This is a genomic window from Streptomyces sp. NPDC047002 (assembly GCF_040704505.1).
GTDB lineage: Bacteria > Actinomycetota > Actinomycetes > Streptomycetales > Streptomycetaceae > Streptomyces.
The window spans coordinates 171353-265532 of sequence record NZ_JBEYWC010000006.1; the positions used below are offsets into that span (position 1 = coordinate 171353).

74 protein-coding genes and 6 pseudogenes are annotated in these 94180 nt (G+C 72.8%); 36 read left to right on the forward strand and 44 right to left on the reverse strand.

Translation table 11 applies throughout. The features are described from left to right. The first annotated feature begins 93 nt into the window (after positions 1-93). The 3 genes from AB0910_RS08750 to AB0910_RS08760 all read left to right on the forward strand — a co-directional run bounded on the left by AB0910_RS08750 (position 94) and on the right by AB0910_RS08760 (position 3918). A complete protein-coding gene (locus tag AB0910_RS08750) occupies positions 94-297 on the forward strand; it encodes a cold-shock protein (RefSeq protein WP_005315736.1) in 204 nt (67 codons plus the stop codon). Positions 298-633: 336 nt separating this feature from the next. Next, positions 634-2259, forward strand: coding sequence for a chaperonin GroEL (groL, locus tag AB0910_RS08755; protein WP_366743813.1), 1626 nt, complete (start codon positions 634-636; stop codon positions 2257-2259). 729 nt (positions 2260-2988) lie between these two features. Then, on the forward strand, positions 2989-3918 hold the full coding sequence (locus AB0910_RS08760; RefSeq protein ID WP_366743814.1) for a lysylphosphatidylglycerol synthase domain-containing protein: 930 nt from the start codon (positions 2989-2991) through the stop codon (positions 3916-3918). Positions 3919-3974: 56 nt separating this feature from the next. Here AB0910_RS08760 and AB0910_RS08765 read toward each other — a convergent pair whose 3' ends face one another. From AB0910_RS08765 to AB0910_RS08775, 3 genes are all read right to left on the reverse strand, one after another. Beyond that, positions 3975-5558, reverse strand: a complete 1584-nt coding sequence (locus tag AB0910_RS08765) for a PTS transporter subunit EIIC (RefSeq protein ID WP_366743815.1) — start codon at positions 5556-5558, stop codon at positions 3975-3977. A 91-nt stretch (positions 5559-5649) separates the two neighbouring features. Beyond that, the gene (gene murQ / locus AB0910_RS08770) at positions 5650-6600 is read right to left on the reverse strand and encodes an N-acetylmuramic acid 6-phosphate etherase (RefSeq protein ID WP_366743816.1); all 951 of its coding nucleotides are present in this window, start codon (positions 6598-6600) and stop codon (positions 5650-5652) included. A 197-nt stretch (positions 6601-6797) separates the two neighbouring features. Continuing rightward, positions 6798-7715, reverse strand: coding sequence for a MurR/RpiR family transcriptional regulator (locus AB0910_RS08775; protein ID WP_366743817.1), 918 nt, complete (start codon positions 7713-7715; stop codon positions 6798-6800). A 79-nt stretch (positions 7716-7794) separates the two neighbouring features. Between AB0910_RS08775 and AB0910_RS08780 the strand changes: the two genes are divergently transcribed. Continuing rightward, a complete protein-coding gene (locus AB0910_RS08780) occupies positions 7795-8160 on the forward strand; it encodes a hypothetical protein (protein WP_366743818.1) in 366 nt (121 codons plus the stop codon). Then, entirely contained in the window at positions 8157-8426 is a 270-nt protein-coding gene (locus AB0910_RS08785; protein ID WP_366743819.1) for a DUF4031 domain-containing protein, read from the forward strand. Before AB0910_RS08780 ends, AB0910_RS08785 begins: the two co-directional genes overlap by 4 nt. Before the next feature lie 62 nt (positions 8427-8488). Here the strand turns inward: AB0910_RS08785 and AB0910_RS08790 are convergent, their stop codons facing one another. The 4 genes from AB0910_RS08790 to AB0910_RS08805 all read right to left on the reverse strand — a co-directional run bounded on the left by AB0910_RS08790 (position 8489) and on the right by AB0910_RS08805 (position 14405). Then, on the reverse strand, positions 8489-9643 hold the full coding sequence (locus AB0910_RS08790; protein WP_366743820.1) for a DUF4241 domain-containing protein: 1155 nt from the start codon (positions 9641-9643) through the stop codon (positions 8489-8491). A gap of 116 nt (positions 9644-9759) precedes the next feature. After that, the gene (locus AB0910_RS08795; protein ID WP_366743821.1) at positions 9760-11100 is read right to left on the reverse strand and encodes a Cmx/CmrA family chloramphenicol efflux MFS transporter; all 1341 of its coding nucleotides are present in this window, start codon (positions 11098-11100) and stop codon (positions 9760-9762) included. A 126-nt stretch (positions 11101-11226) separates the two neighbouring features. After that, entirely contained in the window at positions 11227-11943 is a 717-nt protein-coding gene (locus AB0910_RS08800; protein WP_366743822.1) for a hypothetical protein, read from the reverse strand. Positions 11944-12083: 140 nt separating this feature from the next. Next, complete coding sequence (locus AB0910_RS08805) at positions 12084-14405, reverse strand: heavy metal translocating P-type ATPase (protein WP_366743823.1); 2322 nt, start codon at positions 14403-14405, stop codon at positions 12084-12086. 202 nt (positions 14406-14607) lie between these two features. Here AB0910_RS08805 and AB0910_RS08810 point away from each other — a divergent pair, with 202 nt between their 5' ends. After that, on the forward strand, positions 14608-15312 hold the full coding sequence (locus tag AB0910_RS08810; protein ID WP_366743824.1) for a copper homeostasis protein CutC: 705 nt from the start codon (positions 14608-14610) through the stop codon (positions 15310-15312). A 96-nt stretch (positions 15313-15408) separates the two neighbouring features. On the opposite strand, the gene AB0910_RS08815 is transcribed toward AB0910_RS08810, so the two are convergent. Beyond that, complete coding sequence (locus tag AB0910_RS08815) at positions 15409-17517, reverse strand: UvrD-helicase domain-containing protein (protein ID WP_366743825.1); 2109 nt, start codon at positions 17515-17517, stop codon at positions 15409-15411. Between the two features lie 398 nt (positions 17518-17915). Between AB0910_RS08815 and AB0910_RS08820 the strand changes: the two genes are divergently transcribed. Next, positions 17916-18143 carry a hypothetical protein gene (locus tag AB0910_RS08820; protein WP_366743826.1) on the forward strand — a complete coding sequence of 76 codons (228 nt, stop codon included), beginning with the start codon at positions 17916-17918 and terminating at the stop codon, positions 18141-18143. Positions 18144-18431: 288 nt separating this feature from the next. Here AB0910_RS08820 and AB0910_RS08825 read toward each other — a convergent pair whose 3' ends face one another. From AB0910_RS08825 to AB0910_RS08835, 3 genes are read right to left on the reverse strand one after another with little or no spacing between them, the layout of a single operon-like run. Further along, positions 18432-20078 (reverse strand): DNA repair helicase XPB, encoded by a 1647-nt coding sequence (locus AB0910_RS08825; protein ID WP_366743827.1) that lies wholly within the window; start codon positions 20076-20078, stop codon positions 18432-18434. Positions 20079-20135: 57 nt separating this feature from the next. Continuing rightward, positions 20136-22538 (reverse strand): tetratricopeptide repeat protein, encoded by a 2403-nt coding sequence (locus AB0910_RS08830; protein WP_366743828.1) that lies wholly within the window; start codon positions 22536-22538, stop codon positions 20136-20138. After that, positions 22535-24169: a hypothetical protein gene (locus tag AB0910_RS08835; protein WP_366743829.1), complete on the reverse strand. Its 1635-nt coding sequence runs from the start codon at positions 24167-24169 to the stop codon at positions 22535-22537. Before AB0910_RS08835 ends, AB0910_RS08830 begins: the two co-directional genes overlap by 4 nt. A 214-nt stretch (positions 24170-24383) precedes the next feature. Here AB0910_RS08835 and AB0910_RS08840 point away from each other — a divergent pair. Then, positions 24384-24842, forward strand: a pseudogene (locus tag AB0910_RS08840) (VanZ family protein); the annotation flags it as partial. A 627-nt stretch (positions 24843-25469) separates the two neighbouring features. Here AB0910_RS08840 and AB0910_RS08845 read toward each other — a convergent pair. Then, complete coding sequence (locus AB0910_RS08845) at positions 25470-28187, reverse strand: helicase C-terminal domain-containing protein (RefSeq protein WP_366743889.1); 2718 nt, start codon at positions 28185-28187, stop codon at positions 25470-25472. 312 nt (positions 28188-28499) lie between these two features. Then, positions 28500-29381 (reverse strand): 2-dehydropantoate 2-reductase N-terminal domain-containing protein, encoded by an 882-nt coding sequence (locus AB0910_RS08850; protein WP_366743830.1) that lies wholly within the window; start codon positions 29379-29381, stop codon positions 28500-28502. Positions 29382-29524: 143 nt separating this feature from the next. On the opposite strand from AB0910_RS08850, the gene AB0910_RS08855 reads away from it, so the two are divergent. Both AB0910_RS08855 and AB0910_RS08860 read left to right on the forward strand, forming a co-directional pair. Beyond that, positions 29525-30154 (forward strand): TetR/AcrR family transcriptional regulator, encoded by a 630-nt coding sequence (locus AB0910_RS08855; protein WP_366743831.1) that lies wholly within the window; start codon positions 29525-29527, stop codon positions 30152-30154. 169 nt (positions 30155-30323) lie between these two features. Beyond that, positions 30324-31283, forward strand: a complete 960-nt coding sequence (locus AB0910_RS08860) for a hypothetical protein (protein WP_366743832.1) — start codon at positions 30324-30326, stop codon at positions 31281-31283. A 20-nt stretch (positions 31284-31303) separates the two neighbouring features. Here the strand turns inward: AB0910_RS08860 and AB0910_RS08865 are convergent. Then, a pseudogene (locus AB0910_RS08865) lies at positions 31304-31570 on the reverse strand (hypothetical protein); the annotation flags it as partial. Between the two features lie 72 nt (positions 31571-31642). On the opposite strand from AB0910_RS08865, the gene AB0910_RS08870 reads away from it, so the two are divergent. Beyond that, positions 31643-31927 carry a hypothetical protein gene (locus AB0910_RS08870; protein ID WP_366743833.1) on the forward strand — a complete coding sequence of 95 codons (285 nt, stop codon included), beginning with the start codon at positions 31643-31645 and terminating at the stop codon, positions 31925-31927. On the opposite strand, the pseudogene AB0910_RS08875 reads toward AB0910_RS08870, so the two are convergent. The 3 genes and pseudogenes from AB0910_RS08875 to AB0910_RS08885 form a co-directional block, all read right to left on the reverse strand. Then, a pseudogene (locus tag AB0910_RS08875) lies at positions 31924-32211 on the reverse strand (Tn3 family transposase); the annotation flags it as partial. The gene AB0910_RS08870 and the pseudogene AB0910_RS08875 overlap by 4 nt on opposite strands. A gap of 22 nt (positions 32212-32233) precedes the next feature. Next, complete coding sequence (locus AB0910_RS08880; protein WP_366743834.1) at positions 32234-35035, reverse strand: Tn3 family transposase; 2802 nt, start codon at positions 35033-35035, stop codon at positions 32234-32236. A 262-nt stretch (positions 35036-35297) separates the two neighbouring features. After that, positions 35298-35687 (reverse strand): signal peptidase I, encoded by a 390-nt coding sequence (locus AB0910_RS08885; protein WP_366743835.1) that lies wholly within the window; start codon positions 35685-35687, stop codon positions 35298-35300. Between the two features lie 433 nt (positions 35688-36120). On the opposite strand from AB0910_RS08885, the gene AB0910_RS08890 reads away from it, so the two are divergent. The 8 genes from AB0910_RS08890 to AB0910_RS08925 all read left to right on the forward strand — a co-directional run bounded on the left by AB0910_RS08890 (position 36121) and on the right by AB0910_RS08925 (position 45437). After that, positions 36121-37368 (forward strand): MFS transporter, encoded by a 1248-nt coding sequence (locus tag AB0910_RS08890; RefSeq protein ID WP_366743836.1) that lies wholly within the window; start codon positions 36121-36123, stop codon positions 37366-37368. 142 nt (positions 37369-37510) lie between these two features. Then, the gene (locus AB0910_RS08895; protein ID WP_366743837.1) at positions 37511-38371 is read left to right on the forward strand and encodes an isocitrate lyase/phosphoenolpyruvate mutase family protein; all 861 of its coding nucleotides are present in this window, start codon (positions 37511-37513) and stop codon (positions 38369-38371) included. Between the two features lie 127 nt (positions 38372-38498). Beyond that, positions 38499-39470: an NAD(P)-dependent oxidoreductase gene (locus AB0910_RS08900; RefSeq protein ID WP_366743838.1), complete on the forward strand. Its 972-nt coding sequence runs from the start codon at positions 38499-38501 to the stop codon at positions 39468-39470. Between the two features lie 43 nt (positions 39471-39513). Continuing rightward, on the forward strand, positions 39514-40620 hold the full coding sequence (gene argC / locus AB0910_RS08905) for an N-acetyl-gamma-glutamyl-phosphate reductase (RefSeq protein ID WP_366743839.1): 1107 nt from the start codon (positions 39514-39516) through the stop codon (positions 40618-40620). Continuing rightward, a complete protein-coding gene (gene pgk / locus AB0910_RS08910; RefSeq protein WP_366743840.1) occupies positions 40617-41843 on the forward strand; it encodes a phosphoglycerate kinase in 1227 nt (408 codons plus the stop codon). Before argC ends, pgk begins: the two co-directional genes overlap by 4 nt. A gap of 2 nt (positions 41844-41845) precedes the next feature. Beyond that, positions 41846-42961, forward strand: coding sequence for an iron-containing alcohol dehydrogenase (locus tag AB0910_RS08915; RefSeq protein WP_366743841.1), 1116 nt, complete (start codon positions 41846-41848; stop codon positions 42959-42961). A 12-nt stretch (positions 42962-42973) separates the two neighbouring features. Beyond that, complete coding sequence (locus AB0910_RS08920) at positions 42974-44185, forward strand: hypothetical protein (RefSeq protein ID WP_366743842.1); 1212 nt, start codon at positions 42974-42976, stop codon at positions 44183-44185. A gap of 19 nt (positions 44186-44204) precedes the next feature. Beyond that, positions 44205-45437 carry a hypothetical protein gene (locus AB0910_RS08925; protein ID WP_366743843.1) on the forward strand — a complete coding sequence of 411 codons (1233 nt, stop codon included), beginning with the start codon at positions 44205-44207 and terminating at the stop codon, positions 45435-45437. A gap of 296 nt (positions 45438-45733) precedes the next feature. Here AB0910_RS08925 and AB0910_RS08930 read toward each other — a convergent pair whose 3' ends face one another. The 7 genes and pseudogenes from AB0910_RS08930 to AB0910_RS08960 form a co-directional block, all read right to left on the reverse strand. Next, the gene (locus AB0910_RS08930) at positions 45734-46309 is read right to left on the reverse strand and encodes a site-specific integrase (RefSeq protein ID WP_366743844.1); all 576 of its coding nucleotides are present in this window, start codon (positions 46307-46309) and stop codon (positions 45734-45736) included. A gap of 9 nt (positions 46310-46318) precedes the next feature. Continuing rightward, on the reverse strand, positions 46319-46522 hold the full coding sequence (locus tag AB0910_RS08935; RefSeq protein ID WP_366743845.1) for a hypothetical protein: 204 nt from the start codon (positions 46520-46522) through the stop codon (positions 46319-46321). Between the two features lie 509 nt (positions 46523-47031). Continuing rightward, positions 47032-47277 (reverse strand): ATP-binding cassette domain-containing protein, encoded by a 246-nt coding sequence (locus AB0910_RS08940; RefSeq protein WP_366743846.1) that lies wholly within the window; start codon positions 47275-47277, stop codon positions 47032-47034. Continuing rightward, positions 47274-48345: pseudogene (locus AB0910_RS08945) on the reverse strand (iron ABC transporter permease). The gene AB0910_RS08940 and the pseudogene AB0910_RS08945 overlap by 4 nt, the downstream one beginning before the upstream one ends. Further along, complete coding sequence (locus tag AB0910_RS08950) at positions 48342-48620, reverse strand: iron chelate uptake ABC transporter family permease subunit (RefSeq protein WP_366743890.1); 279 nt, start codon at positions 48618-48620, stop codon at positions 48342-48344. Before AB0910_RS08950 ends, AB0910_RS08945 begins: the two are co-directional and overlap by 4 nt. Continuing rightward, entirely contained in the window at positions 48601-49032 is a 432-nt protein-coding gene (locus tag AB0910_RS08955) for an iron chelate uptake ABC transporter family permease subunit (protein WP_366743847.1), read from the reverse strand. Before AB0910_RS08955 ends, AB0910_RS08950 begins: the two co-directional genes overlap by 20 nt. Before the next feature lie 157 nt (positions 49033-49189). Then, positions 49190-50391: pseudogene (locus tag AB0910_RS08960) on the reverse strand (IS110 family transposase). A gap of 422 nt (positions 50392-50813) precedes the next feature. Between AB0910_RS08960 and AB0910_RS08965 the strand changes: the two are divergent. Further along, positions 50814-51566 carry an HAD family hydrolase gene (locus AB0910_RS08965; RefSeq protein ID WP_366743848.1) on the forward strand — a complete coding sequence of 251 codons (753 nt, stop codon included), beginning with the start codon at positions 50814-50816 and terminating at the stop codon, positions 51564-51566. Here the strand turns inward: AB0910_RS08965 and AB0910_RS08970 are convergent. Next, positions 51449-51835, reverse strand: coding sequence for a hypothetical protein (locus AB0910_RS08970; RefSeq protein WP_366743849.1), 387 nt, complete (start codon positions 51833-51835; stop codon positions 51449-51451). The genes AB0910_RS08965 and AB0910_RS08970 overlap by 118 nt on opposite strands. 268 nt (positions 51836-52103) lie before the next feature. Between AB0910_RS08970 and AB0910_RS08975 the strand changes: the two genes are divergently transcribed. Next, positions 52104-52487: a cold-shock protein gene (locus AB0910_RS08975; protein WP_345649512.1), complete on the forward strand. Its 384-nt coding sequence runs from the start codon at positions 52104-52106 to the stop codon at positions 52485-52487. Between the two features lie 50 nt (positions 52488-52537). Here the strand turns inward: AB0910_RS08975 and AB0910_RS08980 are convergent, their stop codons facing one another. The 4 genes from AB0910_RS08980 to AB0910_RS08995 all read right to left on the reverse strand — a co-directional run bounded on the left by AB0910_RS08980 (position 52538) and on the right by AB0910_RS08995 (position 56259). After that, positions 52538-53431 (reverse strand): 1,4-dihydroxy-6-naphthoate synthase, encoded by an 894-nt coding sequence (locus AB0910_RS08980; protein ID WP_366743851.1) that lies wholly within the window; start codon positions 53429-53431, stop codon positions 52538-52540. Beyond that, positions 53418-54074: a futalosine hydrolase gene (locus tag AB0910_RS08985; protein WP_366743852.1), complete on the reverse strand. Its 657-nt coding sequence runs from the start codon at positions 54072-54074 to the stop codon at positions 53418-53420. The genes AB0910_RS08980 and AB0910_RS08985 overlap by 14 nt, the downstream gene beginning before the upstream one ends. A gap of 65 nt (positions 54075-54139) precedes the next feature. Next, a complete protein-coding gene (locus tag AB0910_RS08990; protein WP_366743853.1) occupies positions 54140-54643 on the reverse strand; it encodes a DUF2771 domain-containing protein in 504 nt (167 codons plus the stop codon). Positions 54644-54669: 26 nt separating this feature from the next. Continuing rightward, positions 54670-56259, reverse strand: coding sequence for an MFS transporter (locus AB0910_RS08995; RefSeq protein ID WP_366743854.1), 1590 nt, complete (start codon positions 56257-56259; stop codon positions 54670-54672). Between the two features lie 473 nt (positions 56260-56732). On the opposite strand from AB0910_RS08995, the gene AB0910_RS09000 reads away from it, so the two are divergent. Continuing rightward, entirely contained in the window at positions 56733-57749 is a 1017-nt protein-coding gene (locus tag AB0910_RS09000) for a DUF3027 domain-containing protein (RefSeq protein ID WP_366743855.1), read from the forward strand. 222 nt (positions 57750-57971) lie between these two features. Then, the gene (locus AB0910_RS09005; protein WP_366743856.1) at positions 57972-61250 is read left to right on the forward strand and encodes a molecular chaperone Hsp90; all 3279 of its coding nucleotides are present in this window, start codon (positions 57972-57974) and stop codon (positions 61248-61250) included. Between the two features lie 46 nt (positions 61251-61296). Here AB0910_RS09005 and AB0910_RS09010 read toward each other — a convergent pair whose 3' ends face one another. After that, complete coding sequence (locus AB0910_RS09010; protein WP_366743857.1) at positions 61297-61587, reverse strand: DUF2530 domain-containing protein; 291 nt, start codon at positions 61585-61587, stop codon at positions 61297-61299. 254 nt (positions 61588-61841) lie between these two features. On the opposite strand from AB0910_RS09010, the gene AB0910_RS09015 reads away from it, so the two are divergent. Next, a complete protein-coding gene (locus tag AB0910_RS09015) occupies positions 61842-63296 on the forward strand; it encodes an NCS2 family permease (RefSeq protein WP_366743858.1) in 1455 nt (484 codons plus the stop codon). Positions 63297-63496: 200 nt separating this feature from the next. Here the strand turns inward: AB0910_RS09015 and AB0910_RS09020 are convergent, their stop codons facing one another. Continuing rightward, positions 63497-63679: a ribbon-helix-helix protein, CopG family gene (locus AB0910_RS09020; protein ID WP_366743859.1), complete on the reverse strand. Its 183-nt coding sequence runs from the start codon at positions 63677-63679 to the stop codon at positions 63497-63499. A gap of 146 nt (positions 63680-63825) precedes the next feature. Here AB0910_RS09020 and AB0910_RS09025 point away from each other — a divergent pair, with 146 nt between their 5' ends. The 3 genes from AB0910_RS09025 to thpR all read left to right on the forward strand — a co-directional run bounded on the left by AB0910_RS09025 (position 63826) and on the right by thpR (position 66824). Next, a complete protein-coding gene (locus AB0910_RS09025; RefSeq protein WP_366743860.1) occupies positions 63826-64266 on the forward strand; it encodes a MarR family transcriptional regulator in 441 nt (146 codons plus the stop codon). 545 nt (positions 64267-64811) lie between these two features. Beyond that, entirely contained in the window at positions 64812-66095 is a 1284-nt protein-coding gene (locus AB0910_RS09030) for an MFS transporter (RefSeq protein WP_366743891.1), read from the forward strand. Between the two features lie 150 nt (positions 66096-66245). Then, entirely contained in the window at positions 66246-66824 is a 579-nt protein-coding gene (gene thpR, locus AB0910_RS09035; protein ID WP_366743861.1) for an RNA 2',3'-cyclic phosphodiesterase, read from the forward strand. 253 nt (positions 66825-67077) lie between these two features. On the opposite strand, the gene AB0910_RS09040 is transcribed toward thpR, so the two are convergent. Beyond that, positions 67078-68070, reverse strand: coding sequence for an aldo/keto reductase (locus tag AB0910_RS09040; RefSeq protein WP_366743862.1), 993 nt, complete (start codon positions 68068-68070; stop codon positions 67078-67080). A 203-nt stretch (positions 68071-68273) separates the two neighbouring features. Beyond that, positions 68274-69017: a GDSL-type esterase/lipase family protein gene (locus AB0910_RS09045; protein WP_366743863.1), complete on the reverse strand. Its 744-nt coding sequence runs from the start codon at positions 69015-69017 to the stop codon at positions 68274-68276. Positions 69018-69075: 58 nt separating this feature from the next. On the opposite strand from AB0910_RS09045, the gene AB0910_RS09050 reads away from it, so the two are divergent. After that, positions 69076-70095: a WD40 repeat domain-containing protein gene (locus tag AB0910_RS09050; protein WP_366743864.1), complete on the forward strand. Its 1020-nt coding sequence runs from the start codon at positions 69076-69078 to the stop codon at positions 70093-70095. 15 nt (positions 70096-70110) lie between these two features. On the opposite strand, the pseudogene AB0910_RS09055 reads toward AB0910_RS09050, so the two are convergent. Together AB0910_RS09055 and AB0910_RS09060 are read right to left on the reverse strand one after the other, a co-directional pair. Then, positions 70111-70788, reverse strand: a pseudogene (locus tag AB0910_RS09055) (class I SAM-dependent methyltransferase); the annotation flags it as partial. An 89-nt stretch (positions 70789-70877) separates the two neighbouring features. Beyond that, positions 70878-71339, reverse strand: a complete 462-nt coding sequence (locus tag AB0910_RS09060; RefSeq protein WP_366743865.1) for a hypothetical protein — start codon at positions 71337-71339, stop codon at positions 70878-70880. A 185-nt stretch (positions 71340-71524) separates the two neighbouring features. Here AB0910_RS09060 and AB0910_RS09065 point away from each other — a divergent pair, with 185 nt between their 5' ends. Together AB0910_RS09065 and AB0910_RS09070 are read left to right on the forward strand one after the other, a co-directional pair. After that, entirely contained in the window at positions 71525-72817 is a 1293-nt protein-coding gene (locus AB0910_RS09065; protein ID WP_366743866.1) for a helix-turn-helix transcriptional regulator, read from the forward strand. A gap of 142 nt (positions 72818-72959) precedes the next feature. Further along, positions 72960-73856: a phosphatidylinositol-specific phospholipase C gene (locus tag AB0910_RS09070; protein ID WP_366743867.1), complete on the forward strand. Its 897-nt coding sequence runs from the start codon at positions 72960-72962 to the stop codon at positions 73854-73856. A 331-nt stretch (positions 73857-74187) separates the two neighbouring features. Here the strand turns inward: AB0910_RS09070 and serC are convergent, their stop codons facing one another. Then, positions 74188-75306 (reverse strand): phosphoserine transaminase, encoded by a 1119-nt coding sequence (gene serC, locus AB0910_RS09075; RefSeq protein ID WP_366743868.1) that lies wholly within the window; start codon positions 75304-75306, stop codon positions 74188-74190. Between the two features lie 152 nt (positions 75307-75458). On the opposite strand from serC, the gene AB0910_RS09080 reads away from it, so the two are divergent. Continuing rightward, complete coding sequence (locus AB0910_RS09080) at positions 75459-76460, forward strand: EamA family transporter (RefSeq protein ID WP_366743869.1); 1002 nt, start codon at positions 75459-75461, stop codon at positions 76458-76460. A 317-nt stretch (positions 76461-76777) separates the two neighbouring features. Next, entirely contained in the window at positions 76778-77896 is a 1119-nt protein-coding gene (locus AB0910_RS09085) for a glycosyltransferase family 39 protein (protein WP_366743892.1), read from the forward strand. A 13-nt stretch (positions 77897-77909) separates the two neighbouring features. Here AB0910_RS09085 and AB0910_RS09090 read toward each other — a convergent pair whose 3' ends face one another. After that, a complete protein-coding gene (locus tag AB0910_RS09090) occupies positions 77910-79592 on the reverse strand; it encodes a carboxylesterase family protein (RefSeq protein ID WP_366743870.1) in 1683 nt (560 codons plus the stop codon). Positions 79593-79900: 308 nt separating this feature from the next. Here AB0910_RS09090 and AB0910_RS09095 point away from each other — a divergent pair, with 308 nt between their 5' ends. The 4 genes from AB0910_RS09095 (at position 79901) to AB0910_RS09110 (ending at position 86329) form a co-directional block, all read left to right on the forward strand. After that, entirely contained in the window at positions 79901-80689 is a 789-nt protein-coding gene (locus tag AB0910_RS09095; RefSeq protein ID WP_366743871.1) for an enoyl-CoA hydratase family protein, read from the forward strand. Positions 80690-80828: 139 nt separating this feature from the next. Beyond that, a complete protein-coding gene (gene pdxH / locus AB0910_RS09100) occupies positions 80829-81452 on the forward strand; it encodes a pyridoxamine 5'-phosphate oxidase (protein ID WP_366743893.1) in 624 nt (207 codons plus the stop codon). Positions 81453-81634: 182 nt separating this feature from the next. After that, positions 81635-84298 (forward strand): rifamycin-inactivating phosphotransferase, encoded by a 2664-nt coding sequence (gene rph, locus AB0910_RS09105; RefSeq protein WP_366743894.1) that lies wholly within the window; start codon positions 81635-81637, stop codon positions 84296-84298. A 543-nt stretch (positions 84299-84841) separates the two neighbouring features. Next, entirely contained in the window at positions 84842-86329 is a 1488-nt protein-coding gene (locus AB0910_RS09110; protein WP_366743872.1) for a PAS domain-containing protein, read from the forward strand. Positions 86330-86368: 39 nt separating this feature from the next. Here AB0910_RS09110 and AB0910_RS09115 read toward each other — a convergent pair whose 3' ends face one another. The 7 genes from AB0910_RS09115 to AB0910_RS09145 form a co-directional block, all read right to left on the reverse strand. Continuing rightward, complete coding sequence (locus tag AB0910_RS09115) at positions 86369-87121, reverse strand: SIS domain-containing protein (protein WP_366743873.1); 753 nt, start codon at positions 87119-87121, stop codon at positions 86369-86371. A gap of 164 nt (positions 87122-87285) precedes the next feature. Further along, entirely contained in the window at positions 87286-88242 is a 957-nt protein-coding gene (locus tag AB0910_RS09120; protein WP_366743874.1) for a patatin-like phospholipase family protein, read from the reverse strand. Then, positions 88242-89351 (reverse strand): radical SAM protein, encoded by a 1110-nt coding sequence (locus tag AB0910_RS09125; RefSeq protein ID WP_366743875.1) that lies wholly within the window; start codon positions 89349-89351, stop codon positions 88242-88244. The genes AB0910_RS09120 and AB0910_RS09125 overlap by 1 nt, the downstream gene beginning before the upstream one ends. Continuing rightward, complete coding sequence (locus AB0910_RS09130; protein WP_366743876.1) at positions 89348-90919, reverse strand: radical SAM protein; 1572 nt, start codon at positions 90917-90919, stop codon at positions 89348-89350. The genes AB0910_RS09125 and AB0910_RS09130 overlap by 4 nt, the downstream gene beginning before the upstream one ends. 137 nt (positions 90920-91056) lie before the next feature. After that, positions 91057-91770 carry a DUF4232 domain-containing protein gene (locus AB0910_RS09135; protein ID WP_366743877.1) on the reverse strand — a complete coding sequence of 238 codons (714 nt, stop codon included), beginning with the start codon at positions 91768-91770 and terminating at the stop codon, positions 91057-91059. A 237-nt stretch (positions 91771-92007) separates the two neighbouring features. After that, entirely contained in the window at positions 92008-92727 is a 720-nt protein-coding gene (locus AB0910_RS09140) for a type 1 glutamine amidotransferase domain-containing protein (RefSeq protein ID WP_366743878.1), read from the reverse strand. Positions 92728-93058: 331 nt separating this feature from the next. Beyond that, a complete protein-coding gene (locus AB0910_RS09145; RefSeq protein WP_366743879.1) occupies positions 93059-93835 on the reverse strand; it encodes an SDR family oxidoreductase in 777 nt (258 codons plus the stop codon). Positions 93836-94180: the final 345 nt, after the last annotated feature.

A 94180-nucleotide genomic window follows, 5' to 3' on the forward strand; every position in this document is an offset into this window, starting at 1 on the left:
AGAGGGCAGTTGGGCAGATACATTCAGCCGCGGTCGACGCGTTCCGGCGCGAAGTGCGGTCCCTTGCAGGGGCCAGTAATAGGGGAGTTGGGCATGGCTCAGGGCACCGTCAAGTGGTTCAACGCGGAGAAGGGCTACGGCTTCATCGCGGTCGACGGTGGTGCGGATGTTTTCGTCCACTACAGCGCGATCCAGATGGACGGCTACCGCACCCTTGAAGAAGGTCAGCGAGTTGAGTTCGAGATCTCGCAGGGCCAGAAGGGTCCGCAGGCGGACATGGTCAAGCTCGCCGTCTGATCCCGGCGCGATCGGCCAGCAGCATACGCAAGCCTAACCGAGGGGCCCGCACCCGCAGACACCGGGGGTGCGGGCCCCTCGCGTGCGCCGTGCGCGGGGGCGCGCGGGCCCCCGCGCGCCTCGTGCACGGGGGCCCGTACCGCGGAGCGGCTTGCACTCGGGTGGGTCGAGTGCTAATCATTGGCGTTAGCACTCTACTGGTGAGAGTGACAACTTGGACCGGGTCAGTGAGGCCCGAGGCGCGAGTCCGGAAGGAACGGGCAGCGCACTGGCCGTCCGTCGCGGGCACGGGCGCGGTCCGGAGAAATCCACCCCAGTCCGGGAGGACCACTTCACATGGCCAAGATCATCGCGTTCGACGAGGAGGCACGGCGCGGCCTGGAGCGCGGGATGAACCAGCTCGCCGACGCCGTCAAGGTCACCCTTGGCCCCAAGGGTCGCAACGTCGTCCTTGAGAAGAAGTGGGGCGCGCCCACGATCACCAACGATGGTGTCTCCATCGCCAAGGAGATCGAGCTCGAGGACCCGTACGAGAAGATCGGCGCCGAGCTGGTCAAGGAAGTCGCCAAGAAGACGGACGACGTCGCGGGCGACGGCACGACCACCGCGACCGTTCTCGCCCAGGCCCTGGTCCGCGAGGGCCTGCGCAACGTGGCCGCGGGCGCGAACCCGATGGCCCTCAAGCGCGGCATCGAGAAGGCCGTCGAGGCCGTCTCCGGCGCCCTGCTGGAGCAGGCGAAGGACATCGAGACGAAGGAGCAGATCGCCTCCACCGCCTCCATCTCCGCCGCCGACCCGCAGATCGGCGAGCTCATCGCCGAGGCCATGGACAAGGTCGGCAAGGAAGGCGTCATCACCGTCGAGGAGTCGCAGACCTTCGGTCTCGAGCTCGAGCTCACCGAGGGCATGCGCTTCGACAAGGGCTACATCTCGGCGTACTTCGCCACCGACATGGAGCGTATGGAGGCGTCCCTCGACGACCCGTACATCCTGATCGTGAACTCCAAGGTCGGCAACGTGAAGGACCTCCTTCCGCTGCTGGAGAAGGTCATGCAGTCCGGCAAGCCGCTGCTGATCATCGCCGAGGACGTCGAGGGCGAGGCCCTGTCGACCCTGGTCGTCAACAAGATCCGCGGCACCTTCAAGTCCGTCGCCGTCAAGGCCCCGGGCTTCGGCGACCGCCGCAAGGCCATGCTCGGCGACATCGCCATCCTCACCGGTGGCACGGTCATCTCCGAGGAGGTCGGCCTCAAGCTGGAGAACGCGGGCCTCGACCTGCTGGGCCGCGCGCGCAAGGTCGTCATCACCAAGGACGAGACCACCATCGTGGACGGCGCGGGCGACAGCGACCAGGTCGCCGGCCGCGTGAACCAGATCCGCGCCGAGATCGAGAACAGCGACTCGGACTACGACCGCGAGAAGCTCCAGGAGCGCCTGGCGAAGCTGGCCGGCGGCGTGGCCGTCATCAAGGCCGGTGCCGCCACCGAGGTCGAGCTCAAGGAGCGCAAGCACCGCATCGAGGACGCGGTGCGCAACGCGAAGGCCGCCGTCGAGGAGGGCATCGTCGCCGGTGGCGGCGTGGCCCTGCTCCAGGCGTCCTCCGTCTTCGAGAAGCTGGAGCTGGACGGCGACGAGTCGACGGGCGCGCAGGCCGTCAAGCTCGCGCTTGAGGCCCCGCTGAAGCAGATCGCCGTCAACGGCGGCCTCGAAGGCGGCGTCGTGGTGGAGAAGGTGCGCAACCTCACCGTCGGCCACGGCCTCAACGCGGCCAGCGGCGAGTACGTCGACATGATCGCCGAGGGCATCATCGACCCGGCGAAGGTGACGCGCTCCGCGCTGCAGAACGCGGCCTCCATCGCGGCCCTGTTCCTCACCACCGAGGCCGTCATCGCCGACAAGCCGGAGAAGGCCGCCCCCGCGGGCGCGCCGGGCGGCATGCCGGGCGGTGACATGGACTTCTGATCCTCGCCACGAGGTTCGAAGTCCCGCACGGCTCGCACGAGGGCGGTATCCCCTACTCCCAGGGGGTGCCGCCCTCCGCGTTTCCCTCCGCGGTCTCCCGGGACCGCTGCCCGGGCGGGCGGCGCACGCCCCGGCCGAGATGTCGCCCGCGGCGAGCAGGTGGTCGGCGCCGCGCCGCAGCGCCTCCGCGACCAGCGCGCGCCCCATCACCCCCGGATAGGGGGCAAGCCCGGCGGGCTGCGGCACGCCCTGGAGCAGCGGGAGTCCTGGCAGCCCCGGTATGCCCGCGATCCGGCCCGCGGTGGTCTCGCCGAGGTGCAGGTCGTTGCAGAGCGCGAGGGCGAAGAGGAAGGCGCAGGGCGGCGGCCCAGATCGCGGCGCGGTGCAGGAGCTCCTGGTGTGCGGAGGGACAGCAGCGCATGCCCGGTGTCCTACCCACCCTTGGTGAACGTCCGGGCAGCCGCGTGGATGCCCCGGGCACCGGGTGGATGCCGGGACGTCCGCCAACCGTCCCCCAGCCGTACGGCACAGGACGGCGCGGGAGGCCGCGCCGCCGGGCACACTGGGCGCGGGCCGGCCGCGCCGCGGCGGGTGGGACCTGGTGGTGCGGGGCGGGTGAGAGCAGTGCGGTCAGCGGGCCGCGAGCGAGCGCCACACCGCACGGGGGAGGCGCGAGCGATGCGGGCGGCGTGGGTGGGGCGTGGGGGTGGGGCAGGGCGGCGGCTGCCGGTGCGCCAGGTCGTCGGGGTCGTGCCGGTCGTGGTGATCGGCTACTGGGTCTTCGCGCACCGCGCGCTGCTCGTGGCGGGAGCGGGACAGCTGCTGACCGCCGATGTCCGCTGGCTGCTCGCCGCATGCGGCGTCACCGCGCTCGGCTGGGTCGCGGTGTCGCTCGCGCGGCAGGGCACCGTGCTCGAACCGCTGCCCGCCGGGCGGCTGCTGGCCACGCAGTTCGCCGCCGGCGCCGCGAACCACCTGCTGCCCGCCGGGCTCGGCGCGGGCGCCGTCAACCTCCGCTTCCTCCAGAAGTGCGGCCTTCCGCTGGGGCGTTCGTCCGCGGCGCTCGCGCTCTACCTGCTCTGTGAGTCCGTCGGCCGCTGCGTGCTGCTGCTCGTGCTGCTCCTCGCCTTCCCCGGCGCGCTCGACCTGGGCGCGCTGCACCTGGGGCGGCTGCCGTCCGGGCTGCTGCTGCCCGCGGCGCTGGCCGCGGCGGGCGCCGTGGCCGTGTGCGCGGCGGTCCTCGCGCCGGCCCCTGCGCTGCGGCGCGCCCTGCGCGCGTACGCCGCGACGGCGTTCACCGACGTCAGGTCGCTGCACGCGCGGCCGTCGCGCGCGCTCGCCCTGTGGTGCGGCTCGCTCGGCTTCCCCGCGCTGCAGGCGGCGGGGCTCGTGACCGTGACCCTCGCGCTGCGGGTGCCCGTGCCGGTGGGGCACGTGGCGGTCGCCTATCTGGCGGCGAGCGTCGCCGCCGCCCTCGTCCCGACGCCCGGCGGCCTCGGCTCCGTCGACGCGGCACTCGCCGTGGCGCTGGTGGCCGCGGGCGCGCATGCGACCGTGGCGACCTCAGCGGTGCTCGGCTTCCGGATCATCACCGTGTGGCTGCCGCTGGTGCCCGCGGCGGTGACGCTGGGCGCGCTGGTGCGCAGGCGGGTGGTCTGAGGAGGGCAGCGCCGCGCCCTCCTCGTACCGTTGCGGGCGGCGCCCGGCGGGCCCGGTCAGCTGCTGGGGAGTGCGGCCTCGGGGGTGGCGGGGACCGGTTCACCGACGGCGCCCTGGGCGGCCGCGGGCGCCGTCTCGGGGTCGGCGTTCAGCTCGCGCAGCATCGTCTTGGTGAAGCCGAACCAGTACGTGGCAAGGAAGCCCGCCAGATAGCCGACGACAAGACCCACCGCGTACACGGACACCATCACGCCCATGCCCCTGTTGCCCGCGAGGAGCGGGAACAGGGCCCAGCCCGACGGGCCGATCGCGGTCGAGCCGACCGCGTCGCCCAGCTGGTTGAAGAGGCCGACGAAGCCGCCGCCGAACGCGCCGCCCACGCAGGCCGTCACGAACGGGCGGCCGAGCGGCAGCGAGACGCCGTAGATCAGCGGCTCGCCCACGCCGAGGAAGCCGGCGGGCAGCGCGGACCTGATGGTCCTGCGGACCGAGCCGTTGCGCGGGAGCCGCAGGTAGACCGCCATGGCCGCGCCGACCTGGCCCGCGCCGGCCATCGCCAGGATCGGCAGCAGGACCGTGTAGCCCTGCTGCTGGATCAGCGTGGTGTGGATCGGGATCAGGGCCTGGTGCAGGCCGAGCATCACCAGTGGCAGGAACAGGCCGCCCAGCACGAAGCCGGCCGCGGCGCCGCCGTTGGACAGCAGCCAGGTCGCGAAGGAGCCGATCGCGGAGGCCACCTCGCCCGCCGCGTACATCAGGCCGAAGAGGGTGACGAGCCCGGCGACCAGCACCGTGAGCGTCGGTGTCACCAGCACGTCCAGCGCCTCCGGCACCCACCTGCGGCACCACTTCTCCATGGTCACCGCGAGCAGCGCGGCGCCGAGCGCGCCGAGCACGCCGCCCTGGCCCGCGGCCAGCTTCTGGCCGAACGCGTCGACCGCGGTGACGCCGGGGAAGACCGTGATCGCCGCGACCGCGCCGCCGAGCACCGGGGTGCCGCCGAACTCCTTCGCCGTGTTGTAGCCGACGAAGACCGCGATCAGCGACATGAACCCGGAGGCGAGCGCGGCCAGCGCGGGGACGATCGACGGCAGCCAGTGCAGGTTGGTGAGCAGGCCGTTGAGACCGGAGATGATGCCGCAGCCGATGAGGGCCGGGATCAGCGGGACGAAGATGTTGGCGACCCTGCGCAGGAACAGCTTCACCGGGGTGGCGTTCTTCGCCTTGCGCGCGGCCCGCATCTCGGCGCCCTGCGCGGCCAGCTCGTCGGCGGTGCGCGCACGGGCCGGCGCGCCGCCGTCCTGCCCGGGCGCAGGGGCCTCCCGCGCGGGGCCGGAAACCCCGGCACCGGAAGCTCCGGCACCGGACGCCGTGGCGTCGCCGCCCTCGGCGACGAGCGACTCGAACGCGGGGGTCACCCGGGCGACCGCGCCGGGGCCCAGGACGATCTGGTACGTGTCGTCCTCGACCACGCCGAGTACAGCGGGCAGCGCTCTCAGGGCCTCGTCCTGGACGAGGGACCTGTCCCGCAGACCGAGTCTGAGGCGGGTCATGCAGTGGGCGACGGACGTGACGTTCGCTGCGCCGCCGACGAGCGGCAGGATCGCCTCCGCCGTCGCGCGGTTCTTGTCAGATGCCATGGTGCCTGGAGCCTTGCTGTGCGAAGGGGACCCGCGTACGGGTGGGGAACCGGGCGAAGGGGGGCCCCGTGCGGGGCCGTGCGGGACGTCGTCAGGAGAGCGACCCGGCGGCCTGGAGCGCCGCGCGCAGATGGCCGTGCGACCGCGCGAGCAGCGCGGCGGCCGTGGGGCCGTCGACGCCGCCGACGAGGGCGAGGATCGCGTTCTTCACCTCCCCGTCCGTCGCGGTGAGCGCCGCCTCGATCTCGGCGTCGGACGCGCCGGTGGCGAGGGCGACGATGCGGCGCGAGCGCGCGCGCAGCTTCTCGTTGGACGCCCGGACGTCGACCATCAGATTCCCGTAGGTCTTGCCGAGCCTGACCATGGTGATGGTCGAGATCATGTTGAGCACGAGCTTCTGCGCCGTGCCCGCCTTGAGCCGGGTCGAGCCCGTGATCAGCTCGGGCCCCACGACCACCTCGATGCCGTGGTCGGCGGCGGACGCGAGGGCGCTGTCGGCGTTGCACGAGAGGCCGACGGTGAGCGCGCCGAGCGACCTCGCGTGCTCCACCGCGCCGATCGCGTACGGCGTCCTGCCGGACGCGGAGACGCCCACGACCGCGTCGTCGGGGCCCGCGCCCAGCGCGTCGAGGTCGGCGGCCGCCAGCTCCTTGGAGTCCTCCGCGCCCTCCACGGAGGTCACCAGCGCGCCGGGGCCGCCCGCGATCAGGCCCACCACCTCGCCGGGCTCCGTGTTGAACGTCGGCGGGCACTCGCTCGCGTCGAGCACGCCGAGGCGGCCCGCGGTCCCCGCGCCCGCGTAGACGAGCCGGCCGCCGCGGGCGACGCGCTCGGCGATCGCGTCGATGGCCGCGGCGATCCGCGGCACCTGCGCGGCGACCGCGGCGGGGACCGTGGCGTCCTCGCCGTTCATCAGGCGGGCGATCTCCGCCGTGGGGAGCCGGTCGATCTCGGCGAGGTCGGGGCGGAACGCCTCGGTGGTCAGGGTGTCGAGCTGCGCCCGGAGGTCTCCGTACGGCGCGGACGCGGGTGTTGAGGTCATGTCGGCTGCGGCTCTTTCTCGGGGGGCGCGGGGGCGTGGTGTGCGGGGGCGGGGCCGGAGGCGCGGGGCGCGGCACGCACGCGGTGCTGCCGGCGCGTCGGCCGGACGCCGGGTGGCCGCGTCGGCCGGACGCCGGGCGGTCCTTCCGGGTCGTGCCGCGCGCCCCCGCCGGGGGGCGCCGTGCGGTGCGTCGCGCCTCAGCGGGCGCCGCGCGGGCTGTGCCGGTGGGCCAGCGCCTCGTACGAGGCGGACAGCGCGGGCGCCGCCGTCTCGTACGTGAGCTGGGCGACGCCTATGAAGAGGCAGTCCACCACGAGCAGCTGGCTCGTCCTGCTGGACATGGCCGCGGGGCGCAGCTCGCTCTCGCGGGCGGTGGACGTCGTCAGCACGTGGTCCGCGTACTGCGTCACCGGGCTGTCGGGTCTGCCGGTGATCGCGACCGTCGTCGCGCCCCGGTCGAAGGCGACGCGCAGCGGCTCTATCACGTCGCCCGTCGAGCCCGAGTGGGTGATCGCCACGGCCACGTCCCCCGCGCGCAACTGCACCGCGTTGGTCACCGCGAGGTGCGGGTCGGTGTGGGAGTGCGCGATCAGCCCGATGCGCAGCAGCTTCTGCGCGAGGTCCATGCCGACGAGCGAGGACGCGCCCACCCCGTAGATGTCGATCCTGCGGGCGGCGACCGCGGCGGAGACCACGGCGCCCAGCTGCGCCGTGTCGAGGGACGCGGCCGTGTCGGCGAGGGTCTGCTGCTCGTCGTAGGCGAGCTTGGCGACCACGTCCGCTATCGAGTCGTCCACCGCTATGTCCGCCGTGACGGCGGGGGATCGGCCGGACTGCTGCTGGGCGGCGAGGCCGGCGAGGGCGAGCCGCAGGTCGCGGTAGCCGGGGTAGCCGAGGAGCCGCGACGTGCGCACGACCGTCGCCTCGCTGGTGCCGGTCAGCTCGGCGAGACCGGTGACCGTCAGGGCGGCGCAGCGCGCGGGGTCGCCGGCGACGGCCTCCGCGACCAGCTGCATGGAGCGGGTCATGGACGGCGCGAGCGTGCGCACCTTGGCTGCGAGGGCCGCGGGGCCCGGCATGTCGCCGTTGAAAATTTCCTTCAGGTCATGGGTCACAATTGAAAGGTATTTTCGGGTGGTGGGGGCCGTCAACCCCTCGTCCACCGCCTGTGGACAACCGGCGGACAATGGCGGAATGGACGAGGTGAACCCGTTGGAACAGGCGCTGCACGGCGCCCGTGCGCTGATCATGGCCGATCTGGACGCCGACGACGTCGCGGGCGCCGAGACCGTCTCGCTCGTCGAGGAGGCCGTGGCGCACCGCAGGTGGTGGGTGGAGCAGTGGCCCGACGGCGCCCCCTATCTCGCGGGCCTTGTCGCCCAGGACGTGCAGGACGCCGTGCTCGAACGGTTCGGCAGGTGGCCGCTGTGCCCGGTCTGCGGCGGCCACGACCCGCACGCGCTGGACGTGGAGCCCGAGCTCGGTCCCGACCCGCACTGGGTGTGTCCGAAGCAGGCGGTCGTCGTCGCGCCCGTCGGCCGTCTCGGCGTGCGGCCGTGACCGTGTTCATCGACCCGCCGATCTGGCCGGGCCACGGGCGGATGTGGTCGCACCTGGTCAGCGACGTCTCGTTCGAGGAGCTGCACGGCTTCGCCGCGGCGCTCGGCTGCCCGCCGCGCGCCTTCGAGCGCGACCACTACGACCTGCCGTCGCACCGCTATGCCGACGCCGTGCGCGCCGGGGCCGTCGAGATCGGCTCGAAGGAACTGGTCCGCAGGATCACGGCGGCCGGCCTGCGCAGGCCCAAGGGGCGCCCGGCCGCCTGAAGGGGCGCGGGGTGCGTACCTGTTCTGGTGCGCGCGGGCCCGGGCGCGTAGGCGCGTACCGGCTACGGCCGGGGCGGCTGTGACGACCAGACCTCGCCGCCCTCGGTGCCGACCAGGACGAGCCTGCCGTCGTCGCCGAGTACCGCGCGCGCGACCTCGCGCCCGCGCGTGCCGCTGCTCCAGAGCTTGACGCCGGTGGGCGCGAACACGGCCAGGTCGCCGCTCTCCTGGAGCACCAGGCGGTTCGGCAGGCCGACGAGTTCGTCGTCGAGCAGCGTGCCGGTCCGCCACACCTCGGCGCCGTCCTCGGCCCGGTGGATCACCACGTCCCCGTCGTCCTGGTTCACGAGGAGGAAGCCGCCGGAAGCGGAGGCCAGCGACCCGAACCGCAGGGAGCTGCCCGGCAGCAGCTCCGTCAGCCGGGGCAGGCCGTCGAGCCGCTGCCGCAGGGCGCGGTGCGCGGCGAGTGCGTCGTGCGATGCCGCGGCCCGCTCCCGTACGGCCTGCTCGGCGGCCGCGGACTCCGCGGGGTCCAGCTCGGTTTCCGCGTCGTCCGAGAGGACCCCGAAGTCGGTGAGGAAGCAGGCGACGTCGCCCCGGGCGGTGCGGCCGATCCAGGTGGGGTAGTCGCCGTCGCCCCAGCCGGTGCGGAAGACGACCACGGCGTGCTCGTCCCCGCCCACGGACAGGGTGACCGGGGCGCATCCGGCGTCCGGGCCCCCTGCGGCGCGCGGCCCGCCTGCGACGGCCACCGCCACCCGGCCGATGAAGTCCTCCTCCGCGCCCGCGGCCCTGAAGGCGTCGGCGTCGGCGAAGCACCCGGTGCCGCCGTCGACGGGGTAGCCGGTGAGCGCGTCCTCGTCGAGCTCCTCCGGGTCCTCGCCGGGCAGCAGGGCAGGCTCCCAGGCGGCGACGGGCTCGTCCCGTATCGCGAGCCTGGCCGCGGCGACACGGGTGTCGCGGTGCTTGCCGTCCGCGCCGAGCAGCTGCGCGGTGACGAGGACCACCGGATAGGTGCCGGGCCCGACCTCCTGGGCGAAGGCGAGCCCTGTGGGGTCCTCGGTGCCGCAGCTGAGCGGTTCCGCCGCGACCACGCGGCCGGAGGGCAGCGACAGCGGCACGCCGGGCAGCTCCCGCACCACGAACCTGTGGTCGGCGCCGGGAAACCGGTGGCTGCTGCCGGGCGCGAGGAGCCGCGCGAAGTCGGGGGCGGGCATGGGCTCTCCTGCGGATGCGTGGGCCGGTTCGGTTGCGGTCGCCGCGAACGTACCGCGCGCGCGTACGGGCCCGCGCGGGGGTGCGCCGATGGCGCGGGGCCGGGGCCGGCGCGCCCTCAGCGGTGGGACGGCCGCTCCGGCGCGTCCGGATTCGTGGAGTGCTCGCGGGGCGCGGGGCCGCCGCCGTACGCCTCGGCTGCCGCGGTCCGCTCGTACTCCTCGGGGTGCCGGGGGCGGCTGTGCGGCGCGGGCGGTGCGGGCCGCTCACGCGGCGCGGGTACGGACGCGGCGACGAGGCGCCCGTGCGGCTCGCCGCCGCGGTGCAGCCGCGTCGCCACTGCGCACAGGCCGATCGCGACGACGGCCATCGCCGCCCCGGCCCACGCGGTCGAGGCGAAGCCGAGCCCGGCGTCGATGACCCGGCCGCCGAGCCAGGGGCCCGCCGTGTTGCCCGCGTTGAAGGCGGCCGTCGCGGTGGCTCCGGCGAGCGTGGGCGCGGCGGCGGCGACGTTGAACATCCGGGCGTTGAGCGCGGGAGCCGTGTAGAAGGCGGAGAAGCCGAGCAGGAACGTCAGCACGACCGCGGCCACCGCGTGGGACGCCGCCAGCGCCAGTCCCGCGAGCAGCACCGTCGACGCGGTGACGCCGCTGAGCTGCACGCCGAAGAGGTGCGCGTCCGCGTACCTGCCGCCGACGACGGTGCCGAGGAACGCGCCGAGGCCGAACAGCGCGAGCACCGTGGGCACCCAGCCGTCAGAGAGCCCGGACACGTCGGTCAGCAGCGGCGCCATGTAGGAGAACGCGCAGAAGACCGCGCCGCCTGCCAGCGCGGTGATCGCCACGGCGAGCCACACCTCGCGGTCGCGGTAGACGGTCAGCTCGCGGCGCAGCTCGGGCCGCCGCTCGGGCAGGGGGATGCGGGGGATCAGCGTGACGACGCCGACGAGCGCGATCACGGACGCGACCGCGACCGCCCAGAACGCGGAGCGCCAGCCGAGGTGTTCGCCGAGGAAGGCGCCGGCGGGCACGCCGAGCACGTTCGCGATGGACAGCCCGCCGATCATCACGGACATCGCGCGGGCCCTGGCGGTGCGCGGGACCATCGCCACGGCGACGCTCGCGCCCACCGCCCAGAACCCGGCACAGGCGAAGGCGCTGACGACGCGTGAGGCGAAGAGGACGCCGTACGAGGGCGCGAGGGCGCCCGCGATCTGGCCGAGGCCGAAGACCGAGATCAGCGCGATGAGGGTGGTGCGGCGCGGCAGGCGCAGGGTCGCCACAGCGAGCAGCGGGGCGCCGACGACCATGCCGATCGCGAAGGCGGAGACCAGCAGCCCCGCGGTGGGGATGGAGACGTCCATGTCGCGGGCGATCGGGGGCAGCAGCCCGGACAGCATGAACTCGCTGGTGCCGAGGGCGAAGACGGAGAGTCCCAGGATGTGGACGGCGAGCGGCATGCGGTCGCGTCGAACCGTTGGCTGAGGCATGACCGCGTCAACGGCGGCCGCGCTTCGGGGCATTCCCGGCGGACCCGGCGGCCCGCCGCCGCTGCCCGGTCGCCCGGCGCCGTCAGCTGTCAGCCGTCAGCCGGCGGCGAGGAGGCGCAGCTCGGCGGCGAGGTTGCGGCGGGCCGGCTCCTCCCAGGCGTCCTCGCCGTGCGGGGTGTGGAACAGCCGGGGCAGGTCGAGGAGTTGCCGCAGCACGTCGGAACGCCCGGTGCGGAAGAGGTCGTCGGGCAGGAAGCCGTACTCCTCGCGGACCTCGGCCGCGTAGGCCGCGTACGCGGCGGGCGGCGAGGCGAGGATCGCGAGGTCGGCGTCGCACAGGACGGCGCCGTCGCGGTCGCCCGGCCGGGGCGCGTGGGTGGTGGTGAGGCGCACGAGGCGCGCGACCTCGGCGGTGGCGGCCGCGCCGACGCCCGCCTCGGGCAGGGCGCGCTCGGCGAGGCGCGCCGAGCGCTCCTCGTTCTCGCTGCGGTCGGGCCGGTAGACGGCGTCGTGGAACCAGGCGGCGAGCCGTACGAGCGCCGGGTCGGCGGCGTGCCGCTCCAGTGTGTCGACATGGTCGAGCACGGCGGCCAGGTGCCGGGTGGTGTGGTAGCGCCGCCGCGGCTCCGTCCAGCGGGCGAGCAGCGCGTCCGCGTACGGGTACGGGTCGGTGTCCGCCGCGCCCGCGGCCCCCAGGGCGTCGGCGAAGCGCTCGCGCAGCCCGCGGTGCCCGGGCGCCGCACCGGCCCCCGCGCCGGTCGGGGTCGCGTCGTCCCCCGCCCGGGGGACGGAGTTCTCCACAGGCTCGTGCATGCGTACGACGATACGTCCGGCGCTGTGGACAATGCGCGGCACCGCGGTGGCGATCCGGCCTACGGTTCCGGCATGTCGAAACACCCCACGCACCGCACCCCCGCCGTCCGGACGCTCCGCGTCCCCCGCGGCGGGATGTGTCACATGCCCTTGAAGCCGCGCAGGCGCAGCGAGTTGCCGACGACGAAGACGGACGAGAAGGCCATCGCCGCGCCCGCGATCATCGGGTTGAGCAGTCCTGCGGCGGCGAGCGGCAGCGCGGCGACGTTGTATCCGAAGGCCCAGACGAGGTTGCCCCTGATGGTCCCGAGCGTGCGGCGCGCGAGACGGATCGCGTCGGCCGCGGCGCGCAGATCGCCGCGGACGAGGGTCAGGTCGCCCGCCTCGATCGCCGCGTCCGTGCCCGTGCCCATCGCGAGCCCCAGGTCCGCCTGGGCGAGCGCCGCCGCGTCGTTGACCCCGTCCCCGACCATCGCGACGGACCTGCCCTCCGCCTGGAGCCGCTTGACGACGTCGAGCTTGTCCTCGGGCAGCACCTCGGCGATCACCTCGGCCACGCCGACCTCGGCGGCGACGCTCTCCGCGACCGCCCTGTTGTCGCCCGTCAGCAGGACCGGCCGCAGCCCCAGCGCCCGCAGCCGCCGCACGGCCTCGGCGCTGGTGTCCTTGACGGTGTCCGCGACATCGAGCACGGCACGGGCCTCGCCGTCCCACGCCACCGCGACGGTCGTGCGCCCCGCGGCCTCCGCCCGCTGCCTTGCCGCCTCCAGGCCGGCGGGAAGGCGGATCTCCCACCGGTCGAGCAGCGCGGGCCGCCCGGCCAGGACGGCATGGCCCTCCACGACGCCCTGGACGCCGAGGCCCGGCACCCCGGCGAAGTCCTCGGGCGCCGGCGGCTCACCCACGCGCTGCGCCGCGCCCTCGGCGACGGCCCGGGCCACGGGGTGCTCGGAGGCGTGCTCCACCGCGCCCGCGAGCCGCAGGACGTCCTCCTCGGCCACGCCCGGCGCCAGGTGGATGTCATGGAGCCGCATCCGGCCCGTGGTGACGGTGCCTGTCTTGTCGAGCACGATCGTGTCCACCCTGCGGGTCGACTCCAGCACCTCGGGACCCTTGATCAGGATGCCGAGCTGGGCGCCGCGGCCGGTGCCCACGAGCAGCGCGGTCGGGGTGGCGAGGCCCAGGGCGCACGGGCAGGCGATGATCAGCACGGCCACGGCGGCGGTGAAGGCGGCCGTCAGTCCGCCGCCGAGGGCCAGCCAGACGCCGAGCGTGCCGAGCGCGAGCGCGATGACGACGGGCACGAACACGGCGGACACGCGGTCCGCCAGCCGCTGCGCCGCCGCCTTGCCGTTCTGCGCCTCCTCGACCATGCGGGCCATGCGCGCCAGCTGGGTGTCCGCGCCGATCCTGGTGGCCTCCACGACGAGCCGGCCGCCCGCGTTGAGCGTGGCGCCGGTGACGGCGTCGCCCGCCGCGACCTCGACGGGCGCGGACTCGCCGGTGAGCATCGACACGTCCACGGCGGACGAGCCCTCGACGACCGTGCCGTCGGTGGCGATCTTCTCGCCGGGCCGGACGAGGAACCGGTCGCCCACCCGCAGCTCGGCGGTGGGCACGGTGGTCTCGCGCCCGTCGCGCAGCAGGGTGACCTGCTTGGCGCCCAGGTCGAGCAGGGCGCGCAGGGCGGTGCCCGCGGTGCGCTTGGCCCGCGCCTCGAACCACCGCCCGGCGAGGATGAAGGCGGTGACGCCGGCCGCGGCCTCCAGATAGATGTTGCCCGCGCCGTCGGAGCGGGTGATCGCCGGCTCGAAGGGGTGGCGCATGCCGGGCATCCCGGCGGTGCCGAAGAACAGCGCCCACAGCGACCAGAGGAAGGCGGCGAGCGTTCCGACCGAGATCAGGGTGTCCATGGTGGCGGCGCCGTGCCGCAGGTTCTTCCACGCGGCGCGGTGGAAGGGCCAGCCCGCGTAGACGACGACGGGAGCGGCGAGTGCCAGGGAGAGCCACTGCCAGTTGTCGAACTGGAGAGGAGGGATCATCGCCATCGCGATCACCGGGACGGCGAGCACCACGGCGGTCGTCAGCCGCTGCCGCAGGGAGCGCTGCTCGGGGTCCTCGGCGGGGGCGCCGTCCGCGGCGGCGCTCTCCCCGGTGTCGGCGCCGCCCGCGCCGGCCGCGGGCGGCGCGGGGGCCGGGGGCTCCGGCTCGCGCGCCGTGTAGCCGGTGGCCTCGACGGTGGCGACCAGGTCGCCGACGGACAGCTCGCCGCCGTAGCTGACCTTGGCCTTCTCGGTGGCGTAGTTGACCGTGGCGGAGACGCCCGGCATGCGGTTGAGCTTCTTCTCGACGCGGGCCGCGCAGGAGGCGCAGGTCATGCCGCCGATCATGAGCTCGACCTCGGCGGGAACGAGGCCGGCTTCCGCTCCGGCGTCGGCTTCCGTGGTCCTGGTGAGGCTCATGAGGTGGCTCCTCGACGTCGACGACTCGCGCATCCTACCCCCAGGGGGTATGGCTACTCCTTCCGGTATACCCCTCCAGGGTATGAAGGGCAAGGGGTGGCGGAGGCGGGTGGGGCGGTGATGCGCGCGGAAACGGGGGACCCGTAAGGTAGGAGGGGAATTGGACTAGACCTGTTGAAGCGACCTGCGGGAACGGATGGGCATGAGCGAGCGCGCACTGCTGGAGGTGATCGCCCTCGACGCCGAGGACGCGGTCGCCGCGCGTGACGGCGGGGCGGACCGCCTTGAGGTCGTCACGGACATGGCGGCGGACGGCCTGAGCCCGTCGCGGGAGACGGTCGGCCGCATGAGGGAGGCCGTCGACATCCCTCTGCGCGTCATGCTCCGGCTCACGGACGGCTTCTCCGCCGGCACGCCCGCCGACGTGGACCGGCTGGTGGCGGTGGCGGCCGGGCTGCGGGCCGAGGGCGCGGAGGAGTTCGTGTTCGGCTTCCTCGACGCGGCGGGCAGGCCCGACCTCGTGACGGTGGAGCGGCTGATCGCGGAGCTGGACGGCTGCCGGTGGACGTTCCACCGGGCCGTCGACCGCGCGGCGGACCGCGGGGCGCTGCGCAGGCGGCTCGGCGACATGCCGGGCCTCGACACCTACCTCACGGCGGGCTCGGCGGCCGGTGTCGACGAGGGCCTGCCGACGCTCCTCGCCGAGGCGGCGGCCACCGCCGGGGACGAGCCGGGGTACGAGCAGCGCCTGCTGGTCGGCGGCGGGCTGCGCCTCGACCACCTGCCGGGGCTGCGCGCCGCGGGGATCACCGCCTTCCACATCGGCGGAGCGGCCCGCCCCGAGGGCTGGCAGGCCCCGGTCGCCCCGGCCGCCGTCGCCCGCTGGCGCGCCACCCTCGACGCATAGCGCCTCCGGACGCGCCCGCCGCGACCACGCGCCTGCCCCACGGGTCCGCGGCAGCACCCCGCACCCCGCACGCCGGAGCGGGCGGGGCTCTGCCGGTCAGGCGGCGAGGGCGGTGGGGAGTGGCGTGGCGTGGAGGACCGTGAGGCCGGAGACCGCTCGGGTGAGGGCGACGTAGAGGCGGCGCAGGCCGGTGCGCTCGTCGGGTTCGCCCGCGACGACGGCGGCGGGTTCGTCCAGTACCACGTAGTCGTATTCGAGGCCCTTGGCCAGGGAGGCGGGGACGAGGGTCAGGCGGGCCTCCGCCGTGGTCTCCTCGCCGGGCGAGAGATACGGCATGCCCGCAGCGTCGAGCGCGGCCGCCAGCGCGGGGACGCGGGCGTCCGCCGCGATCAGGCCCGTCGAGCCCTCCTGCTTCAGGGCCTCGCGGCAGGCGTCGAGCACCGCGGCGGCCGCGGCGCCGCTGTCGCTGTCGGTGGCGGGGTTCGCCGCGACCTCCCGCACGGACAGCGCGCCCGGCGACTCGCGTACCGAGCGGACCTCGACAAGACCGGGCGCGATCGCCGGCAGCAGCCGCGACGCGTAGGCGATCACCTCGCGCGGCACGCGGAAGCCCGCCGTCAGCTCCTCCACCACCGCGTCCGGCTTGCCGAGGTGGCGCAGGGCCTCGGTCCAGTCGGCCGTGGCCCAGGGCGTGGTGCCCTGCGCCAGGTCGCCGAGCACGGTCGCCGACCCGGTCGAGCAGCGGCGGCCCACCGCGCGGTACTGCATCGGCGACAGGTCCTGTGCCTCGTCCAGCACGACATGCCCCAGCGAGTGGGTGCGCGCGACCAGGTCGTTCGCCTCGTCGATCAGCACCGCGTCGGCCGCCGACCACGGCGCGGACTTCACGCTGCGCGCCGGCTTCGGCCACAGCACGGCGCGCTGCTCCTCCTCCGTCAGCACCCCCTCCGCGTGCTCGGCGAGGAACTCCGCGTCGGACAGCAGCCGCAGCACCAGCCTGGCCGGGTCGACCTGCGGCCACACGGCCTTGACGGCCGCCTTCACCGCGCTGCTGCGCGCCACCGCGTCCTGCACCCGGTCGTCTGGCGCCTCGCCCGCCTGCTCCATCCGCACGAGGACCGCGTGCGCGATCCGCTGGGGCAGCGCCTCGCGGGCGGCGCCGTAGCGGATGTCGCGGCCGAGGAGTTCGCGGACGATCTCCTCCACCTCGTAGGCGGGCACGCGCCAGCGGCGTGAGCCGCGCACCACCATCAGCGGCTCCGTGGGCATCGAGACGTGCGCGCGCAGGGCGCGCCGCAGCACCTCCGCCATCCGCGCGTCGCCCTTGACGAGGGCCGTGGGTGCGGGGTCGGTGCCCCGCACCTGTACCGCGTCCGACGTCACCAGCGACTCGACGGTCGCCTGCTTGACCTCCAACTCGCCGAGGGCGGGCAGGACCTGCTCGATGTAGTGCAGGAAGGACGCGTTCGGGCCGACCACGAGAGTGCCCGTGCGGGCCAGCCGCTCGCGGTGTGCGTACAGCAGGTACGCGACCCGGTGCAGGCCGACGGCCGTCTTGCCGGTGCCGGGGCCGCCCTGCACGCAGACCGTGCCGCCGAGCCCCGACCTGACGATCTCGTCCTGCTCGGGCTGGATCGTCGCGACGATGTCGCGCATGGGGCCGACGCGCGGCCGTTCGATCTCCGCCTGGAGCAGCGCGCTGGTCTGCTCGGACTCGGCCGGGTCCAAGAGGTGCTCGTCCTCGTACGCGGTGAGGTCGCCGCTCGTGTAGCCGAAGCGCCGCCGCAGCCGCACGTCGAGCGGGTTCTTCTTGGACGCGCGGTAGAAGGGCTGGGAGACCGGGGCGCGCCAGTCGATCACCATCGGGTCGCCCTGCGCGTCGTGCACATGGCGGCGCCCGATGTAGAACGACTCGCCCTCCGCGCCCTCGGCCTCCTCCGCGCCGACCGTGTGCAGGTAGTCGAGGCGGCCGAAGAACAGCGGGGTGTGCGCCAGATCGGCGAGCGCGGTGATGCGCTCCTTGATCTGGGCGTCGAGGACGGCGGCGTTCACCCAGTTCGCGGTGACGTCGCGGATGTCCAGGGACTCCACCTCCTCGCGCATGGCCCGCAGCGCGGAGCGTGAGGCGGCGAGTTGGGCGCGCTCGCGCGCGAGCGGGTCGGTCGGGTCGAGCGGGTCGGTCGGGTCAGGGGCGTGCGAGGGCACGGGACGGCCTCCGGTGACAGGTACACGGCGTGCGGGTACGCGGCTGCGGCTGAGAGCGGTGCGTGCGGGCGCCCCGGGGGTCCGGGCACCGGTCCTTGCCGGTGCGGCGGTCCTCGTACGGCGCGGATCACACCACGGCGGCCACCCGGTTTCCGTCCGGGCGGCGGCACTCCACGAAGGAGGCGGGGGAGACGCGAGATTCTAGCCCTCGCGCGGCCATCGGGCGAACCCTTTTACCTCTGACCGGACTCGCCCCGCGTCCGCCCCGTAGGGGATGCGCCGCTCCGGCATGGGCCTCGTGGCGGACGCCGGGTGCGCCCAGGGGACGGCGGGTCGGGGACGGAGATTCAGCCCACGGACCGATGTGCCGAGAATGTCCGGAATCCATGATGGGACACATGAGCACCCACACCCTCACCCCCGTCCACGGCGCGACCGCCACCGGCGTCGGCGCCTTCCCCCACCAGAGCCACCGCGTCGGCGGCGCGCTGCGCGCGGTCCGGGTCTTCGTGTCCGCCGCGTTCAACGTGGCCGTGCTCGGCGAGTACGCCGAGGAGGCCGGGGTGCGCCCCCACCGCGCCGTGCCAGGACCCCGCACGGCGGGCGCGCCACCGCGCGGCGACTGAGACCGCGCGACGACCGAGACCGCGCGACGACCGGGCAGCCGGGAGCGCCCACGGTCACCGCCTCGGACGACCCCGTCGCCGGCCATGCGACCGGCCGTCACCGGCTCGGACGACCCCGTCGTCGGCCACGCGGCCGCCCGTCACCGGCTCGGACGACCCCGTCGCCGGCCATGCGACCGGCCGTCACCGGCTCGGACGACCCCGTCGCCGGCCACGCGGCCGCCCGTCACCGGCCCGGCGACCGCCCGTTGCCGACCAGGGCCACCGAGGCGGCGGCAGCCGCGGCCCTCACACCTCGTCGGCGAGCAGCTCGTCCGCGTCCACGATCCGGTAGGCGTACCCCTGCTCGGCGAGGAACCGCTGCCGGTGCGCCGCGAAGTCCTGGTCGATGGTGTCGCGCGCCACGACCGAGTAGAAGCGCGCCTCGTGCCCGTCCGCCTTCGGGCGCAGCACCCGGCCGAGCCGCTGCGCCTCCTCCTGGCGCGACCCGAACGTGCCCGACACCTGGATCGCCACCGTCGCCTCCGGCAGGTCCACCGAGAAGTTGGCGACCTTCGAGACGACCAGCACGGACAGCTCGCCCTGCCGGAACGCCTCGAACAGCTTCTCCCGCTGCGCGTTGCTCGTCTCGCCCTTGATCACCGGCGCGCCCAGGTGCTCGCCCAGCTCGTCGAGCTGGTCGATGTACTGGCCGATCACCAGCGTCTGCTCGCCCTTGTGCCGGCGCACCAGCGCCTCCGTCACCCGCTGCTTGGTGTCGGTCGTGGCGCAGAACCGGTACTTCTCCTCGGTCTCCGCCGTCGCGTACGCCAGCCGCTCGCTGTCGGTGAGGTTGACCCGTACCTCCACGCAGTCGGCGGGCGCGATGTAGCCCTGCGCCTCGATCTCCTTCCACGGCGCGTCGAAGCGCTTCGGGCCGATCAGCGAGAACACGTCCGACTCGCGGCCGTCCTCCCGTACCAGCGTCGCGGTGAGCCCGAGCCGCCGCCGCGCCTGGAGGTCGGCGGTGAACTTGAAGACCGGCGCGGGCAGCAGGTGCACCTCGTCGTAGACGATCAGGCCCCAGTCCCGCGAGTCGAACAGCTCCAGGTGCGGGTAGACGCCCTTCCTGCGGGTCGTCAGGACCTGGTACGTGGCGATCGTGACCGGCCTGATCTCCTTCTTCGTGCCGCTGTACTCGCCGATCTCCTCCTCGGTGAGCGAGGTGCGCCGCACCAGCTCGTGCTTCCACTGCCGGGCGGAGACGGTGTTGGTGACGAGGATCAGCGTCGTCGCCTTCGCCTCGGCCATCGCGCCCGCGCCGACCAGCGTCTTGCCCGCGCCGCACGGCAGGACGACCACGCCGGAGCCGCCGTGCCAGAAGTTCTCCACGGCCTGCTTCTGGTACGGGCGCAGCGACCAGCCGTCCTCGGCCAGGTCGATGCGGTGCGCCTCGCCGTCGACGTACCCCGCGAGGTCCTCTGCGGGCCAGCCGAGCTTCAGCAGCGTCTGCTTGATCTGCCCGCGCTCGGAGGGGTGCACGGCGACGGTGTCCTCGTCGATGCGGGCGCCGACCAGCGGCTGCACCTTCTTCGAGCGGAGGATCTCTTCGAGCACCGGCCGGTCGGTCGAGGTCAGCACGAGCCCGTGCGTGGGGTGCTTGCTGAGGGTGAGCCGCCCGTAGCGCGCCATGGTCTCGGCCACGTCCACCAGCAGCGCGTGCGGCACCGGGTAGCGCGAGAACCCCACCAGCGCGTCGACGACCTGCTCGGCGTCGTGCCCCGCGGCCCGCGCGTTCCACAGCCCGAGCGGCGTGAGCCGGTAGGTGTGGATGTGCTCGGGCGCCCGCTCCAGCTCGGCGAACGGGGCGATGGCACGGCGGCACGCGTCCGTCTGCTCGTGGTCGATCTCCAGCAGCAACGTCTTGTCGCTCTGGACGATGAGGGGTCCGTTCACGTACCTGCGTCCTTTCCGTGCCGGCCAAATATCCAGTGTGCCTCTTGCCCGTGAGATTCAGGGCAGTTCCGGTACGGAGTACGCGGCCACCCCTACCCGTTGCCGTACCCGGTCCGCTACGTCGAGTGACTCGGCGGCACGTTCGGTGTCGCCGACCTGGTGGTAGAGCGCTGCGGCGAGTTCCAGGTTCGTCAGGGACTCGCTGTGGCGGCCGAGCTGAAGCTGAGCGAACGCGAGGTTCCCAAGCTCAATGGCCAGACGATGGTCGTCCTTGCCTTCGATGAAGATCTCCAGGGCCAGCGTGTGCAGCCGTTCTGCCCTGCTCCATTCGCCCTGGTCTTGGTAGGCGATCGCCATGTTGCCGAGGACCATCGCCTCGCCTCGCCGTTCACGACGTGACCGGAAGATGCTCAGGGCTTCCCGGAGGGCTTCGAGGGCTTCCACGTGCTCTCCGACCATCGTCAGTGTGTGGCCGAAGTTGGTCAGCTCGATTGCCCGATTGAGGGGGAGGACGCCTCCGGTCATGTCGAGTGCACGTCTGTGCAGTTCTACGGCCTGCTCCACCATCCCGAGGTGGCGTTTGACCTTGGCCAGGCTGCCAAGAGCCTGAGACCGGCTGTGGTGATCGCCGATCTTGCGGAAAATCTTTGCGGCCTTTCGCAGTTCTCGGCAAGCTTCCTCCAATCGATTCAATTCGATGAGAGTCTCGCCCGCATTGCTCAGGGTGCAGGCCAGGCCATGTCGATCGGCGGCCCGCTTGAACAGGCGAGCCGACTCGACATGATTATTGAGAGCTTCATCGAATTTTCGTTGGTCGTGCAGTGAAAGTCCAAGGTTGTTGAGTGCTTGTGCGAGGCGTTTTGACTTGTTCATCCGTCGGGTGATCTTGACTGCCTGACGATGGGCCCTGACGGATTTGCGAAGTTTCTTCATGTCGCGCAGGGTCAGGCCGAGTTGGCTCAGAAAGGCGGCCTCGTGCAATCGATCCTTCATTCTTCTGCTTGAAATGATCCCTTTGGAGATGACCTGCTGGGCGTCTTCGAGGTAGCGCATCTCGGTCAGGAACCGTGACACTGTTTGGGCGAGTGCGATGCACGTGAAATCATCCTGGGCTTCGTGCGCCCACGTGACGGAAATGATGAGGGATACTCGCTCCGCCTCCAGCCACTTGATCGCTTCGGCTGTGTTGTTAAATGGGGAGTCCTCTGCAGGCTCAGGGTCGGTGGGCTCGAAAAGTGACGAGCATGCCAGTGTGGTCATCTTGTGGAAGTAGGTGAGGAGGCGCAGGAAACCCTCCACCCAGGAAGGGTCATCCTCCTCCGAGATCAACTTTCTCGCATAGAGGCGCAGAAGGCTGTGCTGTTGCCAGCGGCCGTACGGTTCTCGTGGCTCCACCAAATGCTTCCGTGTCAGTTTCAACAAAAGGAGCTCGGTCTCTTTCTCTTCCTTCCCGCACAATTGAGCGGCGGCCTGGGTGGAGAAGTCCGCCCCGGGGTGGAGCGACATGAACCGGAACACTTCGGCCTGATCCGGGCTGAGATGCCGGTAGGACAGTTCAAAGGCGGCAGTTACGGCGCGTTCCTCGCGAGCCAGTAGGGACAGCCTGGCATGCGTGACTTCGAGATCTTCCGTGAGGCTTGCCAGGGGGCGTGTCGGCGCATCGATGAGTAGGGACGCAAGAATGCGCAGGGCCAAGGGGAGCCCGCCGCACAGGGTTACGAGCCGGTCGGCCGCCTCTGCTTGGTCCGTGACTCGCGAGTCGTCGAGCAGGGAGCTGCGAAGGGCTCTGTCCAATAGTCCCCGACCCTCCGCTGTGGGGAGCTCCCGCAGAGTGACCGTCAGGGCGTCGAGTTCGGACACCAGGTGTCGTGACGACATGAGGGTTACGGTTTTCCCGTCCCCGGGAAGGAGGTGGAAGCTCTTCTCGGTCGGCGGCACGTCGTCCAGCACAACGAGCACGCGCCGGCCTGCGTCGGCCAGCGTGCTGAGCACAGAGCGGTAGAGGCGGGCTCGGTCGTCGAGGCGTGGGGGAACGTACTTCGAGGGGATGCCGAGGGCCCTGAGGAGGGTGCCCAGCGCTCGTTTGGGGGTGACTTTCCTCTTCGTTTCGTAGCCGTGCAGGTCGATGAAGAGGACTCCGCCGGGGAACCAGCCCTCCTCTCGCACCGCCCGATGCGATGCCTGGAGGAGCAGCTCGGTCTTTCCGGCCCCCGGCAGCCCCGTCACGACCACGGCGTCCCGGGACTGCTCGGTTGCGTCCGCGGTCGCGCAGGGAGGGGCCAGAACGGACAAGACCTCTTCCAGTGCGTCCTGCCGGCCGGCGAAGGTCGCGGACTTCCGGGGCAGCCCTGCAAGCGCGGGGTCAGGGCGGTCAGGAAGCGTCAGGGTGATGTTCTTGCCCTGGATGACGGCACTGAAGAAGATGCCCCCGCTGACGTGGTTGACGACCTCTGGGCTCATTGCGCAATCCGGTGGCGCTCGACTGCCCTCGTGAAGGCGAGAACTTCGGCCACGGTGAACATGTTTCTGTTCATTTCTGTGACCATGTAGCCGACCTCGCGAGAGGCATGCAGGAAGGCTGGATCGATTCCGATTTCTGCGGCATTTTCTGCCATTTCCAGCATCATGTCATCGAAGTACTCTTCGCTGAGCCGAGTAGGTTCATCCACGTCAGGATCGAAGAACAATGGATCGCCCGGGACTGGTTCGCGGCCGAACTTGTCCTTGAACGCCCGCAGTTGGGCTTGATGGGCGTCCCGCACCAACTGCCCCTCGGGGGTTTCCGTCAAAATCCGCACCACGGAACTGCCGTCTGCGTTCCAGATGCGCTCGACGGGGTTTCCGGAAGAGCGGTGAGGGAGCGAGCGCCCACCAGTCTTCTTCCGTAGCCGCTCGACTACCGCCTCGTGCACGGCCTGGCTGCGTTCCTCCCATCCCCTGCCCGGCGTACCTTCTGCATACTCCGCCTCCGTGATGTTGTCGGAGTCGGAGGTCTCTGCATCGTAATTAGCCGTGCTCAGATGCATCCGCATCTGCATACCGGCGTAGTCCAACATGTTCGACCTGATCACGCTGTCTCGTGTCCTCACCTTCGAAAAGCCCAGTTCGAAGGCGAGGCGGGGGAGAGCGAGGCCAGGGGAGCTGGTCCACAACAGAGCGTCGGAGGGGATCGGCTGGGTGAAAGCCGGAACGGCGAACAAGTGTTTCAGGGTGTCGGTGACAGAGAGGCCCAGTCCGGGAGCGGTGATGAGGATGTCGAGCACTGGCAGGAGCGACGAGGTTTCATCCAGGGAGAGTGCCCATGCCCAGGCGTGATCGCCCATGTTCTCCAGGAGTTCGCCAGGCTTTGTCATAAGGGGCCCGTACAGGGCCGGCAGGAGAAGTGCGGATTCCTGCTCCACCGGCAGGTCGTCATTCCAGAAGCGGCGCAGTCCTTCGCGGAGCACGGCCTCGGCGGTTTCCGGGATCTGTTGTTGTCCCTGCGCCCAGAAGCGTTTGACCTTCTTTGCCGCGTTTTTCGGCTGTTCGGGAAGGTTCATGCCAGGAGAAGGGCCGAAGACCGCACGACAACCCTGGAGGGCCGTGTCGGGCAGCAAGCGACGAGGTAGGCGACGTCGGTCGAGTCCGGCAGCTTCCAGTCGACCGGCGAGCGCCAGCAGGAACTTTCCGTCGTCCACTGGGAGGCCCAGGTCTTCGCTCGCCGACACACTTTCGCGGACGAAACGCTCGATGTCCTTTCCGTGTGTCGTGTCTCTCAACAGACGCAGCCATGCGTCCCGTGAGTTCGCGAACTCGTGTTCGTCGCTGAACCGCTCAGGCCAGGCCGTGCCCAGAAACAGGGCGTCCAGAGGGTCGATCTCCTGGTACCAGTGGGGCTCGTTCTCTTCCACCTGCGCCTCTGCCAGCGCCAGGTACCCGAACGAGTAGGCGCCGGCCAGACTGAGCCTTCTGGGTTCATTGGTGCGGAGCAGTCGTTGCAAGGCTGCGTTACCAAGTGCCTGCGGATCGTCCTCGTGAGCGCTGTCCATCGGTTTGGCTTTGCTCGTGCCCTGCGCTCGCCGTTCCTGCTTCTTCTTCGATGCCTTGCCCATACCGTCCTCCTCACCGTGAAGGATGCCGTACGGCTCCGACTTCCGTACGGGAAGATGGTGAGTTCGTGGGGGACGTGGAGGGACGCGGGGGGAAGTGGATGGGCCACAGACGGCCGCCTGCGTGCGGCATGTGCCGGGCGGGCGGGGGCATCCGCTCCGCATGAACGCGGAGACGGAGCAGGACGGGGCCCGCACGGGCGGCGACGAGGTTGTGATGAGGCGGAGTTGGGGCCGTACGGCCTTACGGCTGCTGATCCTCGTGGTGGCGTTCGCCGCGATGGTGGCGTTCTCCGTGCTGCTCGCCGAGCTCACGCTCACCCCGTCGCCCGCGTCCGCGGGCATCGCCGGGTCGAACCTGCGGCCCGGGCACTCGCTGCGGCAGTACCTCGACGACTACTCGTTCCTCGGGGCGTGCAAGCAGGTCGGGGGGAACCTGCTGATCGGGGCGCCGTTCGGGGTGATCCTGCCGGTGCTGGTGCCGCGCAGGCGCCGCATGGTGCGGGTGGTGCTGCTGACCGCCGTGGTGATGACGCTGGTGGAGCTGGCGCAGGGCGCCATGGTCGAGGGCCGCGCCTTCGACGTGGACGACGTGATCATGAACACGGCGGGTGCGATCATCGCCTACGTGCTGATCGGCCGGTTCATCGGCCGCCGCTACCACTCGCTCGCCGAGCCGCGGCCGGTGCGGGTGCGCAGGGGCGGCGCGTTGCGCCGCTTCCGCGGCGTGGACGGCGGCGGTACGGAGGGGGCGGCCGTGGACGCGACGCCTCCGACGCCCGCGAAGTACCGCGAGCTGAAGCGCGCCAAGGAGCCGGAGAAGCCGAAGGAGACCGCGGGGCGGCGGACCGTGCGGACCCTCAAGCGGGTCAAGGAGCCCAGGACTCTGGAGGAGCCCGTCGAGCCGAAGCCCGCCCGCTCGGGCCCGGCGCGCGGCCCCGCCAAGGGCGCGGGCTCGGCCAAGGGCGCGGGCTCCGGCAAGGCTTCGGGCCCCGCCAAGGGCGCGGGCTCGGCCAAGGGCTCCGCGGCCCGGAGCGCGAAGGGGGCGAAGGCTGCGGGTTCTGGCAAGGCCGGCTCGGCCTCGGGCAAGCCGGGGAAGCCGGGACAGCCGGCGACGGGGAAGGCAGGGAAGGCCGCGTCGCGCGGCGGCCTCGCCGGGCTGCTGCGGCGGCAGTAGGCGCGTGGCGCGCAGGGAGGGGCCCCGGTGGGTGCACCGGGGCCCCTCGCACGTCGCGGCGCCCGGCCGCGGGTGGTCGTGCCGCAGTTCCACGTCAACGCGTGGGGCGTGCCGCGCGCTGTCGCGTCAGGCCGGGTCGTCGGCGAGTTCGGCGACGCCGGTGATCCGGTGCAGGGGGTACGTGCGGACCTCGTCCGCGGTGTGGTCGTACGCGGTGACGAAGCCGCCCTCGACCCGCACCGGGGCGATCACCCGCTGGCTCGCCGCACCCTCCGCGTTGACGTAGCCGATCCACAGCGACGAGCCGGTCAGGACCGCCGCCTGCACGGTGGCGAGGGTCTCGGCCGCCGTGGTGCGCGGCGGTTCGCCGCCCGCCGCCGCGGGGGCGGCGCCCGCGGCCCCCGCGCCCTGCGTCGGCGGCTTGCGCTCGACGGTGGCCGCGCGGTCGCCCGCGCGCAGGGCGCGGACCGCGGCGCCGAGCAGCGCGGGCTCGGGCCGCGGCGGCCCGTCGGGCACCGGTACGGGCGCGGAGCGCGCAGGGGTGCGGTGCGCGTGGGCCCGCGACACCAGCACGTCGCCCTCCGCCGACTCGGCCGCGGGCGCGAACCCCATGGCGCGCAGCCCTTCGAGGAGCGCGGCAGGGTCGGCCTGGGTGGCGAGGACGGTGGGCGCGAGGCGGCGCAGCCGCAGGTTGGCCGAGCGCCGGTCGGCGAGGATCTCGCCGAGCACGGCCTCGTCGTCGGAGCGCACGTAGGCGGACGCGGCGCCGACCCGCAAGTGGCCGTGCTTGCGGGCGACGTCGTCGATCAGGTACGTCAGCGGCTGCGGCACGGGCGTACGGCTGTGGTCCCTGAGGAAGGCGTGCAGGTCGGAAGCGGACTGCCCGGCGTCGAGCGCGCGCCGTACGGAACCGGGCGTGAAGCGGTAGACCGTCGCGCCGCCCTTGGACTCGATGTCCGCCGCGACCGAGAGCAGCTCGGCGAGCGGCCGCAGCAGCGGGCCGGGCGCGACGGCGGTCAGGTCGGCCTGGAGCAGCACGTGGTCGAGTGGCTCGGGCAGCAGCGGCGCGAGCGCCCGCGCGGCGCGCCCGGCCCGCGCGCCCGGGGTGTCGGCGGCGGCCTCGGCGCTCAGCCACGCCGCCGCCCGGCCGGGCCCTTGCGGCTGCGGGACGCCCGCGGCACCCGCCGAGACCGCCCCGGCCCCGGCCACCGAGGCCGCAGCTCCGGCATCCCACGCCCCCGCGTCCTGCGCCGCCGTGTCGACGGCCGCGTCCCGCGTGCCCGCGCCTGGCGCCCCCGAATCCGGGTCCGTGTCCGGTGTGCCGCCCTGGGGCACCACGGCGGGGGGCACGTTTCGCGGTGGGGGCTCGGGGGCCGGGTCTCGTGGGAGGTCGGCGGGGGGTGTCGTGGGGAGGAGGGCGCGGCCCATCGCGGAGAGGGCGCCTCTGCCGGTGACGCCGAGCAGTTCGGCCTCGTCGAGCACCCAGCCGGCGAGGCGGGAGCGCAGGTCCTCGGTGCGCCCTGTGACACCGGCGCCGCGCAGCGGGCGCTCCCAGTTCAGCCGGGTGAGCAGAGACTCGCGCGTCGGCGCCGTGCCCTCGGGCGGGGACGCGAGCAGTGCGAGGACGCGCAGCCTGACCTCGGGGGCCGCGCCCCGGTCCAGGTCGGGGCCGAGGGCGGAGAGCGTACGGCCCCTGCTGTCCTGGCCGCCGACCAGGCCGGGCGCGCGGGTGGCGGCGAGCCACGCGGTGGCGAGGGCCGCCCAGCGCTCGGGCGCGGGCAGCTCCTGCCAGTCGTCGTAGGCGGGCGTCGGCGCGTACCGCTCGTCGGCCTCGCCGTCCGGGGCGATCAGACCGGCCCCGTACGCCAGTTCAAGCCAGAACGCGGCGAGCGGCTCGGTCGTGTCGAGGGCGGCGGCCGTCCGCTTCAGGTCGCGCACGGAGAGCCCGCCTGCGCGCAGGACGCCGGGGCCGCCCTCGTTCCACTCCTTGCCCAGCTCCTCGACCGTGCCGACCGCGGTGAACGCCTGCGCGGCCGCCGCGCTGTCCATGACCTGCGGGCTGTAGGCGCCGCGCGGTTCGAGCGCGGGCGGCACCGGCTCGGGCCGCCGGTGCGCCCGGCCGCCGCGCAGGTGCAGCGCGACCTCGCGCGGCAGCACCACTGTGCGGGGCGAAGCGGGCAGCAGCAGGCCGCGGTCGCGCAGCCACTGCACGGGCGGCGTCGGGTTCGCCGTGACCTCCCCGTACGGCGGCCCCCACACCAGCCGGTCGAGGACGCCGAGCGCCTCGCCCGGCGCGGTGTCGAGGAGCGCCGCCATCCTGTGGCGGTCCGTGAACAGGTCCGTCAGCGCGGCCACCGCGGAGACCGCGTCGTGCGTGGTGGGAAGGCCCGCGGCGGCGACGATCTCCTGGACGCGGCCCGGCGACATGCCGGTGATCGCCTCGGCGACGGTCGGACCGAGGCCCGTGGGGGAGGGGTGCGCGGGGGAGGGCGCGAGGAGTTCGCGGGCCGTGCGCACCAGGCGCAGGCGCTCGTCGTCGCCCCAGACGAGGGCCTGGTCGCGCAGGGTCTCCAGGGCCCTGGGCAGCGCGGCCTCGACGGCCTCGTCGCCGTCGTCGCCCGCGAGGAGGCCGCGCAGGGCCCGGAGCGTGGCGGGCTCTGGGGCGACGGCGAGGGCCTCGGCCGCCTGGAGGGTGAAGCGGTCGAGCCGTTCGAGCGCGCGGACCACGGAGGCGCGGGTGCCGGCACGCCCCGCCAGCTCGGAGAGGTCCTTCGGCACGGGGGAGAGCAGGTCGGGGCGTGCGCGCAGCAGCGCGCCGAGCGAGGCGTCGCCGCGGGCGCGCAGCGCCTCGGCGAGGGTGCGGGGGGCGGCGGCAGCGCGGCCGTCGCCGCCGGTGCTGCCGCGTCCGCCGCGTGGCGCGCCGCTCGTCGCCTCGGGTCCTTCCGACACCTGTGCCTCCTCGGTACGGCCCGTCCTGCCCATCCGACCCAAGGTAGCCCGTGACGGCGGCGCCGCGGGCCCGCCGCACGCCCCGCCGTGCGTCGGCCCGGCCCGGGAGGCGTGCGGCGGCGGCCCGCGGTGCGCCGGTCCTGCCCCCGCGTGCGCGCGGCGGCGGCCCGCGGTCCGGCCGCGGCGGCGGCGCGTGACCGCGGCGCATCAGCGGACGCGGGCCGGCGCCCCCGCCCGCAGTTGCTCCGCGAGCAGGTCGAGCTCGGCCGCCGTCGCGGGCGAGAGGTCGCTCAGTCCGCTGTGCACGGCCGTCGGGCTCCGCAGGAAGCGCCGCAGCACGGGCACGAGCAGCCCCTCGGGCAGGGCCCGCAGCGCGGCGAACCCGCGGGGGACCGGCGGCGCCGGCAGGGCGGCAAGCTGCTGCCGCATGCGGCGGACCATGCCGCGGACCGCTTCCGGGTCGTCGGCGAGCGCCGCGGGGCCGCCTGCGGCGAGCGCCGCCTGCCCGAGCGGCACCGAGAAGGCGGCGTGCGTCGCGAGCCAGGACTCCATCCGCGGCTCGGCCCTGGTGCGGATCCCGGCAGCCCGGAACGTCCGCACGATCCGGTCGAGCCGCGGGGTGGCGCGGCCGCCGGGCTCGCCGACCGGCATCGCGATGCCCCGGCCCGGACCGCCGGCCGCGCGGTGGCGCACCACGTCGCCGTCCATCGTGCCGCCGGACAGGGCGGGGAAGCCGAGCAGCACCCGCTCGCGGCCGAGCACCGCACCGAGCGGCCCCGGGCCCGCCGCCCAGTTGTGCAGGAACAGCACGTCGCTCGTGAGACCGGCGAGCGGTTCGAGCACCGCGGCGACCTGGTGGGTGCGGACGAGGACGGCGACCAGGTCGTACCCGCCGTCCGGGCGCTCGACCACCGGCACCGGTACGCGTCTGACGGCCGGGCCGTTCTCCTCGGCGAGGAGCACCCCGTGCCGCCGCAGGGCGGCCAGACGCTTGCCCCTTGCGAGGAGCGAGACGTCGAGCCCGGCCTCGTACAGGCGGGCGGAGAGCAGGCTGCCGAGGACCCCGGCGCCGTACACGAGCAGCTTCATGGCGACCCCTGCTGTTGTCGTTCCGCTGATGTCGTCAGTCACCGACGTCACTGACGGCAGCGACGTCGGCGACGTCACCGACGTCACCGACGGGATTCATTCATACGTTCGTTTGATTCAAACGAACGTTACAGTACGCATCCATGGCGCCCACCGACACTCGCACCCAGCTCCTCGACGCGGCCGAGCACCTCTTCGCCGAGCGCGGCTACCGCGGCACCTCGATCCGCGCAGTCACCGAGCGCGCCGGGGCGAACCTGGCGGCGGTGGGCTACCACTTCGGCTCGAAGGCCGAGCTGCTCGCCGCGGTCGCCCGCCGCGTGACGGAGCCCATCACCGCGGCGCAGCGCGCCGGGCTCGACGCCCTGCTCGCCAGGACGCCGGAGCCGCCGGTCGCCGACCTGGTCGAGGCGTTCGCGGGGCCGCTGTTCGACGGGATGCCGGCAGGCGACGAGGGCGGCGCCCGGAGGTCCCGGCTGATCGTGACGATCCTCGGCGACCCGGCGGAGGAGGCGCGCAGTTGGACGGGCCCTGCCGAGGGCGCGGTCGGCGAGCGCTATCTGGCGGCGTTCCGGCGCGCGCTGCCCGATCTCACGCCGGAGGAGCTGTGGTTCCGGATGCGGGGGATCCTCGCCGTGACGGCCGTGGACCGCGTGGACGTCCACAACCGCCCCTCCCCCGGCTGCCGGGTCCCCGCGGCGGGCGAGGCGGCCAGGCGCTACGCCGTCACGTTCCTCGCGGCCGCGATGAGCGCGCCGCCCAGCGGCACCTGACGGCGCGAAGGCCGCGCGTACGGGGGACGTACAAACCCGGCGCACGGACCGGCCCGTGGACCGGCGTACGTACGGAACCGGCGCACGGACCGGCGTACGGCCGCGCCGGGCGCCGCCCGCCCCGCGGCGGCACTGGACGTGCGCTGAGTACTCCGACACCATCGCGTGCGTGGGGATCGAGAGCGACCAGCTGGTCTTTGACTACCTCAGCCGCGTCGGCGACGTGGCTCATCAACGACAGATGCCGTCGTCGGAGCGTATGAGGCTCGTCTCCTCGCTGCGCGGCGAGATCGACAGGCGGCGCGGCGGCGAGGGCGGCGACACCACGGCCTCGGTCAAGCGCATCCTGGGGGAGCTCGGGACGCCGGAGACCGTCGTCGGCTCCGCGGGAGCGGGAACGGGCCGGGCCGTGGGCCGCGGTGACGAGGCGTCGGCCACGGGCCCCGGCGTGCCGCGGCAGCCGACGTCCGCCCCCTCCATGCCGACGGGTCCGCACCTCGCGGGCATGGACGAGCGCGGCGCACCCCCGCGGGGCGGCTCGACCGACTGGTGGCGCGTGCAGCCGGGGCCGGGGCCCGACGTGATGGGGTCGGGGCAGCTGCAGGTCGGCGGGTTCGTCGGCGGCGTCGAGATCCCCGAGATACTGCGCCCGCCACGGCCGGAGGGCGCGGCGACCGTGCCGCTGCAGAAGGCCGTTCCCGCCGTGGAGGAGGAGGTCGAGGCGGTCGAGGAGGCCGGCGGGCCCCGGCGCGCCTGGTGGCGCCGCAGGCGCGCGGTGGAGGGCGCGGGCTTCGGCCTGACCAACCCGTTCCTGCTGCTGACCGCCGCGCTGCTGGTGGTCGGCGCGGTCCTCGGCAACATCTGGGCGCTGCTCGCGGGCTGGGTGCTCGCCTACTTCTCGCGGACCCTGACGCGCAGTGAGGCGAAGGTCGCCGTCTTCTGGCTGCCGGGCGTGTCGGTGGCCGCGGGCCTGGTCTGGCTCTGGGGCCGCTTCAACGACCGCTGGGGCGACCCGATCCCGAAGGGTGGCATGGCCGACGCGCTCGCCGACACCTGGCCGGTCGTGGTCCGGGTCGCGGCCGTCGCCTCGGCACTCTTCCTCGTCTGGCGCTCCCGCCGCGTCCGCTGACCGAGCGCGGTCAGCGCGCCGACGCGGCCCGCCTTCACGGCGACGAGGTGGTAGGCGTACCTGGCGGCCCGGTTGAGGTCGTGCAGGACGGTCACGACGGTCCTGCCGCGCTCGTGGTCGAGGCGGCGCACCAGGTCGAGCATCTCCACCTGGTGGGCGATGTCCAGGAAGGTGGTGGGCCCGTCGGCGACGGTGATTGCCTCGGGCGCCGTCGGGGACTGCGGCAGCAGGCCGATGGACTGGGCGACGCGCCGCGCCGGCAGGGACGCAAGCTGGGGTCCGAGTAGGAACGGAACAGAAAACCGGCGTAGCTGTCAAATTTTTTGACGGGCAGTGAGTGAGGCTGCCAGGGTGTGCGGGTGAGCGACGACCCGACGATCGGTTTCCTGAAAGCGGACGTGGCGCGGTTCTGTGCCGGTCTGGATGAACTGGCCCCGGCGATCCGGCTGCGGCTGCTCATGCAGTTGCGGGCTGCGCTGGGCGAGGTGACGGACATGGCCCTGGATGAGGGGATGGCCTCGGCGAAGGCGGAGGGCTGGGGGCTGCGGCAGATTGGCGGCCAGGTGGGGCTGTCGCACGAGAAAGTCCGTTACCGGCTCGCCCAGAGCACGGGCATAGGCAAGCCGGACGGAGGTGCTTCCTAGATCGTGGTGGAGGCCGTTTCGGGCTTGGCGGTGGAGCGGAGCTGTCCGCCCTGAACCTCGTTGGGCAGCGCGAAACTGTAGCGGCCGTGGAAGTTGATGTGGGCGAACTTCAGCGGCGAGAGGCGGGCGATGTCCTCGTCCCGAACATGGATGCCCTCGGCCCGCATCTCTCCGATGATCTTCTGGAAGTACACCGTGTTCCACAGAACGACGATGTTGAGCATCAGTCCGAGCGCGCCGAGCTGGTCTTCCTGGCCCTCTCTGTAGGACTGCCTCAGTTCGCCCTTCTGTTCCGTGGAAGATCTTTCAGGCGAGTTCGTGGCGGGATTCCTGCCGGTTGAGCTGGGTCTTGACCCGGCGCCTCAACAGTTCGTCGGTGAAGTATGAGGACAGGTACGCGCTGCGGTTCAGGCGGCCGAGTTCCATGACGGCCTTGCCGGTGAGGGTGGGCTTGCCGCCCGGCGCCAGGACGCGCAGGGCCTTGGAGGCTTTGATGGTGCCGGAGTGCAGGGAGCCGGCGAGACGGAGCATCTCGTCCCAGTGGGCGGTGATCTGCTTGAGGCTGACCTTGTCGCGAGTGACCGGATTGAGCGGCCCGTAGTCGGCGTCCGAGTCGGCGCGGTAGAAGGTGGCGCTGCCGACGTCGGCCAGGCGCGGGGAGAACTGGTAGCCCATGAGCCGGAAGAGCCCGAAGACGATCTCGCTGGCGCCGTGGGTGTCGGAGGTGACCTCGACGGGTCGCAAAGCGGTCTCTTGTTCCAGCAGTCCGTCCAGGATGTAGAAGGAGTCGCGCTGGGCGCCGGGGATCAGGATGCCGTGCAGGCCGCTGAACTGGTCCGAGAGGAAGTTGTAGAACGTCACCCCGCGCCGGCGGGTACCGAAGTACTTCGGGTTCGGCCCGGAGTTGAGGGTGCGGATCGGGGAGACGAAGCGCAGCCCGTCGGCGGAGGCCAACTCGCCGCGCCCCCACGCCTGCACCAGGGGCAGGCGCATGTGGTAGTCGACCAGGCGGGCGTTGGCCATCGAGAGGGTCTGGGCGCGCACATAGTTCTGCTCGACCCAGAAGAGCCGGTCGCGGCTGAGCGCATCGACGCCGTCGTGGACGATCGGCTCGATCCCGACGTTCGTGGCCTCGGAGGTGAGGACCGCAGCCAAGGACAGCTCAAAATCGTCCATGCGGGAGCTGGCCTCGGAGACGTGGGTGAAGTCTCCGAGGTAGGGGACCCAGGAGTTGACTCCCAGCACGATCTCGGGCAAGTCGACGGCGGGCATCCTCGCCTCGACCTCCTTGTTCAGCTCGACCAGCGAGGCGGGCTCGTCCAGACGGTCGAGGCCGGTGAGGATGATGCGGTCGCGGCCGTTTTGCTGCTCGATGCGTACGGCGGGGTTGGCGGCCAGGCCGTCGGCGAACTCCCGGTGGGCCTTGTCGAGCCGGTCGGTCCACTCGGCGAGGATCTTGCTGGGTTCGGGGTCGAGGTCGAGTTCCTCGCAGACCCTTGTGCGGGCCGCCTCCCATGCGGCGTCGCCGAGCAGGCGGGCGTTGGGGTTGCCCCACTTGCGCAGACCCGGTACGAACACCTCGTGCCGGTGCAGCGCTGCGCGCAGGGCCTCGGCGGACGCGACGATCAGAGCGCGCTTTTCCACGCTGCCCACGGGCATCGGCGGAGGCGGGAAGACAAGGCGCGGCCAGGCGGAGGTGAGGACCTTGGCGGGGATCTCCCATGCCTGGATGGGGCGGCGCCGGCCCTTGAGGGACTTCACGAAGCCGATCGCGTCCAGGACGGGCTCGCCGGCCGGGCTCGCCTCGAAGGTGAACGTCTTGAGCAGGCCGGGCAGGAAGCGGGCGATGGTGTTGTAGCGGGCGGCGAGCATCTGCTCGGCGCCGTCGTCGGGCTGCTGTGCGAGGAGCTTGACGGTGTCGGCCGCAGCATGGACGGGGCCGACGTCCATTGCGTCGAGCGTCGTGAGCAGGTCGCCCTCGGGGTCGGCGGCGGTGGTGCAGATGGCGAGCCAGGCCTTGCGCAGCTCGATCGCCGCGGCGTCGAGGTCTTTGAGGGTCCGCAGCCGCTGTTTCGTCATCTTGGTGGCGGAGCTGCGGATGATGTCGCCCATCACCAGGTCGAAGACCTCGATGGCCTCGTCGGCGGCGAGCTGTGGCATGACTGCGGCGAACGCGACCAGGGTGGCCAGGCGCCGGTCTCCTCTCAGGTCGGAAACGGCCTGGGCATGGGCGGCCTTGGCGAACCGCACCAGAGCCTGTAGCCGTTCCGGAGGTATCGCGTCCAGGTCCCACGCGGAACCGCCGAAGGTGTGCAGCGGTTCGTATCGTTCCAGGGCTTTGCCCACCCCGCGCGCCGAGATGTCGCTCGGGGAGCGGCGCAGACGGTCCAGCTCGGAGAGGCGCTTGCCCGTGGGGACGACGACCGGCTGCTGCAGCCGGTCGGCCTGCTCGGCGGTCGGGGCTCCGGCGAGGGTGGCCCATAGCTGTTTCTCGGCCCGCTCGCGAGTGCCGGAGACCAGCCGCTCCAGCACGGTTACCCCGGGCAGGACCACCTTCTTGTCCACCAGCCGCTTGGTGGCCAGGTCGAACAGCAGGGTGGGGCGTTCGTTGCCGATCCAGGCTCGCTGATACAGCCAACGGGCGAGCGCGAACCACTGGTCGAACTCGAACTTCGTGTACCCGTAGCCCTCGCGGATCTGCTCCTGGTGGTCCCAGCGAGCCTCGCTGGTGCCGTATCCGGCGAAGTCGTCGGGCTCCAGGCCGAGCTGCTCGGCGACGTAACCGACCACCATGGCAGGGACCTCCTTGGGATTCTCCAGGAAGGTGCCCAGGTAGCGGATGGTGCCGAGCTGAACGGCCCAGCCGAGCCGGTTCCCCGCGCCACGGGTGGCCATCGCCCGGCGCCGCGCGGTCTGATCCAGCAGGAAGGACCCGGCGAGCTGTCCCTCGTCCGGGTCCTCGGTGAAGTGGCCGAAGCGCCTGCGTTGTTCCTCGCTCAGAAAGTTGGTGAGCACCGCCCGCTCCTTGATCGTCGGCGTGATTCGCGCGAGACGGTGCCAGGTGGCCTGGTGGAGCGTGAGGTGATCCCCGATTCCAGCCCTGAACATCACCCCATGTGATAGACGGGGCAGCGCGGGCGGGGAGGTGCGCGCGGCATCTTCAGGGCGGCCGGCGACGTTGGGCTGATGCCCGCCACGTCACATGCCAGGCGCTCGGCTCTGCGCCGCCGTCACACCCTCGCCAGCTCCCGAAGCGTAGAACTCGCTCCGGCCACCGTCCCACGGGGAGGACGGCGGTCCGAGGACGGGTGCGCACTGCAGTGGGCTGGCCAGCGGTTCTCGCCGGTCTCGCGCCATCGGTCCTTCGTGGTCAGGTCTGCAGTCGCGCCTGATCCCGCTCCGTCACCGCGTAGCCGGGCACGGATGGCCACCGAACGGTCAGCACTACCGACTCATCCTCTGCGAACCATGAATGATCGACCCCGCGCCCCCATACGACGTAATCACCCTGCTGTTCCAGAAGAACGCTGCGGCCCGGGAGCGCAACGCGGAAGCGTCCGCTGATGAGAACCAGGAGCGCTGTGCGTTCCTCGCCCTTCACCCACTGCGATCGCTCATCGCCGCGGGGATGGACACCCCATTTGATCTCCACAGCCTCACTGTGGCGCGGATCGCCTACGTCCTTAAAGTGCCCCAGGAGCCAACCCCGGTCCAGTGCCGCATCTTTGCCTGCGTTGCCCACGTACACGCTGTCATTCACGTGACAGGACGCTAGCAGCTGTTCCCGTGAGCGCCTTCAGCACTGTCGACACACAGTCGTGATCGACAGGAATTAAGCGAGGTGGCATTTTATCCGCTCCATTGCCAAACGCAATCACTTTTTTGCCAGTCCGTTCGCGATGAGGATTCGCATCCTCGAAACAGGCAAAGGCCCCAAATTACACCTTTATCCCAGACAGCCCTTAAGTTGTACGTTTAATCAGCGAAAGATTTGCCTGAAGTTTAATTTCTTGACACCTCCTCGATCCCTGGTCAGGATGATCGAGCCTGACGGCAGGAGCCTGCCGATCTGACGATTGGCGTTGCAAAGGCTCTCCATGGCGTGAATACGGGAGGCTTGACCTCGCTACTGCTCACCCGATTCGCGCCGCATGCCGTCGGGGCATGCGGAGTAGAGGAAAAAGGGGGACTATGTGAATCGGATACTTCGTGGCCTATGTGATGACCTGGTTCCTCGAACCCGTACTGCACGCAGACTCGCTTTCCTTACGCTGATACAGTCGACGGGTACCGGGATCTTTCTGACTTCCAGTGCGATTTTCTTCACCCGAGTGATCGGTTTTTCGCCACAGGCCGTCGCAGTGATCCTCTCCATCGCGGGCTTCTTCGGATTCCTGTCCACGGTCCCAGCGGGAAGATTCGCCGACAGGTTCGGAGCACGGCCGCTGCTGGCTGGCAACTACGCTGCTCTTTCTGTCCTTTTCACTCTGTACTGCTTCAGTGACACCTTCGCCGCGTTCGCGGTGGTTGCCTGTCTGATAGCGGTCGGGGAGGCGGCCGGCAGCCCTTTGCGGGCCACCCTGACGTTCAGCCTTTTCGGGAGAGAGACCGCGACGAAGGTGCGCGCCCAGATGCGCAGTATCTTCAACCTCGGCTCCATGGCCGGTGCGGCTCTGGCCGGCGTGGCTCTGGCGGCAGGTACCCGCCAGGCGTTCTATTCGGTGATCGGAGTCAATGCCTGCACCCAGTTGATCTGTGCGGTGGTGACCCTGAGCCTCCGTGCACCGATGCGGCCGGGACAGGGTGGACGGCAGGCCGGGATAGGGAGCTGGGCCGCCCTGCGCGATTACCGTTTCATCGCTGTCACGCTCGCCAGCGGGCTCCTGGAGCTTCACAATGCGATGTTGAACATCGGCATTCCGTTGTGGATCACCATCCGGCTGCGGGAATCCGGCAGCCTCAACTCTGTGGTCATAATATCCAACACGCTGCTCGTCCTGCTTCTTCAAGTACGGTTGAGCAGAGGGGGAGAAACAGCCCAGGGCGCTGCAATACTGCAGAGGCGATCAGGATTCATTCTGCTGGTCTCCTGTCTGTTTTTCGCTGGAACCGCTGCTGTCTCCGACACGTGGGTGGCCCCCCTTATCGTCTTGGCGGCCGTGGTTTTGGTGTTCGGAGAGATCTATCAGGCGGCCGGAAGCTGGGGTATCTCATTCGAGCTTCCGCCACCGGGGCGCCAAGGGGAGTATCAGGGAGTCTTCGCTCTCGGGCGCGGCCTCCAGCAGTTCGTCGGCCCCATGCTCGTGACCGCGTTGGTCATCAACGTCGGCGCATTCGGCTGGATTGTCCTGGGAATCATGTTCGGGGCCGTCGGAACACTGTGTGTTCCGCTGGTGCGGGCCGCCGATAAGGATGCTCCGAAGATTTCTGTGGCTGCCTAGATTCATTCTTTGGCCCATCTCGTCCACTCGACGAACGAAATTCCGTTCATCGGGCGGAAGATTGCTTTCGTGTGTGACTTCCCTCAATCCTCTTGGAATGTCTCACCGTACTCTGTGTGCCCACAACATATTGGAGAAATAGATGCTCAAGCGTTCGTACCCCTCCTTCCGATCGCTGGTGGAAAAGGGCGAACTGGTCCGCGTGGCCGGTGCCCATGACGCACTGGGCGGCGTGCTCGCGGAGCAGGCGGGCTTCGACGCCGTGTGGTCCTCCAGTCTTGAGGTGTCCGCAGCCCGGTGCCTTCCCGACGCCAGCGTTCTAACAATGACGGAGTACCTTGAGGCCGCAGCGAACATGCAAAAGGCGCTCGGCATACCGGTCATCGCTGACTGCGACACGGGCTATGGGAACAACCTGAACGTGGTGCACATGGTCCACGAGTACGAGGCCGCTGGCATCACTGCCGTCTGCATGGAGGACAAGCTGTTCCCAAAGCTCAACAGCTTCGCGGGCGGTGACCAGACGCTGCTGAGCACGGAGTCCTTCTGCAGCAAGATCCGTGTCGCGAAGAACGCCCAGGCCACGAAGGACTTCTTCGTCGTCGCGCGCACCGAGGCGCTGATCAACGGCTTGAGTGTGGACGTTGCCCTGGAGCGGTCCCACGCCTACTGCGAAGCCGGTGCCGACGCCGTGCTGATCCACTCCAAGTCCAAGACCAAGGACCAGGTCGAGGAGTTCCTGTCGCGCTGGGACGGCCGCCGGCCAGTCGTCATCGTTCCCACCACCTACCCGGACTGGCACGTGGACGACATCACCAAGGCCGGCGTGTCCGTCGTCATCTACGCCAACCAGGGGCTGCGCGCCACTGTCGCCTCGCTGCGCGAGACGTTCGAGTCCATCTGCAGGCACGGTGACTCCACCGACTTGGAGGACCGTATCGCCGCAGTAAGTGACGTCTTCGAGCTCCAGCAGCTCAAGGAGTGGCAGAAGCTCGACGCCTGATCCCCTCGCCTCGGCCTCCTGCCGAAAAGCCGCGGGGGCATGCCCGTTCAGGGCTGCCCCCGGGGCGCCTTTGGGCCCCTGCAGGCGGGCTCCTCGCGATCATTCAGACCGACAGGGAACGCACCCCGTGAACTCAGCTCCCCCCTCCTCACCCGCTCGCCACAAGGTTCTGGTCGTCGACCCCATCGCTCCTCAGGCGCTGGAAGAACTCCGCACGGCGTACGACGTCATCGTTCGCATGCAGCCGTCCACGACCGAACTCGTCGACCTCCTGCGCGGCATGGACGCGATCGTGCTGCGCAGCGGCGTGAAGCTGCCGGCTGACGTCATTGGGGCAGCCACCCAGCTGAAGGTGATCGCCCGAGCGGGCAACGGAACCGACAATATCGACCTCGCGGCGGCCGAGCGCGCAGGTGTCCAGGTTTTCAACATTCCGAGCGTGTCCTCCGGCGCGGTGGCCGAACTGGCCCTCGGACTCACCTACGCCGTGACGCGTCACATTGCCCTCGCGGACCGGCAGATCCGCGGCAACCTGTGGAAGAAGTCCGAGCTGGCTGGCATCGAACTGGCTGGCAAGACAATGGGCATCGTCGGGCTGGGCGACATCGGCTCCCGCCTGGCCGCATTGGCGCGCGGCGTCGGTATGCGGGTGGTGGGTTCGGTGAGCCGTCCCACTCCGGAACGCGAAGCGGAGTTCGCGCGGACGGGCATCACGCTGATGGCCACCGGCGGAGTGCTCCGCGAGGCCGATGTCGTCGCCTTCACGTGCCCTCTCAACGATCACACCCGCAACCTCGTCACCGCGGCGGAGCTGGCCACGATGAAGCCCGGCGCCTACCTCGTCAACGTCTCCCGCGGAGGAGTGGTCGACGAGACCGACCTCTACAACGCCCTGGCGCGACGGCACATCGCCGGGGCCGCCATCGACGTCCTTGCCGTCGAACGCGAGCCGACCCGGCTGGCGGAACTGGACAATGTCGTCCTCACGCCCCACATCGGGGCCATGTCGGTCGACTCCCAGAACCACATCGGCGCGATGCTCCTCGACGGTCTCGCCCTGGGGCTCTCCGGACAAGATGCTCCTACCCGCGTCGTCTGACCGTTCCAGGCCAGGTCTGGCCCACCATCAAGAAAGCACATCCATGCCACTGAAGAACGACGGTATGAGCGTCGGCGTCGTGGGCGCCACCGGCTACACCGGCGGCGAACTGTGCCGACTGCTACTCAATCACCCTGACGTCGGCCGTATCCTGCCGACCGCACGCGGCGACGAACAGTTCGAGCGCCTCCACACCAACCTCTTGGGCAGCGGTCTGGAGTTCCTCGGCCTCGACGACCTCAAGCGCCGGGCCGAAGGGCTCGACGTGGTGTTCTTCTGCACGCCCTCAGGTGAGGCCATGCGCAACGCGCCCTGGTTCCTCGACCGAGGGATCCGCGTCGTCGACATCAGCGCCGACTTCCGCTTCTCCGACCCCGACGTCTACCAGCGGGTCTACGGCTCCGCTCACGCGACTCCCGAGCTCCTGCCCGAGGCCGTCTATGGCGTGACGGAACTGAACCGCGAGTCCATTGCCAAGGCGCGAGTCGTCGCCAATCCGGGGTGTTACGTCATCACCGCGATCCTGGCCCTCACTCCACTGCTGCGTGCCACGTGGGCCGACCTCGACGCCCCCGTCCACATCAGTGCCGTCAACGGCACGACCGGGGCCGGCAACAAGCCTAAGCGGTCCATCATGCACGCGGAGGTGCTGAACTCCATGCTGCCCTACAGCATGGAAGGCCATCGGCATGGTCCGGAACTGGAAACCCACCTAGCAGACGAGGCGGGCCGTCCGCTGACCGTGGACTTCAACACCGCCCACGGCAACTTCGCCCGTGGCATCTACTTGCAGGCCAACCTGGCCGTGCACCCCAGCGTGCGAGACGGCATGACGCGTGAGCGGATCCTCCAGCTGCTCACCGACTTCTACGGCCGGGACGGCGAGAAGGAGTTCTTCGTACGGGTGAACACCTTCCCCAAGTCGGGAGGGATCAACTCCAAGGAGTACGACGTCTATCCGAGCGTGGCCGGAGTCATGGGCTCGAATTTCTGCCACATCGGTGCCGACTACGACGCCCAGCGAGGCATCGTCAAACTCCTGTCGGTCACCGACAACCTGGTCAAGGGAGCTGCCGGTTCGGCCATCCAGAACATGAACGTGATGTTCGGACTGGACGAGACAGCCGCCCTGCGTACGTACGGGCTGTGACCGTGAACCCCTCGGTACAGGTCACAGCAACGCAGGACGTCCCCCGCTCGCTCCTCGACCGGCGGATCGTCAGCGGGGAACGCTGGATCTTCTCGGCCGGGTTCAACGTGGCATCGGGCATGCGCGACACCAGCCGGATCGACACCGAGCTGGCCGACATCGCCCGTCTCGCCGACGCCGGGGCACGGGTGGCGGTGCTCTCTCACCAGGGCCGCCACAAGGACGGTTCGGCACAGCACCTGGGTGATATCGCCACCTATCTGAGCGGGCGGCTCGGCAGGAACGTGGTCTACGTTCCGGAGAACACCAGCGACTCAGCTGTCGAACACTCCCATGCGCTGGCCCCCGGTGAGGTGGCGCTCTTCGGGAACACACGGCACCACCCGGGAGAGGAAGCCAACGATCCCGCGCTTGGCGCCCGGTTCGCCCGTCTCGGAGACGCGGTTGCGGTCGGCGGCTTCTCCAAGGCCCACCGCGAACACGCCTCCAACACCGGGCTGTTGAAGTTCCTTCCCGGGTGGGCCACGCGCAGCCTGCTCGTGGAGCTTGAACGACTCTCCCCTTGGTCCGGCGCCGATCCGTCCGTCCCGTCCCTCGCGGTACTGGGCGGCGTCAAACCGGAGAAGACCCTCATCGGACTGCGCAGTTTCTCCCGTACGTACGACGTCGTAGTACCGGCCGGAGCCGTCCTGAACCACGTGCTGGGCGCGCTGGGCCACCAGGTGGGCGACTCCGAACTCGGCGAACAGCCTGAACGCTGTGCGAAAGCCACAGACGAGATCCTGGGCTCTGCGGCGGCCCGCATCCACGTGCCCAGCCGGGTGGTCATCGCCCGCAGGTCCGGGGACTCCTTCACGGATCCGCGCGAGATCCGCGTGGCGGAAGGCGTTCCCCCCGGTTTCGCCATCGTGGACTTCCGTCTGGAAACCTGGCTGGCGGACCTCATGCGGGAGTTCGGCGGCAGCGGATGCCGGGCCGTGCTGGCCGGAACACCGAGCCTGTACCTCAAGGGGTTCCGGCACGCTTCGATACAACTGCTGAACTGGGCCTCTGCTCCGGGGGTCGAGGCGATACTCCTCGGTGGGGACACCGTGTCCGAGCTCCCCTTTGACGGCCCCACCTCGACCGGTGGCGGCTCCGCACTGTGCTATCTGGGCGAGGCGGACCTCCCTGCCCTTCGCGCTCTGCGCGAGAACGCCGCCATGTCCTGGACGGAGATTTGACGATGTTTGACTTTCATGTTCCGACCCGGATCGTCTTCGGCCGAGGCCGTCTTGAGGAGCTGGGGACGCACGTCCGCGCCTGGGGCGACCACACCTTGATCGTCTGCGGTCGTTACGCCATGCGGACGTCGGGTGTACTAGCTCGTGTCCAGGCGATTCTGTCTGCCGCTGGCGTCAAGGCCGAGGTGTGCGACCGGATCTCCGCCAATCCCCGGTCGGACGAGGTGGATGCGGCGATCCGGCAGGCCCGACGCTTCGGCGCCCAGGTGGTCGTCGGACTGGGCGGGGGCAGCGCGCTCGACGCCGCGAAGGCTGTGGCAGTCGGAATAGGACACGAATCGGTCGCCGGGCTCATCGGACGCACCCTGGCCACCTCCCCCGACTCGCTGCCAGTGATCGCAGTACCGACCACGGCCGGCAGCGGTGCGGAGGTCACCAAGGGTGCGATCGTCACGGACGTGGCGCGGGACTTCAAGTCGGGCATACGCGGCGACGATCTCTTCCCGAAGGTCGCGGTCGTCGACCCGTCGCTGACCGACACGCTTCCTCACCTCGTCGCCCTCGACTCGGGCTTCGACGCCCTAGCTCACGCTGTCGAGGGCTTCCTCGCGCGCCGTTCCGGCGAGATGAACAAGGCTCTCTCGGAGCGAGCGGTCGAGCTCCTGGCACCGGCACTGCGCCGCCTGGCTGTCGGTGACAGGGGTACGGAAGTCCGGGACACCATGGCGTTCGGTGCCCTGCTCGGCGGCATCAACGTGGCCACGGCCAGCACCTGTCTCCCGCACAGAATGCAGCAGGCGATCGGAACGGCGGAACGTGTCGGCCCGTCCCACGGCTCCGGCCTGGCCATGCTGTACCCGGCCTGGCTGGAGCCCGTCGAGCACGTAGCCGGTGACGAGGCAATGGTCGTAGCCCAGTTTCTCGGTGCGACTGACCTCCGCCACGCTGTGCAGTCCCTGCTGCAGGACATCGGCCTGACGCAGAGGCTGAGTGACTACGGCTACACAGCGGAAGACGTCCACGGCTTCGCGGACCGCATCTCGGGCAACCTCGACAACGACCCCCACCCGGAGATCACAGCCGACCTGATCACCGCGATCTACACCAGCAGCCTCTGACAGGGAAACCTCGTGAAGAAAGCTCTCCTCATCGGCTGGCGGTCAGGTGCCGCCCAAGCTCTTGAAGCCGTCGGCTACACGCCCACGTGCATCGTCACTCCTGCTGACAAAGCGACCGCCCTTCGCGTCGGTTTTGATGGCGGTCTCGTCACCGCCTCGGATCCCGCCGACGTCGAGCAAGTCCTTGCGGCTCTTGAGCGTCACCACATCGATATGGCTGGCTTTGCCGCGGTGGGCACGAATCTGGAACGTTGCATGGTTACCGCTAGTACCGTTGGCGCTCTGGCGGGCGCCCGCGCCATACCAGTGAACGCGGCAGTGCTGCTACGCGACAAGGTCGCTCAAAAGACCGCGGTCGGTACATCTGGGCTGCCCGTTGCCGCCTGCCACACCGTCGACACTCTCGACGATCTGCCCAGTGGTTCGGACGTGTACCCGCTAGTCGTCAAGCCCTTGGCCGGGGAAGGCACTCGCGAAACCCACTTGGTGCAAGATGCACCGGCCGCCCGCCAGCTCGCCGCAGGGCGCCCCGGCAACACCGGTCATGGCCCCTGGGCGGTCGAGGAGTTCATCGACGGCGTGGAGTTGCAGATCGACGGCGTCGTCCGCGACGGGCACCTGTGCACGCTCGCCGTTTCCCGTTACCTGCAGAACCTCATCGCCATCAAGACCGGCGGACCTGTCGGTGGCACCCTCCTCAACCCTGAGGATCACCCCCGCCTGTATGAGCAGGCCACGGTTCTCACCTCGGCCGCGCTGACGGCTCTCGGTCACACAGATGGTGTGTTCCACCTGGAAGCGTTCGACCAAGGCCACCATCTGGTGTTCAGCGAATGCGCCGGCCGCGTCAGCGGCGGCCTGGTGCGGGAAATGCTGGTGCGGAAACTGGGCCTGGACCTCACCGCCGAATGGGCTCGCGCCCTCGTCCAGGCGAAACCTGAGATCCCGGCCGAGCCACAAGATGACCTCAGCTACGGCTTTGCGAACCTCGCTGCCTCACCCGGAGAGATCGTATCGATGCCCACCACAGGAGACGTACTCCGCCGCGATCTTGTGGTCGAGGCAGCCGTCGAACTTGGTCCCGGCCGCACCGTGCCGGATCAGACCACCGCATCGAACCTGCGCGCAGGACGGTTCATCGCGAGGGCCGACAGTGAGAAAGCGGTCGAGGCTGCCGTCTACGACACCCTCACCTGGTTCGCCGGTCATACCACCGTCAAATAGAAGGAGAGCAGAGGTTCCCATGCCTAGCAACACCACCACGGCGGCGGTCGTCATCCTGTTTCGTGGCACCAAGGAGCGGCATCTCGAAATCCTCACCCAGGCCGTCCAAGCCGTCATCGACAGCCAGCTGGTGCCCGTCTGCATCGCGCCCGAGAACACCTTCATCCCGGAGGAGCTGGGAGCGGAGCGAGCCTTCTACCGCTCGGCCAGCCGCGACAGCCTGACCGACGCAGTCCAGCAAGCAGTAGCCGACCGGCCGATCCGTCGCATCGTCGCGCTGGACGAGAAAGACGTGCAGCCCGCCGCCCAACTGCGCGGCGTCTTCGGTATACCTGGGATCACCTCGCGGCAGAGCGTGTACTTCCGCGACAAAAACGCTATGGCCGCCCGCTCCGCCGAGCTGGGCTTGAACGTCGCCGCATCCTGCCAACCCCACACGCTCGCCACCGTGGAAGAGTTCGCCGCCCAGGTCGGCTACCCACTCGTGGTCAAGCCGTACGACGGCGTCTCCTGCATCAACACCTACAAGGTCAGCGATGCTGCCGAGCTCAGGCAACTTTGGCCCAGCATTGAGGAGCAGCGACACGATTACCGCGTGGAGGGCTTCGTTCACGGCCGTCAGTTCCATGTGGATGCGATCACCCGAGACGGCGCCGTCGTCTTCGAGAGCGTCTCGGAGTACACGGCGACGATCCTCGATAATCACGGCCACGGTCCGCTGGGCAGCATCGCCCACGCCGACACCGACGACCCCCAGCATCTCGCGCTGCTACGCCAGAACCGTACCCTCCTTGAGGGCTTCGATCTGACCACAGGCATCACGCATGCCGAGTTCTACCTGCAGGACAACGGCGAGATTGTCTTCGGGGAGATCGCCGCACGCATGGCCGGAGCCTGGAACACGATGATCTACGCCGGGGCGTACGGCATGCAACTCGCCTACACATGGGTGAGAACGGAGATTGATCCGGACTACCGCTGGAAGCCCGAGACGCGCCGGCCTGCGGCGGCCGAATTTCTTTGGACCGACAGCACAGGCACCATCGAGTTCATCACCCCCGCCGAGACGCTTGAAGCCCTTCCCGGTGTATTCGATGTCCAGCTCTGGAAGAAGACCGGCGACTTGATCCACGCCAATGAAGGGACCCGCGGCCAGGACATCGGCCGAATCCTCATCACCGGCTCCTCGGTCGATGAAGTGAAGGAGTACACGGGCAAGGTCCGGAACACATTCAGAGTCACCACGCGGTAACCCCGAGCGTGCTCGGCCTTTACTCCCCCGAGGGGCCGGGCACGCGCCGGAGCCGGTGGGCCGGCGCGTGCAGCAACAACCCGTGAGGGCCGCCGGTGCCCTATGCTTTTCTTCGAGTGAGGCTTGGGGTTCTGGCTTCGTGGCAGGTGCCGTCACGACGCATCGCGAAACAGCACGCTGATGTGGTGGCGGGCCAGAGGCGGGATCGTGCAGGGCGGCGAACGATGGTGGCCCTCAACCGGAAGATCATGAGTTCCTTCGGGGTGTCGACGGCTGTGTCCCATACGAGTTCGCGGTCAGTGGGGCGCGTTGCGGCGGGCGGCCGGGTCGCGCTCGGCGACGTGCCGGGCGACCGCGTCGACTCTGGGCCGGGCGTAGCGTTCCAAGGAGCGGACTGAGGAGTGGCGGGAGCGGGCCAGCAGCATCGGTGTGGAGGTGCCGTTCTCCGCGTCGTGCGTCAGCGCACTGTGCCTCAGCCGGTGCAGTGTCCACCCCTCCAGGTCCTCGATGTCCTCGGGCCGGGCAAGCGGGTTGGCCAGCAGCCGGGTGGACTCCTCGAAGATCTCCTCTGCCCGGCGGTAGGAGAGCCGGGCGCGGCTGGTCTCCTCGCATACGTCCAGCGTCGCGGTCCCGGCCGGGGCCTTGCGGCCGGTGAGGAACAGCGGCCCACATGTGCGGCCGGCGATGAGGCGGGGCAGGAGTTGGGCTGTGCCGGACTGCCAGTGGATCCACTCGGTCGCCCCACCCTTGGCGGTGATCTTGCCGCGCTTGTCCTGCGGGTACAGGTCCTCCACGTTCAGGCACAACACCTCATCGGCTCGGGCCGCCGATTCGTAGAGCATCTTCCAGAAGGTCTTCTCCCGAAGCGCCACCTCCAGCCGCTACAAGGCGGCGATCTGGCTCTCGGCCAGGGCCTTGGTCCGGTCCCGCGGGGCCGGGCGCCGCTCGATGCCGATCGTCGGATCGCAGGTGATCCAGCCCTGCCTCTGCCACCAGCCGATCGCCTCGCGCGCGATGGACAGCTCCCGGTTGACGGTGTCGGCGTCTATCTCGTCCGCCCGCGCGGCGGCCAGCTCGGCCAGCACCTCCGGTAGTGCGGGGCCGCCGATGACAGAGACTGGGCACGGCGGGCGGCTTCGCGCCGCGGCGGGCCCGACCGGTCGGCGCTGACTGCCCGGCGACCATCCCCCCACGTCGTCAGCGAGATCCGATAGATCCGCGCAGAGGACTTCGCGATCCCGGCTCCGGTGAGATACCGCTCGACCGCGCCCGTAAATGCGTACACCTCGCCTACGGCGGCCGGAGAACCCGCCGCAGGTCGCGATGATCACGGTAGAGGGTCCGCCACAGTAAATCCGGTATTTACTGCGGCAACATCCCGACAGGGTGTCAGGCAATGGAAGTTCGACAAACCGACCCCGAAACGGAATCACCGCCACCGCCATCCACTGTCCGTTGACTTTCGCTGGGACCCGAGGCCGGAACGTCACGCTGAGCTACCTGCCACTTTGCGGCAGCTTCGGGATTGCACGACGAGGCTCCGCTCACGGCCCGTCAAAAGTTTTGACGGCTACACCGGTTTTCTGTTCCGTTCCTACTCGGACCCCAAGCTCCTCGCCGTCGGCAGGACCGTGCCCGCGCGCGGTTTCAGCAGCCGCCCGAACGCCCGCAGCGTTGTGGACTTGCCGCACGCGTTGGGCCCGACGATCACCGCGACCCTGCCGTCGGGGATCGCGAGGTCCAGCTCCCGCACGACCGTGCGGTCGTCGTAGGCGAGCGTCAGCTCCCGCGCCGCGAGCCGCGTCCCCGCGGCTTCCGCCGCGCCGTCGCCTTCCTTCATGCCGTGCCTCCCGTCGCCCGCGCGCGAGCACCGCTCCGCCGGACCAGCAGCCAGATCAGGTACGGCGCGCCCACGGCGCCGTTCGGTCGGCGAGAACAGCGTCTTCGCCAGCAGGTCGCCGAACACCAAGACCACCGCGCCGGCCAGCGCGGACGTCAGCAGCGGGATCTGGGCCGTGCCCGTCGTCCGCCGCGCGATCTGCGGCGCCATCAGCGCCACGAAGTCCACGGGCCCCGCGGCGCCGGTCGCCACCGACGCGAGGACCACGCCGATCAGCACGAGACCGAGCCGCACCCGGTTCAGCCGGAGGCCGAGCGCCGTGTCGTCGTCGAGGGACACCGTGCGCTGCGCCCACGCGGCCCACAGCGCCGCGGGGGTGAGCACGGCGGGCACGATCAGCAGCGGCAGCGCCTGGTCGTACCCGCGGCCATTGAGCGAGCCGGTCATCCACACCTGCGCCTGCTGGGCGACGAGCACGTCGCCCTTGGTCATCAGCAGGGTGATGACCGATTTCAGCGCGATGGAGAACCCGATGCCGATCAGCACGAACCGCGTCGCGTGCAGCCCGCCGCGCCAGGCGAAGACGTACACCAGGCCCGCGGCGGCGACGCCGCCGGCGACCGAGAGGTAGGGCAGCAGCGTGTACGAGGTGACGCCGAAGGTCAGCGCGCCCACCGTCAGCACGCCCGCCCCCTGGCTGATGCCGATGATGTCGGGGCTCGCCAGCGGGTTGCACGCGACGGTCCGGATCAGCGCGCCCGAGACGCCGAACGCCGCGCCCACCAGCAGCCCGAGCACCATCCGTGGCTCGCGCAGCGTGCCCACGATCAGCTGGTCGGCGGGGTCGCCGCCGCCCAGGACCACCGGCACGACACGGGCGGGCGACACGAAGTCGTCGCCCGCGCACAGGTACGCCACGCAGACCAGGGTGAGCAGCACCACCAGGACGGCCACCGCGAGCGCCGCACGCCGGTGCAGCAGGAACGAGCCGCGGCCGCGCCGCACCAGCCCGTACCCTGCGGGCCGCCGCGCGGCGCGGTCCTGGCCCGCCGCGTTCGTCGCGCTCACGCCGACACCGCCTTCCTGCGTGCCAGCACCACCAGGAACGGCACCCCGATTAGCGCCGTCATCACGCCTGCGGGCACCTCGCCCGGCGGGAAGACGATCCGCCCGATCACGTCCGAGACCAGCAGCATCACGGGACCGATCAGCGCCGCGGCGGGCAGCAGCCCGCGTCGAGCCCGCGCGCCACGTACACCACGAGCACCGCGCCCACCAGCAGGAACGACCAGACCTCCGCGGCCACCGAGGAGCCACGGTCGGTCAGCGAGCCGACCTGCCAGAACCGGAACTCATCGAGCGTGGCCGCGTTCGTCGTGAGGATGCCCTGCTGACGGCGACCAGGAGCGCGTTGACGGCCGCGCCGCCGAGCGCCAGCTTGACCGGGCTCGCGCCGCCGAGGCCGCGCGAGGCGATCGCGTACACCGCGACGGAGGCGGCGCCCGCGCCCGCGAAGGCGAACCACACATAGCCGTCGAGGGTGTGCACCCCGGCGAAGGTGATCGCCAGCTCGGCGCACACGGCCGAGCCCTGGCTGACGCCGAGGATGCCCGGGTCCGCGATCGGGTTGCGGGTGATGCCCTGGAGCACCGTGCCCGCGAGCGCGAGCGCCGCTCCGACCATGAGGCCGATCACCGTACGGGGCACCCGCAGTTGGCACACCACCTCCGCGTCGACGGCGGTCAGCGGCGGCACCGCGCGCGCCGACCGCGAGGCTCAGCGCGACCAGGACCACGACCACGAGCGCCGCGGCAGTCGCCGCCGTCCACACCACCCGCCGGGTGAGCAGCGCCCTGCGGCCGCCGGCCGCGGGCGGCGGCGCGTACGTGCCGGGGGGCCTCTATGTCTTTCGTCAAGCCGTGTGTGGGGTTCGGGGTTGGTAGAAGGTTCTGTCGCGGAGCATGGCGAACAGGCCGCTGATGCGGTGGCGGGCGAGGCGGAGGAGGGTCTGGGTGTGGGTTTTCCGCGGGCTCGGCAGCGGTCGTAGTAGGTGCGGGAGGCGGGATCGTGGAGGGCTGCGAACGCGGACAGGAACATCGCCCGTTTCAGCTGCCGGTTGCCGCCTTGGGGGCGTGCTCGCCGTGGATGGAGGTGCCGGACTGCCGGGTTGCCGGGGTGAGGCCGGCGTAGGAGGCCAGGTGGGCGGCGGTGGGAAAGCTGCTGCCGTCGCCGATGGTGGCCAGGAGGACTGCGGCGGTCCTGACGCCGATGCCGGGCATCGAGGTCAGGACCTGGGAAAGAGGGTGGGCCTCCAGCAGTGCCTCGATCCGGGTTTCCAGGGCCCGGCGTTGTTCGTGAACGGCGGCCAGCGACTTCGCCAGCGATGGGGCGATCACGTCGAGGGTGCCGGTGCCCGGGACGACGACGGTCTGCTCGTCGAGTGCGGTGAAGATGGTCGTGGGCCAGCCGCTCGGCCATGCGCGGCGCTCGGGGCCGGGCGACCTCGACCAGCTTGCGGCGGCCTGCTTCGCGGAGTGCTTGCGGGGATCTGTAGCGCTCGAGGAGCCAGGTCACTGCCGGATGGTCCAGGCGCGGGCCGAGGACGCGCTCCAGACTGGGGTGGAACTGGGTGAGCAGGCCGCGGATGCGGTTGGAGGTGCGGTTGGCCTCGCCTGCGAGGTCCTGGTCGAAGCCGACCAGCATGGTCAGCTCCGCGGTGACCTCATCGGTCAGGTCGAGGGTGCGCAGGGTGTGAGGCACGGCGCGGGCAGCATCCGCAATGACCACAGCGTCCTTCGCGTCGGTCTTGGCCTCGCCTGGGTAGAGGTCGGCGATCCGTCGCATCGCCAGTCCGGGCAGGTAGGCGACCTGGCAGCCGGCGTGCCGGGCGACGGTCGGTGGGAGGGCGCCGATGGAGGCAGGCTGGTCCACGACCACCAGGACGGTACCGAACTTGGCCGTGAGCTTGTCGAAGACAGCCCGCAGCTTCAGTTCGCTGTTCGGCAGCTGCTTGTCGAACACCTTCTTCCCGGCCGGGGTCAGGCCGTGACCGTGATGCGTCTGCTTGCCGACGTCCAGCCCCAGGAAGACGCCCACCCCGTCGATACTGATCACCATGCCCCCACATGCGTCGATGTGTGCCGGCCTCGACGGTCGGGGCCGTTCTCGCGCATCTACGTTATGCAGACCTGCCGCCCGCGAGCGGCCTGGCATTGCGCCCGGCCGGGCGATGGTCGGACCTCTGATCAGCGTCTCCGACGGCACCCCTCGGACCCGGTGACACCACCCCCAGGCCATCCCGTCGACAGGGGGCAACAGTCATGCCGGGCCCGGAGGCCAGCGGCCCTCTTGCAGTACCGCGAAAAAGATAACGGGGCTGCGGCAGACATCGGGACCAATCGGGGAGCGGGACGTACGGTCGCGGACGCGCGGCCCGCGGGGGACGCACCGGGCGGTGGCACAGGGAACCCGCGTCGGTAAGGCGAGCCCAAGTCCAGCCGGCGGGCGCCGCGGGCCCCCGGCCGCCTCCCTGCACAATGGGGCGCATGGCTTCCCGAACTGCTCCGCGTTCCGCCGCCGGCCGGCCGGTCGTCGGCTTCGACCTCGACATGACGCTGATCGACTCGCGGCCCGGAATCCACGCCGCCTACCGTGCGCTCTCCGCGGAGACCGGCGTGTACGTCGACGCGGACCTCGCGGTCTCGCGGCTCGGGCCGCCGCTCGAACAGGAGCTGTCTGTCTGGTTCCCGCGGGAGCGGATCGCGGCGACCGGCGAGCGGTACCGGGAGATCTACCCGGCATTCGCCATCGAGCCGACCCTCGCGATGCCCGGCGCGCGCGAGGCCGTCGAAGCCGTACGGGCCCTCGGCGGTACGGCGGTGGTGGTGACGGCGAAGCACCAGCCCAACGCAGAACTGCACCTGGCGCACCTGGGCATCGAACCCGACGCGGTCGTCGGCGGGCTGTGGGCCGAGGGCAAGGCGGAGGCGCTGCGCGCGCACGGCGCGAGCGTCTACGTGGGCGACCACACCGGCGACGTGCGCGGGGCGCGCGCCGCCGCGTGCCTGTCCGTGGCCGTGCCGACCGGGCCGTGCGGCGAGGACGAGCTGCGCGCGGCGGGCGCCGACGTGGTCCTCGCGGACCTGACCGCGTTCCCCGCCTGGCTGCTCGGTTACGCGCGGGGCGCCGCAGGCGCCTCGGCCTCGGGGGACGTGTCGGAAGCGGAGTCCGACGCGGGGACCGAGGGCGAGCCGGGGGCGGAGACCGACGCCGAGAACGACGTCGCCTGACGCCGCTGCGCGCCGATCGACCGCAGCACCCCGGCGGCGGCGAGCACGAAGCCGACCGCCATCAGCATGCACACCAGATAGGCGGCCGTGGGAAACGGCTTGGTGTGCAGGAACAGCGGCGCGACGGTGACGAGCGTTGCCACGGCACCGATGAGGAAGACGATTCCGCCGGCCCGGACGAGCCCGTCGCCGGGGCCGGAACCCGGGTCGGCCGCGGCCGACCCCGACGCGGGGGCACCGGTCGTACCGGATGCAGGAGTAGCAGTCACGGCACCAGGGTAGTTCCCACGCGACGGGGGGCTCAGGCGGCACCGGGCCTCCCTGTCCGCAGCGCGACCGCCCGGCGACGTCTTGTCACCGGCCGCGGGGCCATTAGCCTGGGAGACGGCGGGTCGAGTGACCCGCTGTACTGCTCTCCGGCCCGGTTTTCCCCCTGATCCGGTGCCGCGCGCCAGCGCGGTGCCCAGCTCTCCATCCCCTGTGTGTTTCCGGTTCCTGCGCCCCCGCGCGCAGACGAGTTCGAGGACGAGGACAGACGTGCCTACCGGCAAGGTCAAGTGGTTCAACAGCGAGAAGGGCTTCGGCTTTCTCTCCCGCGACGACGGCGGTGACGTCTTCGTGCACTCGTCGGTGCTGCCTGCCGGGGTCGACGCGCTCAAGCCGGGCCAGCGGGTCGAGTTCGGGGTGGTCGCGGGCCAGCGCGGCGACCAGGCGCTCACGGTGACCGTGCTCGACCCCGCGCCCTCCGTGGCGGCGGCGCAGCGCCGCAAGCCCGACGAACTCGCGTCGATCGTGCAGGACCTGACGACCCTGCTCGAATCGATCTCCCCGACGCTCGAAGGCGGCCGCTACCCGGAGAAGGCGCACGGCAAGAAGATCGCGGGCCTGCTGCGCGCGGTCGCCGACCAGCTCGACGTCTGAGGGGCGCAGGGTCCCCCGCGGCCGACCGCCGCGGGGGACCCCGCGCGGCCTCACACGAAGTCGAGCGCGCCCGGCGCCAGCGGCGGCACGAGGCCCGCTTCCGCCGCCCGGCCGAGCAGGCCGCGGATCGCCGCGTACCCCTCGTCGCCGAGCTCGGCGGTGAATTCGTTGACGTACAGCGCGATGTGCTGCTCCGCCACGGAGGGTTCGAGCTCCTGAGAGTGGTCGAGCACGTAGGGGCGGGACACCTCGGGCGCCTCCCAGGCCATCCGCACCGACGCGGTGGCCGCGGCGGCGAGCCGGCGCAGCGTCGGGGCGCCGAGCGAGCGTTTCGCGATGATGGCGCCCAGCGGGATCGGCAGCCCGGTGGTGGCCTCCCAGTGCTCGCCCATGTCGGCGAGCGAGTGGAGCCCGTAGTTCTGGTAGGTGAAGCGCGCCTCGTGGATGACGAGGCCCGCGTCGACCTTGCCGTCGCGCACCGCGGGCATGATCTCGTGGAACGGCAGGACGACGATCTCGCCGACCCCGCCGGGCACGGTCGCCGCCGCCCAGATCCGGAACAGCAGGTACGCGGTGGACCGCTCGCTCGGCACGGCGACGGTCTTCCCCCTGAGGTCCACGCCCGCCTCGCGGGTGAGCACGAGCGGCCCGCAGCCCCGGCCGAGCGCGCCGCCGCACGGCAGCAGCGCGTACTCGTCGAGGACCCACGGCAGCACCGCGTACGACACCTTCAGGATGTCGCCCTCGCCACGCTCCGCCATGCCGTTGGTGATGTCGATGTCCGCGAACGTCACGTCGACCGCGGGCGCGCCGGCCACCCGGCCGTGCGCCCACGCCTCGAAGGTGAAGGTGTCGTTCGGGCAGGGCGAGTAGACGAGCCCGAGCGGGCCGCCGTCTGCGGTCTCGGCGGCTCCTGCGGGGTTCACGGCACTATCGGCACTCATGGGACGGCTCCTCGAATACGGGGTTGAGCAGCGAGAACGCGCGCTCCAGGGACGCCAGGGCGGGGCCGATGCGCCAGGCGGCGCGGTCGCGCGGGCCCACGACGTTGGAGATCGCGCGGATCTCCGCGCACGGCAGGCTGAGGGCGGCGGCCGCTTCCGCGACGCCGAACCCCTCCATGCCCTCGGCGGCCGCGCGCGGGTGGCGCGCGGTCAGTTCGACGGTACGCCGCGCCGTGCCGGTCACCGTCGAGACGGTCAGGACGGGCGCGCACACCGCCGCGGGGCCGCCGGGGGCCGAGAGCCGGTCGGCCATGCCGGCGGTGAGCGCGGCGGGCGGGCGGTGCACGGAGCGGCCGAAGCCCAGGTTCTCGACGGGGACGAAGCCGTCCGGGGTGTCGGCGCCCAGGTCGGCGGCGACGATCTCGTCGGCGACGACGACCGCGCCGAGCGGCGCGTGCGGGGCGATGCCGCCGCCGATCCCCGCGGACACCACGAGACCGTACGGGCGGCCCGCGGCCTCGGCGCGGGCCAGCGCGAGCGCGGTGACGGCGGCGACCGCGGCCGGGCCCGCCCCGCCGGCCAGCACGTCGAGGCCGGGCGCGCCGGCGGCGACCGCCTCGGCCTCCGCCTCGACCGCCGTCACGACGAGCACCCGCGGGCCGGGAGCCCCTGCGGGCGCCTTGGACCCTGGGAACCCGGACGACACCGTCAGTCGCTCGACTTCATCTTCAGCTCGAAGTGCCAGATGCCGCGGATCGAGGGGGACGTCTTGTTGCTCTCCACGATGGCGACCTGCACGCTCTTGGGCGCCTGACCCGTCGTCTGGTCCGGCTGGAAGAACGACGCGGCGGGGATCGGCCGGTAGGTGGCCGTGGACGGCTGCGCCTCCGCCTGCTGGCCGTTGAGGAACAGCGCCCAGCCGTTGTCGCCGTCCGTGAGGGCCGGGTCGACGCCGAAACCGATGGTGTCGTCGGGGCCCACGGTGATCGTGTGGTCCGCCTTCTCGTTCAGGCAGCTCTGCGCCGTGGACGTCTGGAGGGCCTTGCCGCCGTTGTAGCAGCCGGCCTCCGAGTGGACGGAGTCGGAACCGACCGTCACGGTGGCGAGCGGCGTCGGCTTGTCACAGGCGGAGAGGACGAGGAGCCCGGCGGACACCGCACCGAGGACGACGCCGGCCCTGCGGGCCTTGGCAGGAATGAGCGCAACGGTCATGGGCGAAGATTATCGGTCCGCCGCCGTCACGCGGCGCGGGGGTGCGCCGCGCCGCGCCGGGCCGCGCGCAGCAGCCCTCGTACGGCGGCGACGGCGCCCGTCGCCATCACGGCGGCGGCGACCGCCATGCCCAGCGAGGCGTTGAGCGGCAGCGCCATGGAGAGGCCGCCGCCGACGACCCACGCCATCTGCAGGACGGTCTCCGAGCGGGCGAAGGCGGACGTGCGGACCTGCTCAGGCACGTCGCGCTGAATCGTCGCGTCGAGCGACAGCTTCGAGAGGGCCTGCGAGAACCCGGCGACCGCGCCCACCACGGCGACCATCACGGCGCTGAAGAACAGCGCGGCGAGCACCGTCGCCGACAGCGCGAGCCCGAGCATCGTCACGATGATCAGCTCGGGGCCGCGCGACCTGAGCCAGGCGCCCACCGCGGTGCCGATCGCGTTGCCCGCGCCCGCGGAGACGCCGACGAGGCCGAGCGAGACGGCCGCGTTGAGCCCCGACAGGGGGTGGTCGCGCAGCAGGAAGGCGAGGAAGAAGGTGAGGAAGCCGGAGAGCGCGCGGTGCGCCGAGTTGGCCTGGAGCCCGTGCAGCACGGAGGGGCCGACGGTGCGCAGCCCTGGCCGCGGCCGCTTCTCGCCCCGGCCGCCGGGGGCCGGGGTGCCGTCGGCCGTGCCCTTGTCGATGACGACGCCGCCCCTGGCGCGCTCGTCGCGCGCCGCCCGCGCCGAGCGCGCGGCGCGGGCCGCCCCCTGCCTGCGGGCGCCGAGCCAGGCGAGCCCCTCGTGCCAGCCCCTGCGGCCGCGCGCCGCGCCGCCCGGTTCAGCCCGCCCGTCCTGCGCCCTGTCCCGGTCGGTTAGCGCGGGCGCGAGCCCGTGGTGCTCGACCAGCCGCGCCCTGCGCTCGCCCTTCGCCGAGTCCACCTTCGGCGGCATCGAGAACGCCAGGTAGGTGCCCCCGAGGAAGATCACGCACGCCCCGTACAGCGGCCACTCGACGCCGACCTGGTGCAGCCCCGCGCCGAGCGGCGCCGCGACGCCCGTCGCGAGGAGCCCGGCGAGCGTCACCCGCGAGTTCGCCTTCACCAGCGGGAAGCGCGGCGGCAGCAGCCTGGGCACGACGGCGCTGCGCACCACGCCGTACGCCTTCGACGCGACGAGGCAGCCGAGCGCCGCCGGGTAGAGCTCGATGCCGCCCGTCGCCACCGCCCCCGACATCGCGATCGACAGGACGGCGCGGGCCAGCATCGCGATCGCCATGGCGGCGCGGCGGCCGTGCGGGAGCCGGTCGAGGATCGGCCCGACGACGGGGGCCAGGAGGGTGAAGGGCGCCATCGTGATGGCGAGGTAGAGCGCCACCCGGCCGCGCGCCTCGTCGGTCGGCACGGAGAAGAAGACGGTGGAGGCGAGCGCGACGGTGATCATGACGTCGCCCGCGCCGTTCACGGCGTGCAGCTCGATCAGCTTGCCGAGGCCCGACTCGCCCGCGCCGTGTGCGTGGGTGAACTTGCGCACGCCCTTCGCGGGACCGGTGACCGGGGTGTGCAGGGCACGGCCGATCGCCCGCGCCGTCCTGCGGAGCGGGCGGGACGAATCGGACGACCTGGCGGCTGCCACTCCGTCATAGTGCCCCACAGGTCCCGGGAGCGAACCGATCTCCTGCGTGACAGCGCGGCGAACGGCACGCCGCGCCCCGCGCGCCCTCCCGTTCATGAGCAGGACGTGTTCCCGCGGCGTGTCGGGGCCGGGCCCCGCCTTCCTGTGCGCCGGGCCCCGCCTTCCTGTGCGGCGGGTCACGGCTTCGTTGCGACGGGGCTTCGGCGGGAGCGCGAGCAGAGGATTGGCGGCGCGCAGGTGGGCCGTGGGCGGCTGAGGAGGTAGCGTGCGTAGCGCGCCACCGGCGGTTGCTCGCGGCCGCGCGCCTTTTCGCCGTCCCGCACAATGGTTGTGGACGGCGGTGGGGTGCGCCCGGGAAGCCGGTCGGGCGACGGACGTCGATGCGGCCCTCTGGTCCGCTCCGCCCGTCGGCCCGTACACCGCCCACGGCCGGCGCACCCGTGCTGCTACGGCGTAGGAGAGAAGCGAGACCTGTGAGTGCTGCGACGACGCGAAGCCGTACCCCTGACCGCCTGTGCGCCGAGGCGGTAGACCTCGCGCGGGCCGCCGCCGAGGAGGTGGCGGCGCCCGGGCTCGTGGGCGAGCACGTATCCGTCGTGGCCGACGGCGACCGGGTCGTCACGCACCTCTTCGAGTGCAGGGAGATCGGCTACCGGGGCTGGCGCTGGGCCGTCACCGTGGCGCGCGCCTCCCGCGCGAAGGCCGTCACCCTGGACGAGACGGTTCTGCTGCCGGGCCCCGACGCGCTGCGCGCGCCCGAGTGGGTGCCGTGGAGCGAGCGGCTGCGCCCCGGCGACATGGGCCCGGGCGACCTGCTGCCGACCGAGGCCGACGACCTGCGCCTCGAACCCGGCTACACCGGCGAGGACCAGGAGCCGCCGAACGCGCCCGACGCCGTCGCGGTCCGCGAGGCCGCACAGGAGCCGGAGGACGCGGCAGGCGAAGTCCCCGAGGCCCCGGTGGCCGCGGGGGAGCCCGCCCTGGCCACCGGCGCCTTCGCCGACCTGGTCGAGGCGGAGGACGCCGAGCTCACCACCCCCGACCTGCCGACGACGCTGCCGGCGCGCGCCAGGATCGCCTCGGTCGCCGACGAGCTCGGCATGGGCAGGCCCCGGGTGCTCTCCCGGTACGGGCTGCACACCGCGGCCGACCGGTGGGAGGAGGAGTTCGGCCCGAAGACGCCGATGGCGCAGGCGGCGCCCGCGCCGTGCGTCTCCTGCGGCTTCCTCGTGCCGCTCGCCGGGTCGCTGCGGCAGGCGTTCGGCATCTGCGCCAACGAGTTCTCGCCCGCCGACGGCCGCGTCGTGTCGCTCGCGTACGGGTGCGGCGGCCACTCGGAGGCCGCGGTCATGCCGAAGCCCCCGGTGCCGCCGCCGCCCGTGCTCGACACCGTCGGCTCCGACACCTTCCCGCTGCACCCTGTGCGCGACGAGGGCTCGGTGCCGACCGTGCAGGAGCCCGACGGGTCGGAGGACCTGGGCCACAGCTGACCTCGGCGCGGCCTCTTCCCCCACGCACCGCACCCGGCAGGCGGCCGGGTGCACAGGCGTGCCCGCACGCCGCCCCGGGTGCCCGCCCCCGGGGCGAGGGTACGCGGCGTGTGGGCGCGGCGGCGGGAGCGGTACGTTCGGGCCCGCACGGCGCGGGGGTCACCGCGGAGTGCCGGCCGCCCGCCCGGAGGGCCGCGGACACAGACAGAGCGGAGTCACAACGTGAGCGTCACGACAGGCGAAGGTGCCGACCCGTTCGGGACCGCGCGGCTGCGGCGCGGGGTGCTCGACGCCTGGGCGGCGAGCCCCGCGAGGTTCCGCGAGGACGCCAACGCCGAGGAGGACCTCGCACTCGGCGGCTACCGCGACCGCCTGGTGGTCGAGCTGGCCCAGAACGCGGCGGACACCGCCGCCCGCGCCGGTGTGCGGGGGCGGCTGCGGCTCACCCTGCGCGACGGCGGCGACGGCGGGCCCGTGCTCGTCGCCGCCAACACCGGCGCGCCGCTCGACGAGGCCGGTGTCGAGTCGCTGTCCACGCTGCGCGCCTCAGCGAAGCGCGAGGACGCTGACGCGGCGAAGGCCGTGGGCCGCTTCGGCGTCGGCTTCGCCGCGGTGCTCGCCGTCAGCGACGAGCCCGCCGTGGTGGGCCGCGGCGGCGGTGTCAGGTGGTCGCTGACCGACGCGCTGGCCCTCGCGCAGGAGGCGGCCGCGGCCGCAGGGCCCGGCGGCGCGGGCCTCGCCGACGAGATCCGCAGGCGCGACGGCCAGGTGCCGCTGCTGCGGCTGCCGCTGCCCGCAGAGGGCGCGGCGCCGGTCGGCTACGACACGGCGGTGATCCTGCCGCTGCGCGACGGCACCGCGCTCGACCTCGTACGGCGTCTCCTCGCCGACCTCGACGACGCGCTGCTGCTCACCCTCACGGGCCTCGACGAGATCGTCGTCGAGGGCGGTCCAGACGACGGTGACGACGGCGGCGAGCGGGTGCTGCGCCGCGTCGAGGACGGCCCGTTCGTCCGGATCACGGACCGCGGCGCGACGCGCACCTGGCGCGTCGTGCGGCGGGAGGGCGCGGTCGAGCCCGCGCTGCTCGCCGACCGCCCCACCGAGGAACGGCTGCGCCCGCACTGGTCGGTGACGTGGGCGGTGCCGGTGGAGACGGCGGACGGCGCGCCCGTGGCGGGTGCATCCGCCGCGGGGGGCGGCGCGGCGCCCGCGGGGGACGCCGAGGAGCCTGACGGCTCTGCGGGCCCCGACGGCCCCGACGGCCCCGGGGTCGTCCCCGTGCGCCCCAGGACCGCGCCTGTCGTGCACGCGCCCACCCCGACGGACGAGCCGCTCGGGGTGCCCGCGCTGCTCATCGCGTCGTTCCCGCTCGATCCGACGCGCCGCCACCCCGCGCCGGGGCCCCTCACGGACTTCCTGGTCGCGCGGGCCGCCGACGCCTACGCGGACCTGCTGTCCGACTGGCGGCCCGTCACCCCCGCCGCCATCGACCTGGTGCCGGGGCCGCTCAGCAAGGGCGAGCTGGACGGGCTGCTGCGGGCGGCGATCCTTGAGCGCCTGCCGCGCGTCGCGTTCCTCGCGCCCGCCGTGCCCACCGACGAGATCCGCGCGCTGCGGCCCTTCGAGGCCGAGGTGGTGGAGGGCGCGGGCGCCGACACCGTACGGGTACTCGCCGAGGTGCTGCCGACGCTGCTGCCCGGCGGGTACGAGCGGCGCACCGAGCTGCGCACGCTCGGCGTCGGGCGGCTGCCGCTCGGCGACGCGATCGAGCGCATCGCGGGCGCGGCGCGCGCCCCCGCGTGGTGGCGCAGGCTGTACGAGTCCCTCGCCGGCGTCGACCAGGACCGCCTGTCCGGGCTGCCGGTGCCGCTGGCGTCGGGGCGCACCGCGATCGGCCCCCGGCAGGTGCTGCTGCCGCTGCCCGACACCGAGCCGCCCGCCGTACTCGGCCGCCTCGGGCTCAAGGTCGCGCACCCGGACGCCGTGCACCCGCTGCTGGAGAAGCTGGGCGCGCTGCCCGCGACGCCCCGCGCCGTCCTGACGACGCCCCAGGTGCGGGCGGCCGTCGCCGCCTCGCTCGACGCGGACGAGGTGTGGGACGAGGACGGGGGCGCGCCGAGCCCCGAGGAGCTCGCGGAGACCGTGCTCGGCCTGGTGCGGGACGCGGACCTCGCGCCGGGCGACGAGCCGTGGCTCGGCGCACTCGCCCTGCCGGACGACGACGGGGAGATCGCGCCGGCCGGTGAACTCGTGCTGCCCGGCAGCCCGTTCGCCGGTGTCCTGCGGCGCGGCGAACTGGCCTTCGTGGAGGCCGAGCTGGCGGACCGCTGGGGCGAGCAGCCGCTCGCCGCGTGCGGGGTGCTCGCCGACTTCGCGCTCGTACGGGCCACGGACGTCGTCCTCGACCCCGACGAACTCGAACCGCACAGCGGGGACTTCGCCGAGCCCGACGACGCGGGGCTGCTCGACGCGGTCGACGTGTGGTGCGAGGACGTGCTCGACCGGCTGCCCGAGTCGCCGGTGCCGCCCGTCGCCACGGAGATCGTCGCCGTGCGCGACCTGGACCTGGTGGACGACGACGCCTGGCCCCGCGCCCTCGCGCTGCTCGCCCGCCCGCCGCTGCGGGACGCGCTGGTCCAGCGGGTGCGCGTGCTGCTGCCCGACGGGACCGTCGAGACGGTGCGCCCGTACACCGCGTGGTGGCTGCGCGACCACCCCGTGCTCGACGGGCGCCGCCCCGCGGGCCTGCGGGCCGCGGGCGTCGACCCGCTCCTCGAAGGTCTCTACGACGAGGTCGACGCGACCGGCTTCGAGGACGCCGAGGTGCTGCGGGCCCTCGGCGTGCGCACCACCGTGCGCGCGCTGCTCGCGGAGCCGGGCGGCGCCGCCGAACTGCTCGGCCGCCTCGCCGACGCGGAGCGCCCGGTGCGCCCCGCCCAACTCCACGCCCTCTACACGGAGCTGGCCGACCTCGACCCGGAACAGGTCACGCTGCCCGACGAGTTGCGCGCCGTGGTCGACTGCGAGGTGCGTGTCGTCGACGCGGCGGACGCGCTCGTCGCCGACGCCCCCGACCTGCTGCCCCTCGCCGAAGGATGGCCGCTGCTGCCCGTGTCCCCGGCCCGCGCCGCCGACCTCGCCGAGCTCCTCCAGGTCCGCCGCCTCGGTGAGCAGATCGCCGCGGCGGGCCTCGCCGAGGTCACCAGCCGCGGCGAGGAGCACGCCGTGCCCGACCCCGTGCGCCTCCTCCTCGGCCCCGCCTGCCCCCGCACCTACGTCGAGCACGAGGAACTGACCGTCCGCGCCCCCGCGGGCGACCTCGAACTCGACTGGCGCCGCACCCCCGACGGCACCCTCCACGCCGCCACCCTCGAAGGCGTGGCCGCGGGCCTCGCCTGGTCCGCCGCCCAGTGGCCCCGCCGCTTCGAGGTGGCGGCCCTCCTCGAAGACCCCACAAGAACAGAAGAACTGGCCCAGGCCCGCTGGTTCGACGCCTGACCCCAGCCCCAGGCCCCGCCCTTGCCGCCACCGCCGCCCGGGGGCGTTACGGCTCGCGGTGGGGGGCGTTCTCGGTGGGTGGCGTGGCGGCGCGTTTGATGGCGGCGTCGCGGGAGCGCACGTACCAGATGCCGAAGCAGCCGAGACCCGCGCCGGTCAGGCAGGTCCAGATCCACCAGGCGTGGCCGTGGTCGCTGAACCAGCCGTAGAAGGGGAGCTGGCCGAGGAACATCACGAACCAGATGATCGTGCCGCCCGTGACGGTGGCGACGATCGGACCTTCGAGGGGCTCGGGGGCCTCGCGCTGCGGTGTCGCCGTGAGACGGGTCTTGGGCATGGGGCCAGTCTATGAGGGCGGCCTCTGCGGGCCGCCGGGGCCCCGGCGGCGCCCCGCGGGCCGGGCGTACCGGGATCTACGCGCGGAGATGGTGATCTTCACCTACTTTTATTCATACTGAAACAGTTTCGGTTGATCGTTGTCCTGATTTGCTCGTTCAAACGTCCAACGCGATCGCAGAGCAGCGCGTCCGACCGAGCCCGACTGAGTACGCCCGCCCGCCCCGTTCCCGATGACGACTGAGGTCCCCACGCATGCCCTCCTCGGCCACCGCTCAGGTCGACCCCGCAGGTCAGCCGCCCTCTCCCGCCGAGCCGCACAACGGCTTCGACCGCTACTTCAAGATCACGGAGCGCGGCTCGTCGATCGCCCGTGAGATCCGCGGCGGCTTCGCCACCTTCTTCGCGATGGCCTACATCATCGTGCTGAACCCGATCATCCTCGGCAGCGCGAAGGACATGTACGGGCACCACCTCGACAGCGGCCAGCTGGTCACGGCCACCGTGGTCACCGCCGCGTTCACCACCCTGCTGATGGGCGTCTTCGGCAATGTGCCGATCGCCCTCGCCGCCGGGCTCGGCGTCAACACCGTCGTCGCGCTCCAGCTCGCCCCGCGGATGAGCTGGCCCGACGCGATGGGCATGGTCGTGCTCGCCGGGCTGGTCGTGATGCTGCTGGTGGCCACGGGACTGCGGGAGCGCGTGATGAACGCGGTGCCCGGCGGGCTGCGCAAGGGCATCGCGATCGGCATCGGCCTGTTCATCATGCTGATCGGCCTGGTGGACTCGGGCTTCGTCTCCCGCATCCCGGACGTCGCGCAGACCACCGTGCCGCTCCAGCTCGGCGGCGACGGCCACCTCGACGGCTGGCCCGTGCTGATCTTCGCGCTGGGCACGATGCTCACGCTGGCCCTCCTGGTGCGCAAGGTGCCGGGCGCGATCCTGGTGTCGATCGTCGCGATGACGGTCCTCGCGATCGTCATCAACCTCGTCGCGAAGGTGCCGTCCTGGGGCCTGACCGTGCCGAAGTGGCCGGGCAACCCGGTGTCGAGCCCGGACTTCGGGCTCATCGGCCACATCAGCCTCTTCGGCGGCTTCCACAAGGTCGGCATCCTGACCGGCGTGCTGTTCGTCTTCACCGTGCTGCTTTCGTCGTTCTTCGACGCCATGGGCACGGTCCTCGGCGTCGGCGACAAGGCCGGCCTCACCGACGCGCAGGGCCGGATCCCCGGCATCAACAAGGTGCTGTTCATCGACGGCATCGGTGTCGCCGCGGGCGGCGCGAGCTCCTCCTCCGCCGGCACCTGCTTCGTCGAGTCGACCGCGGGCGTCGGCGAGGGCGCACGCACGGGCCTCGCCTCGGTCGTCACGGGCGTGCTGTTCGCCGCTTCGCTGTTCCTCACGCCGCTCGCCACGATGGTGCCCTCGCAGGCGGCGACCCCCGCGCTGGTCGCGGTCGGGTTCATGATCCTCGCCGGGTCGGTCAAGGACATCGACTGGAGCGACTACTCCCTCGCGATCCCGGCGTTCCTCGCGATGGTGATGATGCCGTTCACCTACTCGATCACGAACGGCATCGGCATCGGCTTCATCACCTTCAGCGTGCTCCGGCTGGTGCTGGGGCGCGGCAAGGAGGTGCCGGTCCCGATGTACGTGGTGTCGGCGGTGTTCCTCTTCTACTACCTGATGCCGGCGTTCGGCCTGGCCTGAGGCCCGAGGCCCGAGGCCTGAGGCCTGAGGCCCGAGGCCTGAGGCCCGAGGCCTGAGGCCTGAGGCCCGAGGCCCGAGGCCGGTGGCCCGCCCCCGCGGACCGGGCCGGGGGCGCGGGGGCGGGGGCCGGGCCCGGGGGGCGCGGGCCCGGGGCGCGTACCCATCCGTACGCGCCACCCGTACGCGCCCCGGCCGCTGCCTCAGCCCGCCGAGTAGAACTTCTCCGTCTCGTCGACCGCCGTCTTGAAGCGCTCGTCGAAGTCGTCGCGCACCAGCGTTCTCACCACGTAGTCCTGCACGCTCATCCCCCGTCTTGCCGCATGGCGCCTGATCCGGTCGAGCAGCTCACCGTCGATCCGCAGGCTGAGCACAGTCGATCCCATGCCCGCAAGCGTCCGGTCCCGGTACGGACCTTCGGGTCACTTTCCGCGACAGACTCACTCTTACGAGTGAAATATGTGTGCGATACCACCGGCGAGCCGCCGCACGGCGGGAGTATTTAGTCTGAGTAATGAGTTACGCTAAATACATGCCTGTCCTGTCCCACGGCGTCGAGGACGACGCCGCTGTGAACTCCCTGCGCTCCGCCGTGATGCGGCTGGGGCGGCGGCTCAAGCACCAGCGGGTGGACGAGTCGCTGAGCCCCACCGAGATGTCGGTGCTCGGCACGCTGCGCCGGTGCGGCCACGCCACGCCGGGCGAGCTGGCCCGCAAGGAGCACGTGCAGCCGCCGTCGATGACCAGAATCGTGGCATTGCTGGAAGCCAAGGGGCTTGTCAGGCTTGAGCCGCATCCCGATGACCGTCGGCAGAAGGTGGTCAGCCAGACCGAGCGCGCCGAGGCGATGCTCGAGGAGAGCCGCCGCAAGCGGAACGTCTGGCTGGCCTCGCTCGCCGAGGGCCTGGACGAGGACGAGTGGGCGAAGCTGCGCGCGGCCGCCCCCGTGCTGGAGAAGCTGGCCGACCTGTGACGCCCGCGGACGGTCCGTGGGGGCGGATCGACCCGGAGCCGCGCCGCGACAAGGGCCGCACGCGGCCCTGACACGTGTGCCACCGCGTGCCGACCGAAGGCGCCGCCGCTGACGGCGCCACCGCACGACCGCACCACGCCTGAGGAGGCGAACGCACTTTGAGTACGGGATTCGGAGCAGACTCCGCCCCCGCACCGCACTCCGCCCACGACACCGAGAACCCCGGACCCCCCGCCCCGTCCTCCGCCGCGAGCGGGGCCTCAGGGCCCGCCCCTGCCCCCGGCGAGGAGCCGGGAGCCGCTTCCCCGGGGCCGCGTTCCGGCCGCGACGGTACGGACGCCGACTCCGTATCCGCCGCCCCGCAGGAGCCCGCCGAGGACCCCGCCGTACGGGAACCGGCCCCGCAGGAGTCCGCGGCGCCGGAGACCGCCGAGACCGCCGGCGAGGCGCTCGCCGCAGCGGACCCCGCGCCCGAAGCCCCCGGGGCATCCGCCGCCCCCGCAGGCGACAGCGCGCGGGCGCTGCCGGACGCCGCGCCCGGCGGCATGTTCTCCTCGCTCAAGATCCGCAACTACCGGCTGTTCGCCTCGGGCGCCGTCGTCTCCAACATCGGTACGTGGATGTCGCGCGTCACCCAGGACTGGCTGGTCCTCAGCCTGACGCACTCCTCGGCGGCGGTCGGCATCACGACGGCGCTCCAGTTCCTGCCGATGCTGCTGTTCGGCCTGTACGGAGGCGTGCTCGTCGACCGCTACCCGAAGCACCGGCTGCTGATCGCCACCCAGGGCTCCATGGGCCTGTGCGGGCTGGTGCTCGCGGCCCTGACCCTCTCCGGGCACGTCCAGGTGTGGCACGTCTACCTGATCGCCTTCCTGGTCGGCGTGGTCACGGTCGTCGACAACCCGACGCGCCAGTCGTTCGTCTCCGAGATGGTCGGCCCCCGCCAGGTGCGCAACGCGGTCAGCCTCAACTCGGCGAACTTCCAGACCGCGCGCCTGGTCGGCCCGGCCGTCGCCGGTGTGCTGATCACCTCGGTCGGCAGCGGCTACGCGTTCCTCTTCAACGGCCTCTCGTTCCTCGCGCCGCTCACCGGGCTGCTGCTGATGCGCCCGTCCGAGCTGCACAAGAACCAGCTCGTCAAGCGCGGCAAGGGCCAGCTGCGCGAGGGCCTGCGCTATGTGAAGGGGCGGCCCGAGCTGATCGCGCCGATCGTGCTCGTCGGCTTCGTCGGCACGTTCGGCTTCAACTTCCCGATCTGGCTGACGGCGTTCGCGAACGACATCTTCCACGGCGGCGCCGGGATGTACTCGTTCTTCAACATCCTGATGGCGGCGGGCTCCCTGATCGGCGCGCTGCTCGCGGCGCGCAGGCGCTCCACCCGGCTGCGGCTGCTGATCTTCGCCGCCGCGATGTTCGGGCTGCTCGAGGTCGTGGTGTCGTTCTCGCCGTACGTCTGGCTGTTCAGCCTGATCCTGGTGCCGATCGGCATGATGGGCATGACGAACAACATCAGCGCGAACACCACCGTGCAGATGGCGGCCGAGCCCGCGATGCGGGGCCGCGTGATGAGCCTGTACATGATGGTCTTCGTCGGCGGAACCCCGATCGGCGGGCCGCTGCTCGGCTGGGTCACCGACACCTTCGGCGCCCGCGCGGGCTTCGCCGCGGGCGGCGCCGTCACGCTGGTCGCGGCGCTGGTCGTCGGCTTCGTGCTGGTCAAGGTCGTGGGCGTACGGCCGAGGATGGGCGTGCGCAACGGCCTTCCGTATGTCGAGCTGGTGCCGCGCCCCGGCGCGCGCCGGGAGGCGGAGCTGGCGTCCGTGGCCTGAGGCGGCCTGAGGCAGGACCGGGACGGTACGCCTGAGGCAGGGCCGGGACGGCAGGAGGGGCGGGCGGCGCGCGGTGCGCCGCCCGCCCTCCTGCCGTACGTGGTCCGTGCGCAATCCGTGCGCGGTCCGTGGGCGTGCTTGGGTGGGCGGGTGAGACTGTTCGCGGCCGTGCTGCCGCCCGACGGCGCCGTACGGGACCTGGAGTCGGCGCTCGGGCCGCTGCGCGCCCTGCCGGACGCCGACCTGCTGCGCTGGACGGGCCCCGAGACCTGGCACTTCACCCTGGCGTTCCTCGGCGAGGTCGGCGAGGAGCTGCTGCCAGAGCTGGGGGAGCGGCTGGGCCGCGCGGCGCGGCGCGGCGGGCCGTTCCCGCTGCGGATCGCGGGCGGCGGGCACTTCGGCGGGCGTGCGCTGTGGGCGGGCGCCCGGGGCGACCTGCCCGCGCTGCGGCGCCTCGCCGAGCGGGTACGGGCGGCGGCGGGGCGCGCGGGCGCCCCGCCCGCCGAGCAGCACCACGCGTACCGCCCGCACCTGACGCTCGCCCGCGTGCGCGGCCCGCACGCTGTGGACCTGCGGCCGTACGCCGCGGCGCTCGCGCCGCTCGACGGGCCCGCCTGGCAGGCGGCCGAGCTGTGCCTCGTGCGCAGCCACCTGCCGGACGGCCGCACGCCGGGCGCGGGGCCGCGCTACGAGGCCCTCGCCCGGTGGCCGCTCGGCCCCGGCCGTTAACCTCGGGGGGTGGACCCGAAGACCCGGAACCGGATCATGGCCGGTGTGCTGCTGCTCCTCTTCGTGATCGTCGCGGTGGCCGCGGCGACGCACTGAGCGGCCGGCCGCGCGAGGGCGCGGCGCGGCCACCGCGGCGGCGTACGCACGCGGCGGAGGGGCGGGCGGCAGGCGGCCGCACGCCCCTTTGCCGTACGAGCGGGGAATCACCGGGAACTCCCGAGGACTACCGGAGACCACCGGAGACCACCGGGAACTACCAGGCGAACGCCTCGGGCGACGGGCCGGGACCGGGGAAGATCTCGTCGAGGGCCGTCAGGACCTCGCCGGAGAGTTCGAGGTCCACGGCGCGCAGCCCGGACTCCAGCTGCTCCATCGTGCGCGGGCCGACGATCGGGCCCGTGACGCCCGGCCGGGTCAGCAGCCAGGCGAGGGCCGCCTCGCCCGGCGCGATGCCGTGCTTGTCGAGCAGGTCCTCGTACCGCTGCACCTGGTCGCGCAGGGCGGGGGAGTCCTTCAGGCGGGCCACGGAGCGCCCCTCGGCGTCGCCGCCGCGCTCGCGCTCCTTGCGGATCACGCCGCCGAGGAGGCCGCTCTGCAGCGGCGACCAGGGGATCACGCCGAGGCCGTACTCCACCGCCGCGGGGATGACCTCCATCTCGGCGCGGCGCTCCGCGAGGTTGTACAGGCACTGCTCGCTGACCAGGCCGACCCGCCCGCGCTGCCGCGCGGCCTCGTTGGCCTGCGCGATCTTGTAGCCGGGGAAGTTGGACGAGCCCGCGTAGAGGATCTTGCCCTGCTGGATCAGGACCTCGATCGCCTGCCAGATCTCCTCGATCGGCGTGTTCCGGTCGACGTGGTGGAACTGGTAGATGTCGATGTGGTCGGTCTGGAGCCGCTTGAGGCTCGCGTCGACGGCCCGGCGGATGTTGACCGCCGAGAGCTTGTGGTGGTTGGGCCACGGCGGGTTGTCCGCCGCCATGTTCCCGTTGACCTTGGTGGCGAGGACGACCTTGTCCCTGCGGCCGCCGCCCTGCGCGAACCAGGTGCCGATGATCTCCTCGGTGCGGCCCTTGTTCTCGCCCCACCCGTAGACATTGGCGGTGTCGAAGTAGTTGACGCCCGCGTCCAGGGCGGCGTCCATGATGGTGTGGCTGTCGGCCTCGTTGGTGAGCGGGCCGAAGTTCATGGTGCCGAGGACGATGCGGCTGACTTCGAGTCCCGTGCGTCCGAGCTGCGTGTACTTCATGCGTCCACCCAACGCGTTGGAGCGGACTCGAAGCAAGAGGGCGGAGGCCGACCGGAGCAGGCGCGCGGCGCGGCCCCGGGCTCCGGGAGGCAGGGACCCGGTGGCGGACGGGGAGTGCGGGGTGGGCGGCGCGGCGGCGCCGCGTCCGGGCGGTCGGCAGCCGGGGCGCGCCCGCGGCTGAGGCCGCCTCCGCGACCACGGGGTCAGAGCACGGGGGAGGCGTACGTGTCGCGCGGGGCGCATGAGGCGTACGAGGCATCCGAAGTGCGCGAGGCGCCCGGGGCGCAGGAGGCGTCCGCGCCCCGCAGCGTGTGCAGCGCGCCGGCGAAGGCCGCGGCGAGCTTGCGCGCGCCCGAGGGCGCGGGGTGCGTGCCGTCGTACGTGTCGCGGTGGATGTCGTACGCGACCGGCTGCGCGGTCGGCGGCGGCGCGAGCACCAGCGGCGAGCGGGGGCCGGTGAGTTCGGCGAGCGCGGCGGCGAGGCGCCCGTTGAAGCGCTCGACCTCGGCGGCGAACAGGGCGTCCGTGTCGGCCCGTACGTTGGGCACGACGGGCAGCACCACGGCGCTCGCGCCCGGCGCCGCGGCGCGCGCCTCGGCGACGAACCGCCGCACGTTCGCCTCCGTCTGCGCGCTGTCCGTGTAGAAGCCCAGGTCGATCAGGCCGAGCGAGACGAGCAGCACGTCGGGGGCGTGCTCGGCGACCGCGCGCCCTATCCGGGGCGCCATGTGCAGCCAGCCCTCGCCCCACGCGGCGAGGTGCGCGCCCCCTGCCGTGCCGCCGCCGGGGCCCTCCCCGTACTGGTGGGTCCACGGCCCGACCACCTCGGCGGGTCCGTGACCTGAGCAGGCGGCGCAGCCCGCCAGATGCCGGGTCAGCTCGTGCCGCCAGGTCACCTCCCCGGCGCGGCCTATGGTCATGGAGTCGCCGACGAACAGGAAGCGCATCCGGTCATCATCCCCGGCCCTCGCCCGGCGCTTCCTGCCGGGATGGCAGGCTGGGGGGATGCGCCCCCGCCGCCCGTCGCCGCCGTCGTGGCCCCGCCGCGCCGCGGCCGTCGTGCTCGCCGTCCTGGCCGCTCTCGCCGCCGCTGCCGTGCCGGGCGCCGCGCCCGCGCGCGCGGCGGGCGGGGCCGACCAGAGCTTCACGATCAAGGACCCGCGGATCACCGAGTCGAGCGGCCTCGCCGCGAGCCGCCTGCACCCGGGCGTCTACTGGACGCACAACGACAGCGGCGACGGCCCGTACGTCTACGCCGTCGACTCGCGGACCGGCGAGACCGTCGCCCGGGTCACCCTGCGCGGCGTCGGCGCGCCCCGCGACGTGGAGGCGATCTCCCTCGGCCCCGACGGCGACCTGTATGTCGGCGACATCGGCGACAACCTGGGCGGCTCCTGGGACCACGTCTGGATCTACCGCTTCCCGGAGCCGAAGCACCTGGGCGACCAGGCCGTCGACGCCACGCAGTTCACCGTGAAGTACGCGGACGGCCCGCGCAACGCCGAGTCCCTGATGGTCGACCCGGCCACCGGCCGCGTCTACATCGCCTCCAAGAACGAGGACGGCGGCGGCCTGTACGAGGGCCCCGCCCGCCTCACCCCGACCGGTACCAACGTCTTCCGCCGCGTCGCGTCCGTCCCCTGGGTCACGGACGGCGCGTTCTCCCCGGACGGCAGCCGACTGGTGCTGCGCTCCTACCTCGGCGCCTACGGCTACGCCTGGCACGACGGCCGCCTCGGCAAGCAGTTCCCGGTGAGCGCCCCCTTCCTCCCGCAGGCCGAGTCCGTCACCTACACCGGGGACGGCAGGGCCCTGATGTTCGGCTCGGAGGGCAAGGACAGCCACGTCGTCCGCGTCGACCTCCCCACCCCCACGCCGACCTCCTCAACCCCCCAACCCCCCTCCCCCCACTCGTCCTCGTCCTCTTCCTCCCCGAACGCCAAGACCACAGCAGTCCTCGCCGTCGTAGCCCTGCTGGCCCTCCTGCTCCTGGGCACCCGCAAACGCGGACGCCGCAAGCCCTGACCCCACCTGCCCCCGGCGCACCGCCCCCACCAGCAGCGCCGCGGCGGCGCGCGGCCCGTCCCGGGCGCGCGGCAGTACGTCGACCTCGATGGCGGTGAAGCCCGCCGCGTCGAGCAGCTTCACCCACACGTGCTCCTGGAGGACCCAGCGGCGCATCGTGGCCGCCGCGCCCTCGGGGGTGCGCGCGGGCACGTCGGCGGCCACGGCGTCGGCAGCCGCGGGCGCCCCGCCCAGGTAGTGGGCGAGCGTCGAGAACACGAGCCTGCCGCCCGGCCGCAGCGCACCGGCCGCCGCGGGCAGCACCTCGCGCGGGTCGCCGAAGTCCACGCCTCCGAAGACGCTGTAGAGCACGTCGTACCCCTGCGGCGCGGCCCGCAGGTGGGCCGCCGCGTCGGCGTGCACGAGGCGCAGCCGCGCCAGAGGCCCGAACAGGCCGGCGGCCATCGCGTGCTGCGCGGGCGAGCTGTCGATCGCGTCGACCCGCGCGGGGCCGTGACGCACCGCGAGGTACGCGGCGTGCCGGGCGGCCCCCGCCCCGAGGTCCCCGACGACGCGACCGTCCAACTCCCCGAGCACCTCGGCCCCCGGGCCGCTGCGCTGGTCCCACGACCAGCGGAAGCGCCCGGGAACACCCCGGTCCCGGTCGAGGCGGGCGCGGCCGTAGTGGTGCCAGAGGTCTGCGGTGGGCTGCACCCGCCCCATCCTGCCGCCGCCGCCCCACGCCCGCGCCCCTCCCCCCGAACCTCACCCGCCCGAGCCACCTCCCTGCTCGCCCCCGCGCATCAGTGCGAGTCGCTGCCCGGATGGCAGGGGCTGCACTTCGCCGCGTCGGCCCACAGCGGCAGGTCGACTTCCCAGCCGTCCTCGGCGAGGACGCGGGCGGTCCGCATGACCGAGCCGTCGTCCTTGGCCTCCACCAGCGGCACATGGTGCAGGAAGCGCCCCGAGTTGTAGCGGTCGCACAGTTCGGCGTACGCCGCGGTGTCGAGGATGATCGTGTGGACCCCGATGTCCACGAGGCTGCTGGGCGCGAGTCCCAGCTGCTCGCCCCGGTGCGCCATCGCGGTCAGCAGATAGGCGTATGCCTGTCCGAGGACGCGGCCGGCCATGACCGAGTCATAGGGGTAGTCGCGCTGCAGGAGGCCGACCTGCTTCTCCCACAGTTCGGCCGTCACGATCTCCCGTGGCGATCGGCCCCTGCCGCTTGCGGGGTCGGCCGGGGCGAGTTCTGCTGTCGTCGTCATGCTGCCCTCCGGTGGACGGTGCCCCGCGAGCCGGGGCGACACTCCAAGAACACCGCGCCGTGAGCCGGCCGTACGATCAACTTCTCGTCTGTGCAAGGACTTTGCGCGGTGTGCAAGGACCCTCGACACCGCTCTGCACCGGCTCTACCGTGACAGCCCGGGGTTGTCCGGTGTGGGAGGTTTCCTTGGCCGATGACCTGTTGTGGGACACTCCGAGGGTCCGGGAGCTGGTCGCGCGGCGCCTCCCAGGCGCACTGGTCAGGCTCGGCCGTGAGCAGCGCGGCTGGACTCTCGCCGCCCTCGGCGGACGCCTCGGCTGCTCCCCGGCCACGCTCTCGCGGCTGGAGCGCAGGGCCCGCGTCGTCGACCTGGCCCTTGTCCACCGTGCGGCCCTCGAAGTCGGCGTGCCTCGACACGTCCTGGTGACATCTTTGGCGCCGTCCTCCGCGCCCGTATCGGCCGCCACTAAAGTGACCGCCGTTCCGCATGACGCCGAGGAGGACCCCATGCGCCGCAGAACGCTGCTTGCCGCCGCGGCCGCTGCCGGGCCGACCGCCCTGCTCGTGGGCCTTGACGACGCTCTCGCCGAGCCCCCGGCACCGTCGAACTCGGGGCCGCTCGACGTCCGTCTCGCCTCCGCCCGCACGCTGTACGACAAGGGTGCCCATGGCCGACTTCTCGGTTCGCTCCCCGCTCTGATCGCAGACGCGCACGCCGCTCTGGCGTCCCGTCGGGAACTCGACCAGGCGCGGCTGTCGTCCGTGTACAGCCTTGCTTCCGCGGCACTGATCAAGGTGGGCTCCTACGACAGGGCCCGGCTCACCGCCGACCGGGCGCGCACCTGGGCGCAGGTCTCCGGGGCGCCGCTCGCGGCGGCGGCCGCCGCCAGGGAACTCGCGATCGTCCTGCGCCACCAGCACAGGGGCGACGCGGCACAGCGGCTCATGGCATCGGCGGCGGCGGACGTCGAGGCGACCGGACTGCGTACTGGGGCCGCGCTTTCGGCTTACGCGCAGATGCTGTGCACCCTCGCCTACACCGCGGCCAGGGGCGGGCGGCGGGCCGAGGCGCTCGCGATGATGGAGGAGGCTCACCGCGCGGCCTGCCGGCTTCCCGGAGTCGCTCCCGTGGGGCGGCTGTTCCCCGTCACCCCGGCAGCGGTGGATCTCTACGCCGTCGGCGTCCACTGGGCGCTCGGCGACGCCGGCGCCGCGCTGGAGGCGGGCAAGGCCCTGCGGCCGGAGCATTTTCCGACCGCCGAGCGGAGGGCCCGGCTGGGGACGGACATGGCGCGGGCGTGGTGGGCGTGGCAGCGGCCCGAGCAGGCTGCCCGTGCCCTGCTCGATGCGCACCGGGCCAGCCCTGGCGAGGTGCGGGACCGGCCCGCGATCCGCACCGTCGTGCGCGAGCTGGCGGAGCGACACCCTCTTGTCCCGGGGGTACGGGAGTTGCGCGCCGCGGTGGCCGGAAGCCTCTGACCGACGCGTCCGGCATGCCGCGGTGCCGTCAAGGGCCTCTGGGCTGGGGGTGGTTGAGGGGAGGGGGTGGTGGGGCATGTAGCGGGGCATGATGCTGAGTCGTCGATCGTTTGTTGCTTCTGTCGCCGGTGCCTCGGCCGGCGTGCTCGTGGGTGGGGGCGGGGTGGCGCGGGCCGCCGCCGCGGGGGTCGGCAGTGCGGTGCCCGCCGACTGGATGGGGGCGTTGCCCGATGGGCTCTCGCTGCTGCGGATGACCCTTCCCGGCACTCATGACTCCTGCTGCACCGACCCGGCGAACGGGACCGAGTGGTCGCACACGCAGAACTGGGGGATCACCGAGCAACTCCAGCGCGGGGTACGGTTCCTGGACCTGCGGGCCAATGGGCTCGAAGGGCATCCTGACGACGCGTTCGGGATGTACCACTCCGGGTGGTACCAGGGGATCACCTTCGACGACGTGCTGGCGCAGTGCGGCGATTTCCTGCGGGAGCACGCGGACGAGACGGTCGTGGTGCGGCTGAAGAAGGAGAACGGCACCGGCAACGACGTGGGTTCGCGCTTCAAGGACATCCTCGACGTCTACCTGGACGACAAGGGGTGGCGGTCCACGTTCCTGCTCACCGACCGGGTGCCCTCGCTGGGCGAGGCCCGCGGGCGGATCGTGTTGATCGCGCAGTTCGACAACGACTGGCCTGTGCTCCAGTGGCCGGGCGGTGACAACGACTTCCTGTCCAACCAGTGGTTCTCGCTCCAGGACGTCTACCAGGGTCTTTCCAGCCCGTCGCAGAAGACCGGGAAGGTCACGCAGCAGTTCGACAACGTTGCCGACGACCAGGACTCGGCGCTGATGTACATCAACTTCACCAGCTACGCGGGCGGCGGCTGGCCCAAGGCGAACGCGGACGCGATCATGCCGGGCGTGCAGAGCTATCTCGCCGCGCGCCTGTCGGAGCGTACGCACCTCGGGATCGTGCCCATGGACTTCCCGGACTTCCACGCGGAGACGCTGAGCACCCTGATCGACTGGAACTGGCACTGAGCCCGGGGCGCCGCGTCACGGGCGGGGCAGGGCGGTGAAGTCCACCGCGCCCAGCCGGGTCGATCGGAGAGGCGGACGAGGTCGCGGCGGTGCACCTGTACCTGTTGGGGAAGCGCTCCGTCACCGGGGCCGTGCTCGCCGCCGACGGAGGCGTGCTCCTCGCCGCGGGCTGAGACGGCTGAGACGCGCGGGCTGAGACGGCTGAGACGGCTGACGCCGGCGGACCGCGTGGCGCCAGGCCTCGCCCGTACGCGGTGAGGCAGGCCGAAGGCCCCCTCACGGGAGAGGGGGCCTTCGGGCCGAGCACCGCCGAGCAGCGCGGGCGTGCGCCTCAGAGGTGGTCGATGACGTAGTCGACGCAGGCGGTGAGGGCCTCCACGTCGGCCGGGTCGACCGCGGGGAACATCGCCACGCGCAGCTGGTTGCGGCCCAGCTTGCGGTACGGCTCGGTGTCCACGATGCCGTTGGCCCGCAGCGCCTTCGCGACGGCGGCGGCGTCGATGTCGTCGGAGAAGTCGACCGTGCCGACGACCGCGGAGCGCTTCGCGGGGTCGGCGACGAAGGGCGTGGCGTGCTTGGACGCCTCGGCCCAGCCGTAGAGCGCGCGCGCCGAGGCGGCCGAGCGGCCGGTGGAGAAGTCGAGCCCGCCCTGCGAGTTGATCCACTTCAGCTGCTCGTTGAGCAGGAACAGCGTGGTCAGCGCGGGGGTGTTGTACGTCTGGTTCTTCAGCGAGTTGTCGATCGCCGTGGGCAGCGAGAAGAACTCCGGTACGTGGCGCCCCGATCCGTGGACGCGCGCGGCGCGCTCCAGGGCGGCGGGGGAGAAGACCCCGATCCACAGGCCGCCGTCGGACGCGAACGCCTTCTGCGGCGCGAAGTAGTAGACGTCGGTCTCGGCGATGTCGACCGGCAGGCCCGCGGCCGCGGAGGTCGCGTCGACCAGCACGAGCGCGCCGTCGTCTGCGCCCGCGACCCGGGCGATCGGCGCCGCGACACCGGTCGAGGTCTCGTTGTGCGTCAGCGCGTAGACGTCCACGCCCTGTTCGCCCTTGGGCTCGGGGTGCGAGCCCGGGTCCGCGGAGATGACGGTGGGCTCGGCCAGCCACGGCGCGAGCTTGGCCGCCTTGGCGAACTTGGAGGAGAACTCGCCGAAGCTCAGGTGCTGGGACTTGTTCTCGATCAGCCCGTGGGTCGCGATGTCCCAGAAGGCGGTGGAGCCGCCGTTGCCGAGGATCACCTCGTAACCGTCCGGCAGCGAGAACAGTTCCCTGACGCCGTCGCGCACCGCGCCGACGAGGTTCTTGACGGGGGCCTGGCGGTGGGACGTGCCCAGGAGGGACGTGCCGGTCGCGGCCAGCGCGTCGACCGCTTCCGTCCGCACCTTGGAGGGGCCCGAGCCGAACCGGCCGTCGGCGGGCTTGATGTCAGCGGGAATCTGAATGTCGGCCACGGTCGGAGCGTAGCCCTTCGGGCAAATCCCGCGGAACCGTGTCCGTCCGGTGAGACGCGGGCGGGCGCCCCCGCGCCGGGGGCGACAGGCGTGTTCCCGCGGTGTTCGCACGGGTGTGTGACGGGTCGCGGCCGCGCAGTACCTTGGACTCCTTGTCCAGTCCGCTGTACTGCGCGTGGTGGGAGGTCCCCTTGAGTTCTGGTGCGACGTCGTCGTCGGTGACGGCGGGGGCCGCGGTCCCCGCCGTCACCCCGGGGGAGCCAGGCGCCCCGGGGCCCGCGGGCGGCGGGCCGTCCCCGCGGTCGTTCGGCGCGCTCGGCCTGGTGCTCTCGGGGTGCGTGTCCGTGCAGTTCGGCGGGGCCGTCGCGGTCTCCCTGATGCCGCGCGCCGGGGTGCTCGGCATCGTCGCGCTGCGGCTGGTGCTCGCCGCGGTCGTGCTGCTCGTCGCCTGCCGTCCCGCGCTGCGCGGCCACTCGCGGGCCGACTGGGGCACGGTCCTCGTCTTCGGCGCGGTGATGGCCGCGATGAACAGCCTGTTCTACGAGGCGGTCGACCGCATCCCGCTCGGCGCAGGCGTGACCCTTGAGGTCCTCGGCCCGCTCTCGCTCTCGGTGATCGCGTCCCGCAGGCTGATCAACGTGCTGTGGGCGGCGTGCGCCCTCGCGGGCGTCTTCCTGCTGAGCGGGCTGCTCGGCGGGGGAGCCGGCGGGCTCGACCCGGTCGGCATCGCCTTCGGGCTCGGCGCCGCCCTGATGTGGGCCACGTACATCCTCTTCAGCGCGCGCACAGGACGCCGCTTCCCGCAGGCGGACGGGCTCGCGCTGGCGATGGGGGTCGGCGCGGTCCTCGCGCTGCCGCTCGGCGTCGCGGAGAGCGGCGCGAAGCTGCTGGTGCCCTCGACGGTCGGCCTCGCGTTCGGGGTGGCCGTGCTGTCGTCGGCGCTGCCCTACACGTTCGAGCTGCTCGCGCTGCGGCGGCTGCCGGCGGCGACGTTCTCCGTGCTGATGAGCCTGGAGCCGGCGATCGCGGCGACGGCGGGGTTCCTCATCCTCGGACAGGCCGTCACGGTGCTCGACGCGGTCGCGATCGCGCTGGTCATCGGCGCGAGCGTCGGCGCCGTACTGACCCAGTTCAGAACGCTGGGCCGCGGCTAGGGCCCGTACGGCCGCGGCCCCGCCCGGGCGTCCCCGGAGGCAGGGCCCTTTCCTTGCGTGGTCGGGCGGGCGCTTAGGGTGACCCCCGGAACGTCCGGCGGCCGCCCCGCGGGACGCGGGGACGCGGCCGCCGTGGACGGCGGTGCGCAGACGGAGAGGGGAAGCGGTTGACGCTGCTGCCCGGGGCCGCATCGGGGGACGCCGGAGCGCGGCAGGACGGCGGGCCGCCGGGGCGCGCGTACGGGCGCGGCGGCGCCGTGCACCGCGCGGCCGGCACGCTCCTCGCGCCCGCCCGCGCCCCCTACCTCCCGCGCGACCTGCCGCGCGCCGCCGCGGGACCGCGGCCCGCGCGGGGGCTGCTCGGCGCGCTGCTGTGCTACGCGGGCGTGCGCGCCCTCGGCCTCGCGGTCCTCGCCGCCTGGTCGGCAGGGGAGGGCCGCAGCGCGCGCACGCTGCTCGGCGCCCGCTGGGACGCGCTCTGGTACACGCGCGTCGTCGAGCAGGGCTACGACGTCACCCTGGTCGCGCCCGACGGCAGGGCCCTGTCCGACATGGCGTTCTTCCCGCTGTTCCCCTGGCTCGAAGGGGGTGTCGCCGGGGCCTCGGGGCTGAGCGCGGCGGACGCGGGGCTCGCGGTCAGCGCCGTCGCCTCGGTCGCGGCCGCCGCCGGGATCCACGCCACGGCGCACCGGCTCGCGGGCGCGCGGCCCGCGCTCCTGTGCGTGGTGCTGTGGGCGGCGCTGCCGGTGGGGATCGTGCAGTCGATGGCGTACACGGAGTCGCTGTTCACGGCGCTCGCCGCCTGGGCGCTGTACGCGACGCTCCGCGAGCGGTGGCTGCTCGCCGGGGTGCTCGCCTCGCTCGCGGGGCTCACCCGCCCCACGGGCCTCGCCGTCGCCTGCGCGGTCCTGGCGGGCGCGGCCGTGGCGGCGCGCCGCGCGGGGGTACGCGCCGACGCCCTGACCGGCGTGGTGCTCGCGCCGCTCGGCGCCTGCGCGTACGTGCTGTGGGTCGGCGCCCGCACGGGCAGTGTGTTCGGCTACCTCGCCGTGCAGCGCGGCTGGGGCAACGGCTTCGACGGCGGCCTCGCCTTCGCCCGCTTCGCCGCCGCGCTGCTGCGCGGCCCCGGCGCCCTCGCGGGCGTCGGCCTGCTGGCCGGCGTCGGACTGCTGCTGTACGCCTACGGGTTGGGCTTTCGCGCCCGCTACCCGGCCGCCGTGCAGACGTACACGGGCATCGTGCTGCTCTTCGCGCTCGGCTCGTCCGGGTACTTCGGCTCCAAGCCCCGTTTGCTGATGCCCGCGTTCACGGTCCTGCTGCCGCTCGCGGGCGCGCTGGCCAGGCACCGGCGGACCGCCGCCGCGGTGTGCGCGGCGGCGGCCGCGGTATCCGCGGTGTACGGCGCGCTCTGGCTGAACGGCTCAGGCCCGCCCTAGCCGGTGTGCGGGGTCAGCCGGTGATGCCCGCCCACAGCGCGCAGTGGTGTTCCGACCCGGTGTCCACCGGGGCGATGCCGCCGGGCGCGAGGGCGAGCGCCTTGCCCTGCGCGGCGAGGGAGGCGCTCCACGGGGTGTCGGGCGCCGCGGGCTTCCCGGTGCGGGCGAAGGACGCCCAAGAGGCGATCATCTTGTCGGAGAGCTGCTGCTGGCCGCTGCTGTGCAGCAGGTTCTTGCCGCCGAGGTCGAAGAGGTACGGCAGGTCGGAGGCGTGCGCCGCGCCCAGCGGGAAGCCGGGGTCGCCGACGCCGTTGACGTCGGGGGCGTGCTCGTCGGCGAACTCGTACGCGTAGACGCTGGTGTGCTTCGCCAGCTCGGCGTTGGCGCTCCTGGTGGGGCACGACCAGGCGGCGTCCGTCGAGACCGTCGACCAGGCGAGGCCCGCAGAGCCGCCGAACCGTGAGAGCGGGTAGGCCCGTTGGACCTCGGCCGCGTGCGATCCGAACGCGGTGCGCAGCAGCGCGGGGTACGTCTTCGCCGTGACGGCCTTCGGCGCGGCCTTCATCGCGCCGCCGATGAAGGAGCGCGCCTCGTCGCGGGTGCCGCCCGAGACGACCGGCACCTTGGCGACGTCACCGGCGCGCACGGCCTCGGCGGGGCTCTTCGGCAGCAGCGGCGTGCCGTAGGCGAGGTGGTCGGAGAACTCCTGGTTGAGCGGCACGAGTGTGGCGGCGGGCAGTCGGCGCAGGCAGTCGAGGGCGCCCGAGCCGGTGCAGCCGAGGCGCTTGGCGGCGGCGGCGCCGTCGGCCTGGCCGGTGGCGAGCCGGGTGTACGGGGTCTGCGCGGGCGCGCCGGGGAAGAGGGTGCCCGCGGGCCATGTCAGGGCGCACGAGCCGGACATCACGACGGCCTTGTCGACAAGGCCGCGCGCGCTCGGCGACGTGAGGAGTGCGCAGGCCGACATGGCGCCCGCGGACTGCCCGAAGACGGTGACGTTGTCCGGGTCGCCGCCGAAGCGCGCCGCGTTCGCCTTCGTCCAGCGCAGGCTCTGCACCTGGTCGGCGAGGCCGAAGTCGCCGGAGCCTTCGAGGCCCGGCAGGCCGAGGTAACCGAACACGCCGAGGCGGTAGTTGGCGGTCACCACCATCACGTGCCCGTCGTCGGCGAGGCGTTGCGCGTCGTAGTCGGAGCCGGCGCCGCTGGTGTAGCCGCCGCCGTGCCACCAGACCATGACCGGCAGCTTCTCGCCCTTGCGCAGGTCGCGCGGCGCGGTCACGTTCAGGAAGAGGCAGTCCTCGGAGAGCGTCGGCTTCGCGCCCGGCGCCGCGGCGCTCTGGGCGCAGCGCGGCCCCGGCTTGTCGGCGTGCCGCACGCCCTGGGGTGCGGTGGCGGCGCGGGGGAGCGTCCAGCGGTGCGCGCCTGTGGGGGCCTGCGCGTAGCGGATCCCGAGGAACTCCCGTACACCGCCCCGCTGCACGCCCTGGTACGTGCCGCTGCTCGTGGTCACGGTGGTCGGCGCTGCCGATGCCGCGGGGCTCGCGCCGCCGCTGCCGCCCGTGCCGCCGCCACCGCCGCAGCCCGCCGCGGTCAGCAGCACGGCCGCCGCCGCCAGGGCGGCGCCGGGTGCGCGCCGGTGCCAGGGCCGCCCGCGCCCGCCCCGCGCGGACCGGTCACGCTCGCCGGCTCGTTCCCTCACGCCTTCAGGTACCCCTTGAGGCTGTTCCCCGTTCGGCACTGCCGTCTCCTCACGCGCGGTGATGGTCGGTGGCGCCGCGGGCCCGTGGTGGCGCTCGCCGCGTCTCGCCACGGCTACCCCGTGCGGCGCGCGCGACCCGGGGTGCCACCCGACCGGGGGACGGCGTGTGGGCCGTGCGGCGCGGACACGGCGCGTGCCGCAACCCCTGCGGGGCAAGGGGACACAGGGCATACATTGACCGTCTCCGTCCGGTCCCAGGACAGGAAGCCCACGGCACGAAGCCCCACGGCACGAAGGAGATGACGCGCATGACGGGAGACGCGGCGGTGCAGGGTGCGGGCGCGGGACCCGCGGGCTCGGGGGCCGGCCTCGTACGGTCGGCGCACGAGCGGGGGATCACGACGCTGACCCTCGACTCGCCCGAGAACCGCAACGCCCTCTCGGCGCGCCTGGTGGGTGAGTTGGCCGACGAGCTGGCCCGCTGCGCGCAGGACCCGCGGGTGCGGGCGGTCGTGCTGACGCACACCGGCACGACGTTCAGCGCGGGCGCCGACCTCAAGAGACCCGCGAACCCCTACACGTTCGTCGCGCTGATGCGGCAGATCGTCGAGCTGCCCAAGCCGGTCGTCGCGCGGGTCGCGGGCCATGTCAGGGCGGGCGGCATCGGGCTCGTCGGCGCGTGCGACATGGCGGTCGCCGACCGCGCCTCGGACTTCGCCTTCACGGAGGTGCGGATCGGGGTGGCGCCCGCCGTGATCTCGATGACGGTGCTGCCGCGCCTCGACCCGCGCTCCGCGTCGCGCTACTACCTGACGGGCGAGGAGTTCGACGCGTCGGCGGCCCGGGCGGCCGGGCTGCTCACCGCGGTCGCCGACGACGTCGACGAGGTGCTCGGCGGCCTGCTCGACGGGTTGCGCAGGGCCTCGCCGCACGGCCTCGCCGAGGCGAAGAAGCTGCTGACGGCCGACGTGCTCGAAGCGTTCGACCGGCACGCCGAGGATCTGGTGCAGCGGTCGGCCTCGTACTTCACCCGCCCGGAGGCGCGGGAGGGCGTCGCGGCGTTCCTCGAACACCGCGACCCGGCCTGGGTCCGCTAGGCGGCGCCTCCCGCGTCCGCCGGGCGGCGCCTCCCGCGCCTCCCGCCCCCGCCCGGCCGCGTCCCCGGCCCGGCTCCCCGCGGGGCGGTGGCTGCGGCAGGATGGGGCCGTGACCCCTGAGAGTCCCGATCCCGCCGCCATGCGCGAGCAGTACAGGTCCGTGCCGCTGCTGGAGTCCGACGTCGCCGCCACGCCCATGGACCAGTTCGCCCGGTGGTTCAAGGCCGCGGCGGAGCGCGGGCTGCCCGAGCCCAACGCCATGGTGGTCTCCACCGCCGACCCGCGCGGCAGGCCCTCGTCCCGCACGGTCCTGCTGAAGCACTACGACGACCGCGGCTTCGTCTTCTACACCAACTACGGGTCGCGCAAGGGCACCGAGATCGCCGCCAATCCGTACGTGTCGCTGCTGTTCCCCTGGCACCGGATCGCCCGGCAGGTCGTCGTCACCGGCACCGCGGCCCGCGTCGGCAGGGACGAGACCGCCGCGTACTTCCGTACCCGGCCGCACGGTTCGCAGCTCGGCGCCTGGGCGAGCGAGCAGTCGGCGCCCCTCGCCTCACGCGAGGAGCTGATCGGGCGGTACGAGGAGCTCGCCGCGCGCCACCCGGAGGGCGAACAGGTGCCGGTCCCGCCGCAGTGGGGCGGCTTCCTCGTGACACCGGAGACCGTCGAGTTCTGGCAGGGCCACGAGAACCGCCTCCACGACCGCCTCCGCTACACGCGCGCGGGCGAGGCCTGGCGCCTCGAACGCCTCTGCCCGTAGGACCGCACCGCATCACACCACAACACACCACATGCGAAAGGCAGGGAGCGCGCTCTCCCTGCCACTCTCAACGTATAGCGCACAGGGGGGCTTGCGGCAAGGCCCCAGGAGTGGCGCACAATCGGCGGCCGACGCTACTGCCTGGGGAAACGGGGGGAGACGAGGTGCACATGGGTGCGGTCGTGGGGGAGCGGTACGTGGTGGGGCTGCGCGACGCGGGGGAGGCGCGGACCGCGGTGCTCGGCGGCAAGGGCGCGCAGCTGGCCGCGCTGTCGCGGATCGAGGGGACCCGTGTGCCGGACGGGTTCTGTGTGACGACGGACGCCTATCTGCGGGCCGTGGCGCGGGCGCCGTCGCTCGGCGGGCTGCTCGACCTGCTGGCGGAAACGGAACCGGACGACAGGGAGGCGGTCCGCGCGCTGAGCGCCCGGATCCGCGGGGTCGTCGAGGGGATCGCCGTCCCCGGCGACATCGCGGCGGCGGTCACCGAAGCGCTCGCCGGGCTCGGCGCGGGGACGGCCTGCGCCGTGCGGTCGAGCGCGACCGCCGAGGACCTGCCGACGGCCTCGTTCGCCGGCCAGCAGGACACGTATCTGAACGTCGTGGGGGCGGCGGAGGTCCTGCGGCACATCGGGCGGTGCTGGGCCTCGCTGTTCACCGAGCGTGCCGTCGCCTACCGCGCGCACCACGGCATCGACCACCGCGCGGTCCTGATGGCCGTGGTCGTGCAGCGGATGGCCGAACCGCGGGCGTCCGGCGTCCTGTTCACGGCCGACCCGGTCACCGGCAACCGCAGGACCGCGGTCGTGGAGGCGGTCCACGGGCTCGGCGAGGCCCTGGTCTCCGGTCTTGTCGACCCGGACGTCCTCACGGTGCGCGGCGGCGGGGTCGTCGCCAGGTCGGTCGCCGTCAAGGAGCGCGCCGTACGGGCCGTGCAGGGCGGCGCCGTGCGGGCGGCGGCCGTCGAGGCGGAGCTGCGGGAGCGGCCCGCGCTGACGGACGCCGAGGCCGTGCGGCTCGTGGACCTCGGGCGGCGGATCGAGGCGCGCCTCGGGTGCCCGCAGGACATCGAGTGGTGCCTCGCCGACGACGGCTTCCTGATCGTCCAGAGCCGGCCGATCACGACGCTGTTCCCTGTCCCTGTCCCTGTCCCCGGCTCCGGCCCCGGCCCCGGCCCCGGCGCGGCGGACGGCGGGAACCGCGTGTACGTCTCCGTCGGCCACGCGCAGATGATGACCGACCCGATGAAAGCCCTGGGGCTCTCCCTGTGGCAGCTCACGGCGATGGTGCCGATGCACGCGGCGGGCGGGCGGCTGTTCGTCGACGTCACCGCGCGCCTCGCGGCGCCGGCGGGCCGCGCCGCGCTCCTCGACGTGATGGGCAGGGGCGACCCGCTGGTCAGGGACGCGCTGGAGACCGTGCTCGACCGCGAGGGATTCGTGCCGCAGGCCCCGGACGCGGCACCGGGCGGCGCGCACGCCCAGGAAGCGGCGAAGACGGAAGCGGCGGAGCCGGACGCCGCGGACACGGAGGCGCCCGATCCCGCCGTCGTCGCCGAGCTGGTCGGGCGCGGCGAGGCGTCGCTCGCCGCGCTGGAGCGGGAGATCGCGGGGGTGTCGGGGCCCGCGCTGTTCGACTTCCTGCTCGGGGCGTTCGCCGAGCACCGGCGGCTGCTCGGCGACCCGCTCGCCCACCGGGCGCTCATGGCGGGCATGGACGCCACCTGGTGGCTGAACGACCGGCTCCACGCGTGGCTCGGCGAGAAGAACGCGGCCGACACGCTCATGCTCTCCGCGCCGGGCAACGTCACCGCAGAGATGGGGCTCGCGCTGCTCGACGTCGCCGACGCGGTCCGCCCGCACCCGGAGGTGGTGGCGTACCTGGAGCGCGCGGGGGACGACGGCTTCCTCGACGGGCTCGCCGGGCTGCCCGGCGGTGCCGGGGTGCGCGCGGCCTTCGACGCGTACCTCGGCCGGTACGGCATGCGCTGCGCCGGGGAGATCGACATCACGAGGCCCAGGTGGCGGGAGCGCCCGGCGGCGCTCGTGCCCGCGCTCCTCGACAACGTCAGGAACTTCGGCCCCGGCGAGGCGGCACGGCGCTTCGAGGACGGCAGGCGCAGGGCGCGGCAGAAGGAGGAGGACGTGCTGGCGCGCCTGCGGGCCCTGCCGGAAGGGGAGGAGAAGGCGGCGCGTACCCGGCGGATGATCGACCGGGTGCGCGCCTTCACCGGCTACCGCGAGTACCCGAAGTACGCCATCGTCAGCCGCTCCTTCGTCTACAGGCGCGCCCTCCTCGCGGAGGCCCGGCGGCTCGTCGGAGCGGGGGTGGTCCGCGACGCCGAGGACGTCTTCCACCTCACGTTCGAGGAGTTCCGCGACGCTGTGCGCACCCGGCGGGTGGACGGCGCGCTGATCGCGCGGCGCGCGGCCGAGTTCCGCGCCTGGCAGGCGCTCACCCCGCCCCGGGTGCTCACCTCGGAGGGCGACGCGCTCCACGGCGCGTACCGGCGCGACGACGTCCCGGCCGGTGCGCTGCCCGGTGTACCGGTCTCGGCGGGCACCGTCGAGGGCAGGGCGCGCGTCGTCGCGGATCCGGCGCGCGCCGAGCTTGCGGCGGGCGACATCCTCGTCACGGCCTTCACCGACCCCAGCTGGTCGCCGCTGTTCGTGGGGGTCGCCGGCCTGGTGACGGAGGTGGGCGGCCGGATGACGCACGGTGCGGTGATCGCGCGGGAGTACGGGCTGCCCGCGGTCGTGGGCGTGGCGGGCGCCACCCGGCTGATCCGCGACGGGCAGCGCGTCCGCGTCCACGGGACGGACGGGTACGTCGAGGTGCTGTCCTGAGCGGGGGCCGCCACCGGCCGTGAGCGGCGGAACGCGGAAACGCAGCCCGCGGAACGCGGAAACGCAGGCCGTGGCACGCAGAAACCCGCGGGCTCGGTCTCCTCCGGGGAGGAAGCCGGCCGGACGTACCGGCGAGCCCGCGGGTCGGTGACTGCTTGGGATTGGCCGGCGGAGCCGGCACCGCACAGAGTGCGACGAACGGGCCGCTAGCCCGCAGTCACCTCACGCGTCCGGTTGTCATACATCTGCCGAACCACCTCCCTTCTCGTGTACTGCAAGGGTAGGAAAAGCCGTGCGGCCGCGACAAGCGAATTTCGCGGAAATCCACAGGGGGCCGCGGGGGCCGGCCACGGCAGCCGCGGACCGCCTCGTGCGGTGCCCGCGCCGGGGCGGCCGGCCTTCGGCCTGGCCAGCGCGGTCCGGGCGCCGGGCGCGATACGATTTTCCCGAACCAGGTGTGTGTCACGTCACGTTCAGTGGAATGATCGCAGTGATCGGACGTGTGCGGGACAGGCGCAGACGTCCCGCATGGGGGTGGCCAGGATGAGTGCTTCCCGGAGTGAGACCACCGATGCCGCGGGCCCCGGCGAGCCCGGCTCGGACCTGCTCGCGGCCCTGCTCGACGGCATGGACGCGGCCCTGTGCGCCTTCGACGCGGGCGGGGTGATCACCCACTGGAACCGCGAGGCCGAGCGGATACTCGGCTGGAGCGCCGCCGAGGCCGTGGGGCGGCACGGGTTCGCGGGCTGGGCCGCCCGCTCGGCCGACGCCGACGACGTGCTGGCCCGGCTGATGGCGACCATGGACGGCGAGGGCCGCCAGGTCCACGAGTTCGCGCTGCTGCGCAAGGACGGCGGCCGGGTGCTCGTGCGCACGCAGTCGGCGGGCGTGCGCGGCGCCGACGGCAAGCCCGCAGGGGTGTACTGCGCGTTCAGCGAGGTGCACGCGCAGATCGACCTGGAGCGCTCCATCGCGCTGAGCGAGGCGCTGTTCACGGAGGCGTCCTGGGGGGTCGTGCTGGTCGACGTGGACCTGCGGCCCACCGTGGTCAACGGGCACGCGGCCCGCGCGCTCGGCTCAGGCCGTACGACGGTGCTCGGGCGGCCGCTGGGCGAACTGGTCGTGCAGGGCGTGGAGGAGCTGGAGGGCGCCCTGCACCACGTGCTCGCCGAGGGCGCCCCGACCGGGCTTGCCGACCTGTGGGTCACGGTCCGCACCCCGGAGGGCGAGCGGCGCCGCTGCTGGCGCAGCGGGTTCCTGCGGCTGGCGTCGCCGCTCGCCGAGGAGCCCGTGCCGCTCGGCGTGGGCTGGCTGTTCACGGATGTCACGGACACCAAGCTGGCGGCGCTCGAAGCGGACAGGCTGCGGTTCCGCTCCAACCAGCTGCACCGGGCGGCCCGCGCCGCGGCCGAGTGCGAGGACCCGGTGGAGGCGGCCACCACCTATCTGGACTTCGCGCTCGCGGGCTTCGCCGACCACGCGCTGATCGACCTGGTGGCCGAGCCTGCGGCGCGTCCCGGCGCCCCCGCGCCCGACCCGGCGGGCCCTGACGCCCCGGTGCGGCTGGTGCGCGCGGCGGCGACGCCGAGCGGGGCGTCGGGCCCGGTGGCGCGGGCGTCGGGCGGCGGCATCCCGGTGCGCTACCTCGACGGCCATCCCGCGCTGCGCGCCATGGAGCGCGCAGGCTCGGTCAGGTCGAGCGCGCCGGCGGCCGGGCAGGCGGCGCAGGACAGCGCCGTACGGGAGTCCCAGGCGCGGCACCCGTCGGCGGCGGCCCACCAGGGCGCGGGCGAGGGCCGGCCGTCGACGGCCGCGCCGACGTGGGCAGCGGCCCGGCAGTGGCCCTCCGACAGCGCCCACGCGCTGTGCACGGTGCTGCGCAGCCGCGGCAGGTCGCTCGGCGTGGTGACGTTCCTGCGCACGGGCAGCAGGTCCGCGTTCGAGCGTTCGGACGCGCTGCACGCGGAGGACGTGACGGCCATGATCGCCGCGGCGCTCGACCTGGCGGCTGCGCTGCGCACGCCGCGCTGAGCCACCGGGCGCGCCAGGGGGGGCGAACGAGGCGGGGGCTCAGTGCCAGAAGATGCGTCCCGCGTTCTCCTCGATGACGCGGGCGTTCCACTCGGTGCCGCCGTCGACGTTGCCCGAGCGCAGCAGCGGCGGCTCGACGCCGCGGTCGGCGAGCGCGGTCGCCGCCGTCGCCATGACCGCCTGCATGAGGGCGCTGGTGACCACGGTGGACGCGGGGGCGAAGGGCGCGGCGACGCCGTCGGCGGTCAACTCGGCGTCGCCCACGGCGATCTTGTTGTCGAGGACGATGTCGCAGTGGTCCTTGAGGAAGGTGCCCGAGGCGTTGCGCGGGGTGGTCTCGGCCGCGTAGGCGACGGACGTCACGCCGATCACGGTGAGTCCGAGGGCGCGTGCGTGCCCGGCCAGCTCCACCGGGAGGGTGTTGCGGCCGGAGAGCGAGATGACGAAGAGGAGGTCGCCCGCGGCGGCCGGTGAGGCGTCGAGGACGGTGGCCGCGAGCCCCTCGACGCGTTCGAGCGCCGAGCCGAGGGTGGCGGGGCGCACGTCGACGCCGGTCATGCCGGGCACGGTCAGCAGGTTCATCACGGCGAGCCCGCCCGCCCGGTAGACGGTGTCCTGTGCGGGCAGCGAGGAGTGGCCGGCGCCGAAGGCGAAGAGGCGGCCGCCCGCGGCGACGGTGTCGGCGATCGCGCTCCCCGCGGCGGCGACGGCCGCGGCCTCCTCGTCGCGCACGCGCTCCAGCAGGGCGACTGCGGCGGTGAGATAGCGGTCGGCGGGGCTGCGGTCGTCCATGGGGGCCCTCTCGGGGGTCGGCGCGGCGTGACGTGTCGCGGATCACCTTCGGGGCGGGGCGCGCACGGTGTCAACACGGGCCCGGCGCCACCGTGTTCACGGCGCACCGCGGCCTGTTGCGCCGCCGCGGCCACGGCATGCGGGCGCGACAGGCCCCGCCGCGGTCACGGCACGCGGGCCTCGGCGGCCCCGCCGTGCTCGCGGCCCGACACGGCGGCGTGCAGGGTGAGGAGCGCGGCGCGGCCGGTGTCCACGGCCTCACGCAGCCGCCGCGGGTCGCGCTCCATGATGCCGACGGCCGGGGCGTCGGCCGCGGGCCGGACGCTGAGGACCCGCGGGTGCGCTGCGAGGTCAGCCTCCTCGGCGATCCTGCGCGCGTGCTGCGCGTACCAGGCGGGCAGGGTGCCCGCCGCGCCGCGGCGCAGCACCCACGGCACGAGGAGCCGCTGCACGAGCGGCGGCGGCGCGGGCAGGTCGGTGGCGGGCCGGGTGCGCAGCAGCAGGACATGGCTCGCGCCCTGGGCGAGCGCGGTCCTGTACGGCAGCGGCTCGGCCATGCCCGCGTCGATGTAGCGGCGGCCCGCGAGGCGCACGGGTCCGCCGGCGAGCAGCGGCACCGCGGTGGAGGCGCGCAGCGCGGTGCGCAGCGTGGGGACGTCGCGTACGTACGGGGCGAGGTCGGTGGCGCGGCCGGTGGCGGCGTCCGTGGCCAGCGGGTGGAACGCGACGCCGTGCGCGAGCACGCGCCACAGCGCGTCGGCGGTGAGCGGCGACCCCTCGCCGACGAGCGGGTCGAGGTCGATGAAGCGGCGCCCGCGCAGCAGGTTGCGCGGGTTCATGACGCGGCCCATGGCGACCGGGTCCCACCAGGTGCGCGCCCCCTCGGCGATGCGGCCCGCCAGGAGCCAGGCGGCGCCGAGCGCGCCGACGGAGGCGCCGTAGACCGCGTCGAAGGCGCCGACCGCGCCGAGTTCGTCGAGGGCGAGCAGCATGCCGGTGGCGACGGCTCCCCTGCTGGTGCCGCCCTCGACGGCGAGGGCGAGCCGGTACGGGTCGCTGCGCCGCCCCGGGCCGCCGCCGTCGCGCAGCCGCCGGGCCAGCACCTCGGCGACGCCGGGCATCAGGCGCTGCGCCAGGAGTCGAGGCGGGCGACGCGGTGGACGCAACCCACGGTGCAGAAGGGGGCGCACGCCTTGGGCGTCGTGAACTCCTCGCGGATGTGGTGCACCGTGTACTGCGCGAGGGGCGTGCCGGGGCCCGTGCGGGTCTGGGAGCAGCGGTGGACGGCGCCCGTCTCGTCCACGTACAGGTAGCGGGCGCCCGCGCGGCACTGCCAGGTGTTGGGGCGGCCGGCCGCGAGGTTGTCCTGGAAGCGGCCCACGCCGGTGTAGACGTTCCGCAGGAACGGCAGGAGGCGGCCGCCGCGGTGCGCGATCCGCGTGTACACGTCGCGCTCCTCGGGGGTCAGCGGCAGCAGGGTGCCCTGGGGGCCGTGGATCACGCCGAGGGTGGTGGAGAAGCCGAGTTCCTCCGCGCGTTCGGTGACGGCGAGGGCGTCGGTGGCCCGCTGGACGCCGCCGCCGATCACGGAGTTGACGGTGACGTCGAACTCGGCGTACTCGGCGAGCCAGCGCAGCCGCCGGTCGAGCACGTCGAGGCTCTTGGCGGAGACCGCGTCGGGCGTGGTGTTGTCGATGCTGATCTGGAGGAAGTCGAGGCGGGCGGCGTTGAGCGCGGCGATGCGCCGCGGCGAGAGCAGGTAGCCGTTGGTGATGAGGCCCGCCATCATGCCCCGGTCCGCGATCCGTGCGACGACGTGCGCGAGCCGGGGGTGCAGCAGGGGCTCGCCGCCGGACAGGGCGACGGCCATGGTGCCGAGGCGGCCGAGCTCGTCGACGCGGTCCGTGAGGCGGTCCGCCGGTACGGGCCGCGAGGTGTGGTCGTACTCGTTGCAGTAGGTGCAGGCGAGGTTGCAGCGGCGGGTGACCACGAGGTGGGCGAGGGCGGGCCGGTCGCGGTCGCGGAGCGTGCGCACCAGGAAAGCGAGGGAGCGGGCCCGGCGCCGCGCCGTGACCCGGGCCCGCCGAGCCCGCGTCACCGGCACGGGCACGGCCCGGCCCTGGCGCCGCGCCGCCCCGGCGGTGTCCGCGTTCCCGGTGTCGGCCTTTCCGGTGTCCGCGTTTCCGGTGTCCGCGTCCGCGGGGTGCCCGCCCGCGGGATGCTCGCTCACGGGCGGGGCTCCTGACGGGCGGTGGTGACGGGCAGCGCCCGGCTCCTGCGGGGGCGCGGCCGGTACGGTTCGAGCCAGGGCGCGAGGTTGCCGTCGGCGTCCGTGACGGTGACGGGCTCGAAGTAGCGCTCGCGGTCCTCGGCGGAGATGTCCTGCGGGCAGGACGCGTACTGCGGGTCCAGGACCTCCGTACCGCCGAGGTAGGTGCGCGGCACGGTGTCGGGGGTGCGGCGCGTCAGCCGCAGGACGCGGCGGTTGGCGCCGAAGGCGACGAGGCGGGGGAAGGGGCGGCCGCCGCCGGGCGCGAGCAGGGCCCTGAGGGACTTGGCGGTGAGGCGGCGCGCGGGCACGAGGTCGGCGGTGCGTTTGAACAGCGTGTGCGCGAAGCGCGTCAACTCCTCGTCGGAGCTTCGGCATTCACGGTAGGCGACGGACATGCCGTCGAGGTCGCGCAGCCTGAGGCCCGGCCGCAGCTCGCCGCGTTCCGCGCTCTCCCAGAACAGCCGGGTCCCGGCGAGCGGCGAGACGAACGAGATGAACGTCGGGAAGATGAGCGCGTCGATCGACGCGAGCGCCCGCACCTCCTGCGCCATCTCCTCCACCGTCGACATCCGCGCGTCGAGGAGGTACGCGTAGACGACGGCGATGCCGCGGCGCCGTGCGAAGGCGATGTCGTCGAGCAGCGAGCCCGAACCCTTCATGTTCTGCCGCTTGTTGTGCGCGCTGAGGAACTTCGGGTCGAGGGACTCGATGCCGGTGAACAGCACGCGGCAGCCCGACTTCGCCATGTCGGCGACGAGCCCGCGGTCCTGGAGCACCTCCTGCGTGACGAGCGCGCCCCACACCCGCAGCCTGCGGTGGCGGCGCAGCCGGGTGAGGAGCTCCCTGGTGTACGCGCGGTCGTCGGAGAAGTTGTTGTCGATGAACGCGACCATGGGGAAGCGGCGCTTGAGCGACCAGCGGGGGCTCGCGGCGATCGCGTCGTCGATCATCGCCATGACCCGGTCGGTGCCGAACGCGGAGTGCCGCGCCTTCTCCGCGGGCACGGCGCAGAAGTCGCAGCTGAAGTTGCAGCCGCGGGAGGCCTCCACGAGGTGCACGGGCCCGCCGATCCCGTTCTCCCCGAGCACCCCGTAGTCGATGGGGTAGTCGGAGATGCGGGTCTGCGGCGACACGTAGATCTGGCGCAGGCTGCCCTTCTCGAAGTCGGCGAGCACCTGCCGGACGCTGTCCACGCCGCCGGAGCAGACCGCGTCGAAGAACCGTGCGGCGAAGGCGGGGAACAGCGTGCAGATGCTGCCGCCCGCCACCACCAGGGCGCCCTTGCGCCGGAAGAGGTAGGAGAGTTGGCGCTGCCGGTCGAAGTCCTTCTGGAGCCCGTTGAGGAAGACGAGGTCGGCGTCCGGCACGTCGGTGCCGTAGGGGCCGTGCCACATCTCGTGGTGCAGGGTGACGTCGTACGCGCTCCGGTCGATCTGCGACGCGATCTGGACGCCGGCGGAGGGCTGGAGCCAGTTGCGGTCCACCTCTTCGACGCGGTCGCTGTGGAAGTGTGCACACACGATCACGATCTTCTTCCGGCCCACGCGCCCTCGCTCTCCGTACCCTGCTCCGGGCCCGGCTTCGCGCCGGGGCCACCACAGGTAGTACGAAGTCCCGACCTCCGCAGTTCATTCCGGCGGGGGCCGCGCGGGGGCCGCGCCGGTCAGGGCGCGGTGGTGGAGACGGTGGCGATCTGGAGGTCGCTGCCGCAGACGCGGATGCCGGCCGTGGCGGTGGAGGTGAGCGCTGCGGTGTTGTCCGGCGGGTAGACCTTGATCTTCGCGGCCTTCGCGTCGCACTTGCCGTCGGTGACACCGGAGTCGGGGGTCTTCACCTGGGCGTGCAGCACCTGGCCGGGCTTGAGCGTGACGGCCTGGTCCGTGCCGTCCTTGGAGTGGGTGGCGGGCTCGCCGATCTGGTGGCCCTGCGCGTCGAGCAGGGAGAAGCCGGGGAAGCCCGCTGTGCGGCAGGTGGCCTTGTTGCCGGTGAGCTGGAGGTCGTAGTAGCGGGAGTTCATCTCCTGGCCCTTGGCGACGAGTTTGACTCCGGTGAAGTCGCTGGTCGTGCAGTCGGAGCGGACCTCGCGCCCGCCGCTCGCGCTGTCCTTGGTGGTCAGCCCGGTGCCGCCGTTCTTGCCGCCGGTGGAGACGCCGCCCGCGGTGCCGTTTCCTGTGGCGCTGCCGTCCGAAGTGCCGCCGCCCGACGAGCCGTTGCCCGTGGCCCCGGTCTGCGCGGGGGCCGCGGCGGTGTCGGAGGCGGGGCTCGTGGACGCGGTCTTCTCGCTGCCGCCGCCGCAGGCCGTGAGCGAGAGCACGCCCGCGACGGCGGTGGCGGCGAGCAGTGCGGTCCTGGTCCGGGTCTTCTTCGTCATGGTCATGCGTCTCGCCCCTCGTCGAAGGTTCATGCGGCTGTTTCCGCGACTTCTTGGTGTGATGCGGGAGGGACCGCGAAAGTTCACGGGCGCCGCGCGAGGCGGGCGCCGCGCGAGGCGGGCGCCGCGCGAGGCGGGCGCGGGCCGCGCGAGGAGGCGCGGGCGAGGGGGGGCGCGGGCCGCGCGCGCCAGGACCGCGCGGTGGGGGCCGGGCGCCCACCGCCGACGAATCTCCGACTCACGTCACCGGCCCGCCGCCCCCGTACCGGTGACGTCGGCGATGATGCGCCGGGCGAGCGCGGTCGAGGAGGCCGGGTTCTGCCCGGTGTAGAGGTTGCGGTCCACGACCACCTTGGACCTGAGGGGCAGCCCGGCCGTGTAGTCGGCGCCGCCTTCCCGCAGCCGGTCTTCGAGCAGCCACGCGGCCTTCCAGGAGAACGGGTTGACCCGCTCCTCTGCGTTGGAGAGCCCGGTCATCGCGTACCCCGCGAACGGCCAGCCGCCGTCCGGGTTCCGCGCGGCGAGTGCGGCCGCGGGGGCGTGGCACAGCAGGGCGAGCGGCCGTCCTGAGGCCAGCCGCGCGGTGAGGAGCGCGCCGGAGACCTCGTCCACGGCGAGGTCCTCCATCGGGCCGTGGCCGCCGGTGTAGAAGACGACGTCGAAGTCGGCCTGGTCCACGGCCGCGAGGTCCGCGGGGTGGGCGAGCACCGGTGCGAGACGGTCGAGTTGGGCCCTGAGCTTCCTGGCGGTGTGGGGCAGCACGCCGCCCCTGACGCCGAGGCTGAGCCGGTCAGGGACCGGTTCCCTGCCGCCGGGCGTGGCGACGGTGACCTCCCAGCCTGCCTCGGTGAACAGCGTGTACGGCACGACGAACTCCTCGGCCCAGAACCCGGTCGGGTGCTCCGTGCCGTCCTTGAGCGTCCAGACGCGTGCTGCCGAGAGGACCTGCAGGACCCTGGTCATCGGTCGACTCCTCAATGGGGGTGGGTGGTTGCTGCCGACCGCCGCCGGGCCGCGGCGGCGAAGGGCCCGCCCGCGCTCCCGCGCGGGCGCCCCGGTGGGAAGCACTGTAGGCCCTCGCCCTACGGCCGGAGGGGCACCGTCAGGACAGGCCGGTGAGGCTCTCGGAGAGCGTCCGGAGGCGGTGTGCGGCGGCCGGGTCGGTGGCCCAGCGCTTGACGGCGTGGCTGTTGCCGAGGAGTCCGGCGTCGTCGGGGACGGTGGGGGCCTCGCGGCAGTCGTCCAGGTAGTGGCCGCCGGTGTGCGCGAACTCGGGCGCGGTCCCTGAGCGCGCCTACGCCAGGCCCCCGTCGCTCACGAGGAGCTGGCCGTTGACCCACTGGCCGGCGGGGGAGCAGAGGAAGCCGACCAGGCGGGCCGCGTCCGCGGGGGTGCCGAGGCGGGCCAGGGGGGTGTGGGCGGCGATCGTGGTGCGCAGCTGCTCCGTCATCCACCCGGTGTCCACCGGGCCGGGGTTGACCGCGTTGGCGGTGACACCGAGGTGGGCGAGTTCCTGGGCGGCGGCCAGGGTGATCCGGTCGAGCGCGCCCTTGCTCGCGCCGTACGGCAGGTTGCCCGCGGTGTGGTCGCTGGTGAGCGCGACGATCCTGCCGCTGCCGAAGTCCCCGGCGAACCTGCGCCCGAACTCCCGGATCAGCAGCCAGCTCGCCCGGGTGTTGACGGCGAAGTGCCGGTCGAAACTCTCCACGCTCGTGTCCAGCAGCCCGGAGTCCACGGACTCGCAGTGGCACAGCACGAGCGCCGTCACCCCACCGAGCGCGGCCTCGACGGCGTCGAAGACCCGGGCGGGGGCGTCCGGCTCGGAGAGGTCCGCCGCCAGCGCGTACGGTGCGGCGCCGCGTTCCGCGAGGGCCTCGGACACCGCGTCGGCGGCGCCGGACTCGGCGCCCCACGGCATCCGCGCGTCGTACGGCGTCCAGTAGGTGAAGGCGATGTCCCAGCCGGACTCGGCGAGCCGGTACGCGACCCCCGCACCGATGCCCGCGGTCCGGCCGACGCCGGTGACGAGGGCCAGGGGGCGGTGGGTGGGTGGTGCGTCGGAGTCGGTCATGCCATGGGATGTTCGGCCACGCCCCCGGCCGGGGCAAGCGCGTTTTGGGGCGCCGGGCTCCGGGGGTCCGGAGATCCGCACCGCATCGCGGCTTCGCGGTGGTGCGCGATGAGTTCGGGGGGCTCTGCCAGTCTGTGCGTGTGTCGTGCGGTGCGACGCGCGACCGGCCCAGACCGCTGCTTTCGGAGAGATGCTGATGTCCGACACCACCTGCCACATGTCGATCTCCCTCGACGGCTTCGTCGCCGGGGCCGCGCAGAGCCGGGAGGATCCGCTGGGCAAGCGCGGCCAGGAGCTGCACGGCTGGCACATCGGCGACCCGCGCGCGACGGAGGCCGACGAGAA

What these genes read in the sequence shown, in the direction of transcription:
- AB0910_RS08835 (WP_366743829.1), bottom strand. Translation starts at nt 24,169, where the DNA reads ATGGGCAAGGCATCGAAGAAGAAGCAGGAACGGCGAGCGCAGGGCACG.
- AB0910_RS08880 (WP_366743834.1), bottom strand. Translation starts at nt 35,035, where the DNA reads ATGTTCAGGGCTGGAATCGGGGATCACCTCACGCTCCACCAGGCCACC.
- AB0910_RS09145 (WP_366743879.1), bottom strand. Translation starts at nt 93,835, where the DNA reads ATGACCGACTCCGACGCACCACCCACCCACCGCCCCCTGGCCCTCGTC.
- AB0910_RS09015 (WP_366743858.1), top strand. Translation starts at nt 61,842, where the DNA reads ATGCCCTCCTCGGCCACCGCTCAGGTCGACCCCGCAGGTCAGCCGCCC.
- AB0910_RS08795 (WP_366743821.1), bottom strand. Translation starts at nt 11,100, where the DNA reads ATGCCGCTCGCCGTCCACATCCTGGGACTCTCCGTCTTCGCCCTCGGC.
- AB0910_RS09135 (WP_366743877.1), bottom strand. Translation starts at nt 91,770, where the DNA reads ATGACCATGACGAAGAAGACCCGGACCAGGACCGCACTGCTCGCCGCC.
- AB0910_RS08790 (WP_366743820.1), bottom strand. Translation starts at nt 9,643, where the DNA reads ATGCCCGCCCCCGACTTCGCGCGGCTCCTCGCGCCCGGCAGCAGCCAC.
- pdxH (WP_366743893.1), top strand. Translation starts at nt 80,829, where the DNA reads ATGCGCGAGCAGTACAGGTCCGTGCCGCTGCTGGAGTCCGACGTCGCC.
- AB0910_RS09050 (WP_366743864.1), top strand. Translation starts at nt 69,076, where the DNA reads ATGCGCCCCCGCCGCCCGTCGCCGCCGTCGTGGCCCCGCCGCGCCGCG.
- AB0910_RS09030 (WP_366743891.1), top strand. Translation starts at nt 64,812, where the DNA reads ATGTTCTCCTCGCTCAAGATCCGCAACTACCGGCTGTTCGCCTCGGGC.
- groL (WP_366743813.1), top strand. Translation starts at nt 634, where the DNA reads ATGGCCAAGATCATCGCGTTCGACGAGGAGGCACGGCGCGGCCTGGAG.
- AB0910_RS08805 (WP_366743823.1), bottom strand. Translation starts at nt 14,405, where the DNA reads ATGAGCCTCACCAGGACCACGGAAGCCGACGCCGGAGCGGAAGCCGGC.
- AB0910_RS08965 (WP_366743848.1), top strand. Translation starts at nt 50,814, where the DNA reads ATGGGGCGCATGGCTTCCCGAACTGCTCCGCGTTCCGCCGCCGGCCGG.
- AB0910_RS08980 (WP_366743851.1), bottom strand. Translation starts at nt 53,431, where the DNA reads ATGAGTGCCGATAGTGCCGTGAACCCCGCAGGAGCCGCCGAGACCGCA.
- AB0910_RS09045 (WP_366743863.1), bottom strand. Translation starts at nt 69,017, where the DNA reads ATGCGCTTCCTGTTCGTCGGCGACTCCATGACCATAGGCCGCGCCGGG.
- AB0910_RS08925 (WP_366743843.1), top strand. Translation starts at nt 44,205, where the DNA reads ATGCCTAGCAACACCACCACGGCGGCGGTCGTCATCCTGTTTCGTGGC.
- AB0910_RS09020 (WP_366743859.1), bottom strand. Translation starts at nt 63,679, where the DNA reads ATGGGATCGACTGTGCTCAGCCTGCGGATCGACGGTGAGCTGCTCGAC.
- AB0910_RS09110 (WP_366743872.1), top strand. Translation starts at nt 84,842, where the DNA reads ATGAGTGCTTCCCGGAGTGAGACCACCGATGCCGCGGGCCCCGGCGAG.
- AB0910_RS09040 (WP_366743862.1), bottom strand. Translation starts at nt 68,070, where the DNA reads ATGAAGTACACGCAGCTCGGACGCACGGGACTCGAAGTCAGCCGCATC.
- AB0910_RS08830 (WP_366743828.1), bottom strand. Translation starts at nt 22,538, where the DNA reads ATGAGCCCAGAGGTCGTCAACCACGTCAGCGGGGGCATCTTCTTCAGT.
- AB0910_RS08800 (WP_366743822.1), bottom strand. Translation starts at nt 11,943, where the DNA reads ATGCACGAGCCTGTGGAGAACTCCGTCCCCCGGGCGGGGGACGACGCG.
- AB0910_RS09140 (WP_366743878.1), bottom strand. Translation starts at nt 92,727, where the DNA reads ATGACCAGGGTCCTGCAGGTCCTCTCGGCAGCACGCGTCTGGACGCTC.
- AB0910_RS08820 (WP_366743826.1), top strand. Translation starts at nt 17,916, where the DNA reads ATGAGCACCCACACCCTCACCCCCGTCCACGGCGCGACCGCCACCGGC.
- AB0910_RS09120 (WP_366743874.1), bottom strand. Translation starts at nt 88,242, where the DNA reads ATGCCCGGCGTCGCCGAGGTGCTGGCCCGGCGGCTGCGCGACGGCGGC.
- AB0910_RS09060 (WP_366743865.1), bottom strand. Translation starts at nt 71,339, where the DNA reads ATGACGACGACAGCAGAACTCGCCCCGGCCGACCCCGCAAGCGGCAGG.
- AB0910_RS09095 (WP_366743871.1), top strand. Translation starts at nt 79,901, where the DNA reads ATGACGGGAGACGCGGCGGTGCAGGGTGCGGGCGCGGGACCCGCGGGC.
- AB0910_RS08990 (WP_366743853.1), bottom strand. Translation starts at nt 54,643, where the DNA reads ATGACCGTTGCGCTCATTCCTGCCAAGGCCCGCAGGGCCGGCGTCGTC.
- AB0910_RS08810 (WP_366743824.1), top strand. Translation starts at nt 14,608, where the DNA reads ATGAGCGAGCGCGCACTGCTGGAGGTGATCGCCCTCGACGCCGAGGAC.
- argC (WP_366743839.1), top strand. Translation starts at nt 39,514, where the DNA reads ATGCCACTGAAGAACGACGGTATGAGCGTCGGCGTCGTGGGCGCCACC.
- AB0910_RS08850 (WP_366743830.1), bottom strand. Translation starts at nt 29,381, where the DNA reads ATGAAGCTGCTCGTGTACGGCGCCGGGGTCCTCGGCAGCCTGCTCTCC.
- AB0910_RS08765 (WP_366743815.1), bottom strand. Translation starts at nt 5,558, where the DNA reads ATGGCATCTGACAAGAACCGCGCGACGGCGGAGGCGATCCTGCCGCTC.
- AB0910_RS08940 (WP_366743846.1), bottom strand. Translation starts at nt 47,277, where the DNA reads ATGAAGGAAGGCGACGGCGCGGCGGAAGCCGCGGGGACGCGGCTCGCG.
- AB0910_RS08780 (WP_366743818.1), top strand. Translation starts at nt 7,795, where the DNA reads ATGGACGAGGTGAACCCGTTGGAACAGGCGCTGCACGGCGCCCGTGCG.
- murQ (WP_366743816.1), bottom strand. Translation starts at nt 6,600, where the DNA reads ATGACCTCAACACCCGCGTCCGCGCCGTACGGAGACCTCCGGGCGCAG.
- AB0910_RS08915 (WP_366743841.1), top strand. Translation starts at nt 41,846, where the DNA reads ATGTTTGACTTTCATGTTCCGACCCGGATCGTCTTCGGCCGAGGCCGT.
- AB0910_RS08750 (WP_005315736.1), top strand. Translation starts at nt 94, where the DNA reads ATGGCTCAGGGCACCGTCAAGTGGTTCAACGCGGAGAAGGGCTACGGC.
- AB0910_RS09025 (WP_366743860.1), top strand. Translation starts at nt 63,826, where the DNA reads ATGCCTGTCCTGTCCCACGGCGTCGAGGACGACGCCGCTGTGAACTCC.
- AB0910_RS08895 (WP_366743837.1), top strand. Translation starts at nt 37,511, where the DNA reads ATGCTCAAGCGTTCGTACCCCTCCTTCCGATCGCTGGTGGAAAAGGGC.
- AB0910_RS09115 (WP_366743873.1), bottom strand. Translation starts at nt 87,121, where the DNA reads ATGGACGACCGCAGCCCCGCCGACCGCTATCTCACCGCCGCAGTCGCC.
- AB0910_RS09010 (WP_366743857.1), bottom strand. Translation starts at nt 61,587, where the DNA reads ATGCCCAAGACCCGTCTCACGGCGACACCGCAGCGCGAGGCCCCCGAG.
- AB0910_RS08855 (WP_366743831.1), top strand. Translation starts at nt 29,525, where the DNA reads ATGGCGCCCACCGACACTCGCACCCAGCTCCTCGACGCGGCCGAGCAC.